107 protein-coding genes and 1 tRNA gene (1 of these 108 only partly in view) are annotated in these 111,597 nt (G+C 68.6%); 43 read left to right on the forward strand and 65 right to left on the reverse strand.

What is annotated here, in order from left to right; all coding sequences use genetic code 11:
* Positions 1 to 125 precede the first annotated feature (125 nt).
* Positions 126 to 902 (reverse strand): ferredoxin--NADP reductase, encoded by a 777-nt coding sequence (locus tag MYL53_RS12980; RefSeq protein WP_016855905.1) that lies wholly within the window; start codon positions 900 to 902, stop codon positions 126 to 128.
* A 160-nt stretch (positions 903 to 1,062) separates the two neighbouring features.
* On the opposite strand from MYL53_RS12980, the gene MYL53_RS12985 reads away from it, so the two are divergent.
* The gene (locus tag MYL53_RS12985; RefSeq protein ID WP_247854375.1) at positions 1,063 to 1,989 is read left to right on the forward strand and encodes a LysR family transcriptional regulator; all 927 of its coding nucleotides are present in this window, start codon (positions 1,063 to 1,065) and stop codon (positions 1,987 to 1,989) included.
* A gap of 20 nt (positions 1,990 to 2,009) precedes the next feature.
* Here the strand turns inward: MYL53_RS12985 and MYL53_RS12990 are convergent, their stop codons facing one another.
* Positions 2,010 to 3,863, reverse strand: coding sequence for a methyl-accepting chemotaxis protein (locus tag MYL53_RS12990; protein ID WP_247854376.1), 1,854 nt, complete (start codon positions 3,861 to 3,863; stop codon positions 2,010 to 2,012).
* 196 nt (positions 3,864 to 4,059) lie between these two features.
* Here MYL53_RS12990 and ftsZ point away from each other — a divergent pair, with 196 nt between their 5' ends.
* On the forward strand, positions 4,060 to 5,175 hold the full coding sequence (ftsZ, locus tag MYL53_RS12995) for a cell division protein FtsZ (RefSeq protein ID WP_247854377.1): 1,116 nt from the start codon (positions 4,060 to 4,062) through the stop codon (positions 5,173 to 5,175).
* A gap of 19 nt (positions 5,176 to 5,194) precedes the next feature.
* On the opposite strand, the gene MYL53_RS13000 is transcribed toward ftsZ, so the two are convergent.
* The 3 genes from MYL53_RS13000 to MYL53_RS13005 are packed head-to-tail and all read right to left on the reverse strand — an operon-like array spanning position 5,195 to position 9,548.
* Positions 5,195 to 7,717, reverse strand: coding sequence for an EAL domain-containing protein (locus MYL53_RS13000; protein WP_247854378.1), 2,523 nt, complete (start codon positions 7,715 to 7,717; stop codon positions 5,195 to 5,197).
* Between the two features lie 31 nt (positions 7,718 to 7,748).
* The gene (locus MYL53_RS17275; protein ID WP_282103561.1) at positions 7,749 to 7,877 is read right to left on the reverse strand and encodes a hypothetical protein; all 129 of its coding nucleotides are present in this window, start codon (positions 7,875 to 7,877) and stop codon (positions 7,749 to 7,751) included.
* A 15-nt stretch (positions 7,878 to 7,892) separates the two neighbouring features.
* Positions 7,893 to 9,548: a methyl-accepting chemotaxis protein gene (locus tag MYL53_RS13005; RefSeq protein ID WP_247854379.1), complete on the reverse strand. Its 1,656-nt coding sequence runs from the start codon at positions 9,546 to 9,548 to the stop codon at positions 7,893 to 7,895.
* A gap of 225 nt (positions 9,549 to 9,773) precedes the next feature.
* Here MYL53_RS13005 and MYL53_RS13010 point away from each other — a divergent pair, with 225 nt between their 5' ends.
* Entirely contained in the window at positions 9,774 to 10,133 is a 360-nt protein-coding gene (locus MYL53_RS13010; protein WP_247854380.1) for a flagellar protein FlaG, read from the forward strand.
* 6 nt (positions 10,134 to 10,139) lie between these two features.
* Here MYL53_RS13010 and fliE read toward each other — a convergent pair whose 3' ends face one another.
* Positions 10,140 to 10,469, reverse strand: a complete 330-nt coding sequence (gene fliE, locus MYL53_RS13015; protein WP_247854381.1) for a flagellar hook-basal body complex protein FliE — start codon at positions 10,467 to 10,469, stop codon at positions 10,140 to 10,142.
* Positions 10,470 to 10,716: 247 nt separating this feature from the next.
* Here fliE and fliF point away from each other — a divergent pair, with 247 nt between their 5' ends.
* The 13 genes from fliF to fliR all read left to right on the forward strand — a co-directional run bounded on the left by fliF (position 10,717) and on the right by fliR (position 21,890).
* Positions 10,717 to 12,474: a flagellar basal-body MS-ring/collar protein FliF gene (fliF, locus tag MYL53_RS13020; RefSeq protein WP_247854382.1), complete on the forward strand. Its 1,758-nt coding sequence runs from the start codon at positions 10,717 to 10,719 to the stop codon at positions 12,472 to 12,474.
* Positions 12,464 to 13,465, forward strand: a complete 1,002-nt coding sequence (gene fliG, locus MYL53_RS13025; protein WP_247854383.1) for a flagellar motor switch protein FliG — start codon at positions 12,464 to 12,466, stop codon at positions 13,463 to 13,465. The genes fliF and fliG overlap by 11 nt, the downstream gene beginning before the upstream one ends.
* The gene (gene fliH / locus MYL53_RS13030) at positions 13,458 to 14,213 is read left to right on the forward strand and encodes a flagellar assembly protein FliH (RefSeq protein WP_247854384.1); all 756 of its coding nucleotides are present in this window, start codon (positions 13,458 to 13,460) and stop codon (positions 14,211 to 14,213) included. Before fliG ends, fliH begins: the two co-directional genes overlap by 8 nt.
* Before the next feature lie 10 nt (positions 14,214 to 14,223).
* A complete protein-coding gene (gene fliI, locus MYL53_RS13035; protein ID WP_247854385.1) occupies positions 14,224 to 15,618 on the forward strand; it encodes a flagellar protein export ATPase FliI in 1,395 nt (464 codons plus the stop codon).
* Entirely contained in the window at positions 15,615 to 16,070 is a 456-nt protein-coding gene (fliJ, locus tag MYL53_RS13040) for a flagellar export protein FliJ (protein ID WP_247854386.1), read from the forward strand. The genes fliI and fliJ overlap by 4 nt, the downstream gene beginning before the upstream one ends.
* A gap of 26 nt (positions 16,071 to 16,096) precedes the next feature.
* On the forward strand, positions 16,097 to 17,470 hold the full coding sequence (locus MYL53_RS13045; protein WP_247854387.1) for a flagellar hook-length control protein FliK: 1,374 nt from the start codon (positions 16,097 to 16,099) through the stop codon (positions 17,468 to 17,470).
* A gap of 120 nt (positions 17,471 to 17,590) precedes the next feature.
* Positions 17,591 to 18,067 carry a flagellar basal body-associated protein FliL gene (fliL, locus tag MYL53_RS13050; RefSeq protein ID WP_247854388.1) on the forward strand — a complete coding sequence of 159 codons (477 nt, stop codon included), beginning with the start codon at positions 17,591 to 17,593 and terminating at the stop codon, positions 18,065 to 18,067.
* A 19-nt stretch (positions 18,068 to 18,086) separates the two neighbouring features.
* A complete protein-coding gene (gene fliM / locus MYL53_RS13055; protein ID WP_247854389.1) occupies positions 18,087 to 19,130 on the forward strand; it encodes a flagellar motor switch protein FliM in 1,044 nt (347 codons plus the stop codon).
* Positions 19,123 to 19,635 (forward strand): flagellar motor switch protein FliN, encoded by a 513-nt coding sequence (gene fliN, locus MYL53_RS13060; protein ID WP_247854390.1) that lies wholly within the window; start codon positions 19,123 to 19,125, stop codon positions 19,633 to 19,635. The genes fliM and fliN overlap by 8 nt, the downstream gene beginning before the upstream one ends.
* On the forward strand, positions 19,632 to 20,063 hold the full coding sequence (gene fliO / locus MYL53_RS13065; protein ID WP_247854391.1) for a flagellar biosynthetic protein FliO: 432 nt from the start codon (positions 19,632 to 19,634) through the stop codon (positions 20,061 to 20,063). Before fliN ends, fliO begins: the two co-directional genes overlap by 4 nt.
* Complete coding sequence (gene fliP, locus MYL53_RS13070) at positions 20,060 to 20,812, forward strand: flagellar type III secretion system pore protein FliP (RefSeq protein ID WP_247854392.1); 753 nt, start codon at positions 20,060 to 20,062, stop codon at positions 20,810 to 20,812. The genes fliO and fliP overlap by 4 nt, the downstream gene beginning before the upstream one ends.
* 16 nt (positions 20,813 to 20,828) lie before the next feature.
* Positions 20,829 to 21,098 carry a flagellar biosynthesis protein FliQ gene (gene fliQ, locus MYL53_RS13075; RefSeq protein WP_247854393.1) on the forward strand — a complete coding sequence of 90 codons (270 nt, stop codon included), beginning with the start codon at positions 20,829 to 20,831 and terminating at the stop codon, positions 21,096 to 21,098.
* 6 nt (positions 21,099 to 21,104) lie between these two features.
* Positions 21,105 to 21,890 (forward strand): flagellar biosynthetic protein FliR, encoded by a 786-nt coding sequence (gene fliR / locus MYL53_RS13080; RefSeq protein ID WP_247854394.1) that lies wholly within the window; start codon positions 21,105 to 21,107, stop codon positions 21,888 to 21,890.
* A gap of 106 nt (positions 21,891 to 21,996) precedes the next feature.
* Here fliR and flgL read toward each other — a convergent pair whose 3' ends face one another.
* From flgL to flgB, 11 genes are all read right to left on the reverse strand, one after another.
* Positions 21,997 to 23,214, reverse strand: coding sequence for a flagellar hook-associated protein FlgL (gene flgL / locus MYL53_RS13085; RefSeq protein WP_247854395.1), 1,218 nt, complete (start codon positions 23,212 to 23,214; stop codon positions 21,997 to 21,999).
* 17 nt (positions 23,215 to 23,231) lie between these two features.
* Positions 23,232 to 24,875 (reverse strand): flagellar hook-associated protein FlgK, encoded by a 1,644-nt coding sequence (gene flgK, locus MYL53_RS13090; RefSeq protein WP_247854396.1) that lies wholly within the window; start codon positions 24,873 to 24,875, stop codon positions 23,232 to 23,234.
* A gap of 104 nt (positions 24,876 to 24,979) precedes the next feature.
* Positions 24,980 to 25,978 (reverse strand): flagellar assembly peptidoglycan hydrolase FlgJ, encoded by a 999-nt coding sequence (gene flgJ, locus MYL53_RS13095; RefSeq protein ID WP_247854397.1) that lies wholly within the window; start codon positions 25,976 to 25,978, stop codon positions 24,980 to 24,982.
* Positions 25,978 to 27,045: a flagellar basal body P-ring protein FlgI gene (locus MYL53_RS13100; protein ID WP_282103568.1), complete on the reverse strand. Its 1,068-nt coding sequence runs from the start codon at positions 27,043 to 27,045 to the stop codon at positions 25,978 to 25,980. Before MYL53_RS13100 ends, flgJ begins: the two co-directional genes overlap by 1 nt.
* A gap of 78 nt (positions 27,046 to 27,123) precedes the next feature.
* The gene (locus MYL53_RS13105; protein ID WP_425591759.1) at positions 27,124 to 27,765 is read right to left on the reverse strand and encodes a flagellar basal body L-ring protein FlgH; all 642 of its coding nucleotides are present in this window, start codon (positions 27,763 to 27,765) and stop codon (positions 27,124 to 27,126) included.
* 70 nt (positions 27,766 to 27,835) lie between these two features.
* Positions 27,836 to 28,618 carry a flagellar basal-body rod protein FlgG gene (flgG, locus tag MYL53_RS13110; protein ID WP_035594307.1) on the reverse strand — a complete coding sequence of 261 codons (783 nt, stop codon included), beginning with the start codon at positions 28,616 to 28,618 and terminating at the stop codon, positions 27,836 to 27,838.
* A 25-nt stretch (positions 28,619 to 28,643) separates the two neighbouring features.
* Positions 28,644 to 29,399 carry a flagellar basal body rod protein FlgF gene (locus tag MYL53_RS13115; RefSeq protein WP_247854399.1) on the reverse strand — a complete coding sequence of 252 codons (756 nt, stop codon included), beginning with the start codon at positions 29,397 to 29,399 and terminating at the stop codon, positions 28,644 to 28,646.
* 16 nt (positions 29,400 to 29,415) lie between these two features.
* A complete protein-coding gene (locus MYL53_RS13120; protein WP_247854400.1) occupies positions 29,416 to 30,951 on the reverse strand; it encodes a flagellar hook protein FlgE in 1,536 nt (511 codons plus the stop codon).
* Between the two features lie 71 nt (positions 30,952 to 31,022).
* Entirely contained in the window at positions 31,023 to 31,727 is a 705-nt protein-coding gene (flgD, locus tag MYL53_RS13125; protein WP_247854401.1) for a flagellar hook assembly protein FlgD, read from the reverse strand.
* 4 nt (positions 31,728 to 31,731) lie between these two features.
* Positions 31,732 to 32,139, reverse strand: coding sequence for a flagellar basal body rod protein FlgC (flgC, locus tag MYL53_RS13130; protein ID WP_247854402.1), 408 nt, complete (start codon positions 32,137 to 32,139; stop codon positions 31,732 to 31,734).
* 11 nt (positions 32,140 to 32,150) lie between these two features.
* Positions 32,151 to 32,564 carry a flagellar basal body rod protein FlgB gene (flgB, locus tag MYL53_RS13135; protein WP_247854403.1) on the reverse strand — a complete coding sequence of 138 codons (414 nt, stop codon included), beginning with the start codon at positions 32,562 to 32,564 and terminating at the stop codon, positions 32,151 to 32,153.
* Between the two features lie 161 nt (positions 32,565 to 32,725).
* On the opposite strand from flgB, the gene flgA reads away from it, so the two are divergent.
* The 3 genes from flgA to MYL53_RS13150 all read left to right on the forward strand — a co-directional run bounded on the left by flgA (position 32,726) and on the right by MYL53_RS13150 (position 34,235).
* Complete coding sequence (gene flgA / locus MYL53_RS13140; RefSeq protein ID WP_247854404.1) at positions 32,726 to 33,406, forward strand: flagellar basal body P-ring formation chaperone FlgA; 681 nt, start codon at positions 32,726 to 32,728, stop codon at positions 33,404 to 33,406.
* A gap of 92 nt (positions 33,407 to 33,498) precedes the next feature.
* A complete protein-coding gene (flgM, locus tag MYL53_RS13145; protein WP_247854405.1) occupies positions 33,499 to 33,789 on the forward strand; it encodes a flagellar biosynthesis anti-sigma factor FlgM in 291 nt (96 codons plus the stop codon).
* Positions 33,786 to 34,235 carry a flagella synthesis protein FlgN gene (locus MYL53_RS13150; protein ID WP_247854406.1) on the forward strand — a complete coding sequence of 150 codons (450 nt, stop codon included), beginning with the start codon at positions 33,786 to 33,788 and terminating at the stop codon, positions 34,233 to 34,235. The genes flgM and MYL53_RS13150 overlap by 4 nt, the downstream gene beginning before the upstream one ends.
* A 16-nt stretch (positions 34,236 to 34,251) precedes the next feature.
* On the opposite strand, the gene MYL53_RS13155 is transcribed toward MYL53_RS13150, so the two are convergent.
* Positions 34,252 to 35,970: an EAL domain-containing protein gene (locus MYL53_RS13155; protein ID WP_247854407.1), complete on the reverse strand. Its 1,719-nt coding sequence runs from the start codon at positions 35,968 to 35,970 to the stop codon at positions 34,252 to 34,254.
* 289 nt (positions 35,971 to 36,259) lie between these two features.
* Here MYL53_RS13155 and MYL53_RS13160 point away from each other — a divergent pair, with 289 nt between their 5' ends.
* Positions 36,260 to 38,383, forward strand: a complete 2,124-nt coding sequence (locus tag MYL53_RS13160) for a putative bifunctional diguanylate cyclase/phosphodiesterase (protein ID WP_247854408.1) — start codon at positions 36,260 to 36,262, stop codon at positions 38,381 to 38,383.
* Here MYL53_RS13160 and MYL53_RS13165 read toward each other — a convergent pair.
* Both MYL53_RS13165 and MYL53_RS13170 read right to left on the reverse strand, forming a co-directional pair.
* Positions 38,367 to 39,113, reverse strand: a complete 747-nt coding sequence (locus MYL53_RS13165; RefSeq protein WP_247854409.1) for a sulfite exporter TauE/SafE family protein — start codon at positions 39,111 to 39,113, stop codon at positions 38,367 to 38,369. The two genes, MYL53_RS13160 and MYL53_RS13165, sit on opposite strands and share 17 nt — an antisense overlap.
* Before the next feature lie 194 nt (positions 39,114 to 39,307).
* A tRNA-Arg gene (locus MYL53_RS13170) sits at positions 39,308 to 39,384 on the reverse strand.
* Between the two features lie 201 nt (positions 39,385 to 39,585).
* Between MYL53_RS13170 and MYL53_RS13175 the strand changes: the two genes are divergently transcribed.
* On the forward strand, positions 39,586 to 40,386 hold the full coding sequence (locus tag MYL53_RS13175; protein WP_247854410.1) for a c-type cytochrome: 801 nt from the start codon (positions 39,586 to 39,588) through the stop codon (positions 40,384 to 40,386).
* 148 nt (positions 40,387 to 40,534) lie between these two features.
* Here MYL53_RS13175 and rep read toward each other — a convergent pair whose 3' ends face one another.
* The 3 genes from rep to pyrE form a co-directional block, all read right to left on the reverse strand.
* Positions 40,535 to 42,592 carry a DNA helicase Rep gene (gene rep, locus MYL53_RS13180; RefSeq protein ID WP_247854411.1) on the reverse strand — a complete coding sequence of 686 codons (2,058 nt, stop codon included), beginning with the start codon at positions 42,590 to 42,592 and terminating at the stop codon, positions 40,535 to 40,537.
* Positions 42,589 to 43,125 carry a tRNA (uridine(34)/cytosine(34)/5-carboxymethylaminomethyluridine(34)-2'-O)-methyltransferase TrmL gene (gene trmL, locus MYL53_RS13185; protein ID WP_247854412.1) on the reverse strand — a complete coding sequence of 179 codons (537 nt, stop codon included), beginning with the start codon at positions 43,123 to 43,125 and terminating at the stop codon, positions 42,589 to 42,591. The genes rep and trmL overlap by 4 nt, the downstream gene beginning before the upstream one ends.
* A 119-nt stretch (positions 43,126 to 43,244) precedes the next feature.
* Positions 43,245 to 43,925, reverse strand: a complete 681-nt coding sequence (gene pyrE, locus MYL53_RS13190) for an orotate phosphoribosyltransferase (protein WP_247854413.1) — start codon at positions 43,923 to 43,925, stop codon at positions 43,245 to 43,247.
* A gap of 91 nt (positions 43,926 to 44,016) precedes the next feature.
* On the opposite strand from pyrE, the gene MYL53_RS13195 reads away from it, so the two are divergent.
* Positions 44,017 to 44,784, forward strand: a complete 768-nt coding sequence (locus tag MYL53_RS13195) for an exodeoxyribonuclease III (RefSeq protein WP_247854414.1) — start codon at positions 44,017 to 44,019, stop codon at positions 44,782 to 44,784.
* A 98-nt stretch (positions 44,785 to 44,882) separates the two neighbouring features.
* Here the strand turns inward: MYL53_RS13195 and rph are convergent, their stop codons facing one another.
* Complete coding sequence (gene rph / locus MYL53_RS13200; protein WP_247854415.1) at positions 44,883 to 45,620, reverse strand: ribonuclease PH; 738 nt, start codon at positions 45,618 to 45,620, stop codon at positions 44,883 to 44,885.
* Between the two features lie 112 nt (positions 45,621 to 45,732).
* Between rph and MYL53_RS13205 the strand changes: the two genes are divergently transcribed.
* From MYL53_RS13205 to thpR, 11 genes are all read left to right on the forward strand, one after another.
* A complete protein-coding gene (locus MYL53_RS13205; RefSeq protein ID WP_247854416.1) occupies positions 45,733 to 46,596 on the forward strand; it encodes a YicC/YloC family endoribonuclease in 864 nt (287 codons plus the stop codon).
* 38 nt (positions 46,597 to 46,634) lie between these two features.
* Positions 46,635 to 48,362, forward strand: a complete 1,728-nt coding sequence (locus tag MYL53_RS13210; RefSeq protein WP_247854417.1) for a transporter substrate-binding domain-containing protein — start codon at positions 46,635 to 46,637, stop codon at positions 48,360 to 48,362.
* Entirely contained in the window at positions 48,359 to 49,789 is a 1,431-nt protein-coding gene (locus MYL53_RS13215; protein WP_247854418.1) for a sigma-54-dependent transcriptional regulator, read from the forward strand. Before MYL53_RS13210 ends, MYL53_RS13215 begins: the two co-directional genes overlap by 4 nt.
* Positions 49,790 to 50,126: 337 nt before the next feature.
* On the forward strand, positions 50,127 to 51,593 hold the full coding sequence (locus MYL53_RS13220) for an alanine/glycine:cation symporter family protein (RefSeq protein WP_247854419.1): 1,467 nt from the start codon (positions 50,127 to 50,129) through the stop codon (positions 51,591 to 51,593).
* Between the two features lie 96 nt (positions 51,594 to 51,689).
* Entirely contained in the window at positions 51,690 to 52,643 is a 954-nt protein-coding gene (gene glsB, locus MYL53_RS13225; protein WP_345740378.1) for a glutaminase B, read from the forward strand.
* Between the two features lie 127 nt (positions 52,644 to 52,770).
* Positions 52,771 to 53,967, forward strand: coding sequence for an MFS transporter (locus MYL53_RS13230; protein ID WP_247854420.1), 1,197 nt, complete (start codon positions 52,771 to 52,773; stop codon positions 53,965 to 53,967).
* Positions 53,968 to 54,047: 80 nt separating this feature from the next.
* A complete protein-coding gene (gene gmk, locus MYL53_RS13235) occupies positions 54,048 to 54,662 on the forward strand; it encodes a guanylate kinase (RefSeq protein WP_247854421.1) in 615 nt (204 codons plus the stop codon).
* 126 nt (positions 54,663 to 54,788) lie between these two features.
* Entirely contained in the window at positions 54,789 to 55,052 is a 264-nt protein-coding gene (rpoZ, locus tag MYL53_RS13240) for a DNA-directed RNA polymerase subunit omega (RefSeq protein WP_247854422.1), read from the forward strand.
* Positions 55,053 to 55,106: 54 nt separating this feature from the next.
* Positions 55,107 to 57,239: a RelA/SpoT family protein gene (locus MYL53_RS13245; protein WP_247854423.1), complete on the forward strand. Its 2,133-nt coding sequence runs from the start codon at positions 55,107 to 55,109 to the stop codon at positions 57,237 to 57,239.
* Between the two features lie 92 nt (positions 57,240 to 57,331).
* Positions 57,332 to 57,721 carry a RidA family protein gene (locus MYL53_RS13250; protein WP_016855923.1) on the forward strand — a complete coding sequence of 130 codons (390 nt, stop codon included), beginning with the start codon at positions 57,332 to 57,334 and terminating at the stop codon, positions 57,719 to 57,721.
* 166 nt (positions 57,722 to 57,887) lie between these two features.
* A complete protein-coding gene (gene thpR / locus MYL53_RS13255) occupies positions 57,888 to 58,448 on the forward strand; it encodes an RNA 2',3'-cyclic phosphodiesterase (protein WP_247854424.1) in 561 nt (186 codons plus the stop codon).
* Here the strand turns inward: thpR and MYL53_RS13260 are convergent.
* Positions 58,445 to 59,320, reverse strand: coding sequence for an SDR family oxidoreductase (locus MYL53_RS13260; protein ID WP_247854425.1), 876 nt, complete (start codon positions 59,318 to 59,320; stop codon positions 58,445 to 58,447). The genes thpR and MYL53_RS13260 overlap by 4 nt on opposite strands.
* A gap of 102 nt (positions 59,321 to 59,422) precedes the next feature.
* On the opposite strand from MYL53_RS13260, the gene MYL53_RS13265 reads away from it, so the two are divergent.
* The 3 genes from MYL53_RS13265 to MYL53_RS13275 all read left to right on the forward strand — a co-directional run bounded on the left by MYL53_RS13265 (position 59,423) and on the right by MYL53_RS13275 (position 63,299).
* Entirely contained in the window at positions 59,423 to 60,343 is a 921-nt protein-coding gene (locus MYL53_RS13265; RefSeq protein ID WP_247854426.1) for a LysR substrate-binding domain-containing protein, read from the forward strand.
* Complete coding sequence (gene recG / locus MYL53_RS13270; RefSeq protein WP_247854427.1) at positions 60,340 to 62,421, forward strand: ATP-dependent DNA helicase RecG; 2,082 nt, start codon at positions 60,340 to 60,342, stop codon at positions 62,419 to 62,421. The genes MYL53_RS13265 and recG overlap by 4 nt, the downstream gene beginning before the upstream one ends.
* A gap of 179 nt (positions 62,422 to 62,600) precedes the next feature.
* Positions 62,601 to 63,299, forward strand: coding sequence for a pirin family protein (locus tag MYL53_RS13275; protein ID WP_247854428.1), 699 nt, complete (start codon positions 62,601 to 62,603; stop codon positions 63,297 to 63,299).
* Between the two features lie 23 nt (positions 63,300 to 63,322).
* On the opposite strand, the gene MYL53_RS13280 is transcribed toward MYL53_RS13275, so the two are convergent.
* The 3 genes from MYL53_RS13280 to MYL53_RS13290 form a co-directional block, all read right to left on the reverse strand.
* Positions 63,323 to 63,679: a hypothetical protein gene (locus tag MYL53_RS13280; protein WP_247854429.1), complete on the reverse strand. Its 357-nt coding sequence runs from the start codon at positions 63,677 to 63,679 to the stop codon at positions 63,323 to 63,325.
* 75 nt (positions 63,680 to 63,754) lie between these two features.
* A complete protein-coding gene (locus tag MYL53_RS13285; RefSeq protein ID WP_016855929.1) occupies positions 63,755 to 64,030 on the reverse strand; it encodes an HU family DNA-binding protein in 276 nt (91 codons plus the stop codon).
* A gap of 165 nt (positions 64,031 to 64,195) precedes the next feature.
* Complete coding sequence (locus tag MYL53_RS13290; protein ID WP_247854430.1) at positions 64,196 to 65,356, reverse strand: NAD(P)/FAD-dependent oxidoreductase; 1,161 nt, start codon at positions 65,354 to 65,356, stop codon at positions 64,196 to 64,198.
* 151 nt (positions 65,357 to 65,507) lie between these two features.
* Between MYL53_RS13290 and MYL53_RS13295 the strand changes: the two genes are divergently transcribed.
* From MYL53_RS13295 to phoR, 4 genes are all read left to right on the forward strand, one after another.
* Positions 65,508 to 65,984: a chorismate--pyruvate lyase family protein gene (locus tag MYL53_RS13295; protein WP_247854562.1), complete on the forward strand. Its 477-nt coding sequence runs from the start codon at positions 65,508 to 65,510 to the stop codon at positions 65,982 to 65,984.
* A gap of 43 nt (positions 65,985 to 66,027) precedes the next feature.
* Complete coding sequence (gene ubiA / locus MYL53_RS13300; protein WP_247854431.1) at positions 66,028 to 66,921, forward strand: 4-hydroxybenzoate octaprenyltransferase; 894 nt, start codon at positions 66,028 to 66,030, stop codon at positions 66,919 to 66,921.
* 105 nt (positions 66,922 to 67,026) lie between these two features.
* Entirely contained in the window at positions 67,027 to 67,716 is a 690-nt protein-coding gene (phoB, locus tag MYL53_RS13305; protein WP_247854432.1) for a phosphate regulon transcriptional regulator PhoB, read from the forward strand.
* Between the two features lies 1 nt (position 67,717).
* The gene (gene phoR, locus MYL53_RS13310; protein ID WP_247854433.1) at positions 67,718 to 69,031 is read left to right on the forward strand and encodes a phosphate regulon sensor histidine kinase PhoR; all 1,314 of its coding nucleotides are present in this window, start codon (positions 67,718 to 67,720) and stop codon (positions 69,029 to 69,031) included.
* A gap of 84 nt (positions 69,032 to 69,115) precedes the next feature.
* Here the strand turns inward: phoR and cysZ are convergent, their stop codons facing one another.
* The 6 genes from cysZ to MYL53_RS13340 all read right to left on the reverse strand — a co-directional run bounded on the left by cysZ (position 69,116) and on the right by MYL53_RS13340 (position 75,331).
* The gene (gene cysZ / locus MYL53_RS13315; protein WP_247854434.1) at positions 69,116 to 69,856 is read right to left on the reverse strand and encodes a sulfate transporter CysZ; all 741 of its coding nucleotides are present in this window, start codon (positions 69,854 to 69,856) and stop codon (positions 69,116 to 69,118) included.
* 82 nt (positions 69,857 to 69,938) lie between these two features.
* A complete protein-coding gene (gene phoU, locus MYL53_RS13320; RefSeq protein WP_247854435.1) occupies positions 69,939 to 70,667 on the reverse strand; it encodes a phosphate signaling complex protein PhoU in 729 nt (242 codons plus the stop codon).
* 24 nt (positions 70,668 to 70,691) lie between these two features.
* Positions 70,692 to 71,504 (reverse strand): phosphate ABC transporter ATP-binding protein PstB, encoded by an 813-nt coding sequence (gene pstB / locus MYL53_RS13325; RefSeq protein ID WP_247854436.1) that lies wholly within the window; start codon positions 71,502 to 71,504, stop codon positions 70,692 to 70,694.
* Positions 71,505 to 71,532: 28 nt separating this feature from the next.
* On the reverse strand, positions 71,533 to 73,095 hold the full coding sequence (pstA, locus tag MYL53_RS13330; protein ID WP_247854437.1) for a phosphate ABC transporter permease PstA: 1,563 nt from the start codon (positions 73,093 to 73,095) through the stop codon (positions 71,533 to 71,535).
* Positions 73,092 to 74,318, reverse strand: a complete 1,227-nt coding sequence (locus MYL53_RS13335; protein ID WP_247854438.1) for an ABC transporter permease subunit — start codon at positions 74,316 to 74,318, stop codon at positions 73,092 to 73,094. The genes pstA and MYL53_RS13335 overlap by 4 nt, the downstream gene beginning before the upstream one ends.
* 80 nt (positions 74,319 to 74,398) lie before the next feature.
* The gene (locus MYL53_RS13340; protein WP_247854439.1) at positions 74,399 to 75,331 is read right to left on the reverse strand and encodes a phosphate ABC transporter substrate-binding protein; all 933 of its coding nucleotides are present in this window, start codon (positions 75,329 to 75,331) and stop codon (positions 74,399 to 74,401) included.
* Between the two features lie 183 nt (positions 75,332 to 75,514).
* Between MYL53_RS13340 and MYL53_RS13345 the strand changes: the two genes are divergently transcribed.
* Positions 75,515 to 75,922, forward strand: coding sequence for an acyl-CoA thioesterase (locus MYL53_RS13345; RefSeq protein WP_247854440.1), 408 nt, complete (start codon positions 75,515 to 75,517; stop codon positions 75,920 to 75,922).
* A 16-nt stretch (positions 75,923 to 75,938) separates the two neighbouring features.
* Here MYL53_RS13345 and MYL53_RS13350 read toward each other — a convergent pair whose 3' ends face one another.
* The 3 genes from MYL53_RS13350 to hexR form a co-directional block, all read right to left on the reverse strand.
* A complete protein-coding gene (locus MYL53_RS13350) occupies positions 75,939 to 77,039 on the reverse strand; it encodes a TRAP transporter substrate-binding protein (RefSeq protein WP_247854441.1) in 1,101 nt (366 codons plus the stop codon).
* 190 nt (positions 77,040 to 77,229) lie between these two features.
* Entirely contained in the window at positions 77,230 to 79,428 is a 2,199-nt protein-coding gene (gene uvrD / locus MYL53_RS13355) for a DNA helicase II (RefSeq protein ID WP_247854442.1), read from the reverse strand.
* A 204-nt stretch (positions 79,429 to 79,632) separates the two neighbouring features.
* Positions 79,633 to 80,493, reverse strand: coding sequence for a transcriptional regulator HexR (hexR, locus tag MYL53_RS13360; protein WP_247854443.1), 861 nt, complete (start codon positions 80,491 to 80,493; stop codon positions 79,633 to 79,635).
* Positions 80,494 to 80,694: 201 nt separating this feature from the next.
* Between hexR and MYL53_RS13365 the strand changes: the two genes are divergently transcribed.
* The gene (locus MYL53_RS13365) at positions 80,695 to 80,904 is read left to right on the forward strand and encodes a PA3496 family putative envelope integrity protein (RefSeq protein ID WP_247854444.1); all 210 of its coding nucleotides are present in this window, start codon (positions 80,695 to 80,697) and stop codon (positions 80,902 to 80,904) included.
* Between the two features lie 97 nt (positions 80,905 to 81,001).
* On the opposite strand, the gene MYL53_RS13370 is transcribed toward MYL53_RS13365, so the two are convergent.
* From MYL53_RS13370 to argC, 28 genes are all read right to left on the reverse strand, one after another.
* Positions 81,002 to 82,348 carry a sodium-dependent transporter gene (locus MYL53_RS13370; RefSeq protein WP_247854445.1) on the reverse strand — a complete coding sequence of 449 codons (1,347 nt, stop codon included), beginning with the start codon at positions 82,346 to 82,348 and terminating at the stop codon, positions 81,002 to 81,004.
* Between the two features lie 344 nt (positions 82,349 to 82,692).
* Positions 82,693 to 83,523 carry a DUF72 domain-containing protein gene (locus tag MYL53_RS13375; RefSeq protein ID WP_247854563.1) on the reverse strand — a complete coding sequence of 277 codons (831 nt, stop codon included), beginning with the start codon at positions 83,521 to 83,523 and terminating at the stop codon, positions 82,693 to 82,695.
* A gap of 59 nt (positions 83,524 to 83,582) precedes the next feature.
* Entirely contained in the window at positions 83,583 to 85,415 is a 1,833-nt protein-coding gene (gene glmS, locus MYL53_RS13380) for a glutamine--fructose-6-phosphate transaminase (isomerizing) (protein ID WP_247854446.1), read from the reverse strand.
* 10 nt (positions 85,416 to 85,425) lie between these two features.
* Entirely contained in the window at positions 85,426 to 86,793 is a 1,368-nt protein-coding gene (glmU, locus tag MYL53_RS13385) for a bifunctional UDP-N-acetylglucosamine diphosphorylase/glucosamine-1-phosphate N-acetyltransferase GlmU (protein ID WP_247854447.1), read from the reverse strand.
* A 45-nt stretch (positions 86,794 to 86,838) separates the two neighbouring features.
* A complete protein-coding gene (locus MYL53_RS13390) occupies positions 86,839 to 87,945 on the reverse strand; it encodes an FAD:protein FMN transferase (RefSeq protein WP_247854448.1) in 1,107 nt (368 codons plus the stop codon).
* Positions 87,946 to 87,966: 21 nt separating this feature from the next.
* Positions 87,967 to 88,764, reverse strand: coding sequence for an undecaprenyl-diphosphate phosphatase (locus tag MYL53_RS13395; protein WP_247854449.1), 798 nt, complete (start codon positions 88,762 to 88,764; stop codon positions 87,967 to 87,969).
* A gap of 83 nt (positions 88,765 to 88,847) precedes the next feature.
* On the reverse strand, positions 88,848 to 90,218 hold the full coding sequence (gene mgtE / locus MYL53_RS13400) for a magnesium transporter (RefSeq protein WP_247854450.1): 1,371 nt from the start codon (positions 90,216 to 90,218) through the stop codon (positions 88,848 to 88,850).
* A gap of 111 nt (positions 90,219 to 90,329) precedes the next feature.
* Positions 90,330 to 91,274, reverse strand: coding sequence for an efflux RND transporter periplasmic adaptor subunit (locus MYL53_RS13405; protein ID WP_247854451.1), 945 nt, complete (start codon positions 91,272 to 91,274; stop codon positions 90,330 to 90,332).
* Positions 91,275 to 91,287: 13 nt separating this feature from the next.
* Positions 91,288 to 91,503 (reverse strand): DUF1656 domain-containing protein, encoded by a 216-nt coding sequence (locus tag MYL53_RS13410; protein WP_247854452.1) that lies wholly within the window; start codon positions 91,501 to 91,503, stop codon positions 91,288 to 91,290.
* Positions 91,493 to 93,568: an FUSC family protein gene (locus MYL53_RS13415; RefSeq protein WP_247854453.1), complete on the reverse strand. Its 2,076-nt coding sequence runs from the start codon at positions 93,566 to 93,568 to the stop codon at positions 91,493 to 91,495. Before MYL53_RS13415 ends, MYL53_RS13410 begins: the two co-directional genes overlap by 11 nt.
* A 207-nt stretch (positions 93,569 to 93,775) precedes the next feature.
* Positions 93,776 to 94,207 carry a F0F1 ATP synthase subunit epsilon gene (locus MYL53_RS13420; RefSeq protein WP_247854454.1) on the reverse strand — a complete coding sequence of 144 codons (432 nt, stop codon included), beginning with the start codon at positions 94,205 to 94,207 and terminating at the stop codon, positions 93,776 to 93,778.
* Positions 94,208 to 94,231: 24 nt separating this feature from the next.
* The gene (gene atpD, locus MYL53_RS13425) at positions 94,232 to 95,608 is read right to left on the reverse strand and encodes a F0F1 ATP synthase subunit beta (protein WP_247854455.1); all 1,377 of its coding nucleotides are present in this window, start codon (positions 95,606 to 95,608) and stop codon (positions 94,232 to 94,234) included.
* 66 nt (positions 95,609 to 95,674) lie between these two features.
* The gene (gene atpG, locus MYL53_RS13430; protein WP_247854456.1) at positions 95,675 to 96,556 is read right to left on the reverse strand and encodes a F0F1 ATP synthase subunit gamma; all 882 of its coding nucleotides are present in this window, start codon (positions 96,554 to 96,556) and stop codon (positions 95,675 to 95,677) included.
* A 71-nt stretch (positions 96,557 to 96,627) separates the two neighbouring features.
* A complete protein-coding gene (gene atpA, locus MYL53_RS13435; protein ID WP_247854457.1) occupies positions 96,628 to 98,172 on the reverse strand; it encodes a F0F1 ATP synthase subunit alpha in 1,545 nt (514 codons plus the stop codon).
* 16 nt (positions 98,173 to 98,188) lie between these two features.
* Positions 98,189 to 98,728 carry a F0F1 ATP synthase subunit delta gene (locus tag MYL53_RS13440; protein WP_247854458.1) on the reverse strand — a complete coding sequence of 180 codons (540 nt, stop codon included), beginning with the start codon at positions 98,726 to 98,728 and terminating at the stop codon, positions 98,189 to 98,191.
* Positions 98,729 to 98,742: 14 nt separating this feature from the next.
* Positions 98,743 to 99,213, reverse strand: a complete 471-nt coding sequence (locus MYL53_RS13445; protein WP_247854459.1) for a F0F1 ATP synthase subunit B — start codon at positions 99,211 to 99,213, stop codon at positions 98,743 to 98,745.
* Between the two features lie 70 nt (positions 99,214 to 99,283).
* On the reverse strand, positions 99,284 to 99,532 hold the full coding sequence (gene atpE / locus MYL53_RS13450) for a F0F1 ATP synthase subunit C (RefSeq protein ID WP_071943354.1): 249 nt from the start codon (positions 99,530 to 99,532) through the stop codon (positions 99,284 to 99,286).
* A gap of 63 nt (positions 99,533 to 99,595) precedes the next feature.
* Complete coding sequence (gene atpB, locus MYL53_RS13455; protein ID WP_247854460.1) at positions 99,596 to 100,459, reverse strand: F0F1 ATP synthase subunit A; 864 nt, start codon at positions 100,457 to 100,459, stop codon at positions 99,596 to 99,598.
* A 14-nt stretch (positions 100,460 to 100,473) separates the two neighbouring features.
* Complete coding sequence (locus MYL53_RS13460) at positions 100,474 to 100,860, reverse strand: ATP synthase subunit I (RefSeq protein ID WP_247854461.1); 387 nt, start codon at positions 100,858 to 100,860, stop codon at positions 100,474 to 100,476.
* A 226-nt stretch (positions 100,861 to 101,086) separates the two neighbouring features.
* Positions 101,087 to 102,013 (reverse strand): ParB/RepB/Spo0J family partition protein, encoded by a 927-nt coding sequence (locus tag MYL53_RS13465; RefSeq protein WP_247854462.1) that lies wholly within the window; start codon positions 102,011 to 102,013, stop codon positions 101,087 to 101,089.
* A gap of 37 nt (positions 102,014 to 102,050) precedes the next feature.
* The gene (locus MYL53_RS13470) at positions 102,051 to 102,821 is read right to left on the reverse strand and encodes a ParA family protein (protein ID WP_247854463.1); all 771 of its coding nucleotides are present in this window, start codon (positions 102,819 to 102,821) and stop codon (positions 102,051 to 102,053) included.
* 64 nt (positions 102,822 to 102,885) lie between these two features.
* A complete protein-coding gene (gene rsmG, locus MYL53_RS13475) occupies positions 102,886 to 103,539 on the reverse strand; it encodes a 16S rRNA (guanine(527)-N(7))-methyltransferase RsmG (protein ID WP_247854464.1) in 654 nt (217 codons plus the stop codon).
* Positions 103,536 to 105,431 (reverse strand): tRNA uridine-5-carboxymethylaminomethyl(34) synthesis enzyme MnmG, encoded by a 1,896-nt coding sequence (gene mnmG / locus MYL53_RS13480; protein ID WP_247854465.1) that lies wholly within the window; start codon positions 105,429 to 105,431, stop codon positions 103,536 to 103,538. The genes rsmG and mnmG overlap by 4 nt, the downstream gene beginning before the upstream one ends.
* A gap of 538 nt (positions 105,432 to 105,969) precedes the next feature.
* Entirely contained in the window at positions 105,970 to 106,743 is a 774-nt protein-coding gene (locus MYL53_RS13485; protein ID WP_282103565.1) for an amino acid ABC transporter ATP-binding protein, read from the reverse strand.
* A gap of 15 nt (positions 106,744 to 106,758) precedes the next feature.
* Positions 106,759 to 107,430, reverse strand: coding sequence for an amino acid ABC transporter permease (locus MYL53_RS13490; RefSeq protein ID WP_247854466.1), 672 nt, complete (start codon positions 107,428 to 107,430; stop codon positions 106,759 to 106,761).
* A gap of 95 nt (positions 107,431 to 107,525) precedes the next feature.
* Positions 107,526 to 108,284, reverse strand: a complete 759-nt coding sequence (locus tag MYL53_RS13495) for a transporter substrate-binding domain-containing protein (RefSeq protein WP_247854467.1) — start codon at positions 108,282 to 108,284, stop codon at positions 107,526 to 107,528.
* Between the two features lie 114 nt (positions 108,285 to 108,398).
* Positions 108,399 to 108,752 (reverse strand): iron-sulfur cluster insertion protein ErpA, encoded by a 354-nt coding sequence (gene erpA, locus MYL53_RS13500; protein ID WP_247854468.1) that lies wholly within the window; start codon positions 108,750 to 108,752, stop codon positions 108,399 to 108,401.
* Positions 108,753 to 109,014: 262 nt separating this feature from the next.
* Positions 109,015 to 110,049 carry an N-acetyl-gamma-glutamyl-phosphate reductase gene (gene argC / locus MYL53_RS13505; RefSeq protein WP_247854469.1) on the reverse strand — a complete coding sequence of 345 codons (1,035 nt, stop codon included), beginning with the start codon at positions 110,047 to 110,049 and terminating at the stop codon, positions 109,015 to 109,017.
* Between the two features lie 111 nt (positions 110,050 to 110,160).
* On the opposite strand from argC, the gene MYL53_RS13510 reads away from it, so the two are divergent.
* Positions 110,161 to 111,597: the 5' portion of a chloride channel protein gene (locus MYL53_RS13510; RefSeq protein WP_247854470.1), read on the forward strand. Its footprint extends 339 nt past the window's final position; 1,437 of the gene's 1,776 nt are visible here — the first part of the coding sequence; its start codon is at positions 110,161 to 110,163; its stop codon lies off the right edge, out of view.

Raw genomic sequence — 111,597 nt, forward strand, 5'->3', positions numbered from 1 at the left:
TGTAGCTCGGCGCTTGTAGCTCGGCGCTTGTAGCTCGGCGCTTGTAGCTCGGCGCTTGTAGCTCGGCGCTTGTAGCTCGGCGCTTGTAGCTCGGCGCTTGTAGCTCGGCGCTTGTAGCTCGGCGCTTACTTCTCGACGAAGGCACGCTCGATGACGTAGTCGCCCGGCTCGCCGAGGCGCGGCGAGATGTTGAAGCCCAGCTCGTCCAGCAGCGCGCTGGTCTCGTCGAGCATGGCCGGGCTGCCGCAGATCATGGCGCGGTCCTGCTTCGGGTCCAGCGGCGGCAGGCCGGTGTCCTCGGCCAGCTTGCCACTGCGGATGTGGTCGGTCAGGCGGCCCATGGTGTGGAACTCCTCGCGGGTCACGGTCGGGTAGTAGACCAGCTTCTCGCTGATCTCCTCGCCCAGGTACTCGTGGGCCGGCAGTTCCTTGGTGATGAAGTCGGCGTAAGCCAGCTCGCTGACGGTGCGCACGCCGTGGATCAGCACGATCTTCTCGAAGCGCTCGTAGGCTTCCGGGTCCTGGATCAGGCTCATGAACGGTGCCAGGCCGGTACCGGTGGACAGCAGGTAGAGGTTGCGGCCCGGCAGCAGGTCGTCGGTGACCAGGGTGCCGGTGGGCTTGCGGCTGACCATGATCTGGTCGCCGACCTTGAGGTGCTGCAGGCGCGAGGTCAGCGGGCCGTCCGGCACCTTGATGGAGAAGAACTCCAGGTGATCCTCGTAGTTGGGGCTGGCCACGGAGTAGGCGCGCATCAGCGGCTTGCCGTCGACTTCCAGGCCGATCATCACGAACTGACCGTTCTTGAAGCGCAGGCTGCGCTCGCGGGTGGTCTTGAAGCTGAACAGGGTGTCGTTCCAGTGATGGACGCTGAGGACTTCTTCGAGGGCGAACTTGCTCATGCCGGCTCCTGTGTCTCGTGGAGGCGCATATATCAAAAACTCATAATTGCGCCGACTGATCTTTGCAGAGAATTCTAAGAGATGGCAGGATATCTGTTAAATGGGTTGTATGGATAAAGCTTATCTATAATCCAGATAAATCGATTCGGAGTCCCGCCCCATGCGCTATACCCTGCGCCAGCTCGAGGTGTTCGTGGCCGTGGCCCAGCACGAGAGCGTGTCCCATGCCGCCCGCGCCCTGGCGCTGTCCCAGTCGGCAGCCAGCACCGCCCTGGCCGAGCTCGAGCGCCAGTTCGACTGCCGCCTGCTCGACCGCATCGGCAAGCGCCTCAAGCTCAACACCCTGGGCTTCCAGCTGCTGCCCAAGGCGGTGGCGCTGCTCGACCGTGCCGAGGAGGTCGAGGAGCTGCTGCGCGGCCAGCAGGGCATCGGCACCCTCGACGTGGGCGCCACCCTGACCATCGGCAACTACCTGGCCACGCTGCTGATCAGCGACTTCATGCAACAGCATCCGGGCAGCCGCATCCGCCTGCAGGTGCGCAACACCCGCACCATCATCGACGGCGTGCGCCATCACGAGCTGGACCTGGGGCTGATCGAGGGACAGTGCGAGGACGAGGAGGTGATCACCCAGCCCTGGGTGGAGGACGAGCTGGCGGTGTTCTGCGCCCCGGGCCATCCGCTGGCCGGCCAGGGTCCGGTGGAGCTCGACCGGCTGATGCGCGAGGACTGGATCATGCGCGAGGAGGGCTCCGGCACCCGGCTGACCCTGGAGCAGGCCGCTCGGCATCGGCGCGGGCGCTTCAACACCCTGCTCGAGCTGGAGCACACCGAGGGCATCAAGCGCGCCGTGGAGTCGGGGCTGGGCATCGGCTGCGTCTCGCGCCTGGCGCTGCGCGACGCCTTTCGCCGCGGCAGCCTGGTGCCGATCCCCACCCCCGACCTGGACCTGAGCCGTCAGTTCGCCTTCATCTGGCATCGCCACAAGTACCTGGCGCCCGGCATGCGCGAGTTCCTCAAGCTGTGCCGGCAGATGACCGAAGGCATTCGCTGCAGCGACCAGATCGACCTGCCCCACCATTCCTGACGGCGGGGCAAGGCCTGCCGCTAGGCGGGTTCGCCCTGACGGAGACGGGCGTCCGGAAGCGCCGCGGTGGCGCCGTGCTGGCTCAGGGTGAAGCCGCCCACGGCCTCGGCCAGGCGATCGGCCTGCTCCTTGAGCCGCTCGGCGGCGGTGGTCGATTCCTCGACCAGGGCGGCGTTCTGCTGAGTCATGTTGTCCAGCTCCGAGACCGCCACGTTGACCTGGCCGATGCCGTCGCTCTGCTCGCCGGTGGCGCTGGTGATCTCGCCCAGCACGTCGGCCACGCGGGTCACGCTCTGCACCAGCTCCTCCATGGTCTCGCCGGCGGCCTGCACCTGGCGCTCGCCCTCTTCGGTGCGGGTCGCCGAGGTATCGATCAGCGCGCGGATCTGCTTGGCGGATTCGGCACTGCGGCTGGCCAGCTGGCGCACCTCGCCGGCTACCACGGCGAAGCCGCGGCCCTGCTCGCCGGCCCGGGCCGCCTCCACCGAGGCGTTGAGCGCCAGCAGATTGGTCTGGAAGGCGATGCTGTCCATCATCGCCACGATCTCGCCGATCTGGCGGGCGGAATCGGTGATGCCCTGCATGGTCTCGCGCACCTGGCCCATGGCCTCGCCGCCGCGGCGGGCGACCTCGCTGGCCGACTCCGCCAGCCCGCTGGCCTGGCGCGAGGCATCCGCGGTGTGCTCGACGGTGCCGGTGATCTCCTCCATCGAGGCCGAGGTCTGCTGCAGGCTGGAAGCGGCGTTCTCGGTGCGCCGCGACAGGTCCTGGCCGCCCTGGGCGATCTCGGTGGCCGCCACGTGCACGGACTCGCTGCTGTCGCGGATGGTCAGCATCACCGACTCCATGCGCGCCACGAAGCGGTTGAAGGCGTTGGCCAGCTGGGTGACCTCGTCGTTGCCCTCCTCGGGCAGGCGGCGGGTCAGGTCGGCGTGACCGCTGGCCACGTGCTCCATGGCGTCGCGGGTGGCCAGCAGGCGGCGGAAGGCGACCTTGAGCAGCAGGCCCAGCAGCAGGGCGGCGCCCAGCGCCACCAGCACCAGCACGATGGCCGAGGCGCTCATCATGCCGCGCAGCCCGGCGGTGGCCTCACGGTCGTCGAGGGCCACCACCAGCTGCCAGTCGGTGCCGGCGATGGGACTGGCGAGCAGGCGCTTGTCGGCGTCGTCGAGGGTGACGTGCTCGGGCGTGTCGGCCTCGGCCAGCGCGGCGAGGGCGGCCGGATCGAGCTCGGGCGACAGGCTGTCGACCGGCTCGAGGCTCAGGGCCGGGTCGGGATGCGCCACCAGGGTGCCGTCGGCGGCGGCGAGGAAGGCCAGGCTGGAGGGCGTGGGCGCGATGCGGCCGACGATATCGGCGATGGCCGTGATCGCCACGTCGCCGCCGGCCACCGAGACCAGCTTGCCGTCGCGATAGAAGGGCGCGGCGAAGGTCACCACCAGCCCGTCGGAGGTGGCATCCTCGTAGGGCGCGGTGACCACGACGTGACCGGCCGCCACGGCCTGCTTGTACCAGGGGCGCTGGCGCGGATCGTAGCCCTCCGGCGTGTCGCTGGCCGAGAACACCACGCCGCCCTCGGTATCGGCCAGGTAGGTATTGATGAAGTCGCCGGACACGCGCAGCTGCTCCAGCGCCGGCAGCGGGGCGTCGCTGGTCGCCACGGCATCCAGCGCCTCGAGCATGCCGCTGCGGGCGTCGACCCACTCCTCGATGGCCTGGGCGTTGCCCTCGGCGACGGCCCGCAGGTTCTGGGCGATCTGGTCGTCATTGTGGGAACGGACGGTGAAGTAGCTCGTCGCGCCGTTGATGATCAACGCCGCGGCGATCACCGCCAGGGCGGCGATCAGGATGCGCATTCGCAGGGAAGTCAGCATGGTCACTCTCGTGAATGGGGAGTTGGTCTTGTGTCGACCCGCGGGTGCCAGGGGCCGGCTGACCCCGGCTATCGGCCGCGGCGGGCGAGACTTGAGCCTTGCCCGCCCCCGCCCGAATCGCCCTTTCAAGAAGGGCGCCCCTTGGCCGATGATGGGAGGAGCACACGACCCTTCTCCCAACCCCGTGACAGGACGCATGAGCGACCCATATCTTCCCCAGGAGTATCCCGCCTCCCTCAAGGTGGTCGGCATCGGCGGCGGAGGCGGCAACGCCATCCACCACCTGCGCGACACCGCCTCCCTCGAGGGCATCGACGCCATCGCCGTGAACACCGACCGTCAGGCCCTCGACGCCCTGCCCCAGTCCATGGCGCTGGCGATCGGCGGCGCCACCACCCGCGGCCTGGGCGCCGGCGCCGATCCCGCGGCCGGCCGGCGAGCGGCGGAAGAGAGCCGCGACGCCCTCCAGGCGCGGCTGGCCGGCTCGGACCTGCTGTTCCTGATGGCCGGCCTGGGCGGCGGCACCGGCAGCGGCGCCACGCCGGTGATCGCCGAACTGGCCCGCGAGATGGGGCTGCTGACCGTGGCCGTGGTGACCCGCCCGTTCGACTTCGAGGGGCAGCGGCGCCGGCAGGCCGCCGACGAGGCCATCGCGGCGCTCGACGGCCGGGTCGACTGCCTGGTGGTGGTGCCCAACGAGCGGCTGCTGCCGACCCTCGGCCACGGCGCCTCGATGATGCGCGCCTTCGCCGCCGTCAACGACGTGCTGCGCGAGGCGGTGACCGGCATCGCCGAGGTCATCACCCGGCCGGGGCTGATCAACATCGACTTCGCCGACGTGGCCGCGGTGATGCGCCGGCCCGGCCGGGCGCGCATCGGCACCGGCGAGGGCACGGGCGAGGATCGCGCCGGGGCGGCGATCCGCGCGGCCCTGGAGCATCCGCTGCTGGAGGCCACCGACCTGGTCGAGGCCGCCGGCGTGCTGGTCAGCATCACCGCCGGCGCGGACCTGAGCCTGGCCGACTTCGATGAGGTCGGGCGACAGGTGGCCGAGCTGGCCGGCGAGGATGCCATGCGGGTGGTCGGCACCGCCTTCGATCCCGACATGGCGGGCCGACTGCGGGTCTCGCTGATCGCCACCGGGCTGGGGGTCGCGCAGACGACGCCGTCCCGGCCGTCGCGCCAGGCCCGAGCCGGCGCCGAGCCGCGCCCGGCGCCGTCGTCATCCAGGGGCACCGAGCGGAGGGAAAGTGCGGAGCCGGAGGAGCTGCTGGATCTCGACGACTTCCTGAACCGGCTCAAGCGGCGCTGACGCCTGGCGACGCCGGGGGCTAGGCCGAGCCCCGGCTCAGATAGCGCTCGCGAAAGGTGTCCGCCGGCACCGGCCGGCCGGTGAGAAAGCCCTGGATCAGGGTCACGTGATAGGCCGCCAGCGCCGCGAGCTGGGCCTCGGTCTCCACGCCTTCGGCCACCACCCGCAGGCCGAGCTCACGAGCCAGCCCCGTCACCGCGGCGAGGATGGCGCCGCTGCCGCGGGACTCGCCCAGGCCGCGGATGAAGGAGCGGTCGATCTTCAGCGTCGTCACCGGCAGCTCCTGCAGGTAGCTCAGCGAGGAGTAGCCGGTGCCGAAGTCGTCGATGGCGATCATGCAGCCCAGCTCGCGCAGCCCCGAGAGGGTGGCCACGGCCTGCTGGTGCTGGTCGAGCAGGGTGCTCTCGGTGAGCTCGAAGCCGATCTGCCCCGGCGGCAGATCGTGCTGTGCATAGAGCCGACGCACCTCGGCGACCAGGTCGGCCTGCCAGAACTGGCGCGCCGAGAGATTGATCGCCACCCGCGGCGGCGACAGGCCGGCGTCCCGCCAGGCCCTGAGCTGGCCGGCCACCAGACGCATCAGCCGCCGCCCCAGCGGCAGGATCAAGCCGGAGCGCTCGGCCAGCGGAATGAACTCGCCCGGCGAGACCTCGCCCAGCCCCGGCGCGCGCCAGCGCAGCAGCGCCTCGGCCCCCTGCACCTCGCCGCTGTCGCGGTCGATCAACGGCTGATAGTGAACGGACAGCCCATCACCGGTCTCGGCGGTGTTGCGCAGCGCCGTCTCCAGCGCCAGGTGATGATGATCCTCGATAGCCATCTCGGCGCGGTAGAGCCGATAGGTGTTGCGCCCCTCCTGCTTGGCCCGGTACATGGCCGCGTCTGCCCGCTGCACCAGACGCTCGGGCGTGTCGCCGTCGTCGGGATAGAGGCTGATCCCCAGACTGCAGCCGACCCGGAAGCGATGCGTGCCCAGCTCGAAGGGCGCGCTGGCCGCCTCGAGCAGCCGGCGCGCCACTCGGGTGGCCTCGTCGATCTCCTGCACCTCGGGCAGCAGCACGATGAACTCGTCGCCGCCCAGCCGCGCCAGGGTGTCATCCTCGCGCAGGTGATGCTGCAGGCGCTCGGTGAGCCGCACCAGCAGCTCGTCGCCCACGGCGTGGCCCAGCGAGTCGTTGACCTGCTTGAAGTGATCCAGGTCGAGAAACAGCACCGCCAGGCGGCGCTGCTGGCGATGGGCGTGGCGGATCGCCAGCGACAGCCGGTCGTCGAGCAGGCGCCGATTGGGCAGGCCGGTGAGCGGATCGTAGTAGGCCAGGTGGCGCACCCGCTCCTCGTTCTCGCGGATATGGGTGATGTCGGTGAACAGCGCCGCGTAGTGGCTGACCTCGCCGCGCTCGTCGCGGATCGCCGAGATGGTCAGCAGCTCCAGGTAGAGCTCGCCGCTCTTGCGGCGATTCCAGATCTCGCCGCGCCAGAAGCCGTCCGCCTGCAGCGTGTCCCACATGTCGCGATAGAAGGCCGCGTCGTGACGGCCGGAAGACAGCACCGCCGGCGTATGGCCGGCCACCTCCTCCAGCGAGTAGCCGGTCATGCGGGTAAAGGCCGGATTGACGAAGCGGATGCGCGTCTGCGGATCGGTGATGATGATGCCCTCCAGCGAGGCATCGATGACCCGCTCGGCCAGCTGCAGGCTCTCTCGCGACTCGGCCAGCGCCTGGTCGCGCGCCTGCAGCGCCTCGCGCAGGTCCTCCAGGTAGCCGTGCTCGGCACCGACGATCAGGTCCTGAAAGCCGAGCAGCCCGATCACCCGGCCCGCCTCGTCGAGCACCGCCAGATGACGCACGCCCTCGTCGACCAGCGTCTCCCGGGCGCGGATCAGGGGCTCGTCGGCGCCGATGGTCAGCAGCGGGCGGCTGGCCAGCTCGCCCACGCTACGCGAGCCCGGATGACGGGCGACGAAACGCACCAGATCACGCTCGGTGAGGATGCCCAGCGGCCGCGCGTCGTCTGCCACCACGGCGGCCTCCAGGCCGGCGTCGCGCATCCGCCGCGCCGCCTCGGCCAGCCCTAGCGCGCCCGGCAGCACCAGCGGCGAGCGGCGCATGGCGCCCTTCACCTCGCGCAGCCGCAGATAGGGCTCGAGGCCCTGATTCAGCGCCACGTCGCTCTGCGACACCATGCCCAGCGGATGCTCGTCGTCGTCCACCACCAGCAGGTGGCGATAGCCCAGCCGGGCGAAGCGCGCGGCGACCTCGCCCACCGGCGCACTCCGGCCGACGGTGACCACCGGCCGGCTCATCACCTCACCGACCGGGCGGCGCAGCGCTTCAGGATCGGCGAAATCGAGGGCCAGGCTGTCGCGCTCGGTCCAGATGCCCAGGGGCCGTCCCGCCTCGACCACCAGGATCGCGCTACAGTGACGCTGGCCCATGCGCGTGGCGGCCTCGCACAGCGGCGTGTCGGGCCCGCAACTCAGAAGGCCGGTGCGCATGATCCGATCGACGGGAAGCGCGTGGGTATCGAGCAGCTGGTCCGGGTCCATTTGATCACCGTATCAAGACAAACCCGACACTCTAGCGAACCCCATGGCGGCGGTGAAAGGCCGGTCCGGCCTCCCGTTGACGACGATCAATGAACAGGCCGTTGCCCGGCTGGCGCCTGGCCTGGCCCTTCAGTGCCGCCGGCAGGTGGGCGATATCCATGGCGAAACTGTGTCCTCAGGCCGGCAGGGCCTCCAGCGCATGTGGTTCATGGGCCTCGCAGGACGCCGTCTCTTCCGTGGCACGTGCTTCGGGCGCGGGTATCGCCTCCTCCGCCATGGCCAGGGTGAAGCCGGCGGTGAAGGTCCGCATGCGCTCGGCCTCCTCCTCCAGCGCCGTGGCGGTCCGCTCGGCGCGCTCGACCATGTCACGGTTGCGCTGGGTCACGCCGCCCATCTGGTGCATCGCCTGGTTGACCTGCTCAAGGCCACGCTGCTGCTCGGCGGAGGCATGGGCGATCTGCTCGATGCGCTCGCCGACCCCCTGGATGGCGGCGACAATGCCGGCCATGTCCTCGCCGGCGCGCCGCGACAGGCCGTTACCGCGCTCCACGCTGCTGTGCGAGGCCTCGATCAGGGTACGGATCTCGCGGGCGGCATCCGCCGAGCGCGAGGCCAGCGAACGCACCTCGCCGGCCACCACAGCGAAGCCGCGGCCGTGCTCGCCGGCCCGTGCCGCCTCCACCGAGGCGTTGAGCGCCAGCAGATTGGTCTGGAAGGCGATGTCGTCGATCAGCCCGACGATCTCGCCGATCCGGCGCGAGCGGGTGTGGATCTCGTCCATGGTGGCGACGAAGTCGGTCACCACCTCGCGGCCCTGACGGGCCCGCCCGGTGGCCTGCTCGGCCAGCGCGTTGGCCTCGCCCACATGGGCGGTGTTGTCGGCCACCGAGGCGGTCATCTCGTCGAGGCTCGCCGCGGTCTGCTCCAGGGACGCGGCCTGCTGGCGGGTCCGGGCCGCCAGTTCCTGGTTGCCCTCGCTCATGCCGGCGGCGCCGTCCAGCACCCGATCGCTGCCGTGGCGCACCCGCGCCACGGTGGTGGCCAGCGCCCGGCGCATGCCGTCGAGCTCGCGATACAGCCGGCCGATCTCGCTGTCGCTGCGCGACGTGACCGGCGTGGCCAGGTCGCCGTCGGCGATGCGCCGGAAGTGCTCGATCATCCGCGACAGCGGCCGCAGCACGTTGGCACGCACGCCCCAGATCACCGCCAGCACGATGGCCAGGGCACCGCCCAGCGCGGCCAGCAGCGCCAGGTTGAGCCAGCCGGTCACCTGCGAGAAGCGCTCGGCCAGCCCATCGCCGCGCTCGGCCGAGGCAACGAAGAAGGCATCGGCGCTCTCCATGAAGGCCTGGCTCATGCCGCTGACCCGGGACTGGCCGGAGTCATAGCCGGCCGCGTCGCCCTCCTGCAGCAGCATCAGCTGCAGCGACAGCCCGGTGCTGAACAGCGACTGGAAGCGCGTGGCCAGCGCCTCCCGGGCCGCCTGCTGCGGCTCGGCCACCGGCAACGCCTGGAAACGCTCGAAGGCCGCCCTGGCCTCGGCCATGTCGGCCTCGGCCTGCTCGAGGATCGGCCCCGGACGATCGAAGGAGGGCACCCGCACCAGATGAGCGGCGCGATCCATCGCCACCTGGGCGCGCAGGGTGGCGATATAGGCGCGATTCAGCGCCCGGGACTGGGCCACCTGCACCTGGCGCAGGGTATCGAAGGCGCTGCGGCCATGATGGTTGGCATAGAGGCCGAGGGCGCCGGTGCCGAGGATGATCGCGGTGAAGGCGACCAGCACCAGGAACCAGCTGAAGCGGATGGTCATTCGATCGAGGAAGCGCATCGGGAATCCTGTCGCTGAAGGGAGGGGCGAGCGCCGGGCCCGCCGCGAGGCATGTCCGGCGTTATATCAGCGATTCATGACATTCAGATGGCGCGGTAAAACTCGCGAATGGCGGCCAACATCGACCAACGATCGGCACGTGAGGCATTAAAGATGGCGCATGAACGGCCGATACCAGGTACCGAACTGGCCCGGAAAATCACGACAAGAAAGGGAGGGATGCCCATGTCCGACAGCGTGAACGAGATCGCCGCCAGTCGAGCGCCCCAGGCCGCCGAAGCCCCCGCGCCGCGCCGGCGGGTGGAACAGCTGCTGGCCGGCTGGCTGCCGTCCGAGGACACCGCCACCGACGAGGCGGCGTCGGTCCAGCAGGGCGAGCTGGTCGCCCCGGTGCAGCGGCTCAACGAGGTGATGCGCCCCTACGGCGTGGAATTCGAGCTCAGCGAGGCCACCACGCGGGTGATCACGCGGCTGGTGGATCGGGACACCGGCGAGCTGATCCGCCAGATCCCCGCCGAGGAGGTGATGCGCATCGCCGAGCACCTGGAGGAGCTTCAGGGCGGGCTGATCGATCTGGAGGCCTGACGCGAATCAGACCTGCATGTTCATGATGTCCTTGTAGGCCGTCACCAGGCGGTTGCGGACCTGGAGGCCCATCTCGGAGGCGACGCTGGCCTTCTGCATGTCGACCATGACGTCGTTGAGCTCGACGCCCGGCTCGCCGGCCTGGAAGGCCTGGGCCGAGTCGGCGGCCTGGAGCTTGAGCTCGTTGATGCGCTGGATCGAGGACTGAAGCTCGCCGGCGAAGCCGCCGTTGCCCACGGCGGTATCGAGCTGCTGGCCCTTGGCGGCCTCGCCGCCGGCCTGGGTGGCCAGCGACTGCATCTGGGCGAGCGCCGAAGCGAGAGCGGGTGCACTCATCGGAAATCCCTGTAATGGACATGGTGGTCGATGATCGCCAAGGCTAGCAGCGCCCCCGCCGCGACCATGCTGGCAATTGACGGGCAAAACTCGGGCTTTTCATACCTTTGGCGCGACACCCCCTGCGGATAATGGCCGTCATCACAGTTCCGCCCGCACGGGCGGCGAATCGCGACGGACGGGAACAGCAGTCGATGCCTTCATCCAGAGCCCCGGGCCCAGGCGCCATCTCCGACGGGAGGCCCGCATGAGCAGTGGCGCCTCCGCCACCGGCAGCCAACAGGCCCAGCCCTCCCCCTTCGCGCAGCTGACCCGGCAGCTGCGCGGCAGCCCCCTGATCGCCCTGCTGATCGTCGGCGCGGCCGTGATCGCCATCGCGGTGGCGCTGCTGCTGTGGGCGCGCAGTCCCGACTACCGGGTGCTGTTCAGCAACCTCAGCGAGACCGACGGCGGCAGCATCATCAGCGAGCTCGACAGCCGCAATGTCCCCTACAAGTTCAGCGCCGGCGGCAAGGCGCTGCTGGTGCCCGGCGACCGGGTCCACACCCTGCGCCTGCAGCTCGCCGAACAGGGCCTGCCGCGCGGCGGCAACGTCGGCCTCGAGCTGATGGAGAACCAGGCCTTCGGCATCAGCCAGTTCGCCGAGCAGATCAACTACCAGCGCGGCCTCGAGGGCGAGCTCGCCCGCTCCATGGAATCCCTGGGTCCGGTGGCCGGCGCACGGGTACACCTGGCGCTGGCCAAGGACTCGGTGTTCGTGCGCCAGCGCGAGCCGGCCAAGGCCTCGGTGGTGCTCACCCTGCAGCCCGGCCGTACCCTCGGCGAGGGCCAGGTGGCCTCGATCGTGCACCTGGTCTCCAGCAGCGTGCCCGACCTGGCCGCCGAGGCGGTCACCGTGGTCGACCAGAGCGGCCGGCTGCTCTCCACTCCCGACGGCGGCGGCCTGGGCCTCGACGGCACCCAGCTCGACTACGTCGCCGAGGTGGAACGCGCCTACCAGAAGCGCATCGAGGCCATCCTGGCGCCGATCCTCGGCCGCGCCAACGTCAAGGCCCAGGTCACCGCCCAGGTCGATTTCTCCAAGCGTGAGGAGACCGCCGAGCGCTACGGTCCCAACCAACCGCCCAACGAGGCCGCGGTGCGCAGTCGCCAGACCAGCGTCGACTACAATGGCGACGGCGACCTGGCCAGCGGCATTCCCGGCGCGCTGAGCAACACCCCTCCCGGCGCGGCCCCCTCGCCGATCGACAACGCGGATAACGGCGCGAACGACAACGCTGACCAAGGGCAGACGAATCAGCAGGACGCCAACGCCACCAACGACCAGCGCCTGAGCCGCGACGACGTTGTCAACTACGAGGTCGACCGCCAGGTGTCCCACGTCCAGCATCGCCGCGGCGAGGTCGAACGCCTCTCGGCGGCGGTGGTGGTCAACTATCGCGAACGGCTCGACGAAGAGACCGGCGAGATGGCCCCGGCGCCGCTCGACGACGAGGAGATGGCGCAGATCGAGCGCCTGGTGCGCCAGGCCATGGGCTACTCCGACGCCCGCGGCGACCAGGTCGCGGTGGTCAACAGTGCCTTCGCCGCCACCGACGACGCGGCCGACGTGCCGACCTGGTGGCAGCGCAGCGACGTTCAGCAGCTGGCCTTCAGCCTGGGCCGCTACCTGCTGGTGGGCATCGCCCTGCTGCTGCTCTACCTGCTGATCCTGCGGCCCTTCATCCGTCGCTACACCGAGCAGCCACGCCCCGCGCCGGCCAGCGTGCCGCCGGCGCCCGGCTTCCAGGCCCGCGTCGGCGGCGACGAGGACGAGGGCGACGGCGAGCCGGAAGGCGAGCGCCACGACGAGACCGCGAGCGAGGAGAGCCCCGCCGCGCGCCGGCGCAAGCGTCGCGCCACGACCTACGAAGCCAACCTCAATGATCTGCGCGAGATGGCCCAGGAAGACCCCGGCATGGTAGCCATGATCGTCCGCGGCTGGATGAACCAACATGACGAGTAACGCGACAACCGGTCTGCGCCGCAGCGCCATCCTGCTGCTGGCCCTCGACGAGGACAGCGCCGCCGAGGTCTTCAAGCACATGTCGACCAAGGAGGTGCAGGCGCTGAGCATGGAGATGGCCACCATGAGCCAGGTCTCCCACGACGAGATGCGCCAGGTCCTGCAGGACTTCAGCAACGAGACCGAGGAATTCATCGCCCTGAACATCAACTCCAGCGACCACATCCGCTCGGTGTTGACCAAGGCGCTGGGCAGCGAGCGCGCCTCGAGCCTGATCGACGACGTCATGGAAAGCGCCGGCAACAGCTCCGGCATCGATGCGCTCAACCTGATGGAAGCCTCGATGGTGGCCGAGCTGATCCGCGACGAGCACCCGCAGATCATCGCCACCATCCTGATCCATCTGGAACGCCACCAGGCCTCCGACGTGCTGGAGACCTTCGACGACAAGCTGCGCAACGACGTGGTGCTGCGCATCGCCACCTTCAGCGGCGTGCAGCCGGCGGCGCTGCAGGAGCTCACCGAGGTGCTCACCGGCATGCTCGACGGCCAGAACCTCAAGCGCAGCAAGATGGGCGGCGCCCGCACCGCGGCCGAGATCCTCAACCTGATGAACAGCCATCAGGAAGAGGCCGCCATCGAGACGGTGCGCTCCCACAGCGAGGACCTGGCGCAGAAGATCATCGACGAGATGTTCCTGTTCGAGAACATGGTCGACCTCGACGATCGCAGCATCCAGCTGGTGCTCAAGGAGATCGACACCAACTCGCTGGTGGTGGCACTCAAGGGCTCCCCCGAAACGCTCATGGACAAGTTCCTGCGCAACATGTCGCAGCGTGCCGCCGATCTGCTGCGCGAGGACATGGAAGCCCGCGGGCCGATCCGCGTCTCCCAGGTCGAGGCCGAGCAGAAGACCATCCTCCAGGTGGTGCGCCGCCTGGCCGACTCCGGCGAGATCGTGCTGAGCGGCGGAGACGACACCTATGTCTGAGTTCGAGTCCGGCGCAAAGCCCGGCTGGGACGACGAGACGCCCTGGCGCCGCTGGCAGATGGGCGAGCTGCGCCGCCCCGAGCCGAAGGCCGCCTCGACGCCCGATCCTCGCGCCACCGCGCGCCAGGCCCGCGAGGCGGAGGCCCGCCGCCAGCAGCAGGCCCTCGAGCGGCTGCGCGAGCAGGCCCGACGGGAGGCGCGCGAGGAAGGCCTGCGCGAGGGCCGCGAGGCCGGCCACGCCGAGGGCCTGGCCCAGGGCCTCGAGGAGGGCCGACGGCAGGCCCGCGAGGAGCTCGAACAGCGCCTCGAGCAGACGCTTGCCCCGCTGCTGCCGCTGGCCCGCCACTTCGAGGAAGCCCTGGCCGATCTCGACGAGGCGCTGGCCGAGGATCTGGTCGATCTGGCCCTCGCCACCGGCCGCCAGCTCGCCGGCGACGCCCTCGAGGCCCGCCCCGAGCAGGTGCTGACGCTGATCCGCGATCTGCTTCACAGCGATCCGCCCCTGATCGGCCAGCAGCGCCTGTGGCTGCATCCCCAGGACCTCGCGCTGGTCACGCAACACCTGGGCGAGGAGCTGGAGGCCGCCGGCTGGCGGCTGCAGCCCGACGACCAGCTCAGCCGCGGCGGCTGCCGGGTGACCAGCCAGCGCGGCGAGCTGGACGCCACCTGGGAGACCCGCTGGCAGGCGATCCAGGACCAGCTGCGCCGGCGCCAGCCGCCGACCGACACCGACGAAGACGAGGCGTGAGTCGACCGCGATGAACGACACCGCTCCCACCAACCGCCACCAGGCCAGCTGGCAGCGCGCCCTCCGGGGCGTGCGCCGGCGCATCGAGCCGCTGCCGACCAGCCGCGCCAGCGGCCGGGTGGTGCGCGCGACCGGGCTGGTGATCGAGGTGGTGGGTCTGCAGGTGGCGCTGGGCAACGCCTGTCGCATCGAGCTGCCCGACGACCACGGCCGGCTGGGCCGTCACTACGCCGAGGCCGAGGTGGTCGGCTTCGACGGCGAACGCCTGTACCTGATGCCGCTGGCCGCGATCAGCGGCCTGCGCCCCGGCGCCCGGGTGCTGCCGCTGGGCGACGGCAGCGACGGCGCCGCCCGCCGCTTCCCCCTCGGCGAGTCGCTGCTGGGCCGGGTCGTGGACGGCAACGGCGCGCCGCTGGACGACCAGGGCTCGCTGGACGAGGCGCCCCGGGCGCCGCTGGCCACGCCGCCGCTCAACCCGCTGTCGCGGGCGCCCATCGACACTCAGATCGACGTCGGCATCCGCGCCATCAACGCCCTGCTCAGCGTGGGCCGCGGCCAGCGCATGGGCCTGTTCGCCGGCTCCGGCGTCGGCAAGTCGGTGCTGCTCGGCATGATGGCCCGCTACACCCGGGCCGATGTGATCGTGGTGGGGCTGATCGGCGAGCGCGGCCGCGAGGTGCAGGACTTCATCGACAACATCCTCGGCCCGGAGGGGCGCCGGCGCGCCGTGGTGGTGGCGGCCCCGGCCGACACCTCGCCGCTGCAGCGCCTGCAGGGCGCGGCCTACGCCACCCGCCTGGCCGAGGACTTCCGCGATCAGGGCAAGAACGTGCTGCTGATCATGGACTCGCTGACCCGCTACGCCATGGCCCAGCGCGAAATCGCCCTGGCCATCGGCGAGCCGCCCGCCACCAAGGGCTATCCCCCCTCGGTGTTCGCCAAGCTGCCGAGCCTGGTGGAGCGCGCCGGCAACGCCGAGCGCGGCGGCGGTTCGATCACCGCCTTCTACACGGTGCTGACCGAGGGCGACGACCAGCAGGACCCGATCGCCGACTCGGCCCGCGCCATTCTCGACGGCCACGTGGTGCTGTCGCGTACCCTGGCCGAGGCCGGCCACTACCCGGCCATCGACATCGAGGCCTCGATCAGCCGCGCGATGACCGCCATCGTCGACGCCCCGCAGCTCGAGCAGGCGCGCCGCTTCAAGAGCCTGTTCTCGCGCTACCAGCGCAACCGCGACCTGATCAGCGTCGGCGCCTACCATCCGGGCCACGATCCGCAGCTGGACGAGGCCGTGAATCGCTATCCTGCCCTGGAGGGCTTCCTGCAACAGGGCATCGGGGAATGCGCCGACCTCGGTGCCTCGCGTCAGGCACTGCTCGGCGCCCTGGGAGGCAGGCCATGAGCCGCACCGCACTCGACAACCTCACCGAGCTGGCCCGCGAGGCCCGCGACCAGGCCGGACAGAAGCTCGCTGGCGACCGTCGCAGCGCCGACCAGATCGTCGCCCAGATGGAGTCGCTGCAGCGTTACCGGGCCGAATACGCCGCCCGCCTGCAGACCGCGCTGCGCGAGGGCATCGACCCGGCCAGCATGCACAACTATCAGCGCTTCCTGGCCTCGCTGGATGACGCCCTGAACCGCGCCCGCCAGGCCCTGACCGAACAGCAGCGCCGCGTCGAGCGCAGCCAGCAGCACTGGCAGCAGGAACAGCGCCGGCTGAGCGCCTACGACACCCTCGCCGAGCGTCGCGCCGATGCCGAACGCCAGGCCGAGCAGCGGCGCGAACAGCGCGCCACCGATGAACAGGTGACACAGCGTTGGCGGCGCCGGGACGGCGTACCGAGCGGCTACTAAGCGGCGGACAACACAGGGAATCACTCATGGACATCCAGCAGATCCTCACCGCCGGCACCGGTACGCCCGCGGCCTCGAACGGCAGTGGCTCGGGCGCCGCCGGCGCCCTGACCGGCGACGGCTTCGCCAAGGCGCTGGCCTCGCTGTCGCCCCAGGCCGGCGCTCAACCCGCCCCTGGCAGCGGCGCAGAGTCGTCACCGCCGGCCTCTCGGCTGCCGACGGCCGCTGCCGACGGCGAAGCCCTGCCCGAGCGCCTTCAGCGGCTGCTGGCCTCCGCGGCCGAGGGCGAGGACGTGTCGAAAGACCTCGCGGCCCTGCTGTCTTCGGTCGACGGAGAAGACGCCGCGGGCCAGCTGCGCCAGGCGCTGGCCTCGCTCGCCGAGGGCGACGGCCTGCCCGAGGCGCTCCAGACCCTGCTCGGCGCCATCGCCGAAGGCGAAGATCCGAGCGCCGTGCTACAGCGGATGAAGGCCGCCGCGGACACATCGGACGAGGCCACCTCCCCCGAGCTCGTCGCCGCCCTGCAGACCCTCGTGGCGCCGCAGCCCTCCGGCCAGCGTGACGCCACGGCGCCGGCCCAGGCATCCGCCGATCGCGCCCGCTCGGCGCTGCCCGGCCTGGCATCGGGCGCGGCCACTCCCTCGACCAATCCGCTGCTCGAGGCGGCCCGGGGCCGCGCCGATGGCATCAGCAACGCCGTGAACGGCACCACAACCAATGCCACGACCTCGGCCGCGCTGGCCGCCGCCGAGGCCGTGCGTCAGGCTGCCGCCGGTGCATCGCCCGGCGGTTCTGCCCAGGCCTCGCCCCAGACCATGCTCGAGGCCCTGGCGGCGCGCCGGCAGGGCCAGAGCGCTAGCGGCCAGGAGGCCCTGCCGGCGGCGGGCGGCGCCTTCGCGGGCCACCTCTCCTCGCTCACGACCGCCACGGCGAACGCCGCTGGCGTCGCTACCGCTCAGCAGACGAGTCTGAGCGCCCCGGTCGGCAGCCAGACATGGCCGGGCCAGCTCGGCCAGCGGCTAGTCCAGTTCGCCCGCCAGGGCGGTGAGCAGCACATCGAGATGAAGCTGCACCCGGCCGAGCTGGGGCCGCTGTCGGTGACGCTCAAGGTCGGCGACCAGGGCGCCCAGGCGCACTTCCTGTCGAGCCATGCCCAGGTCCGCCACGCCCTCGAACAGGCGATTCCCCAGCTGCGAGAGGCGCTGGCCGGCCAGGGCATCGCCCTGGGCGAGACCTCGGTGGGCGAACAGCGCCAGGGCGGCAGCGAGGGCGAGGGTCGCCGGTTCGCCGAGACCGCCGGGGGCCCGAGCGGCAGCGAGGGCGAGGAGCCATCCGAGCTCGCTCGAGCGACGCCGCCGCTCGAGCGGGTCCTGGACGGCCGCGTCGATCTCTACGCTTGACCCCGCTCGGCGCAAAATCCGGAGATGGCCGCGTTCATCGGGCCTGTTCACATCATCGTGCCGCCCTCGCGGGCGGCATAATCCCCCGCTATCGGCAGAATATTCAGCATAGGAACGGCAATGGCGACATCCAGCAGAGGCTCCCGGAAACTGCTGTGGCTACTGGTGGTGCTGGTGGTGATCGCCTCATCGGCGGCGGCCACGGCGCTGTTCATGGTCATGAGCGACGATGACGACGGCAAGGCCATGGCCCAGGAGCCCGAGATCGTGGAAGCCCAGGCGCCGATCTTCGTCGAGATCGAGCCCTTCACCGTCAACCTGGCCGACGACGACTACGGCTCGCGGCTGCTCTACGCGGGCATCTCGCTCAAGGTCGCCGACGAGCAGAGCGAGACGCTGCTGAACGAGCACATGCCCGAGGTGCGCAGCCGCCTGCTGATGCTGCTCTCCGGCCAGCGGGCCACCGACCTGGCCACGCCGGAAGACAAGCAGCGCCTCGCCGACCAGGTGAAGGCCACCCTCGAGGCGCCCATGACGGAGCCGCAGCCGGAGCTTTCCATCGAGCGCGTGCTGTTCACCGATTTCATCGTGCAATGACGCCGGGCGGGTAGCGACCATGTCTCAAGAAGATCTGCTCTCCCAGGACGAGATCGACGCCCTGCTCAAGGGCGTCAGCGGGGACGACGAGCCCGCGGAGGGCCAGGACGGCCAGCCGCAGGTGCGCCCCTTCGATCCGGCCAACCAGCACCGCATCATCCGCGAACGCCTGCATGCGCTGGACATGATCAACGAGCGCTTCGCGCGCCACTTCCGCATGGGGCTGTTCAACCTGATCCGGCGCAGCGCCGACATCACCGTGGATTCGGTGAAGTACCAGAGCTACAGCGACTTCTCGCGCAACGTGCCGGTGCCCACCAACATCAACATGATCGCCATGAAGCCGCTGAAGGGCTCGGCGCTGATCGTGTTCCCGCCGAACCTGGTGTTCATGGTGGTGGACAACCTGTTCGGCGGCGACGGCCGCTTCCTCACCAAGTCCGAGGGGCGCGAGTTCACCAACACCGAACAGCGCATCATCCAGCGCATGCTGCAGCTGGCCATCGAGGCCTACGCCGAGTCCTGGAAGTCGGTCTATCCGCTGGAGATCAGCTTCCTGCGCAGCGAGATGCAGTCGAAGTTCGCCAATATCACCAACTCGCCCAACGAGATCGTGGTCAACACCAGCTTCAACCTCGAGGTCGGCAACCTGGCCAGCAGCTTCCAGATCTGCATGCCCTACTCGATGATCGAGCCGCTGCGCGACCTGCTGACCAATCCGCTCAACGAGAGTCATCAGGACCAGGACGGCAGCTGGTCGAAGCGCATGGCCGGCGAGCTGCGCCAGTCCGAGGTCGAGCTGGTGGCCAATTTCGCCGACATTCCCTCCCGCATCTCCCAGGTGCTGGCGCTCAAGGCCGGCGACGTGCTGCCGCTGGAGCTGCCCGAGAAGGTGACCGCCAGCGTCGACGGCGTGCCGGTGATGGAATGCGAGTACGGCAGTCAGCACGAGCAGCGCGCCCTGCGGGTGCTGCGACTGTTCGATCACGCGGCGGGCCACGCGCCGTCCAGCGCCTTCGTCAAGGGGGCTCAGCCGAAACCCAAGGAAGCCAAGCATGACTGATCCCAACAAGCCCGACGATCAGAACCTCGACGACGAGTGGGCGGCCGCCATGTCCGAACAGGCAGGCGACGACGCGCCGAGCGCGGACGACGATCCCTGGGCCGAGGCCATGGCCGAGCAGGCCGCCGCCGAGGAGGCCGAGGGCAACGAGGCTCCCGCCGAGCCCGCGGCCGGCGCCGAGGCGCAGCCGGCCAGCGGCAGCGTCTTTCAGCCGCTGGAGGGTGGCCAGGACAAGGCCGTGCCGCGCGACCTCGAGATGATCATGGACATCCCGGTCAAGCTGACCGTGGAGCTGGGCCGCACCAAGCTGACCATCAAGCAGCTGCTGGAACTGGCCCAGGGCTCGGTGATCGAGCTCGAGGGGCTGGCCGGCGAGCCCATGGACATCCTGATCAACGGTTATCTGATCGCCCAGGGTGAAGTGGTGGTGGTGGAAGACAAGTACGGCATCCGCATCACCGAGATCATCACACCTTCCGAGCGCGTCCAGAAGCTGAACCGATGAGCGAGACCGCCTCCGGCGCCGGCGCCACCCTCGACGGGCTCGGCGGCGGCGATGCCCTGATCGGCATGGCCACCCTCGGCAAGACGGCCGCCGCCCTGGCCCTGGTGCTGGGCGTCATCCTGGTGTGCAGCCTGCTGCTGCGGCGCCTGAACGGCGGCGGACGCGGCCAGGGCCATCGCCCGCGCCTGGTGGGCAGCACCGGCATCGGCCAGCGCGAGCGGGTCGTGATCGTCGAGGTCGAGGGCACCTGGCTGGTGCTGGGCGTCGGCGGCGGCCAGGTCAGCAAGCTCCACGAGCTGCCCGCGCCCGACACGCCGTCCTCCGAGGTCGTATCGCCGATCGACCCGAACGATGGCTTCGCCGCCCGCTTCGCCCAGGCGCTGCGCCACCACGCCGGCCTGGGCCGCGGCGACCGGGGGCGCGAATGAACCGACTCGCCCCGCGCCATGCCCGCTGGCTGCTCCTAGGGCTGCTGCTGATACCCGGCCTGGCGCTGGCCCAGCAGGTACCCGGCCTGATCAGCCAGCCGATGGAGGACGGCGGCCAGCGCTGGTCGCTGTCGCTGCAGACCCTGCTGCTGCTCAGCTCGCTGGCCTTCCTGCCGGCGGCGGTGCTGATGATGACCAGCTTCACCCGCATCATCATCGTGCTGGGGCTGCTGCGCACCGCCATGGGTACCCAGGCCACGCCGCCCAATCAGGTGCTGCTGGGACTGGCGCTGTTCCTGACCTTCTTCATCATGGCCCCGGTATTCGGCCAGGTGTACGACCAGGCCTGGGTGCCGCTGTCCAACGGCAGCATCGCCTTCCCCGAGTTCCTCACCCAGGCCGAGGGTCCCTTCCGCGAGTTCATGCTGGCCCAGACCCGCGAGCCCGACCTGGCGCTGTTCGCGCGGCTGGCCGACGTCGGCCCGCTTCAGGGCCCGGAAGACGTGCCGCTGCGGGTGCTGGTGCCGTCCTTCGTGACCAGCGAGCTGAAGACCGCCTTCCAGATCGGCTTCACCATCTTCATCCCCTTCCTGATCATCGACCTGGTGGTGGCCAGCACCCTGATGTCGCTGGGCATGATGATGGTGCCGCCGATCACCATCTCGCTGCCGTTCAAGCTGATGCTGTTCGTGCTGGTCGACGGCTGGCAGCTGATCATCGGCTCGCTGGCGGAAAGCTTCTACGTGTGAGTCCCCGGAGACTGCCATGACCCCCGAAACGGTAATGACCATCGCCTACCAGGGCATGCGCGTGACCCTGCTGCTGGCCGGGCCGCTGCTGCTCACCGCGCTGTTCACCGGGCTGCTGGTCAGCCTGTTTCAGGCCGCTACGCAGATCAACGAGATGACGCTGTCGTTCATCCCCAAGATCCTGGCGGTGTTCGCCGTGCTGGTGCTCGCCGGCCCCTGGCTGCTGGGCCTAATCACCACCTTTACCCGCGAGCTGTTCGGCAACATTCCCAACATGGTGATGTAGGCCGCGATGGTCGAGATCACCTTCGCCCAGCTGCACGGCTGGCTGGTCGCCTTCCTGTGGCCGTTCTGCCGTATCACCGGGCTGATGCTGGCCTCGCCGATCTGGGGCCACTCCAGCGTGCCGCGCCAGATCAAGATCGCCCTGGCCATGGCGCTGACCGTGGTGATGGCGCCGGTGCTGCCGCCGATGCCTCAGGTGCCGCTGTTCTCCTGGGCCGGGCTCGGCATCGTCGCCGAGCAGCTGCTGATCGGCGCCGCCATGGGGCTGGTGATGCGCGTGACCCTGGTGACGGTCCAGGCCACCGGCGAGTTCATCGGCCTGCAGATGGGCCTGGCCTTCGCCACCTTCTTCGATCCCTCCAGCGGCACCAACATGATGGTGCTGTCGCGCTTCCTCTACATGATCACGCTGCTGATGTTCCTGGCCTTCGACGGCCATCTGATGGTGCTTGAGCTGCTGGCCTCGAGCTTCGAGGCGCTGCCGATCGGACTGGGCCGCTATGACCCCGGCGCCTTCGAGATGCTGGCCCGCTACGGCGGCACCATCTTCAGCTCGGGCATTCTGCTGGCCCTGCCGCTGGTGGCGGCGCTGCTGATCATCAACCTGGCGCTGGGCATCCTCAACCGCTCGGCGCCGCAGCTGACCGTGTTCAATATCGGCTTTCCGGCCTCGCTGACCGTGGGGGTGATCCTGATGATGGTGCTGATGACCGACCTCGACCGCTTCCTGGAGCGCCTGTTCGATCAGGGCCTCGACTTCCTGCAGGCCTTTCTCGCGGCGCTGGCGGGCTGAGCCGGCAGCAAAAAAGCCCGCCCTGACGGGATGCAGCAGGGCGGGCCAAAGGGACCATGGGCAGGGATGACCATGGCCGGCAGAACCTCCGGTCCGGGTAACGGACTCAGAGGTACTGGAAGAGCGACATGCCTTTCATGTCGGCGAAGGTCTGCTGCGCGGCCTGCAGGCCCACCTGACGCAGGCTGTATTCGGAGATCGCCTCGGCGTAGTCGAGATCGACCAGGTCGGACCGGGTCTGCTCGTAGTTGAGGGTGCGGTTGGCGCTGACGCCGTCCACCACGTCCAGCTCGTTGAGCCGCGCGCCCATGGAGGCACGCACCGTCAGCACGTTGTCCAGGCTATTGTCCAGCTCGCGCATCGAGGTGCTCAGGGTATTGCCGAGGGCCGCCTTCTCGGCATCGGTGCCGGCCGGATTCTCCAGCACGGAGATCGCGTTCTCGAGCGTGGTGAACAGGTCGGTATTGCCCTGATCGGCGGGGTTCACCGCGATGCTGTCGCCGGCGACGGGCTCGCCGTCGAGCTCCATCGCCAGGCCACCGAACTCGATCCGCATCGACTCGCCGTCGTAGCTGCCGCTGTCGACGCTGTTGCCGGCCGCATCCTGGACGTCGTAGGTGAAGCCCGAGGCGGCATCGCCGGCGAAGGCGATGGTGTAGGCCTGGGTCGTGTCGACGGCGTCATCGTCGATGACCTGGGGCCCGGAGAAGGCCACGCTGCCCGCATTGCCGGCGTCCGCACTGGCCACGTGGCCGGCGCCGCTCGGCACGCTCTGGAAGATCGCCTGCCCGCTGTCGCTGACCTCCATCAGCCGCGAAGCATCGATGCGCTGCCGACGTACCTGGCTGTCGCCCACGTACTCGACCTCATCGCTGGCGTTCTTGACGAAGGGGGCGCTGCCGTCGCTGTAGCCGCCGAACAGGTAGGTGCCGTTGCCATCGGTGGCGTTGGCCTGGCCGAGCAGCGTCTCGTAGACCCCGCTCAGCTCAGAGGCCACGGACTGACGATCCGCATCGCTGAGCGTGCCGTTGGAGGCCTGCACCAGCAGCGTCTTGGCCTTGGTGATGGCATCGCTGACGCTGTTCAGCACGCTCTCGCCCTGGGACAGCGAGTTGCGAGCGCTGACCCGCGAGTCGGTGTACTGCTCGGTCACGGCCAGCGACTGGCTGACGCCCACGGCTCGGGAAGCCGCCTGGGGATCGTCGGACGGGTTGACCACCCGGCGGCCGCTGGCGATCTGCTGGCTGACGTCGAGCAGCTTCGACTGCTGCTGATTGAGCGAGCCGACGCTCTGGTTGAACATGGTGACGGTGCTGATGCGCATCTCGTGAAGCTCCCTAATCAACCGCGCAGGCCGAGCACGGTGTCGAGCACCGTGGTGGCGGTATCGATGACCTTGGCGTTGGCCTGGTAGTACTGCTGGTAGCGGATCAGGTTGGCCGCCTCCTCGTCCAGGTTGACCCCGGACTCGGACTGCTGGACGGCCTCCAGCTGCTCGCTGAGCCCCTGCTGGGCCTCCAGGTTGACCTGCACGATATTGGTCCGATTGCCGACGTCGCTGACCATCGAGGCATAGGCCTCGCTGAGCGAGGCCGAGCCGCCGACCACGCTTTCCTGCTGCAGGTCCTGCAGCGCCAGGGCGTTCTCGTTGTTGCCCGAGCCGCCGCCGGGACCGGCCGCGGCGATCTTGTCGAGGTCGGAGATCGCGGTGTCGAGGTTGGCGGCGGCACGCCGCACCGGCTGCACCTCGAAGCTGTCGCTGTCGGCCAGGCCGGCGGGATCGTCGAAGCTCAGGGTCACGCCGCCGAAGCTCAGCTCGCCGCCGGCGTAGTCGACCTCGGCGGCATCCAGCACGGCCCCGGTGTCCTGGCGCACCACCTCGAAGGCCGGCGCCGCGGCATCGGTGACGCGCACCGTGTAGTCGGTGGCCTCGAGCCGGTCGATGTTGTCGGCATCGAAGGCCACCGAGGCGATCTCGGCCGTGCCCGCGTTGTCGTCGGCGGCGAAGGCGCGCGGCGCGCCGATGGTGAAGAAGTCGCCGCCCGCCTCACCGTCCAGATCGATGCCCTCGGCATGCTGCGCATTGACCGCCACCGCCAGCGAGACCGCCATCTGGCCGATCTGATTCTGGGCCTTGTCCAGGGTCTCGGTGCGGAAACTCATCAGCCCGCCGAGGGTCCCGCCGGTGATGGCATCTTCATCCAGCGCGTGGACGTTGCCGCTGGAGTCCGGGTAGCCGATCACGCTGCGCTGGGGATCGTCGGGCGAGGCCATGGCCTCGAGCTTGAAGCTGCGGTCGCCCATCACCAGCGGCTGGCCGTTGGGCAGGCTGATGTTGTAGGACTTGCCGTCCTGGATATTGAGCCGCAGGTCCATGCGCTCGCTGAGCTCGTGGACCAGCTGGTCGCGCTGGTTGAGCAGCGCGTTGGGCGCCTCGCCCTGCTTGGCGCGGGCCAGGGCGATCTCGCGGTTGATCGAGCCCAGCTGCTCGGTGGTGTTGTTGATCTGGGTGAGTTCGTCCTCGATCTGGCCGTTGATGCCGTCCTGCATGTCCTGCAGGTAGCCGTCGAAGGAGCGGAACTGGGCGCTCAGGGTATCCGCCGTGCCCAGCACGCCCTGACGGGCGGCCGGGTCGGACGGCGCGCTGGCCAGGTCCTCCATCGAGGAGAAGAAGTCCTGCATCAGCGGCGAGAGCCCGGCCGCCTCGTCGGCCAGCAGGCTGTCGATCTGCTCCACCTGGGTACCGTAGGCCTCCAGCGCGCTGGTCTTGCTGGTGGCGTCGTTCAGCTGGTCGGCGATATAGCGGTTGAACTGGCGCTGGATATCGTTGACCTGCACCCCGCCCGTGCCGGTGCTGCTCTCGCCGAGCACGGTCACCTCGCGGTTGTAGCCATCCGTGTAGACGTTGCTGATGTTGTTGCTGGTGGAGGCCAGGGCATTCTGGGCGGCGTTGAGACCGCTGAGGCCGGTGGAGAAGATGCTCATGACGATGTTCCCTTGTGCCGATACTGTTCGCTATCGGCCGCCCGGTCGCGGACTTGAGGCCGAAAGTCAGGAAAACGCGTGAAAAAGCCCCTGGAAATAGAGGATTAGCGGGAGGCGAGGCGTTCGCCCCCGGGCAGCGGCCCCAGGCTGTACATCACCGCGATCAGCTTGTCGGCGTAGGCCGGGTCGGTGGCGTAGCCGCCGCGCTGCAGGGCCCGTGCCGCCTGATCGGGCGTGGCGGCCGCGCTCACCCCGGCATAGCGGGGGTTGTCGCCGATCAGCCGGGCGTAGTCGGTGAAGGCCGCCTCGAAGGAGTCGTAGACGCGGAAGCGATCGCGCACCGGCTGGCGGCGGCCGTCGATGACCTCGTGGGTGAGGATCTCGGTGGTCTCGCCCCGCCAGCCGCTGCCGGCCTTGATGCCGAACAGGTTGTGGCTGTTGCCGCCGTCGGCCGTGGCGATCTCGCGACGCCCCCAACCGGTCTCCAGCGCCGCCTGGGCCAGGATCAGCTCGGCCGGCACGCCGCTCTCTCGGCTGGCCGCACGGGCCGGGCCGGCGAGCCTTTCCAGGAAGGCCTGAACGTGCTCCGGCCGCCCCGCCGGCTCGGCCGATGCGGCCAGGGCGGCGCCATCGTCGCCCGGCGTGGCCTGGATCGCATCGAGGAAGGAGGCCGGCGTGGCGTCATCGTCGCTTCGCTCGTCGGCCATCAGGGCATTGGTCAACGGCCGCGGGGTACCGCGGGGAATCCCGGCGATCAGCGCCTCGATGTCCCGGCCATTCGAGGTCCCGGCGTCGCGCCCGCCGACCGAGCCCTGGAGCTGGGACACCAGCTGGTCGGCCAGCCCCAGGCCGCGCTCGGCCACGCTCTGGGACCACTGCTTGTCGAGCATCTCCTGATACATGTCGCCGGCCTGGCTCTGCAGCAGCCCCGAGGAAGGCACCGCCTCGCGCATGCTCTTGACCATCATCTGCACGAACAGGGCCTCGAACTGCTGGGCCGCATCCTTCAGCCCCTCGCCGGAATCATTGTGCTTGAGGCGCTCGAGGCCCTGGATGTCCAGGGCGAACTGGCCGCGGGCGGTGTCGGGGGCATCCAGGCTCATCAGATGATCTCCAGTTCGGCGCGCAGCGAGCCCGCTTCCTTGAGGGCCTCGAGGATCGACATCAGATCGTTGGGCGTGGCGCCCAGGGAATTGAGCGCGTCGACCACTTCCATCAGGTCGGCACCCTCGACCACCTTGAGGGTGCCGGGCTGCTGCTGGATGCTGACCTGAGCGTTCTGGGTGACCACGGTCTGACCGTTGCCGAACGGGTTGGGCTGGCTGACCTCCACGTCGCTGTCGATGACGATCGACAGGTTGCCCTGGGCCACCGCCGCCCGACGCAGGGTGACCTGACCGTTGAGCACCACCGAGCCGGTACGCGAGTTGAGCACCACCCGGGCCGGCTCCTCGGTGGGCGTGACCTGGACGTTCTCGACCCGGGCCATGAAGTTGACCCGGGCATTGGGATCGCGGGGGCCGTCCAGGGCGATCACCCGAGCATTGCGCGCCGAGGCCACGACCCGGCCGAAGGCCTGATTGATGGCGCTGACCGCCCGCTGGGCGGTGCCGAAGTCGTCGGTCTCGAGCTGCAGCTCGAGCAGGCCGCCGTTGGCGCCCAGATCGAGCGGCACCTCGCGCTCCACGGTGGCGCCGCCCGCGATCCGTCCGCCGGCCTGCTGGTTGACCTGGACGCTGGAGCCGGCCGCCGAGGCGCTGGCGCCCCCGACCAGCAGGTTGCCCTGGGCCAGGGCGTAGACGCTGCCGTCGGCGCCCTTCAGCGGCGTCATCAGCAGGGTGCCGCCGCGCAGGCTGTCGGCGTTGCCCACCGAGGACACCACCACGTCGAGCTCCTGGCCGGGGCTGGCGAAGGCCGGCATCTCGGCGGTGACCATCACCGCCGCCACGTTGCGCAGCTGCATGTTGGTGCCGGCGGGCACGGTGATGCCGAGCTGGGACAGCATGTTGGTCAGGCTCTGACCGGTGAAGGGCGCCTGGGTGGTGCGATCGCCGCTGCCGTCGAGCCCGACCACCAGGCCGTAGCCGACCAGGGCGTTGTCGCGCACCCCGGCGAAGCTGGCGAGGTCGCGCAGCCGCTCGGCCTGGGCCGGCAGCGCCAGCAGGATCATGGCGACGAAGGCCAGCCCGGAGGCCAGCCGCGGAAGTGCGCCCGTCGCGCGTCGAGTGCCGGTCATCATGCCACTCTCCTAGAAGGGCGAGACGTTGAGGAAGAAGCGCTGCAGCCAGCCCATGTGCTGCGCCTCGTTGATGTAGCCGTCGCCGACGTACTCGATGCGCGCGTCGGCCACCGAGGTCGAGGGCACGGTGTTCTCGCCGGTGATGTCGCGCGGATTGACCACGCCGCCGAAGCGGATGAACTCGGTGCCCTGGTTGATGGCGATCTGCTTCTCGCCGCGCACCCGCAAGTTGCCGTTGCCCAGCACGTCGATCACGGTCACGGTGATGGTGCCGGTGAAGGAGTTGTTGGCCTGGGAGCCGCCGCCGCCCTGGAAGTCGCTGTCGCCGGAGACGTCGAAGCCATACTCGGCCAGCTTGTCGAGGGCGTCCGGCAGCTGCGCCAGCTCGAGACTCGACGAGCCGCTCCGGTCGGCGCTGGACTGAGAGTTCTTGCTGGCGCTGACGTCCTCGTCCAGCACGATGGTCAGGATGTCGCCGATCATGCGCGGGCGCCGGTCCTCGAACAGCGGCTGGTAGCCGCTGCGCGGCTGATAGATGGCGCCGTTGGCGCGTGCCATCGGCCGCTCCGGAATCTCGATCTTCTCCTGCTCGCCGACCACCGAGGCGTGGGGAATCTGCGCGCAGCCCCCCAGCACCGCCAGCGCCGCCATCAGCAGCCAGCGCCATGCGCCGCCCGGGCTAGCCCTGCTCATGCCGTCCTCCTCCGCTCCGTCATCGGCGTCACAGCTGCGCCAGGCGCGACAGCATCTCGTCGCTGGTCTGCACGGCCTTGCTGTTGATCTCGTAGGCGCGCTGGGTCTGGATCATGCTGACCATCTCCTTGACCACGCTCACGTTCGAGGTCTCGACGTAGTTCTGCATGATGCTGCCGGTGCCGTTCATGCCGGGAATGTCCTCGGTGCGCGGCCCGGAGGCGGTGGTCTCGGCATAGAGGTTGCCGCCCAGGCTCTCCAGCCCGGTGGGATTGACGAAGGTGGAGAGCGTGACCTGACCGACCTCCTGGAGCTCGCTGTCGCCCGGCACCTTGACCGAGACGATGCCGTCCTCGCCGATGTTCACCGACAGGGCGTTCGGCGGGATGACGATGCCCGGCTCCAGCGGATAGCCGTTGGCGGTGACCATCTGGCCGTTCTGGTCGAGCTGGAAGCTGCCGTCGCGGGTGTAGGCGGTGGTGCCGTCCGGCATCATCACCTGGAAGAAGCCCCGACCCTCGATCGCCAGGTCACGGCTATTGCCGGTCTGCTCGAGGCCGCCCTGGGTGTGCAGGCGCTCGGTGGCCACCGGGCGCACGCCGGTGCCGACCTGCATGCCCGACGGCAGACGGTCCTGGGCGTTGGTCTGGGCGCCGGGCTGGCGCAGGTTCTGGTACAGCAGGTCCTCGAACACCGCCCGCGACTGCTTGAAGCCGTTGGTGTTGACGTTGGCCAGGTTGTTGGAGATCACGTCCAGCTTGGTCTGCTGGGCCTCCAGACCGGTCTTGGCCGTCCACAGTGACTTGATCATTCTGCTTCCCTCATGTTCGTGCGCCTCAGCTCATGGAGAGCAGGCTGTTGGCGCGCTGATCGTTCTCGTCGGCGGTGCTCATGACCTTGGTCTGCATCTCGTAGCGCCGCGCCACGTCGATCATCGACACCATGGTCTCCACCGGATTGACGTTGCTGCCCTCCAGCGCGCCGCTGATCAGCGTGGCGTCGTCATCGGCCGGCAGCAGGCCCGGCTCGCCGTTCTGGCCGGCCTGGGCGCGGAACAGGCCGTCCACGCCGCGCTCGAGCCCGCCGGGACCGGGCGTGGCCAGCTTCAGGCGCCCCACCGGCACCAGGGCATCGGGACCCTGGCCGGTGCCGATGGCGCTGATCGTGCCGTCGGCGCCGATCGACACCTGCGCCCCGAGCGGCACCTGGATCGGGCCGCCCTCGCCGATCACCGGGTTGCCGGCGCTGCGCAGCAGGCCGTCGCCGTCGACCTGGAGGTCGCCGCGGCGGGTGTAGGCCTCGCTGCCGTCGGGGGCCTGGACGGCGAGCCAGGCATCGCCCTTCATCGCCACGTCCAGGGTGCGGCCGGTGCGGGTCATCGGCCCGGGCGAGGTATCGGCGCCCGGCGTGGAGGCCGCCACCGAGGCGCGGGTGTCCAGCCGACCGTCGCCCTGCACCGGCACCGCGCGCATGGCGTGCAGCTGGGCGCGAAAGCCGGTGGTGGAGGCGTTGGCCAGGTTGTGGCTGACCACCGCCTGCTGCTCCATGCTCTGGCGCGCGCCGCTCATGGCGGTGTAGAGAATGCGATCCATGGCTCAGCTCTCCGGCTTAGCGGCTCAGGTTGATGGCGGCCTGAAGCACCTCGTCCTGGGTCGAGATGGTCTGGGAGTTGGCCTGGTAGGCGCGCTGGGTGACGATCATGTCGACCAGCTGGCTGGCCAGGTCCACGTTGGAGGTCTCGATGGCACTGGACTGGACGCTGCCGAGCACCCCGGTGCCCGGCTCGCCGAGCAGCTCCTGACCGGAGCTCGCGGTGGCCGACCAGGCGTTGTCGCCCACCGCCTCGAGCCCTTCCGGGTTGCGGAAGTTGGCCAGCGCGATCTGCCCGGCCGGCACCGACTGCTCGTTGGCGTAGTTGCGCATCACGGTGCCGTCGTCCTGGATGGTGATGCCCACCAGGGCGCCGGAGGTATAGCCGTCCTGAGTCAGCGAGCTGGTCGAGGAGGTATTGCCGAACTGGGTGGAGCCGGTCGGTCGATAGTCGAAGGTCAGCTCGGCGGCGCCACCCTTCGCGGCGAAGGTCATCGCCGTCTCGATATCGGCATCCAGGGCGTTATAGGCGGTGGTATAGGCAGCCTGGGCAGTATTACGCTGACCAAGCGCATCGCTATATGCCGTCGTCGCGTCAGTCAATTCAGTATTGGCAGCCGTAAGCGCTGTGTTGGCATCCGCCAGAGCATCCTGATTGGCCTGGGAGCTATCGGCGTCAAAAGCCGCCTGGGCTGCGTCGACGGCGGCCTGGGCACTGTCGTAGGCATCCTGCGCCGCATCTCGGTCGCTGGTCGCCGTTACCAGCTCGGCCTCGCGCTGCTCGAGCGTGTCCTCCGCCTGCAGGAAGTTGGCGTCGACACCGGCCACGCCCTGGTCCTGGAGCTGGCCGTTATTGTCGAAGCGCAGGAAGAAATCGTTCTCTTCAGAGTATGTGCCGTCCATCACCGCCCGGCCGCGCCAGGTATTGGCATCGACCTTCTCGTAGTAGACGGTGACGTTGCGCGAATTGCCCAGCGAGTCGTAGGTCGAGAAGTTGTTCGAGAAGTGGTAGTTCAGAGTCGTGTCTGCCCCCGTAGCGTCGGTCACTTCGGCCTGGCTGAGATCGCTGCCGACGGTTTCTCGCGCATCCAGGTTGAAGGAGGTGGAGACCTCGGTGGTAGCGCTGGCCGCCATGTCGTCCGCCGGCACCTGCAGCACCCCGGGCTGGCCGCCGGTCTGGACGTTGCCCGCCGCGTTGAGCCCGTAGCCCATGATCCTCGCCCCCTGGGCATTCTCCAGGTAGCCGTCGGCGGTCATGGACAGCTGGCCGTTGCGCGAGTAGACCACCTCGCCGTCCTGCTGGAAACGGAAGAAGCCGTCGCCGCTGATCGCCAGGTCCAGGTTGCGGCCGGTGTTCTCGATGTTGCCGTCGCCAAAGTCCTGCAGCACGGCGGAGACCTTGGTACCGAGGCCGGTGGAGCCGGCGAAGATGTCGGCGAACTGGGCGCTGGAGCTCTTGTAGCCCACGGTCTGGGAGTTGGCGATGTTGTTGCCCAGCACGTCGAGGCTGGAAGAGGCGGCATTCAGGCCGCTGAGCGCTTGTGAGAAACCCATGTCACTGTCCCTGCGTTATCGAATCATGAAAGGTGCCGGGCCGACTCGCCTCTGGAACCGGCCCCGGGGCATCACAGAATCTGCTTGATGTCGTTCAGGCCGACCTGGCCGTAGACGGCCCCCAGGTCGAGACGTACGTCGCCGTCGGTGGAGGGCGTGACGCTGTTGACCATGGCGTAGTTGAGGGCCTCGACCGACACGGCCTCGCCGCCCTGGCTGGCCTCGATGCGGAACTGGTAGGCCCCGTCGGCGGCGACCTGACCGTCGCGGGTCTTGCCGTCCCAGCCGAAGGACTGCACGCCGGCTTCCATGGCGCCCAGGTCATAGGTGTTGATCACCTCGCCGGAGGCGTTGGTGACGGTCACGCTGACCTCGTCGGCCGGGGCGCCCAGCTCCACCCCGATGGGCGTGGTGGTCACCTCGCCCTCGTCACCCTGACTCAGCAGCACCCGGTTGCCGGGCACCATCACGCCCTGACCGATCAGGGCGGTGGCCTGCAGCGTGCGCCCGGCGTCGATCTGACTGGTGATCTCGGACAGCGAGTCGTTGAGTTCCTCGATGCCGCTGACGGTGTTGATCTGCGCCAGCTGGGAGGTCATTTCCTCGTTCTTCATCGGATCCATCGGATCCTGGTTCTGCAGCTGGGTCACCAGCATGGTCATGAAGTTGTTGCGCAGCTCGTCCGACTGGCCAGAGGTCAGCCCGCCGGCCCCGGTGGCGCTGGCAGCACCGGCGTTGAGGCCGTTGAGCACGCCGGAATCGATGGTGGATGCCATGGGATCAGCCCTCGCCCAGGGTCAGGGTCTTGAGCATCAACTGCTTGTTGGTGTTCATGACCTCGACGTTGGCTTGGTAGGAGCGGGAGGCGGAGATCATGTTGGCCATCTCCGCCACGGGATCGACGTTGGGCAGGCTGACATAGCCCTGGTCGTCGGCCAGCGGATGCTCGGGGCGATACTCGCGGCGCAGCGGCGCGGGGTCCTCGACCACCTCGCGCACCCCGACCCCACCGATGCCGTCGCGGGTGGCGGCCTGGCTCTCGAACATCACCTGCTTGGCGCGATAGGCCTCGCCGTCGGGGCCGGCCACGCTGTCGGCGTTGGCCAGGTTGCTGGCGGTGACGTTCATGCGCTGCGACTGGGCGCTCATCGCCGAGCCGGAAATATCGAACACGGAAAACATCGACATGCCACCGCTCCTTATTCGGGTTGCATGGCCTTCTTGAGGCCCTGGATTCGACTGTTGAGGAGCGTCAGGGAGGCCTGATAGCGCACCGAGTTGTCCGCGAAGGCGGTGCGCTCGCGATCCATGTCGACGGTATTGCCGTCGAGACTCGGCTGGTCCGGCACCCGATAGAGCAGCTCCCCGCGCGGCGCCGGCATCCCCTGGCCGGCCAGATGGCCGGCGTCGGTGCGGGCCAGCGACAGGCCGCCGCGCGCGCCGGCGCCCTGTCGCGTCGCCTTGGCCAGTTCGGCGCCGAAGTCCATGTCGCGGGCCTTGTAGCCCGGGGTATCGGCGTTGGCGATGTTGCTGGCCAGCATCTTCTGGCGCTCGTGGCGCAGATGCAGGGCCTGCTGGGAGAAATTGAGGGAGGCTTCGAGCTGATCGATCATCCGGCACGCTCCGGAAAAGGAAATTCGTCGACGATGGAGAATAGCCAGGGAGGTGTCAGCCCAAAGGGCCGAACAGCCATCGATAGCCGGGCCATTTCACGGCATCCCCGCCCACGATGACCGCTAGACTTCGCTCAGGAATCCTCGCCGAGCCATGCCTCATGCCCCGACCGATCCGTCGCTGCCTGCTACTGCTGTTGCTGCTGGCCGCCACTCCGGCGCCGGCCGAGGACACGGTCATGCTCGACGCCGTGCGCGACTTCCTGACCGCCGAGGCCGCCCCGCTGGGCGACGAGGTCAGCGTGACCCTCTATCCGCCCGCCGCGCATTTCCCGACCTGCCAGCAGCCGGCGCCCTTCCTGAGGAACACGTCGCGCGCGCCGCTGGGGCGGCTGTCGGTGGGCATACGCTGCGGCGGAGACGACGCTCGCACCCGCTATCTGCAGGCCGAGGTCAGCGTGATCGGCCGCTATCCGGTCACCGCCCACGCCATCGCCGCGGGCGCGGTGCTGACCCGCGACGACCTGGAACAGCGGCGCGGCGAACTCGACCGCCTGCCGCGCCGGGCGCTGCGTTCCGTCGAGGCGATCGTCGGCCAGCAGGCGCGCCGCTCACTGGCCGCCGGGCGGGTGATCCAGGCCCATCAGCTGCGGGCGCCGAGACTGGTGGAGCGCGGCGATCGCGTCACCCTGGAGGCGAAGGGGCAGGGCTTTCGCATCATGCGCCAGGCCGAGGCGCTGGGCTCGGGCGGCCGCGGCGAGGAGATCCGGGTGCGCCTGGACGACCGCCGCATCCTCGAGGGCCGCATCATCGGGCCCAGGCGCCTGGCCGTGACCGGCTAGCCCGGGCTGGCCGCCACCCCCGCCCGGGCATTAAAGTTATGGCCTCGGGCGCCGATAGCTCGGGTAACGCACCGCTCACGAGGCATCTCACCGTGAAAGTCGACAATCACACTCCCCTGCGCCCCGGCCAGATCGAATCCCGCGACGCGACCCGCCAGACCCGGGAAGCGCCCGCGGCGCAACAGGACACGCCGGAAGCGGCGACCACGACGCATCTGCGCCAGGGCGCGACCGATGCGAGCCAGGACATCGATACCGCCCGGGTCGACGAGCTGCGCGCGGCCATCCGCGACGGCCAGCTGGAGATCAAGCCGGAGCGCATCGCCGACGGCCTGATCGCCAGCGTGCAGGACCTGCTGGCGGACGAGGGCGACGCTCAGTGAGCCTGAAGCAGCTGCTCGACGGCCAGGCCGAGCGCCTGACCCGGCTGGGCCAGCGGCTCGAGGAGGAACAGGGGCTGCTGGTCGAAGGCGAGATCGACGGCCGGCGCCTCAACGCCCTGGCCGCCGAGAAGGCCGACCTCCAGCGGGCGCTGGAGGATACCGAGGCGCGGCGGGCCAGGGTGCAGCGCCAGCTAGGCTATGCCGACGGCCTCGATGGCGCCCGCCAGGCCGCCGCCGATGCCGGCTGCCTCGACGGCTGGCAGGCCATGCTGGAAGGCGCCCGCCGGATCGCCCGGCTCAACGAACGCAACGGTCGCCTGCTGGAGCTGCGCATGCGCCACAATCAGCAGCTGCTCGACACCATCCACCGCCTCGCCGACCCCGACACCTACTCCGCCCAGGGCCGCACCGGGCTGCAGCCGCGCCGGCTCGACGCCCGCGCCTGAGCCGCGAGCGGCGGCGTCAGGCCGGTCGCGCCCACCACTCCGCCAGCTCGTCCGGCGTCTGCGGCGCGCCCAGCAGATAGCCCTGGGCCAGCGTCACGCCCAGCGCACGCGCGGCCGCGAGCTGCGTTGACGTCTCGACGCCCACCAGCACCGTCTCGATCTGCAGGGCATGAAAGCACTGCAGCAACGCCTCGAGGACGCGATCCCGCTCGAAGGAGGCGACCAGCGTCGGGCTCAGCTTGATCCGGGACAGCGGCAGGCCCGCCAGGGTCGACAGGTCCAGCGGCGTGGCGCCGACGTCGTTGGCCACCAGCCCCACCCCCAGCCGCCGAAGGCGCCGCAGCAGATGGGTCTGGCCCGCGACCCGATCGAACAGCCCCTGCTGGGTCAGCTCCAGCGACAGCCAGCCGGGCTCGAGCCCTTGCTGTCTCAGGAAGAGATCCAACGGGCGGCGATCATAGGCCGCCTGATCGAGCAGCTCTCCCTCGGCGTTCACCGCGATGTCGAGCGCCGCCAGCGGCGAGCCCTCGGCCTGCCAGGCGGCATGCTGGGCGATGGTCCGGGCGATGACCCAGCGATCCAGCCGCACCTGCTGCCCCAGCTCGGCGACCACCGGCAGGAAGGCATCGGGCGGCAGCAGGCCCTGGCGCGGATGCCGCCAGCGCACCAGCGCCTCCAGCCCCACGCAGCGGCCGCTGTCCAGATCGAGCTGCGGCTGGAACAGCAGCTGAAAGTGGGCCTCCGGGGCCAGCAGGGCCTCCTGCAACTGCTGGCGAAACGCCAGCTGCTCATCCAGATGGTAACGCAGCGCATCGTCGAAGAAGGCATGCCGCGAAGGGCCGGCGCGCGCCAGCGCCGCTTCGGCGCTGGCCAGCAGCTGCGCGGGAGCATCGCCATCCTCGGGATAGACGGCCACGCCGGCGGAGAGCGTCAGCAGCGTGGGATGCTCCGCCAGGCGGAAGGGCGGCTCCATCGCCTCGAGGCAGCGCATCACCGTGGCCTGCAGGCCACCGGGCGTGATCGGCGATTCGATCAGCACGCCCCAGCGGCCGGGCCAGAGCTTGACCAGGCTGTCCTCGCTGCGCAGGGTGCAGGCGAGACGCTGCTCGACGCGCCCGGACAGCGCCTCGAACGCCTCGGCGCCCAGGCTTTCGCGCAGCGCCGCATCGCCGTCGAGCCGCAGCACCAGCAGCCCCACGTGCCCCTCGCTGCGGTCGGCGCGTTCCAGAGCATGCGCCAGGCGATCCTCGAACAGCCAGACGTTGGGCAGACGGGCCGGCAGCCGACGCCAGGCCCCCGGTGCCAGGGCAGCGGGGGCTTCCCCGGGATCGATGACGCTCAACAGGCGCAGCCTGCCCTCATGCTCCTGCTGCACCGACGTCGCGCTCACCAGCACCAGGCGCTCGTCGTCCCGTTCGCCGACGCCGAGACGCGCCGGTTCCCAGCCTTCTTCCAGCGCCACCCAGCCGCCTTGGCGCTCGGACAGAAAGCCGGAATAGCGGATCAGGCCGTTGATCGGACGCCCTCGCAGCGTGTCCTCGTCGATCTCCAGCATCGCCTGGAAACCGGCATTGGCCCACTGGACCCGACCGTCGGCGTCCACCAGCACCAGTCCGAACGGCGCCTGCTCGACGACCAGACGCGACAGCGCCGCCGGCAGGAAATGCACCCCCGCCTGCTTGTCAGTTCCCTGTGCGGGCCCGCCGCTGCCATCCACCATCATCACCGCCGCCATCAAATGTTGCCGTTCCAGGTATCGGATGTCGGCCGCGCCGAGGCGTTCTTGAACGACATCCGCCTATCCCGACTCGCACCGATCTTCGCTCTATTCCGCTCCCGGCCCGGCCGCTCTCCGATACCCCTCGCAGTATATCAAGCGACCCCGCGCCACCTGTCGGGAAAAACGCCCGAAAACGCCCCTATCTCGCGATGAAACGTCGCCAAGGAGGCGCCTTGCGCTTGTTTTCGCCTCGGCCCTTGAGCAGACTCCCAAGCCACTGTCATCACAGCGGTTTAACGCCTACATGAGTGATCTTCACGTTCCTTACAACCTGGCACTGGTCGCGCTGTCCTTCGGCATCGCCGCCATCGCCTCGCTGACGTCGCTGGATCTCGCCGGTCGGGTGCGCGCGGCCACGGGCCTGGCCGGCCAGGCCTGGCTCGGCGGCGGCGCCTTCGCCATGGGCACCGGCATCTGGGCGATGCATTTCATCGGCATGCTAGCGATGGACATGACCGCGAACGCGGCCTATGGCATTCCGCTGACGCTGCTGTCGCTGGTCGCGGCCGTGCTTTCCTCGGCGCTGGCCCTGGCCATCGTCCAGACCGGCCGACTGACTCGCCGCCGCCTGGGCTTCGGCGCCCTGATCATGGGGCTGGGCGTCTGCCTGATGCACTACGTGGGCATGGAAGCCCTGCAGACCCGAGGCGCGTTGCACTACCGGCCGGGCTTCTTCCTGGTCTCGCTGGGCGTCGCCGTCTCCGCCGCCGCGCTGGCCCTGTGGCTCGCCTTCCGCCTCAATCCCTCGAATGCCCGCCTGCGCGTGCCGCTGTGGCAGCGTGGCCTGGCCGCGCTGGTCATGGCCGTGGGCATCTCAGGCATGCACTACCTCGGCATGGCAGCGGTCATCTATCCCGACGGCGGCATTCAGCCAGCCTCGGGCGGGCTATCGAACGGCCAGCTCGCCATCACCGTGGCCCTGGTCTCGACCTGCATCATGCTCGCCGCCCTGCTGATCGCCCTGTTCGATGCCCATCTCTCCTCGCGCAACGCCCAGCTCGCCGCTTCGCTGCGCGAGGCCAACCGGGAGCTCAAGGAGATGGTCTATCGCGATGCCCTGACGCAGCTGCCCAACCGGCTGCTGCTGGAGGAGCGCCTGGATAACCTGCTCGACGCTTCCCCGCGGAGTTTTGCGGTATTCTTCGTCGACCTGGATCGCTTCAAGCACGTCAACGACTCGCTGGGGCATCACGTCGGCGACGAACTGATCCGCCAGTCGGCGGCCCGCCTTCAGGCCGCGGTGCGCGACACCGATACCGTGGCCCGGGTCGGCGGCGACGAGTTCATGGTGCTGATGGACGGCAGCGTGACGCGCGATGACGCCGGCACCCTCGCCCGCCGCCTCGTCAGCACCCTGGACCAACCCTTTCAGATCGACAGCGGCGTGGTGAAGGTCTCCACAAGCGTCGGCATCGGCCTCTACCCCGAGCACGGCCGCGACAAGCACGCGCTGATGGTACACGCCGATGCCGCCATGTACGGCGCCAAGCAGCGGGGCCGCAACACCTTCCAGTTCTTCGAGCCGGACATGACCCTGCGCGAGGAACGCCGCATCCAGCTGGAGCGGCGCCTGCGCCTGGCCGTCGAGAACGAGAGCCTGAGCCTCGCCTACCAGCCCAAGGTGCAGGTCGAGACCGGCCGCATCACCGGCGTGGAGGCGCTGCTGCGCTGGCACGACGAGGAGCTGGGCAGGGTGACGCCGGACGAGATGATTCCCCTGGCCGAGGACTCCGGCCTGATCCTGCCGATCGGCGAGTGGGTGCTGCGCACCGCCTGCCGCTATGCCAAGGCGTGGGAGCAGGACGCCGGCCACCCCCTGGCCATGGCGGTCAATATCTCGGCGGTCCAGCTCAACGAGCGGCACTTCGTCGACACGCTGCGGAAGGTGCTGGCCGAGACCGGCCTGCCGCCCTACTGCCTCGAGCTGGAACTGACCGAGAGCGCACTGATCCGGGATCCCGATCATGCCCTGAAGGTGCTCAACGAGCTGCGCGCGCTGGGCGTGACGCTCTCCATCGACGACTTCGGCACCGGCTATTCGAATCTCGCCCAGCTGCGGCGCTTTCCCATCGACCGGCTGAAGATCGACCGCACCTTCATGTCCCAGGCGGTGGACAACCGGCAGGATGCCGCCATCGTCAAGGCCGTGGTGGCCCTGGCCCGAAGCCTGGACCTGCAGGTGGTCGCCGAAGGCATCGAGAACGAGGACCAGCTGCGGCTGATCCATCAGCTGCAGAGCCATGAATATCAGGGCTACCTGTGCAGCAAGGCCCTGCCCGGCGACGAGCTCAGGCGGTTTCTGTCGCAGCAGTCACGAGCGCTGACGGCAGCTGAGTCGGGCAGGCTCGGCGCTACCCCAGCGCCTTGACGATCAGCTGCACGCCGACGAGCGCCATGGCCAGCACCACCAGCCGGTAGAACAGCCGCTCGTTGACTCGATGCTGCAGCCACAGGCCGCTGCGCACCCCCGCCCAGGCCACCGGCACCAGCACCAGCGAGGCCCAGATACTGGTCAGGTTGATCTCGCCGAGCAGCAGATAGGGCGGCAGCTTCATGAGATTGACCGAGGCGAACACCAGGGTCGTGGTGGCGATGAAGGTCATCTTGGGCAGTCGACGCGGCACCAGGTAGAGGTTCATCGGCGGCGCCCCGGCGTGGGCGATGAAGCTGGTGATGCCGGTGGCGATCCCCGCCGGCCAGGCCCAGAAGGGGCGGATCGGCCGCGACGCGGCGGGCTTGGCGATCATGTAGACGACGAACAGCAGCGAGATCACGCCCAGCAGCAGGCGTACGTGGTCCTCGTCCAGGCGCTCCGCCATCAGGGTCGCCGCCGCCACGCCGATGGCCAGTCCCGGCAGCAGGCGCTTCACCTCGGCCATGTCGTGATGTCCCCACCAGGCCTTCACCGCCAGCGCATCCATCACCAGCAGCAGCGGCAGCAGCAGGCCCGCCGCCTCGATGGGCCCGATGGCCAGCGCCATCAGCGGCACCGAGAGGGTGCCGAAGCCGCCAGCGAAACCGCCCTTGGAGACACCGGTGAGATAGGTGGAGAGCACGATCAGCGTCCAGGCGAGCCAGGAGTAGTCGGGCAGGGTCATGTGCGCATCCTTGTGCCCCGCGTCGGTCGGCGGGTTTTCATTGCAGTGAGCCAGTCAGAGAGCATACCGGGCCAAACACGCTTCTTTCATCTCGCGCGGCCGGCAAAGGGGATGTGGATAACGAGGCGCTGTGGATAAAGGCGAGGCGAACGAAAAAGGGCCCACGGATAACCGTGGGCCCTTTCGAGATTCTGTGGCGCGCCCTAAAGGATTCGAACCTTTGACCTTCGCCTCCGGAGGGCGACGCTCTATCCAGCTGAGCTAAGGGCGCGCGGCGCCCGATGAAACGCTGCCATCGAGCGAGCGCCATCCTACCGTGCCGCCTGGACGCTGTCCAGCCGCGAGGTCCCGCCGGCCGCCGGGGCATTCATGCCACGGTTGACCGGCGACATTTTCCGGGGTCGGGAGTATCGCTATACTTCGCCCAATACCCCGTCCGCGGCCCGACAACAAGAACCCTCAAGAGGTGAGAGTGAATTCCCGCAAGCTGATTCTGGCATGCCTGACACTCTGCGGCCTGCTGGCGATGGCCTCGGCCCATGCCCAGCAGAAGATGGACCGCGAGGCCATCGCCGAGCGCCTGGCCCCGGTGGGCCAGCTGTGCCTGGAAGGCGAGGACTGCGGCACCGCCGTGGCCTCGGCCGGCGACGAGGCCACGAGCGGCGACGCGCCGATCGACGGCGAAGGCATCTACGGCAGCGTCTGCATGGCCTGCCACGAGACCGGCGCGGCCGGCGCTCCGGTGCGGGGCAACGAGGACGCCTGGGCCAGCCGCACCGAACAGGGTTTCGCGACCCTGCTGGATCACGCCATCAACGGCTACAACGCCATGCCGGCCCGCGGCGGCAACCCCAACCTCACCGACGAGGAGATGCACGCGGCGGTGGCCTACATGGTCGAGCCGGTGATGGAGGTACCCGCCACCGAGGGCGCCGCGGACGCCTCGGCGACGGAGGACACCGCAACCACGGGTGACGCCTCCGGCGGCGAGGGCTCCGGCGAGGCGAGTGCCACGGAGCCCGCCACCGCCGGCATCGACGGCGCCGCCGTCTACGGATCGGTGTGCATGGCCTGCCACGACACCGGCGCCGCGGGCGCCCCCAAGAAGGGCGACGCCACCGCCTGGGCGCCGCGCCTCGACAAGGGCATCGCAACCCTCTACGACCACGCCATCAACGGCTTCAACGCCATGCCCGCCAAGGGCGGCAACCCCAGTCTGTCCGACGACGAGGTCAAGGCGGCGGTCGACCATCTGGTCAGCGCCGCGCAATAGCGCGAAGGCCGCCTCCACCACGACCGCGGGGCGCCGAATGGCGCCCCGCGGTCGTTATGCGATTCCTCGACCCTCGACCCTCGACCCTCGACCCTCGACCCTCGACCCTCGACCCTCGACCCTCGACCCTCGACCCTCGACCCCAGGATCATCCCAGCAGCGAGCGCAGCCCGGCGATGGCATCCTTGCCGCGGGCCTGCTTCTTCTCCGGGTCCTCGCGGTCGGCCCGGCCCTCCCACTCCAGGGCGTCCTCCGGCAGCTCGTCGAGGAAGCGGCTCGGCGTGCAGTCCATCAGCTCGCCGTAGGCCTTGCGCTGGCGCGCCAGGGTCATGGTCAGGGTGCGCCGCGCCCGGGTGATGCCCACGTAGGCCAGGCGCCGCTCCTCCTCGACCGTGCCCACCTCGATGGCGTTGCGATGCGGCAGCAGCTCCTCCTCGAGGCCCATCAGGTAGACATGGGGAAACTCGAGGCCCTTGGAGGCGTGCATGGTCAACAGCTGCACGCGGTCGGAGTCGTCTTCCTCGGCCTGCTGCTCGAGGATGTCGCGCAGCACCAGCCGCGAGATCGCCGCTTCGACGCCGTCGGTCTCGGTGGCCGCGCTGGCGGTGTCCTCGTCGGGATCGGCGCCCATCGACTTCTCGAGCTGGTCGATCAGCGTCCAGACGTTGGCCATGCGGCGTTCGGCGATGGTCGGCGCGCTGGCGTTCTGATAGAGCCAGGCCTCGTAGTCCATCTCGCGCAGCATGTCGCGGATGGCATCGATGGCATCGCCGCCGTCCATGCGCCGGCGCACGCCCTCGATAAAGTGCGTGAAACGACCGAGGCGCTCGACCGCGCGGGTCGGCAGAAGCTCGGCCAGCCCCAGCTCCTGGCAGGCGGCGAACAGCGAGCCGCCGCGCTCGGTAGCGTAGTTGGCCAGCTTCTCCAGGGTGCTGGGGCCGATCTCGCGGCGCGGCACGTTGACGATGCGCAGGAAGGCGTTGTCGTCGGCCGGATTGATCAGCAGCCGCAGGTAGGCCATGGCGTCCTTGATCTCGTTGCGCGAGAAGAAGGAGGTGCCGCCGGAGAGCTTGTAGGGAATCTGGTAGTGCTGCAGCTTGAGCTCCAGCAGCCGGGCCTGGAAGTTGCCGCGGTAGAGCACCGCGAAGTCGCGCCACTCGGCGCGCTCCTTGATGCGCCGGGTGAGGATCTCGCTGGCCACCCGCTCGGCCTCGGCCTCCTCGTGGCGATTGACCACCACGCGGATCGCCGCGCCCTGCCCCATGTCCGACCACAGGGTCTTCTCGTAGACGTGGGGGTTGTTGGCGATCAGGGTGTTGGCGGCGCGCAGAATGGTGCCGGTGGAACGGTAGTTCTGCTCCAGCTTGATGACGTTCAGGCGCGGGAAGTCCTCGCCCAGGGTCACCAGGTTCTCGGGCCGCGCCCCGCGCCAGGCGTAGATCGACTGGTCGTCGTCGCCCACCACGGTGAAGGTCTGGCGCTCGGCCATCAGCAGCTGCACCAGCTGGTACTGGCTGACATTGGTGTCCTGATACTCGTCCACCAGCATGTAGTGGATCTTGCGCCGCCACCGCGAGAGGGCCTCGGGGTCGTCGCGCAGCAGCGTCACCGGCAGCAGGATCAGGTCGTCGAAGTCGACCGCGTTGTAGGCCTTGAGGTGGCGACCGTAGGCCTCGTAGACCCGGGCGGCGAACAGCTCGTCCTCGCTGTTGGCATGAGAGAGCGCCTGGCCGGGCAGCACCAGATCGTTCTTCCAGTTGGAGATGGTCGCCTGGACCTGATTGATCTGGTCGGCGTCGACCTGGGCGTCCTTGTTCATCAGGTCACGCAGCAGCGCCTTGGCGTCCTCGGGGTCGAACAGCGAGAAGCCCGGCTTGTAGCCCAGCGCCTTGAGCTCGCCGCGGATGATGTTGAGGCCGAGGGTGTGGAAGGTCGACACCGTCAGGCCGTGGCCCTGGCGGCCCTGGAGCATCTTGCCCACCCGCTCCTTCATCTCGCGGGCGGCCTTGTTGGTGAAGGTCACCGCGGCGATGCGCCGGGCGCTCATGCCGCACTCCTGCACCAGGTAAGCGATCTTGGTGGTGATCACGCTGGTCTTGCCCGAGCCGGCACCGGCCAGCACCAGGCAGGGACCGTCGATGGCGCGCACCGCCTCCCGCTGACGCGGGTTGAGCTTGGCGATGCGGCTGGCGATGCTCTGGTTCATGCGTCACTCCTCGGCACGGCGTTCGACTCGCTTGCGGGAAGGCCGATCTCGGGAAGCCCGGCGCCCGGCAGGCCGGACCCGACGAATCCCAGCTGGCGCCAGGCCTCGTAGACCAGCACCGCGGCGGCGTTGGACAGGTTCAGGCTGCGGCTCTCGGCCAGCATGGGAATGCGCAGGCGCTGGGCCTCGGGCAGGGCATCGAGCATCGCCTGGGGCAGGCCGCGGGTCTCGGGGCCGAAGACCAGAACGTCACCCTCGCGGTAATCGGGCTCGTGATAGCCGGTACGCCCGCGGGTCGAGACGGCGAAGACCCGCGTCGGCGCCACGGCGTCGAGAAAGGCCGCCCAGTCGGCATGCACTCGCACCCGGGCCCACTCATGATAGTCGAGGCCGGCGCGGCGCAGCCGCTTGTCGTCGAGGGTGAAGCCCAGCGGCTCGATCAGGTGCAGCCGGAAACCGGTGTTGGCGCACAGGCGGATCAGGTTGCCGGTGTTGGGCGGGATCTCGGGCTGGTAGAGCACCACGTCGAGCATCGATGACTCCTGTGGACGGCGGGGCCGGTAAAAGGCAGAGCCGACAACGCGCTCGGGCCCCGAAACGGGGCCCGAGGCGCAGCGAGGGGCGGCCGGTCTCGGCGCCCTGGCGGGCGGGCTCAGTCGGCCGAGATGCCGTAGCGGTCGCGGTAGGCGCGAATCGCCTCGGCGTGGCCGCGCAGTTCGTCGCTGGCGTGGACCTCGAGGTATTCGAGCACCATGTCCAGGGTGACGATGCTCACCACCGGCATGCCGTAGGCGGCCTCGACCTGCTGGATGGCGCTGCGCGGATCGGCTTCGTCGCCGCCGCGTTCCTGGCGATCCAGGGCCACCACCACGCCGGCGGCCTCGGCGCCGGCGCCCTCGATCAGCCCCATCACCTCGCGGATCGCGGTGCCGGCAGTGATGACGTCGTCGATGATCAGGATGCGGCCGGAAAGCGCAGCGCCGACGATGTTGCCGCCTTCGCCGTGGGCCTTGGCCTCCTTGCGATTGAACGCATAGGGCAGGTCGCGGTCATGATGATCCGCCAGGGCCACCGCGGTGGTCGCGGCCAGGGGAATGCCCTTGTAGGCCGGGCCGAACAGCACGTCGGCCTCGAGGCCGCTGTCGGCGATGGCCTGGGCGTAGAACCGGCCCAGCTTCGCCAGGGCGCGGCCGCTCTTGAACAGGCCGGCGTTGAAGAAGTAGGGGCTGGTGCGCCCGGACTTGAGGGTGAACTCGCCGAAGCGCAGCACGCCCTGCTCGATGGCGAACTCGATGAAGGCCTGCTGATACGGTTGCAGGGTCGATGCGGCCACGGAGCCTCCTATCACGTCTATTGGCGGACGCCATTTACCCAAACGTCGAAACGTCGGGTATCATACACGCGCGACGCAAAAGGGACCATGTATGAAAATCGCCACCATCAATGTGAATGGCATCCGAGAGGCGGTCGGTCGGGGCTTTCTCGACTGGCTGGCCAACCAGGATGCCGACGTCGTCTGCGTGCAGAATCTCAAGGCCAAGAGCTTCGAGCTCGACGACAGCATCCTCTATCCGGAGGGTTACGAGGGCTATTTCCTCGATGCGGAACAGGACGGCTTCTCGGGCGTCGGCCTGTACTGCCGCAAGATCCCCAAGGCGATCATGTATGGCCTCGGCTTCCCGCAGTGCGACCACGAGGCGCGCTTCCTGCAGGCCGACTACGACCGCTTCAGCATCGCCAGCTTCCTGATGCCGGACGGCAGCGACCCGGCCGCCAAGCAGGCCTTCATGGCCCAGTACCAGGAATACCTGTCGAAGATGGCCCGCAAGCGCCGCGAGTACATCATCTGCGGCACCTGGCACATCGCCCACAAGACCATCGACCTGGAGAACTGGGCCGACAACCAGACGACGCCCGGCTTCAAGCCCGAGGAGCGCGCCTGGATGGATCAGGTGCTCGGCCCGACCGGTTTCATCGACACCTTCCGTGAGATCAACCGCGACGCCGGTGAATACACCTGGTGGCCGGCGCTGGACCAGGACCAGCCCCGCGAGCGCCAGGAAGGCTGGCGGATCGACTACCAGCTGGTCGGCCCCAACTTCCGCCGCCACGTGGTGGACGCCTGGATCGACTACGACGCGACCTTCTCCGAGTACGCGCCGCTGATCGTCGAGTACGACCTGCCGCTGTAACGCGCCTCCCTTCGTCGCCGTCATGCCCAGGCATGACGCAGCACGCCGGCCCCTGGCCGGCGTGCTGCGTTTCTGGGCGACGCGTCTGACGAAAGCCGTCAGCCGCGGATACCCAGCGCCTCGCGCTGATGGTCGAACAGCGAGGCTCCGGCCTGCTCGGCCAGGTCGAGCATGGCATTGAGCTCGGCGCGGCTGTAGGTGCCGGACTCGGCGGTGCCCTGCACTTCGATCAGCCCGCCGCCCTCGGCCATCACCACGTTCATGTCGGTGCCGGCGCGGGAATCCTCCGGATAGTCGAGGTCGACCACCGGCACGCCGTTGTAGATGCCCACCGAGACCGAGCTCACCAACTGATGGAAGGGATCGCCCTTGATCAGCTTCTCGCGCTGCAGGTAGCGCACGGCATCGATCAGCGCCACACAGCCGCCGGTGATCGACGCCGTGCGGGTGCCGCCGTCGGCCTGGATGACGTCGCAGTCCACGGTGATGGTGTACTCGCCGAGCTTCTTCAGGTTTACCGCCGCGCGCAGCGAACGACCGATCAGCCGCTGGATCTCCAGCGTGCGGCCGCCCTGCTTGCCCCGGGTCGCCTCGCGGCCGCCGCGGGTGTGGGTGGCGCGGGGCAGCATGCCGTACTCGGCGGTGACCCAGCCCTGCTTCTTGCCGCGCAGCCAACGCGGCACGCCGGCCTCGACGCTGGCGTTGCACAGCACCTTGGTATCACCGAACTCGACCAGCACCGAGCCCTCGGCGTGGCGCGTGTAGTCGCGGGTCAGACGGATCTCGCGGGGCTCGTCGGGGGCGCGTCCGCTGGGACGCCGGAAGTCCTCGGCCATGTCAGCTCTCTCGCAGTCGAAAATGGATGGCTCGCCATTCTACACGGCCTGTCGAGGGAATCGGTTACACTGACTCGCCCACGCCATCGACCGACCCACAAGGAGCCCCGCCATGGTGCACAGCATGACCGCCTTCTCGCGTCAGGATCGCGACGCCGACTGGGGCCGGCTGCAGCTGGAGCTCAGGTCGGTCAACCAGCGCTATCTCGATCCCCACTTCCGCCTGCCCGAGGCGCTGCGCGACCTTGAGCCCGGCTTCCGCGATGCGCTGAGAAACCGCCTGGCCCGCGGCAAGGTCGAGTGCACCCTGCGCTTCGAGCCCGCCGAGCGCAGCGCCGAGGCCAGCGTCGATCAGGCGAAGCTGCGCGCCCTGGGCGCGGCGCTAAGCGAGGTGCGCGAGACCGTGCCCGAGGCCCCCATGCCCGACGCCCTGGCACTGCTCGACCATCCCGGCGTGCTCGAGGCGCCGGGGCTCGACCTCCAGGCGGTCAAGGCAGAAGCCAACGTCCTGTTCGACGCTGCCCTGAACGACCTGATCGCCGGCCGCGCCCGCGAGGGCGATCAGCTCGCCGAGCTGATCCGCGAGCGGCTGGCCGGCATCCGCGCCCAGGTCGACGAGGTCCGTGGCCTGCTGCCGACCATCCTCGAGCGCCAGCGCGCCCAGCTGCTCGACCGGCTGGCCGAGATGCACACCGAGCTCGAGCCCCAGCGCCTGGAGGCCGAACTGGTACTGCTGGCCCAGAAGGCCGACGTGGCGGAAGAGCTCGACCGGCTGGAGACCCACGTCGGCGAGGTCGAGCGCCAGCTCAGGCAGAAGGGCCCGATCGGCCGCCGCCTGGACTTCCTGATGCAGGAACTCAACCGCGAGGCCAACACCCTGTCATCGAAGTCGGTGGTCGCCGACACCACCCGCTGCGCGGTGGAGCTCAAGGTGCTGATCGAGCAGATGCGCGAGCAGATCCAGAATATCGAGTAGCCACGCCGATGCACGTTTTATCGAGCGCTCCAAGCCTCTTGGCAGTCCTGCGATCGGCCATTCTGGTGTCGCTATGCCTGACCACCAGGCCTGTCGTCGCGCAGGCCGAGCAAGGCACGGCCGGAGAGTCCGGTCGCAACGACAACGTGATCGTGGTCGGCGGCGACCACTACCACCCGCCCTATGAGTTCCTCGACGAGGAAGGTCGCCCCGCTGGCTACGACGTCGAGCTGACCCGGGCCATCGCCGAGGTGATGGGCATCGAGGTGCGTATCGAGCTGGGCCCCTGGAGCGAGATGCGCCACAAGCTGGAAACCGGCGAGATCGACGCCCTGGAGGGCATGTCCTACTCCCAGGCTCGCGACGACAGCTTCGACTTCGCCCCGCCCCACGCCATCGTCCACCAATCGATCTTCGCCCGCCGCGGCACGCCGCCCGTGGAACGCCTGGAGGAGCTGCGCGGCAAGGAGGTCATCGTCCAGCGCGGCGACATCATGCAGGACCTGCTGCTCGAGCGGGACGTGGGCGCCGAGCTGTTCACCACCGACACCCATGCCGACGCGCTGCGCGCCCTCGCCGCCGGTCAGCACGACTACGCCCTGGTGGCCAATCTCCCGGCGCTGTACCTCAGCCGCGAACTCGGGCTGACCAACCTGGTGCCGGTCGCCCGCCCCTTCTCGCTGCGCTACGGCTATGCGGTGAAGGAAGGCAACGCCGACGTGCTCGCACAGTTCAGCGAAGGGCTGGCCATTCTCAAGAACACCGGCCGCCACCAGGCCATCTACGACAAGTGGCTGGGTCCGCTGGAGCAGGGAGAGGGGCTGCCGTGGAAGCGGCTTGGCATGATCGGCGCCATCGCCTCGGCGCTGCTGCTGCTGATCCTGGGCGGCATCGTGATCTGGAATCGCCTGCTCAAGCGCGAGGTGGCGAGCCGCACCGAGGAGCTGCGCCGCCAGCAGCAGCAGCTGATCCAGGCCGACAAGATGTCCTCGCTCGGCGTGCTGGTCTCCGGTGTCGCCCACGAGATCAACAACCCCAGCGGCCTGCTGCTGCTGAACCTGCCGGTGCTGCGGGATGCCTACGACGATGCCCGGCCCATTCTCGAGGCCCACTATCGCGAGCACGGCGACTTCCCGTTCGGCGGCCTGCCCTACTCGCGCATGCGTGACGAGGTGCCCTCGATGCTCGACGAGATGCTGGAAGGCACCCGGCGCATCAAGCGCATCGTCGGCGATCTCAAGGACTTCGCCCGCCAGGGCAGCCGCGATCTCGGCGAGCGCCTCGACCTCGACGAGGTGGTGCAGACCGCGGTGCGCCTGGTCGACAACTCGATCCGCCAGGCCACCGACCGCTTCGAGGCGCACTATGCGGGCGACCTGCCCGCCGTGCGAGGCAATGCCCAGCGCATCGAGCAGGTGGTGATCAACCTGGTGCTGAACGCCTGCCAGGCCCTCGAGAGCCGCGACCAGGGCATCCGCCTGACCACCCGCCACCTGCCCGGCGACGGAGCCGTGGCCCTGGAAGTGCGCGACGAGGGGCGAGGCATCGATCCCGAGGCACTCTCCCGGCTGACCGATCCCTTCTTCACCACCCGGCGCGAGGACGGCGGCACCGGCCTGGGGCTGTCGGTCTCGGCCGGCATCGTCCGCGAGCATGACGGCGACCTGGCCTTCGCCTCGCGCCCCGGCGAGGGCACCACCGTCACCCTGACGCTGCCCGTGGCCCCGGCCGACGGCGCTGCCGATTCCCATCAGGACGAGCGATGAGCATGAACCTCTATCCCGCCTTCGGCCTGCTGCTGGTCGACGACGAGCCTTCCTTCCTGCGCAGCCTGAGCATCGCCCTGGAGCGCAGCGGCGGCATCAACCATCTTCATCGCTGCCAGGACAGCCGCCAGGTGATGGACATCCTGGCGCGGGAGAACATCGGCCTGGTGACGCTGGACCTCACCATGCCCCACCTGTCGGGGGAGGCCCTGCTGCGCCGGATCGTCGAGGAACACCCCGACGTCGGCGTGATCGTGATCAGCGGCCTGAACCAGGTGGAGACCGCCGTCGACTGCATCAAGCACGGGGCCTTCGACTACTTCGTCAAGACCGACGAGCAGAGCCGGCTGATCGAGGGCATCAAGCGGGCCATCCGCCTGCAGGAGCTGCGCCAGGAAAACCAGGAGCTGCGGCGCCGCTTCCTCAACGACACCCTGGAACATCCCGAGGCGTTCGCCGACATCGTCACCGACGACAAGGGCATGCGCTCGGTCTTCCAGTACCTCGAGTCGGTGGCCCCGAGCGGCCAGCCGCTGCTGATCGGCGGGGAGAGCGGCGTCGGCAAGGAACTGATCGCCCGGGCGACCCATGCCCTGAGCGGTCGGCCCGGGCCGCTGGTCTGCGTCAATGCGGCGGGGCTCGACGACGGCGTGTTTGCCGACACCCTCTTCGGGCACGAGAAGGGCGCCTTCACCGGGGCCGACCGCCCACGCGCCGGGATGGTCGAGCAGGCCGCGGACGGCACCCTGTTCCTCGACGAGATCGGCGACCTGAACCCGGCCTCCCAGGTCAAGCTGCTGCGCCTGCTGCAGGAGGGGGAGTACTATCCGCTGGGCAGCGACCGGCCCAAGCGGGCGCGGGTGCGCATCGTGGTGGCGACGCATCACGACCTCGAGGCACGCCAGCGGGCCGGGGACTTCCGCAAGGACCTCTACTACCGGCTGCGCACCCACCAGGTGTGGATCCCGCCGCTGCGCCAGCGCCGCGGCGACATCCCGCTGCTGCTGGACCACTTCCTCGCCGAAGCTGCCGACGAGCTCGACAAGCCGCGGCCGACCTACCCCCCCGAGCTGCCGGTACTGCTGGCCAACCATCCCTTCCCCGGCAACGTGCGCGAACTGCGCGCCATGGCCTATGACGCCATGAGCGTCCACCGCTCGCGGACGCTGTCCATGGAGGTGTTCCGGCGCGCCATCGATCCGGGACGCACGGTTCCCGAACCATCGAAAGTCGTTGCAGAACGCCACGTCTTCGCCCCGGACGAGCCCCTGCCGACGCTGCACGAGGTCGCCGACCTGCTGGTCCGAGAGGCCATGCGCCGGGCCGAGGGCAACCAGTCGATCGCCTCGCGGCTGCTGGGCATCTCCCAGCCGGCGCTGAGCAAGCGACTGAAGAAGCTGCGCGAAGCGGGGCCGGAAGCCCTATAACCTCACGGCGACCATAACCCTGGTTATAACCGAAAAAATCGCTTTTATTTCATACACTTGACTAAATCATCCAGCCCTGGCCGAGCCGGAGGTTATAGCCCTTCGCCGCCGCCACCCCTGACCGGCATCGCTATAAAATCCATAAAGATCAGTTGATTGTGAAAAAAAACAGTCGACTGGCACGCGTCTTGCTCCGGATAGGCGGATTCCCCCGACGGGAATCCTCCCAATTCCAAAAGCAAGAGGTTCGACGACCGATGCCAACAACAATGAAGACGGCCGCCATGGCCACGACCGCACCCCGCAGCTCCCAGGGCACGCAGCCGGGAGGTGCACAATGCTGGACCTGATCAATGACCTGCTGTGGGGCAAGCTGCTGATCGCCTTGCTGGTCGCCGTGGGCATCGGCTTCACCCTGGCCTCGCGCTGCGTGCAGTTCCGCTACTTCGGCCGCATGTTCCGCATTCTCGGCGCCAGCCAGGCCTTCAAGCGCGACCAGCACGGCCACCTGAGCTCCTTCCAGGCGCTGCTGCTGTCGGTGGCCGGCCGGGTCGGCGGCGGCAACATCGCCGGCGTCGCCGTGGCCATCACCCTCGGCGGCCCGGGTGCGGTGTTCTGGATGTGGGTGGTCGGCCTGATGGGCATGGCCACCAGCTTTCTCGAGTGCACCCTGGCCCAGGCCTACAAGACCGCCGAACCCGACGGCACCTACCGCGGCGGCCCGGCGCGCTACATCGCTCGCGGCCTGGGGCATCGCTGGCGCTGGCTGGCCGGCCTCTACTCGGTGCTGCTGCTGGCCACCTTCGGCTTCGCCTTCACCGCCCTGCAGTCCTATGCCGTGGCCACCTCCTTCGACGACGCCTTCGGCATCCCGGCCCGCTACACCGGGCTCGGCCTGGCCCTGCTGGTCGGCCTGATCGTGTTCGGCGGGGTCAAGCGCATCGCCCGAGTCACCGAATTCCTGGTCCCGGTGATGGCAGGCGGCTACCTGCTGATCGCCCTGGCGGTCCTGGCACTGAACGTAACGCAGTTGCCCGACGTCATCGGACTGATCGTCAAGAGCGCCTTCGGCCTCGAACCGGCGATCGGCGGCGGCATCGGCGCGGCGATCATGATGGGCGTCAAGCGCGGCCTGTTCTCCAACGAGGCCGGCCTCGGCAGCGCGCCCAACGTGGCGGCAGTGGCCTACGTGCCGCACCCGGTCAATCAGGGCATCGTCCAGGCCTTCTCGGTGTTCATCGACACCATGATCATCTGCTCGGCCACCGCCTTCATCATCCTCCTCGGCGGGGCCTATGATCCGGCAGCCGGCGCCGGCATCGACGGCATCGCCCTGACTCAGGCCTCGCTGGCCGATCACGTCGGCGAGTGGGGCCGCAGCTTCGTCAGCATCGCGCTACTGCTGTTCGGCTTCAGCACCATCCTCTACAACTACTACCTGGGCGAGAACAGCCTCGACTTCTTCAGCCGCGGCAATCGCACCCTGTTCAACGCCTTCCGACTCGCCATCATCGGCCTGTGCACCTGGGGGGCGATGACGGACCTCGGCACCGTCTTCGCCTTCGCCGACACCACCATGGGCTTCCTGGCACTTGCCAACCTCATCGCCTTGATCCTGCTGTTCAAGCCGGGACTGCGCATCCTGCGCGACTTCGATGGTCAGATCCGGTCGGGCGTGACACGACCGGTCTTCGATGCCGAGCGCTTCGGCGACCTGGACGTCGATCCGGCAGCCTGGGAGATAGCGCCGGAAGACCGCGAACACGCCCGCCATTCGCGGCCGGCATCGACCGCCGCGTCCTAGCGACCCTCCCCCGAGCGCGACGGCCCGGCCGCGGCACCTGCCGCCGCCGGGCCGTCGCGTCCCGGTGCCCCTCGAGACGACCATTGGAGAGACGTCATGGAAACCATGCAGCAATGGGTGGAGAGCCTGGAACGACGGGCCAGAGCCCGCCTGGGCATCGGTCGCGTCGCCGACTATATTCCGGCGCTGGCGGAGCAGGATCCCGATCGCTTCGGCATCGCGCTCTGCAGCAATCAGGGCGCTATCTACCACGCCGGCGAGGCGCAGACGCCCTTCTCGATCCAGAGCATCGCCAAGGTGCTGCTCTTGACTCTGGCCCTGCGGGTCCAGGGCGACGCGCTCTGGACCCGCGTGGGCCGAAACCCCTCGGGCATGCCTTTCAATTCCCTGGCTCAGCTGGAGGCCGAGGGCGGCAAGCCTCGTAATCCCTTCATCAACGCCGGCGCCATCGCCGTGACCGATCGTCTGGTCGGCGCCTTCGCTACGCCCTCGAAGCATCTGCGTGACGTCGCCCGGCGACTGTCCGGCAACCCGAAGATCCACATTGACGAGAACGTACAGGCCTCGGAGTGGCAGCATCGTGCCCGCAACGCCGCCATGGCCTATCTGATGCAGGCCTTCGGCCATCTCGACAACGACGTGGACACCGTGCTGCAGACCTATTTCTCCTGTTGCGCGCTGTCCATGAGCTGCGTCGACCTCGCTCGCGCCTTCAACTTCCTGGCCGCCGAGGGCCATGCCCTGTCGCTTGGCGAGCGCTTCGTCAGCCCCGACCTTGCACGTCGGATCAATGCACTGCTGTTCACCTGTGGGATGTATGACGCGGCGGGAGACTTCGCCTACCGCACCGGCCTGCCCGCCAAGAGCGGCGTCGGAGGTGGCATCGTCGCCATCGTGCCCGGCCGTTTCTCGATCTGCGCCTGGTCGCCGGCGCTGGATGAGCGCGGCAACTCGGTGGCCGCCCAGCATGTCCTCGAACTGCTCGCCGACGACCTCGGGCGCTGGTCCAGAGCCATCCCCAGCGACAGTATGACGATAATGAACATATAGTTTTATTACGTTCAAAAGACCGAAAGACACGCCAAATTAGCGCCCAAACTTAGACTTTGGTCGCAAAAAAAGAGTAAAATTCCTGGCTTCACTCGACCCATATCGGGCGCTGCCCAGGAGGTTCGCCATGTCGACCATCCCGTCCGGCGCCACCGCGCGCCATCCCCGCCTGGCCGAACTGGCGCTGGCCCTTGGCGGCTTCGGCATCGGCACCAGCGAATTCGTGATCATGGGCCTGCTGGAGCGGGTCGCCGGCGATCTGCAGGTCGCCTCGGCCGATGTCGGCTACGCCATTTCCAGCTACGCGCTGGGCGTGGTGGTCGGTGCGCCGCTGATCTCTGCGCTGGCCGCCCGGGTGCCGCGCCGCACCCTGCTGATCGTGCTGATGCTGGTGTTCGCCGTGGGCAACGTCGCCAGCGCCATGGCCACCTCGTTCTGGCCGTTCGTCGGGCTGCGCTTCCTGGCCGGCCTGCCCCACGGCGCCTACTTCGGCGTCGCCGCCCTGGTGGCGGCCAATGCGGTCCCCGTCGAGCAGCGCGCCCAGGCGGTGAGCCGGGTGATGCTGGGCCTGACCACCGCCATCCTGGTCGGCGCGCCGCTGGCCACCTGGGCGGGTCAGTGGCTGGGCTGGCAGAGCGCTTTCATGGGCGTCGGCGCCATCGCCCTGACCACCGCCGCGCTGATCCGCCTGTGGGTGCCGAGCCAGCCTCACGACCCCAACGCCAGCCCCAGGCGCGAGCTCTCGGCGCTGGTCAAGCAGCGCGTGCTGTTCACCCTGGGCGTGGCCAGCATCGGTTTCGGCGGCATGTTTGCGGTGTTCAGCTACGTGGTGCCGACCCTGTCCGCCCAGGCCGGCATGCGCGAATCGGTGGGCCCCTGGGTGCTGACGATCTTCGGCGTCGGCACCATCCTCGGCAACCTGGTCGGCGCCCGCCTGGCGGACAGGAACCTGCTCAAGGCCATTCCCCGCATCCTGCTGTGGTGCCTGGTGGTGCAGACGGGCTTCTTCTTCGCCGCCAACCACCTGATCAGCGGCCTGCTGTTCGTCGGCCTGGTGGGCACCAGCATGGCACTGGGGCCGGCGCTGCAGACCCGGCTGATGGACGTCGCCGGCGATGCCCAGACCATGGCCGCCTCGATGAACCACGCCGCCTTCAACTCCGCCAACGCCCTGGGCGCCTGGCTGGCCGCGGTGGTGATCAAGGGCGGCGCGCCCTGGTCCGCCAGCGGCCTGGTCGGTGCCATGCTGGCCCTCGGCGGGCTGGTGATGTTCTTCACCGGCCGCTATATGGAGCGCCGGGAGGCCAGGGCCGCCGCGGCCTGAGGCCCAAGGCTGGGGCACGGGCACGAAGTGTGCGATACTTCGCGCCCTCCTCCGCAGCCGTCGATATCGCAGGATCCGTCATGCCCCAAGGTACGCTGTTCATCGTTTCCGCCCCCTCCGGCGCCGGCAAGACCAGCCTGGTGCGCGAACTGATCGAGAGCCTCGACGGCATCCAGGTCTCGGTCTCGCACACCACCCGACCGCGCCGCGAGGGTGAGGTGGACGGCGTGAACTATCACTTCGTCGATCCGGCCGAGTTCGAGCGCATGATCGCCGAAGGCGATTTCTTCGAGCATGCCAAGGTATTCGACAACTACTACGGCACCTCGCGGCGCGCCGTGGAGGAGCTGCTGGCCGCCGGCCAGGACGTGATCCTGGAGATCGACTGGCAGGGCGCGCGCCAGGTCCGCGAGCAGCTGCCCCAGACGGTGTCGATCTTCATCCTGCCGCCCTCGCGGGAGGAGCTGGAGCGCCGGCTGTCCGGCCGCGGCACCGACGAGCACGCCGTCGTCGCCTCCCGCATGCGCGAGGCCGTCAGCGAGATGTCGCACTACGACGAGTACGACTACGTGGTGATCAACGACGACTTCACCACCGCCGAACGCGAGCTGCAGTCGCTGGTCGTCGCCCGGCGTCTGACCGCCGAGCGCACCCGCGAACGCCACGCGCCGCTGCTGGCGGCGCTGCTCTCCTGAGCGCGGCAGCGGCGCTTGTCAGGCGAGCGGGGCGTCGAGTAATCTAACCCCTCTATTCATCGGTGAATCCCCGGGGCGCAAAGGCGCCGGCCGGGGCTTTGCCCGTCAGCATTCAGGAAGGCATCCATGGCGCGTGTTACCGTCGAAGACTGTCTGGAAAACGTCGAAAATCGCTTCAAGCTGGTGATGATCTCCACCCAGCGCGCTCGCCAGCTGGCCCGCGGCTCCCGCGATGCCCTGCTGCCCTGGGAAAACGACAAGCCCACCGTGATGGCGCTGCGCGAGATCGCCGACGGCCTGGTCGACTCCAGCGTGCTGGACGAGCCGATCGAGGCCGCCCCGGTGCGTCCGCGCCCCGAGAGCGAGCCGGGCATCCCCGCCGAGGAGTGATGCCGGCGTCGCCGCCATCCGACCGGCCATCACGTAACCTTCAGGGCACGCCGCATGTTCACCATCGATGACCTGGCCGACCGCCTCGGCGGCTACCTTCCCCAGGACGAGATCCAGCAGGTCAAGCGTGCCTTCTACTACGCCGAGCAGGCCCACGACGGCCAGCGACGTCGCTCCGGCGAGCCCTATGTGACCCATCCCCTGGCGGTGGCCAACATCCTGGCCAACATGCACATGGACCATCAGAGCCTGATGGCCGCCATGCTGCATGACGTCATCGAGGACACCGGCGTCTCCAAGCAGGCCCTGGGCGCGCAGTTCGGCGAGGCCGTGGCGGAGCTGGTCGACGGCGTCTCGAAGCTGACCCAGATCACCTTCGAGGACAAGGCGGTCGCCCAGGCCGAGAACTTCCAGAAGATGGTGATGGCGATGTCCCGGGACATCCGGGTGATCATCGTCAAGCTGGCCGACCGGCTGCACAACATGCGTACCCTGGGCGCGCTGCGCCCGGAGAAGAAGCGCCGCATCGCGCGCGAGACGCTGGAGATCTACGCCCGCATCGCCAACCGGCTGGGCATCAACACCATCCGCGTCGAGCTCGAGGACCTGTCCTTCCAGGCGATCCACCCGATGCGCGCCGAGCGCATCAAGCGCGCCGTGGCCAGCGCCCGCGGTCATCGCCGCTCGGCGATCCGCCAGGTCCAGGACACCCTGCAGAACAGCCTCGACGAGGAAGGCCTGACCGGCTCGGTGATGGGCCGCCAGAAGCACCTGCTGTCGATCTACCGCAAGATGCGCGACCAGAAGAAGTCGTTCGCCGAGATCATGGACGTGTTCGGCTTCCGCATCATCACCGACGACGTCGACAGCTGCTATCGCATCCTCGGCATGGTGCACAACCTCTACAAGCCGGTGCCCGGGCGCTTCAAGGACTACATCGCCATCCCCAAGGCCAACGGCTACCAGAGCCTGCATACCACGCTGTTCGGCAGCGGCGGCATGCCCATCGAGGTGCAGATCCGCACCCGCGAGATGGAGGCCATGGCCAACAACGGCATCGCCGCCCACTGGCTATACAAGGCCGGCCAGACCGATCACCCGATCGCCGAGGGCAGCCACGCCCGGGCCCGCTCCTGGATCAAGGGCCTGCTCGAGATGCAGCGCCACGCCGGCGACTCGCTGGAGTTCATCGAGCACGTCAAGAACGACCTGTTCCCCGACGATATCTACGTGTTCACGCCCAAGGGCGACATCATGGAGCTGCCTCAGGGCGCCACGGTGATCGACTTCGCCTACAGCGTGCACACCGACATCGGCAACAGCTGCATCGCCTGCCGCATCGACCGCCATCTGGCGCCGCTCTCCACCCGGCTCGAGAGCGGCCAGACGCTGGAGATCATCACCGCCCCCGGCGCCAAGCCCAGCCTGGCCTGGCTCAACGTGGTGGTCACCGCCAAGGCGCGTTCGGCCATTCGCCACGCGCTCAAGCACCAGCAGCACACCGAGGCCGTGCAGCTCGGTCGCCGGCTGCTCAACAAGGCGCTGGCGGAGTTCGAGACCAGTCTCGAGGAGCTGCCCGGCGGGCCGATGGCCACGCTGCTGGCCGAGCTCGAGCTGAAGAATCAGGACACCCTGCTGGAATCGATCGGCCTGGGCACCCGGGTCGCCCACGTGGCCGCCCGGCGCCTGGTCGACCTACACCACGGCGAGCAGCTGCCGACCGCGGAGGGCTCGCACCAGCAGGGGCCGATCGTGATCAGCGGCGCCGAGGGCATGGTGATCAAGTTCGCCCGCTGCTGTCATCCGCTGCCCGGCGACCCGGTCATCGGCCACCTCTCGGTGGGCAAGGGCATCGTCGTGCACCGCACCGAGTGCCGTAACCTGGCCGAGCTGAAGAGCGATCCGGACAAGCTGTTCGCCCTCGAATGGTCCAATCAGGCCGACGAGGACTTCCCGGTGCCGCTGCGCCTGGAGATCGAGAGCCGCCGCGGGCTGGTGGCGGAGCTGGCCAGCCTGGTCACCGACGCCGACGCCAACATCGAGCGCATCGGCATCGAGGAGCGCGACGCCCGGCTGTCGATCGTCAACCTGACCCTGTCGGTGCGCAACCGCGTGCACCTGGCGCGCATCATCAAGCGCCTGCGCAACCTGTCCCACGTCGGCAAGATCACCCGCCTGGGCAATTGAGTCTCAGCGCCCTCACCCGTCGCGGTCGCGGCGGGCGGGGGCGCCGTCATTGGACACTTCCCGATCATCGCCAACAACACATGGAGCACACCATGAGCAACAAGGCCGTCATCAACACCGACCAGGCGCCCGCCGCCATCGGCCCTTACTCCCAGGCCATCAAGGCCGGCAACACCGTCTACATGTCCGGCCAGATCCCGCTGGACCCGGCCACCATGGAGATCGTCTCCGACGACTTCGAGGCCCAGGCCCGCCAGGTCTTCGCCAACCTGAAGGCCGTCGCCGAGGAGGCCGCCGGCGGCCTCAAGGACGTGGTCAAGCTGAACCTCTACCTGGTGGATCTGGACAACTTCGCCATCGTCAACGGCATCATGGAGGAGTTCTTCGATGCGCCCTATCCGGCCCGCGCCGCCGTCGGCGTCAAGGCCCTGCCCAAGGGCAGCCAGGTCGAGGCGGAAGCCGTGCTGGTCATCGGCGACTGATGGCGCTTCCCCGGCCGAGAACAGAGGAAGGCCGGCGACAAGCTTTCGCGAGGGCGCTGTGAACCCATCCCTGGGCGCTACCGACGCCATCCCTGGCGTAGGACCCTCGCTACATCTTGCCGCCGGCCATCAGACTCTCGAGGTCGGGCAAGCTGTCTGAGGCACCATGCGCCTGTTTCTGGCCCTGGTACCACCGCCGGCCCTGCGCCGGCGGTTCGGCATTCTGGCCGATACCGCCCGCTCTCGCTGCGGCGGCCGGCGCATGCCGGACGACAGCTTTCACCTCACGCTCGCCTTCCTCGGCGAGCAGCCGGAATGCCGGGCCACGGCCATCGCCGACTGGCTGACACGCTTCACTCTCCTTCCCGGCCACTGGCGGCTCGACCGCTGGGGCCAGTTCCGCCGTCCGGGCATCGTCTGGGTCGGCGGCGATGCGCCCGATCCGGCACTCGTCGCCCTGCAGCATCAGCTGTGGGAGGGGCTCGAGCGGCTAGGCGTCGAGGGGCGCCCCGAGCACTTCGTGCCCCACGTCACCCTGCTGCGCCGGGCCACGCAGCCTCCAGGACCGGATCTTCCGGCCGTGGCGCTGGACTGGGCGTATTCTCGCGTCGAGCTGATTCACTCCACCGTCACGCCCCGAGGCAGCCGCTATGCATGCCTGGCGCGCACGCCCGGGCCGCTCCCGGGCGTGTCGGTCATTGCTGGGAAGGAAGAGGAGAAGCGCTAGGTGGTGGCCTCGGGCAGATAGCCGCCCTCGCGCAGCACCTGCAGATAGCCCTCGCGGAAGGTGGGGAAGCGGAAGCGATAGCCGCTCTCGATCAGGCGGGCGTTGTCGCAGCGCTTGCTGGCCCGACGGCGCAGCGGCGACTGGATGGTCGCGGTCGCCTCGACCTTGAGCTGCTTGGCCAGCCAGGCCATCACGTCGTGGAGCGGCGCCGGCTCGCAGTCGCTGGCCAGATAGAGCTCGTGCAGCGACTCGCCGGCCAGCGCCAGGCCGATCAGGTGAGCCAGTACGCCGGCGCAGTCGTCGCGGTGGATGCGGTTGGAGTACATGGCCGGCGTCGCCGCGGCGATGCGCCCCTCTCCGACCTGGCGGATCAGGCGGTCGCGTCCCGGGCCGTAGATGCCGGAAAAGCGCACCACCGAGCCGGGCAGCTCGTGCTCGATCAGCGCCTGCTCGGCCTCGCGCATCAACAGGCCGGAGAAGCCGGTCGGCTCGACGGGGCTCTCCTCGTCCACCGTCTCGCCGCCCTGCTGGGCGTAGACGCTGGTGGAGGAGACGAAGAACACGTGCTTCGGCACGCGCTTGCGGCCGCCGAACTCGGCGAGCACCGTCTTGAGTCCGTCAGGATAAGCGGCGCGATAGGCCTCCTCCTCGAAGCGGTCGGCGCTGACCACGTAGACGAGGATATCGGCATCCGGCAGACCGGCCAGCGCCTCGGCATCGCCCAGATCGGCCGACACGCCCTTCAGGCCGCTGCCGGCCAGCTTGTCGGCATCGCGGCGCACCCCGATGACCCTGTGGCCGGCCGCCTTGAGCTCCTGCCCAAGCGTCGTGCCGATATCACCACAGCCCAGAATCAGCGTCGTTGTCTTCACCTTTCCCTCGCCCCCTGATAAAAAGTCCCTATGACGACCCTTGGGGTGCCCTATGGATGGGGCCCGCGACACATCGACCATCGAGGAAGCCCCGGCACCAAAATGACTCTAACAGAACTCCGTTACATCGTAACCCTGGCCCAGGAGCGCCACTTCGGGCGCGCCGCCGAGCACTGCTTCGTGTCCCAGCCGACCCTCTCGGTGGCCGTCAAGAAGCTCGAGGAGGAGCTGGGCGTGGCGCTGTTCGAGCGTTCCAAGTCCACCGTACAGGTCACGCCGCTGGGCGAGAAGATCGTCGCACAGGCCCAGCGCGTGCTGGAGCAGAGCAGCGTGATCAAGGAGCTGGCCAGCGCCGGCCGCGACCAGCTGGCCAGCCCGCTGCGCATCGGGGCCATCTACACCGTCGGCCCCTACCTGTTTCCGCACCTGATCCCGGAGCTGACCCGACGCGCGCCGCAGATGCCGCTCTACATCGAGGAAGGCTTCACCGGTGACCTGCGCCGTAAGCTGCGCAGCGGCGAGCTCGATGCCATCATCGTCGCACTGCCCTTCACCGAGACCGACGTGGTGACCAAGCCGCTCTACGAGGAGGCCTTCGACGTGCTGATCCCGGCCGATCACGCCTGGGCCGAGCGCGAGAGCATCGACAAGGAAGACCTCCTCAGCGAACGGTTGCTGCTGCTCGGCGAAGGCCACTGCTTCCGCGACCAGATCCTCGAGGCCTGCCCGGCCATCAGCCAGAAGCTCAACAGCCCCAACAATACCCTGACCGCCGAGGGCGGTTCGCTGGAGACGATCCGCCACATGGTCGCCTCGCGGCTCGGCATCACCGTGCTGCCGCGCTCGGCGATCGGCACCGGCCACTACGAGAGCGGCCTGCTGACCAGCCGGCCGTTCTCGCCGCCGAGCCCCTCCCGCACCGTGGCCATCGCCTGGCGCGCCAGCTTCCCGCGGCCCCAGGCCATCGACGCGGTCACCGAGGCCATCGCCCGCTGCCGCGCGGCCACGACCGAGCCGGCATGAGCGGCCTCGACGCCCCCGTCACGGACCTCAAGGGCGTCGGCGAGGCGCTGGCCCAGAAGCTGGGCCGCCTGCGCATCGACGCCGTCGCCGACCTGCTGTTCCACCTGCCGCTGCGCTACCAGGACCGCACCCGCATCACCCCCGTCGCCGGGCTCCGCTCCGGCGACGAGGCCGTGGTCGAGGGCGAGGTGATGGCCGCCGACGTGGTGCGCGGCCGGCGCCGCAGCCTGCTGGTGCGGCTCAAGGACGGCTCCGGCATCCTCAGCCTGCGCTTCTTCCACTTCTCGCCGGTCCAGCAGCAGCAGTTCCGCCCCGGTGCCCGGGTGCGCGCCTTCGGCGAGGCCCGGGCCGGCGCCACCGGGCTCGAGATCTATCACCCCGAGTATCGCCTGATCGGCGAGGGCGCACCGGCGGTGGAGGACCACCTCACGCCCATCTACCCGACCACCGAGGGGCTGCACCAGACGCGCCTGCGGGCGCTGATCGACCAGGCCCTGACCCGGCTCGAACAGGCCCCCGAGGCGCTGCCGGAATGGCTGCCCGAGTCGCTGCGCCGGCAATACGGCCTGCCCGAGCTGCACGACTGCCTGCGCGAGCTGCACCATCCGCCGCCGGAGGCCGACCCGGAGGCGCTGGCCGAGGGCCGCCACCCGGCCGCGCGCCGGCTGGCCCTGGAAGAGCTGCTGGCCCATCGGCTGAGCCTGCGGGAGGTACGGCTGCGCATTCAGGAGGACGGCGCCCCGGCGCTGTCCGACGGCCGCGGCCTGCAGGCCCGCTTCCTGACCCAGCTGCCGTTCTCGCTGACCGGCGCCCAGCGCCGGGTGCTCGACGAGATCCGCGCCGACCTGGCCGAGGAGCGGCCGATGCTGCGGCTGGTGCAGGGCGACGTGGGCTCGGGCAAGACGGTGGTCGCCGCCATGGCGGCGCTGTCGGCCATCGCCGGCGGCTGCCAGGCGGCCATGATGGCGCCCACCGAGATCCTCGCCGAGCAGCACTACCGCGCCTTCAAGGCCTGGTTCGAGCCGCTAGGCATCGAGGTGGCCTGGCTGGCGGGCAAGCTCAAGGGCAAGGCGCGGCTCGACGCCAAGGCGGCGATCCACGACGGCCGGGCGCAGATGGTGGTCGGCACCCACGCGCTGTTTCAGGGCGATGTCCACTTCCAGCGCCTGGGCCTGGCAATCATCGACGAGCAGCACCGCTTCGGCGTTCACCAGCGCCTGGCGCTGCGCGAGAAGGGCGAGGCCGGCGGCCTGACGCCCCACCAGATGGTGATGACCGCCACGCCGATCCCGCGCACTCTGGCGATGAGCGCCTACGCCGACCTGGACGTCTCGGTGATCGACGAGCTGCCGCCCGGGCGCACCCCGGTGAAGACGGTGGTGGTGCCCGACGAGCGCCGTCCCGAGGTGGTCGAGCGCATCCGCCACGCCTGCGCCGAGGGCCGCCAGGCCTACTGGGTCTGCACCCTGATCGAGGAGTCCGAGGCGCTGCAGTGCCAGGCCGCCGAGGCCAGCCGCGACGAGCTGGTCGAAGCGCTGCCTGAGCTCTCGATCGGCCTGGTCCACGGCCGCATGAAGGCCGCCGAGAAGGCCGAGGTGATGGCCGCCTTCAAGGCCGGCGAGCTGGACCTGCTGGTGGCCACCACGGTGATCGAGGTCGGGGTCGACGTGCCCAACGCCAGCTTGATGATCATCGAGAATCCCGAGCGGCTAGGCCTTTCCCAGCTGCACCAGCTGCGCGGCCGGGTCGGCCGCGGCTCCACCGAGAGCTTCTGCGTGCTGCTCTATCATCCGCCGCTGTCGGACCACTCGCGCAAGCGACTGACGGTGATGCGCGAGACCAACGACGGGTTCCGCATCGCCGAGCAGGACCTGGAGATCCGCGGCCCCGGCGAGGTGCTGGGCACCCGCCAGACGGGCCTGGCACAGATGAAGATCGCCGACCTGGAGCGCGACGCCGACCTGCTGCCGCGCATCTCGCCGCTGGCCGAGGCGCTGCTGGCCGAACACCCCGAGGCCAGCCGGCCGCTGATCCGCCGCTGGCTGGGCGAGGAAGCCGGCCGCTACGGCCAGGTGTAGCGGCCCCACCGGCCGGGCGATGGCGTCTCGAACGCCATCGCCCGGCCCTCTCTCCTTTCCTCTCCCATCCTTTCTTTTTTATCGAATGATTTTCGGATTTTTATGCGCTTTTCGTTCGTATAAATCGACGCGTAAACTGGGCACCATTAATAAGCATTCGAATGATAAGGAGGAAATCAATGCTCACCCTTCGCCCCGCCCGGGAACGCGGCCATGCCGACCACGGCTGGCTCGACAGCCGCCACAGCTTCTCCTTCGCCCACTACTTCGACCCGCGCCATCTCCACTTCAGCGAGCTGCGGGTGATCAACGAGGATAGAGTCGCCCCCGGCCAGGGCTTCGGCCAGCACGGCCACCGCGACATGGAGATCCTCTCCTACGTGCTCGACGGCGAGCTGTCCCACCGCGACACCCTCGGCCACGGCTCCACGCTGCGTCCCGGTCAGGTGCAGCTGATGAGCGCCGGCACAGGGGTCCAGCACAGCGAGTTCAACGCCTCGCCCGAGCGGCCGGTGCACTTCCTGCAGATCTGGCTGACGCCACGGGAATCGGGACTCGAGCCGCGCTATCAGGAGGCGATCTTCGACGCGGCGGAGAAGCGCGGCCGGCTGCGGCCGATCATCACCCCGGACGGCCGCGACGGTTCGCTGGTGATCCAGCAGGACGCCAGCGTCTATGCCGCCCTGATCGACGGCGACGAGCGCACCGAGCTCTCGCTGTCCCCGGGGCGTCGCGGCTACGTTCACGTCGCCCGCGGCAGCGTGACGGTCAACGGGCAGCCGCTGGACGCCGGCGATGCGCTCAAGCTGCAGCAGGAAGCGCGCGTCACGCTGGAAGGCGGCACGCAAGCGGAGGTGCTGGTGTTCGACCTGCCCTGACGGCAGACCGGTGGCAGTGAGGGTCAGAGGTGCTTCAGCAGGCCCTGCAGGCGGTCGAGGTCCTTCGCGTCGCCGACCAGCCGCACGCGGCCGGCCATCATGCCGTCGAGGAAGGCCTTCTGGGTCGGTTTACGCAGGAAGCGAATCGCGCTTTCCGCATCCTCGAAGCGCAGCTCCAGGTCGAGGTCGATCGGCAGTCCGGTCCCGGTCTCGATGCCGCGGGGCGACATCCGGTAGTGGCGGGTCACGTGCAGATCCTCGGTGCCGATGCCCCAGTCGAGGCGCTTCAGTTCACCCAGGCGGTCGCGGAAGGCGGGCTTGCGCCGCAGCGCACGCTTGAGCAGCACGCCGAGCACCCACAGCATCAGCCGTAGCTTCATCGGTCCACCGTTGGCCGGAAAACGAAAATGAGAGAGGAGGCAGCGCGGCCCGGGAGTCGGGCCGCGCGTCGCGCCTTACTTGGCGACGGCGTCCTTGAGCCCCTTGCCCGGCTTGAAGGCCACGGTCTTGCTGGCCGGGATGGTCAGGGATTCGCCGGTCTGGGGGTTCTTGCCGGTGCGGGCGGCACGCTCGCGCACGGTGAAGGTGCCGAAACCGATCAGCGACACGTCCTTGCCGTCGGAGACGCTGCCGGTGATCTCGTCGAGAATGACGTTCAGCACCTGGCTGGCCTTGTCCTTGGAAAGATCGGCACGTTCGGCGATCGCCGCGGCGAGTTCGGGTTTGCGCATACAGCCCTCCTGGTTTGACATCCTGCCGATGATCCCATCGGCCGCGTTGTTATTTGCGGTAATTCATGCACCACTCGCATGACGCCGACCGGGCGGCATGCGGATGACGCCGTGTGGCAACGTTGCTGCCGGCCCCGGAGCACCGGGGCGCCGTCGTTGACGTCACTAGCCTAGCAACGGCGGCGCAGCGCGCGCCAGTTCGACTTTCCGACGCACGCAGGCGCCTGTCAACGCAAATCCGATCAAACGTCCGTCTTCATCTTCGGCCAGGGCGGCCAGATCCCGCCCTTCGCCCTCGATGCGCCAGCGGGCGGGCGCCCTCATCGGCGGCAGCGAGACCACAGGCAACAGCGGCGTCTTCACCAGCACCGGCCAGGGGCCATAGCGCACTTCGGTGGGCGTGCCGGAAAGCGTCGCCGCTAGCGCCTTGGCGCCGGCCTGCAGCGGCTGGACGTACATGGCATTGACGCCGTCGACGCAGGCCACGTCGCCCAGCGCGTGGATGCCGGGCACCGAGGTCAGCAGCCTACGATCGACGAGGATGCCGGCCGGCCCCACGGCAAGCCCCGCGGCCTCGGCCAGCGCGCTGCGCGGCCGCAGGCCGGTGGCCACCAGCACCAGGTCGGCCTCGAGGGCGGCACCGTCGTCCAGGCCCAGCGCCACCCGTCCGCCCTCGGGCGCGAGCGCCTCGACCGTGCGCCCGGTGTGCAGGACGATGCCGGCCTCGAAGAAGGCCTCGCCCAGGGCCCGGCCCAGCGGCTCGGGCAGCAGCCGCGGCAGCGGCGCCGCCTCCGGGGCGATCATCTCGACCGCATGGCCATCGGCGGCCAGGTCGTTGGCGAACTCGCAGCCCACCAGGCCGATGCCGACCACGGCGACCCGGGCCGAGCGGCCGAGCGCCGCCAGGGCGGCGTGGAAGGCGCGGTAGTCGTCGAGGTCGTTGACGCTGTGGACCCGGTCGGCCAGCGTCTCGGGAATGGCGAACGGCGGCGCCGGAGCCGCGCCGGTGGCCAGCACCAGCTCGCCCCAGGGCAGCCGCTCGGCGCCGATGGCCAGGGTGCGCGCGGCCGGGTCGATGGCCTCGACCCGGGTGTGCGTGCGCATCGTCACGCCCAGCGTCTCGGCCGCCTCCAGGGCGCCGCGCGAGGCCAGCCGCTCCGGCGGCAGGCGCTTGGCGAAGCCGGTGGAGAGCAGCGGCTTGGAATAGTCGTCGCCGCTGTCGGCGGTGATCAGGGTGATGGGACGCTCGGGCTGCCGGGCCCGGACCTGTCGCGCCAGGCCCAGCCCGGCCATGCCGGAGCCGATGATGGTCAGGGGTGCGCTCATGCTTCTCCTCGCGGGGCGGGTCGCCCGGGATGGCCGCTCGGCGCGCCATGGTACACTAGCCGCCCCTTGCATTGGACGCGGAGTAGCGCAAGTGACACACGCCCCGGCCCTCGCTCCCCGATGGCGCCCCCTGGCAGCGGCCCGCCCCGCCATGAGCCCGGCCTGGTGGCAGTGGGTCGCCTCCCGAGGCTCGCTGACCCAGCGCCTGATCGAGGCCGGCGCCCCGCGCCGCTTCCGGGTCCGGCTGCTTGACCAGCGCCTGGGTCGGCCGCGCCGCGACGAGGCCCTGGCGCTGGGCATGGCGCCGGACCGCCTGGTCTGGCGACGCGAGGTGGCGCTGTGTCTCGACAGCCGCCCCTGGGTAATGGCGCGCTCGGTCGCGCCGCTGCACGGCCTGCGCGGCCAGCGGCTCGCGGGCCTCGGCGAGCGTTCGCTGGGCCACTGGCTGTTCCGCCAGCCCGGCCTCGCGCGCGGGCCCATCGAGATCAGCGCCGACCCGGCCCCCTTCCTCGACGCACCCGGCCCCTGGGGCCGGCGCTCGGTGCTGCGCCACGGCCGCTTCGCGGTGCTAGTCCAGGAGTTCTTCCTCGACGCCATGGCGGATGACCTGGCCCTGCCGCCGCGATAGGCTGCCCAAAACCCGCGTCGTCCGATTCAACCGAGAGACCCAGATGGAACGTTCCCTGATGCACCCCAAGGGGCTGGCCCGGCTGCCCGACTTCCTGCACCTGACCCGCCTCGACCGCCCGATCGGCACCTGGCTGCTGATGTGGCCGACGCTATGGGCGCTGTGGGCGGCGGCCGAGGGTGTTCCCGAGCGCCGGCTGCTGCTGATCTTCGTCGCCGGGGTCTATCTGATGCGAGCCGCGGGCTGCGTGGTCAACGACTACGCCGACCGGCACTTCGACGGCCACGTGAAGCGCACCAAATCGCGCCCCCTGGCCACCGGGCGCATCAGCGAAGGCGAGGCCAAAGGGCTGTTCGCCGGCCTGGTGCTGGCGGCCTTCGTGCTGGTGTGCTTCACCAATGCCTTCACCGTGATGCTGTCGGTGGGCGGCGTGATCCTGGCCTTCGTCTATCCCTTCATGAAGCGCTACACCCACCTGCCCCAGGTGGTGCTGGGCGCGGCCTTCTCGTGGGCCATCCCGATGGCCTTCGGCGCGGTGCTCGGCCAGGTGCCGCTGGAGGCCTGGCTGCTGTTCGCCGCCAACGTGCTGTGGACGGTGGCCTACGACACCGAGTACGCCATGGTCGACCGCGACGACGACCTGCGCATCGGCATCAAGTCCACCGCGGTGCTGTTCGGCCGCGCCGACAGGCTGATCATCGGCCTGCTGCAGCTGGCCACCCTGGCGCTGCTGGCCTGGGCCGGGGCGCGCCTCGGCCTGGGCGGCTTCTTCTGGCTGGGCCTGGCCGCCATGGCGGCGACCTTCGCCCATCAGCAGCGGCTGATCCGCCACCGCGATCGCGACCGCTGCTTCCAGGCCTTCCTCAACAATCACTGGTCGGGGCTGCTGGTCTTCGCCGGTATCGCGCTGTCGCTATGGCCGGGCGCAGGCGCCTGAGGGCCCGCCGAGCGGGGGCGACAGGCGGCGGCTGTCACGGTATTGTCACAAGGACATGCTGTCATCGTCACCAAGATGTCATTAGCTCGACCATGAGGCCCCGGGATGACTGCCAAGACCGTACTGATCGTCGATGATGAGGCGCCGATCCGCGAGATGATCGCGGTGGCGCTGGAGATGGCCGACTATCGCGTGCTCGAGGCAGACAATGCCCAGAGCGCCCACGCCATGGTCGTCGACCATCAGCCCGATCTGGTGCTGCTGGACTGGATGATGCCGGGCACCAGTGGCGTCGAACTCGCCCGCCGCCTGAAGCGCGAGGAAAGCACCGCCGAGCTGCCGATCATCATGCTCACCGCCAAGGGCGAAGAGGACAACAAGATCCAGGGGCTCGAATCCGGGGCCGACGACTACATCACCAAGCCCTTTTCGCCCCGCGAGCTGGTGGCCCGCCTCAAGGCGGTGCTGCGCCGGGCCACGCCGCGCGGCGTCGAGGAGCCGGTGCAGGTCGATGGGCTGATGCTCGATCCGGTCAGCCATCGGGTCAGCGTCGACGGCCAGTCGCTGGAGATCGGCCCCACCGAGTACCGCCTGCTGCAGTTCTTCATGACCCACCAGGAGCGCGCCTACACCCGCGGCCAGCTGCTCGACCAGGTGTGGGGCGGCAACGTCTACGTCGAGGAGCGCACCGTGGACGTGCATATCCGCCGGCTGCGCAAGGCGCTGGGCGAGCCGCACCAGCAGCTGATCCAGACCGTGCGCGGCACCGGCTACCGCTTCTCCGCCAAGGCCTGACGTGAGCCGGCTGTGGCGGCGCGAATGGTGGCGGCTGGCGGCCCTGGTGGTCGTCGGCGCCCTGGTCGGCTGGCCCTTCGCCCTGAGCGGCCTCGGCATCGCCGTGGGGCTCGCCGTCTACCTCTTCTACCAGCTGCGCCAGCTGCACGCGCTGCAGCAATGGCTGACCCATCATCCTCATGACGAACCGCCCGCCGCGATGGGGCTGTGGGGCGAGCTATTCGATCGCCTCTACCGCTATCAGAAGGGCCAGCGCATCACCCAGCGGCGGCTGCGCGACACCCTGAGCCGCATTCAGGAATCCTCCGAGGCGATGCGCGACAGCGTGGTGATGCTCGACCGCCACGGCGATATGGAGTGGTGGAACAGCGCCGCCGAGCGCATGCTGGGCCTCAAGCCGGCCCACGACCGCGGCCAGCACATCACCAACCTGCTGCGCGACCCGGGCTTCGTCGACTACTTCCACGCCCGGGACTACCGCGAGCCGCTGACGCTGTGCTCACCGATCGACGAGAACCTGATCCTGCAGTTCCAGATCACCCTCTACGGCGACGACGAGCGCCTGGTGATGGCACGCGACATCACCCGTCTGCACCGCCTGGAACAGATGCGCCGCGACTTCGTGGCTAACGTCTCCCACGAGCTGCGCACCCCGCTCACCGTGCTGTCGGGCTACCTCGAGACCTACGGCGACATGGCCGAGATGCTGCCCGAGCGGCTAGGCCGCGGCATCGGCCAGATGCAGAGCCAGACCAAGCGCATGCAGAACCTGGTCAACGACCTGCTGCTGCTGTCGCGGCTGGAGAACGACCAGGGCGGCCACGACGACATCCGCATCGATCCCGCCAGCCTGCTCGAGGCCGTGCGGCGCGACGCCGAGGCGCTGTCCGAGGGCCATCACACGCTGGAAGTGGAGATCGACGAGCCCCGCGGCCTGCTCGGCTCCGAGAAGGAGCTGCACAGCACCGTCTCCAACCTGGCCTTCAACGCCGTGCGCTACGCCGGCGAGGGCAGCCGCATCGTGCTGCGCTGGCGCCCCTGGGACGACGGCGCCTGCCTGGAGGTGGAAGACGACGGCGAGGGCATCGACCCGCTGCACATCCCGCGCCTCACCGAGCGCTTCTACCGCGTCGACAAGGGCCGCAGCACCGCCACCGGCGGCACCGGCCTGGGGCTGGCCATCGTCAAGCACGTGCTGCTGCGCCACGACGCCCGGCTGGAGATCGACTCCCGGCTCGGCGAGGGGGCCACCTTCCGCTGCATCTTCCCCGCCGCGCGCCTCACCGACGCCACGCCGGCCTCCCGGCGCGCCTGACTCCTTCCCCCAGACGCGACTCCGCCCGACGCGGGTCGGACGGAGGGGGGCACATGATCACAACGCCTAGCCAAGGCCCGGGCGTCAGCGCCTCGCCGGGGCGATGTCGGGCGCCAGCGCCCGATAGTGGTCTTCCCACATCAGCACCGCGCCGGCCACCGCGCCGGGCAGCAGGAACAGGTTGGCCAGCGGCACCCAGGTAATCAGCATCACCCAGCCGCCGTAGGTGAGCGTCGGCCAGCGCCGCGCCGCGAGCCGGCGGCGCATGTCGGCGAAGGGCACCTTGTTGTTGTCCATCGGATAGTCGAGGTAGGTGACCGCCATCATCCAGGCCGAGAACAGCAGCCACAGCACGGGCGCGATCAGGTTGATCACCGGAATCCAGCCGATCACGAACAGCGCCAGCATGCGCGGCAGGATGTAGCCCAGCTTGACCAGCTCGCGGCCCAGGGCATCGACGCCGGTACGCACCAGGCCGCGGTCGTCCAGCGGTGGGCGACCGGTGATCTCGCGCTCGACCCGCTCGGCCAGCAGGCCGTAGAAGGGCGCGGCGATCAGCTGGGTCACCAGGGTGAAGCTGAAGAACACGATCAGTCCCAGGCTGAGCACGAACAGCGGCCAGATCAGCCACGACAGCCAGTCCAGCCAGCCCGGCACCATGGCCATCCAGCCGTCGAGCCAGCCGCCGAAGTGGGTCAGCACGTAGCTCAGCATGGCCGAATAGACCACCAGGTTGGCGAGGATCGGCAGGAACACGTAGCGGCGCAGGCCGGGGGTGTAGACCAGGCGCGTCCCCCGGGACAGCGCCGAGAAGGCATCCAGCATCGGTGTCATTTCCTCCATCACGACGACGGCGGCCGTCGCCAGGGCGACGGCCGCTTCATGGACAGTGCCGGTCGAGCGGGGTTCAGCCCTCGTCGCCGAGCACCTCGTCGCCGAGATCATCCGGTGCCGTGTGGCGGATGTCGAGGCCCTTGACCAGATAGACCACGTATTCGGCCAGGTTGTTGGAGTGGTCGCCGACCCGCTCCAGGGCGCGCAGGATCCACATGATGCCGAGCACCGGCGAGATCGCCCGGGCGTCTTCCATCATGAAGGTCATCAGCGAGCGCATGGCGCTGCGGTACTCGCTGTCGACCTGCTCGTCCTCCTGCACCACCTTGAGCGCCAGCTCGGTGTCGAAGCGGGCGAAGGCGGTCAGGGCGTCGCGCATCATCTTGCGCACGTGCTCGCTGATCACGCGCACCTCGACGAAGCCGCGGCTACCGTTCTGGGCCTCGACCAGTTCCACGGCGTTGCGCGCGATCTTGCTGGCCTCGTCGCCGATACGCTCGAGATCGGAGGCGGCGCGGATCACCGCCAGCACCAGGCGCAGGTCGGAGGCGGCCGGCTGGCGTCGGGCCAGGATCTGGGTGCACTCGTCGTCGATCTTGATCTGCATGTCGTTGACGGCACGATCGTTGTCGATCACCCGCTCGGCCAGGGCGGAATCGCCGTCGAGCAGGGCACGGACGGCGTCCTGTACCTGCTTCTCGACCAGCCCGCCCATGGCCATCAGGTGGGTCTTGAGCTCCTCGAGCTCATGATTGAACTGCCGCGAGATGTGCTGGCTGTGGATATCGCTGGTGATGTCCATGAGACTCTCCTGAGGGCGCCGGCGTCAGGCCATGCGTCCGGTAATGTAGTTCTCGGTGCGCGCGAGGCGCGGATTGGTGAACAGGGTATCGGTGGAGGCGTACTCCACCAACTCGCCGTCCTGCAGGAAGGCGGTGTAGTCCGATACCCGCGCCGCCTGCTGCATGTTGTGGGTAACCAGCACCAGGGTCAGGCTCGACTTCAGGTTGCGGATCAGCTCCTCCACCTTGAGCGTGGAGATCGGGTCCAGGGCCGAGGCCGGCTCGTCAAGCAGCAGCACCTCGGGCTCCACCGCCAGGGTCCGGGCGATCACCAGACGCTGCTGCTGACCGCCGGACAGCGCCCAGGCCGAGGCCTGGAGGCGGTCCTTCACCTCATCCCACAGCGCCGCCGAGCGCAGCGACCACTCGACGATGTCGTCGATGCGCCGCTTGCGCAGCCCGCCCTGCAGCCGCAGCCCGAAGGCCACGTTGTCGTAGATCGACATCGGGAAGGGGTTCGGCGCCTGGAACACCATGCCGACCCGCCGACGCAGCTCGGCCACCGCCACCTCGGGGGCATGAATCTCCTGGCCCTCGAGGCGGATCTCGCCCTCCCGCCGCACGTCTTCGTTGAGGTCGTGCAGGCGATTGAGGGCCCGCAACAGGGTCGACTTGCCGCAGCCCGAGGGGCCGATGAAGGCGGTGACCCGATGCCGCGGCACCCGCAGGGTCAGGTCGCGCAGCGCCGGCTTGTCGGCATAGCGCAGCCCGAAGCCCGAGATCTCCAGACAGGAGGCCTCGGGCGAAAAGTCGACGAAGGCTCCGCGCCGCGGAGCCGGGTCCTGCTTGAGCGGCATTGCATACCCCTTGGCACCACGGCCGTCCTCAGTATCGCGAGAGGCTGCCGTGGCGTGAACGCAGATGATGGCGCAGAAATATTGCAGTCAGGTTAAGCACCAGGATCACCAGCACCAGCAGCAGCGCCGAACCATAGACGATCGGCATGGCCGCCTGCACATCGTTGCCGTGGAAGGCCGTGTCGAAGATGTGATAGCCCAGATGCATGAACTTTCTTTCAAGATGCAGGTAGGGGAACTCGCCGTCCAGCGGTACCTGAGGCGCCAGCTTGGCCACCCCGACCAGCATCAGCGGCGCCACCTCGCCGGCGGCCCGCGCCACCGCCAGGATCACGCCGGTGAGCATCGCCGGCATCGCCATCGGCAGCACCACCCGGGTCAGCATCTCCAGGCGCGTCGCGCCCAGCGCCAGGGCCCCCTCGCGCTGGCGGTCGGGAATCCGCGACAGCCCCTCCTCCGTGGCCACGATCACCACCGGCAGGGTCAGCAGCGCCAGGGTCAGCGACGACCACAGCAGGCCGCCGGTGCCGAAGGTCGGCGACGGCAGCGTCTGCTCGAAGAACCAGCGGTCGATCTGGCCGCCGATGCCATAGACGAACACCCCCAGGCCGAACACGCCGTAGACGATGGAGGGCACCCCGGCCAGGTTGCGCACGCCGATGCGCACCAGCCGGGTCAGGCGTCCCTGGTGGGCCACCTCATTGAGATAGACCGCCGCCAGCACGCCGAAGGGCGTGACCAGCAGCGACATCAGCATCACCATCAGGATGGTGCCGAAGATCGCCGGCCACACACCGTCCTCGACGTTGCCGGCGCGCGGCCCCTCGGAGAGGAAGCGCCAGACCCGATGGCCCCAGGCGAGGAAGCGATCCACCGAGCTCATGGCGTTGGGGCGGCGCGCCCTCATGATCTCCTCGACGGGCTGGCGGATGCGGCGCCCGTCGACGCTCTCCATCACCACCAGGTCGCCCTTCATGGCGGCACGCAGGGCACGGATACGGGCCTGGACGTCCTCCAGCGACGCGACCAGGGCCGGCACCTCACCCTCGGCCTCCAGGCGCCGAGCCAGCGGCAGCAGACGGCGCTCCTTGAGCCGCTCGATCGTGTCGCGCTGGCGCCGGTGCTCCGCCAGGCTCGCCTGGAGGGCCTCCCAGGCCGCCGCCCCCTCGCGCTGCTCGCCGTCGGCGGGCCGCCAGGCCACCAGGCGGCCGATGAAGGCGCTCCAGCGGCTTCGCTCCAGCACCACCAGGTCCCGGGGATAGGCCTCGCGCTCGATATCGTCCACCGGGATCCAGGTCCAGATATCGCCGTTCAGGTCGCGATTGTCGGTACGATAGAGGCGTTCCCTCCCCTCGCCGTCGGGCAGCGGCGACGTCTTCACCGGGCGGCCGGCGACGGTGCTGCCGTCGGTCAGGGTCAGCTGGGCCACCTCGCTCGGCCAGAAGGTCCCCAGGCCACGCACCGCCAGCAGGCCCAGCAGCAGGGCCAGCAGCAGCAGCGACAGCGAGACGCTACCTGCGGCCAGCCAGGCCCAGGGCCCCTCGCCGCGAGGCAGCCGCGCGCGGCCGGGCCGACGCCAGGTCAGGCTCATGGGGAGTCTCCCATACGCCGATAGCGGCGGCGCAGCCGGCCGCGAACCACTTCGGCCAGGGTGTTGACCAGGAAGGTGAACAGGAACAGCAGCAGCGCCGCCAGCAGCAGCACGCGATAGTGGGTCCCGCCCGGGGCCGCCTCGGGCAGCTCGATGGCGATGCTGGCCGCCAAGGAACGCAGGCCGTCCAGCGGACTGGCGGTCATCAGGGCGGTGTTGCCGCTGGCGATCAGCACGATCATGGTCTCGCCCACCGCGCGCCCGGCGCCGATCATCACCGCCGAGAACACCCCCGGCGCGGCGGCCGGCAGCACCACCCGGCACAGGGTCTGCCAGCGCGTCGCGCCCAGCGCCTGGGCGCCCTCGGCCAGGCTCGTGGGCACCCCGGAGAGGGCGTCCTCGGCCAGGGCATAGATGGTCGGCATCACCGCGAAGCCCATCGCCATGCCGACGATGATCGCATTGCGACTCACGTAGTCGAGCCCCAGATGAACGGCGAGCCAGGCCCGCAGGTCGCCGTCGAACCACCAGCCCTCCAGCCACGGCGCCAGCCACTTCGCCAGACTCCACAGCAGCAGCAGCCAGGGCAGCAGCCACAGCGCCGACCAGCCCAGCGGCAGGCGCCGGCGCAGCCGGCCGGGCAGCCGGCTCCACAGCGCCCCGCCCAGCACCACGCCGGGCGGCACCAGCAGCAGCAGGGTCAGCCCCAGCCCGAGATGCGCCTCCAGCCAGGGCGCCAACACCAGGCCGGCCAGGAAACCGATCACCACGCCGGGCAAGGCCTCCATCAACTCCAGGGTCGGCTTGATCGCGGCCCGGAGCCGGCGCGACATGAACAGCGCCGAGTGGGCGGCCGCCCCCAGCGCCAGCGGCACCGCCACCACCAGCGACCAGGCCGCCGCTTCCAGCGTGCCCCAGGCCAACGGCGCCAGGCTGAAGCGCGGCCCCGGATCGCCCTCGGGCAGGGCCGGCTCCCAGCGGTAGACGGGCTCGTCCAGGCCGGGATAGCTCTGGGGCAGCCACAATGTATCGACATTCACTTGGGGCGCGGTCGATGCGCCGTGCCAGAACAGCGGCAGGACCTCCACGAACAGGAAGACGCCGATCGCCATCACCGCGGCGATGACGCCGATCCCCCCGGCAGTGATCAGCGCCGTGGCCAGGCGATCGCGGCCCTGTCGCAGGCGGCGGCGTAGCAGCGGTGAGGCGGGGGAATCGTGCATGGAAGCCGAGGGGTCGGGGAATTAGCGCAAGGTTACGACATTGTCATGACAATGCGGTGACGGTGTCACGTTTCGTGTTATCACAGCCCGAGGATCCGGCGCTGCCGCACCAGGGTCGCCGCCGGCAGCGACACGAAGCCGAGCTCCTCGACGATGGCCTGGCCCTCGACCGAAAACACCAGGTCGAGGAAGGCCCGCTCGGCGTCGGGCAGCGACGAACCCGGCGGCTGATTGACATAGATGCGCAGGTCCCGGGCCAGCGGGTAGGCGTCGCTGCGCACCTCCTGGGGCGTCGGTTCGTGCACCCTCCCGTCGGCATCGCGCAGCGGCACCGCCCGCACGCCGGGGGTCAGGTGATTGAGCCCGGCGTAGCCGATGGCCAGCGGATCGTCGGCCACCGACTCCACCACCGCGGCCGATCCCGGGTGCTCGTTGACCTCGGGACGGAAGCTGCCGTTGCACAGGCCCTCGCGGCGGAACAGCCCGTGGGTGCCGGAGACGGCGTTACGGCCGTGCAGCACGATGGGCCCGACCGGCGACTCGAGCCCCAGCTGCTGCCAGCGACGAATGCCCTCGGTGGCGCCGCAGCGCCGCGACTCGGAGAAGATGGCGTCGAATTCCCGCTGCGACAGGCTCGGCAGCGGATTGTGGCGGTTCACCACCACCACCAGGGCGTCCCGCGCCACCACCACCTCACGCGGCGGATAACCGTGGCGATCGATGAAGGCCTGGCGCTCGTCCGCGGTCATCGGCCGCGACATGGGCCCCAGCAGGGTGGTGCCGGCGGTCAGCGCCGGCGGCGCGCTGGCCGAGCCCACCGCGCGCAGCTGAACCCGCAGCCCCGGGTAGCGCTCGCCGAGCAGCTCGCCCCAGCGCAGCATCAGCCCCGCCATGGTGTCGGAGCCGATGGTGTCGAGGGTGCCGACCTGGTGGTCGGCCGAGACCGGCGCCGCCCATAGCCCGGCGAGGAGCCACAGCCAGACCGGCAGGCAGCGACGAAGGAGCGCTATCATGCATCTTCTCCCGCTCATACGGATCGGGCGCGGCCCTCTACCTCACGGGGTAGAGTGGCCACGCCCACGACGTTTATCATGTTTCTCTGATCCCTGGCCGGTGGCGATCGATCCGTCGATCCCGCGCCACGACGCGGCGCCGTCACAGGTCCCACACAACAACAAGCCAGGCGAGACCCTGCCATGAGCGAACTCGACGACATCCCGGCCCCGCGCGGCCATCTGACCCTGAAGCTGGTCGCCCGCCGCCAGGATACCAACTTCCACGGCGATATCTCCGCCGGCTGGCTGGTCGGCCACATGGACCAGGCCGCCGAAATCGCCGCCGGCCGCGAGGCCGGAGGGCGCACCGCCACCGTGGCCGTCGAGGCCATGGACTTCCTGTGCCCGGTGCGAGTCGGCTCGATGGTCAACATCTTCACCGAGGTCCGCGAGATCGGCCACAGTTCGATCAAGATCGACGTCGAGGTGTGGAGCCGCTCGCCCCACGAGCGCGACCCCAACGAGCTGCACAAGGTCACCGAGGCACGCTTCGTGACGGTGGCGCTGGACGACAACGGCCGCATCCGCGCGGTTCGCCAGGGCGGCTGAGCCGCCCGGACTCGCCTCAGCCGACGAGGTTTTCCCGCGACTTCAGGTAGGCCAGCTCGCCGATATCGGTGAAGTCGCTGACACGCCCCTGGAAGTCGCGATAGGCCTCAAAGATCCGCTTCGAGGCCTCGTCGCTCTCGATCTGCTGCTGAATGACCTGCTGCGAGGACTCGTGCAGCGCCGCCATGACGTCGTCGGGGAACTGTCGCAGCTGGACGCCATGCTCGTCGACCAGGGTTCGCAGCGCCTCGGCGTTGCGGAAGGCGAACTCGCTGATCATCGCCAGGTTGGAGGCCCGGGTGGCCTCGGTGACCACCGCCTTGAGGTCGTCCGGCAGCGCGTTCCAGGCATCCAGATTGACGGTGCCCTCGAGGATCGCACTGGGCTCGTTCCAGGCCGAGGTATAGTAGTAGTCGGCCACCTGGTGCAGGCCGAAGGCCAGGTCGTTGTAGGGGCCGACCCAGTCCGCGGCGTCCAGCACCCCGGTCTCCATGGAGGTGAAGATCTCGCTGCCCGGGATCGTCAGGGTGGTTACGCCGATGCCGCTCATGGCCTCGCCGGCAAGCCCCGGCAGGCGCAGCTTGAGCCCCTGCATGTCGTCGAGGGAGTGGATCTCCTTCTTGAACCAGCCGGCCATCTGGGTGCCGGTATTGCCCACCGCAAAGGGCTTGAGGTTGTGCTCGGCATAGAGCTCGTCCCACAGCGCCTGCCCGCCGCCGTAGTAGAGCCAGGCGTTGGTTTCGGTGGCGGTCATGCCGAACGGCACCGCGGTGAAGAACTGCGCCGCGGCGACCTTGCCACGCCAGTAGTAGGAGGCCGAGTGCCCCATCTCGGCGGTACCGGCGGAGACCGCGTCGAACACCTCCAGCGCCGGGACCATCTCGCCGGCCCCATGGACCCGCACCCGCATGCGGCCGCCGGACATGCGCTCGATACGCTCGGCGAGGTCGTTGGCGCCGGTGCCCAGGGCCGGGAAGTTCTTGGGCCAGGAGGTCACCATGTTCCAGGTGATGGTCTCCTGAGCGCTGACGGTGTTGACGAAGGGGGCGGCGACGGCACCGGCGGTGCCGGCGCCCAGGGTCTTGAGGCTGGTCTTGAGGAAATTGCGGCGCTCCATGGGGGAGGGCTCCTTGCTGTTCTTTTCGTATCGCATGCCGAGCGGCATATCGGTGTCCGCCGGGCAGTATCGCGAAAGCGGCATTTATCAGCAAGCGAACGACCGTCGCGCCATGAACGGTAAGGCCCGGAGCGATCCGTCGGCGGCGCTCCTCACCATATCGAAGCCCTTGTCTCCAGGTAGGCGATCTCTATAGAGGCGTCAGCTTGGCGAAGCCCAGCACCAGCCACTTGTCGCCCTCGCCCTCGAAGCTGACCTGTACCCGGGCGCGTTCGCCTTCTCCCTCGGCATTGAGGATCACGCCCTCACCGAAGATCGGGTGGCTGACCCGCTGGCCCAGTGCCAGCGAGGGCAGGTCGGCGCCGCCGTCGACGCTCTCCTGGCGCGGGCCGGGCCGCGAGGCGGTGACCGGCCGCGAGATCTGGCCGCGCAGGCGCACCTCCTCGAGGCAGTCCTCGGGCAGTTCGCGCAGGAAGCGCGACGGCCGCTGGAAGGTCTCCTTGCCGTGCAGGCGGCGCAGCTCGGCGTGGGTCAGGTAGAGCTTCTGCATCGCCCGGGTCAGGCCCACGTAGCACAGCCGGCGCTCCTCCTCGAGGCGGCCGGGCTCCTCCATCGACATCTTGTGCGGGAACAGGCCCTCCTCGACGCCGGCCACGAAGACCACCGGGAACTCCAGGCCCTTGGCCGAGTGCAGGGTCATCAGCTGCACGCAGTCCTCGAACTCGTCGGCCTCGTGCTCGCCGGCGTTGAGCGCGGCCTCGGCGAGGAACGCCTCCAGCGCGGCCATGCCCTCGCCGGCCTCCACGGTGTCCAGGGTCTCGCCCTGGCTGAAGGCCTTGGCGGCGGTGACCAGCTCCTCGAGGTTCTCGACCCGGGCCTGGCCCTTCTCGCCCTTCTCGTTGCGGTGGTGCTCGACCAGCCCGGTGCGCTCGTTGACGTGATCGATGATCTCGTGGAGCGCCATGCCGGAGGTCTCGTCGTCGAGCCGCTCGACCAGGTCGGCGAAGGCCTTCACCGAGGACACCGCGCGGCCCTTGAGTGAGCCGTCGAGCTGGGCGTCATGCAGCGCCTGCCACAGCGAGATGCCGGTATGACGGGCGCGCTCGCGCAGCACCTCGACGGTGCGGGTGCCGATGCCGCGTGCCGGCACGTTGATCACCCGCTCCAGCGAGGCGTCGTCGTCGCGGTTGAGCAACAGCCGCAGGTAGGCCAGGGCGTTCTTGATCTCCAGGCGCTCGTAGAAGCGCTGGCCGCCGTAGATGCGGTAGGGCACGCCCTGGCGGATCAGCGTCTCCTCGATCACCCGCGACTGGGCGTTGGAGCGATAGAGGATGGCGATCTCGCGGCGCGTCATGCCCGTCTCGACCTTCTCGCGGATGGTGTCGACGATGAAGCGCGCCTCGTCCAGGTCGTTGAAGCCGCCGTACAGCGAGATCGGCTCGCCGCGGTCACCGGCGGTCCACAGCTCCTTGCCCATGCGCTCCGAGTTGTGGCGGATCAGGGCGTTGGCGGCGTCGAGGATGGCGCTGGTCGAGCGATAGTTCTGCTCCAGGCGCACCGTCTTGGTGGCCGGGAACTCGTCCTCGAAGCGGCGGATGTTCTCGATCCGCGCACCGCGCCAGCCGTAGATCGACTGGTCGTCGTCGCCGACCACGGTCATCGGCGTCTTCATGCCGGTGAGCAGCTTCAGCCAGGCGTACTGCAGGGTGTTGGTGTCCTGGAACTCGTCGACCAGCACGTGGGCAAAGCGCTCCTGGTAGTGGGCCAGCAGGGCGGGATTGTCGCGCAAGAGCTCGAGGCTTCGCAGCAGCAGCTCGCCGAAGTCGACCAGGCCGCCGCGCTCGCAGGTCAGCTGATAGCGCTCGTAGAGCTCGACCATCTGGGTCATGTAGGCGTCGCCGTGGGCGTCCACCTGGTGCGGGCGCAGCCCCTCCTCCTTGCAACCGGAGATGAACGACTGCACCTGGCGCGGCGGGAAGCGCTCGTCGTCGACGTTGTTGTCCTTGAGCAGCCGCTTGATCAGGCGCAGCTGATCGTCGCCGTCGATGATCTGGAAGTGCTGGGGCAGCCGCGCGTCCTGCCAGTGGGTGCGCAGCAGACGATGGGCGATGGAGTGGAAGGTGCCGACCCAGACGTGGCGCAGCGAGATGCCGAGCAGCGCCTCCAGGCGGGTGCGCATCTCGCGGGCCGCCTTGTTGGTGAAGGTCACCGCCAGCACGGCGTAGGGCGAGAGCCCCTCGGCCTGCATCAGCCAGGCGATGCGATGCACCAGCACCCGGGTCTTGCCCGAGCCGGCGCCGGCCAGCACCAGCATGTTGCCCTGGGGAGCGCTGACGGCCTCGCGCTGGGCCGGGTTCATGTGGTCGAGAATCGCCGTGACGTCGTCCATAGCGGGAAGGCATCGCTGCTCGGAAAATGGCCCGACAGCTTATCACAGGGGCGAGGGGCGAGGGGCGAGGGGCGAGGGGCGAGGGGCGAGGGGCGAGGGGCGAGGGGCGAGGGGCGAGGGGCGAGGGGCGAGGGGCGGGCAGGATGAGGCCGATAGTAAGCCGGCGACAAGGAATATCCACGTCGCCGACGTCTTTCAGCAGCCTCAGGACTCGTCCGGCTCCGGATAGCGCAGCGAGTTGAGGCTCTTCTTCACCGACTTGAGCTGCTCGGCGAGCTTGGGCCCGCGGGACTTGGCCACGCCGACCGCCAGCACGTCGATCATCACCAGGTGGGCGATGCGCGAGCTCATCGGGGTGTAGATCTCGGTGTCCTCGTGAACGTCGATGTACAGCGGCAGGGTCACCTCCTCGGCCAGCGGCGAGCCGCTGGGGCACAGCCCGATCACCGTGGCGCCGGCCTCGCGGGCCAGGCGCACGCTGGCCACCAGCGCCCGGGTGCGCCCCGTCTGGGAGATCGCCACCACCACGTCGCCCTCCTTGAGCGTCACCGCCGACATGTTCTGCATGTGCGGGTCGGTGTAGGCGGCGGTGGAGATCTGCAGGCGGAAGAACTTGTGCTGGGCGTCGAAGGCCACCGCCCCGGAGGCGCCGAAGCCGTAGAACTCGACCCGATTGGCCATGCCCAGGGCGTTGATCGCCTGGCTCAGGGCGTCGTTGTCCAGGCGGTCGCGCACCGACAGCAGGGTGCCCACCGTGGAGTCGAAGATGCTCTGGGAGAATTCCGCCACCGAGTCGCTGTCGTTCATCGAGAACTGGGCGAACTGGCTGCCGGTGGCCAGCATCTGGGCCAGCTGAAGCTTGAAGTCCTGAAAGCCGTTACAGCCCAGGGCGCGACAGAAGCGCACCACCGTCGGCTCGCTGACCTTGGCCTCGGTGGCCAGGTCGACGATGCGCATGTGGATCACCTCGTCGGGATTGCGCAGCACGAAACGCGCCACCTTCTGCTCGGAGCGGCGGAAGTGCGTCATGCGGCGTCTCATTTCATCGAACAGGCCAAGGCTCACGCGGCACTCCTGGGTCGGCGGATTCGGGGGATGATCCACAGTATGCCCCAACCGGCGCCCCCATGGGCAGCGAGGGGCCGACAGGATCGTTGACACTCCTATCTTCATCATTCTGTCAAGAGGCGTATAGTAAGAATTGCAGTGTCGCGCAGCGTCCCACTATCGATGCCGGCACCCTCACTGCAGACAGGAGAGTCGATCATGCGTAATGTCGAACGGTTATCCTCCGTCAAGAGCGAACTCCTCGACATCTTCATGAGCATGGAAGTCGTCGAACACGAAGAACGCTCCCGCACCGCCGCCCAGCGCAACCTGCGCGCTCGCCGCGGCATCGAGCTCCACGAGGAGTTCAAGCGCCTCAGCCAGGACATCGCCGACCTGCCGGAGGACGACGCCGACGGGATGCACTGATCCCGATACCCGCCTGAACGAAGCTCCCTGACGCAAAGAGCCCCGCACGGGGCGGGGCTCTCGGGCGCGGGAGACATGTCCCGGGATCGCCACTGCCTCAGAGGCTGGTGAAGAACACCACCGCCACGCCGATCGGCGCGATGAAGCGCGTGATCAGGCTCCACAGGCTGAAGTCGTAGACGTCCATGCCGAGCTCGCGGCGCACGCTCTCCTTGTCGAGATACCAGGCGGAGAACACGATGGCGCCCAGGCCGGTGAGTGGCAGCAGGAACTTGCTGGTCACCCGATCGAGCAGGTCGAAGATGTTCAGGCCGAACAGCACCGGGTCGCTCCACAGGTTGAACGACAACAGCGCGGCGATGCCCAGCGCCCAGGCGGCCACGCCCGACACCAGGGCGGCGCCCACTCGCGGCAGCGGCGTGCGCTCCTCGACGAACTCCACCACCGGCTCGAGCAGCGAGATGGCCGAGGTCAGGGCGGCGAAGGTCAGCAGCAGGAAGAACATCAGGCCGACCACGATGCCGCCACCCATCTGGCCGAACGCCAGCGGCAGGGTGACGAAGATCAGCCCCGGGCCGGAAGCCACGTCGAGGTCGTGGGCGAACACTAGCGGGAAGATCGCCAGGCCGGCGCCCAGGGCGATCACGGTATCCATGATCACCACCGTGCGCGCGGTCTTGAGCAGGTTCACGTCCTCACCCAGGTAAGAGCCGTAGGCCATCATGATGCCCATGCCCAGCGACAGGGTGAAGAAGGCGTGGCCCAGGGCCGCCAGCACGGTCTCGCCGGTCAGCTTGCTCCAGTCCGGATTGAACAGGTAGGAGACGGCCTGGCCGAAGTAGCCGGTGGTCATGCCGTAGCCGACCAGCACCACCAGCAGCACGCCCAGCGCCGGCATCATCAGGCGCGCCGCGCTCTCGATGCCCTTGGTCACGCCGCGCGCCACGATGCCGATGACCAACAGCATGAACACCGAGTGGCCGGCCAGCAGCAGGCCGGGGCTGCCCAGCATGGCATTGAACAGCGCGCCGATGCCGTCGGCGTCCTGGCCGCTGAAGGCGCCGGTGACCGAGTTCAGGGTGTAGTACAGCGACCAGCCGCCGATCACGCTATAGAAGGACAGGATCAGGAAGGCGCCGAGAATGCCGAGGATGCCGACCAGCATCCAGGCCCGGGTGCGACCGGAGGCCTTGGCCAGGTCGGCCATGGCGTTGGCCGGGTTGTTCTGCCCGCGGCGGCCGATCATCCATTCGGTGACCAGGATCGGCAGGCCGATCAGGGCGATGCACAGCAGGTAGACCAGCACGAAGGCCGCCCCCCCGCTCTCGCCCACCATGTAGGGAAACTTCCAGATATTGCCCAGGCCGACCGCGGAGCCGGTGGCCGCGAGGATGAAGCCCAGCCGGGACGACCAGTGCGCGTGTTGCTGTTGCTTGAGGGACATAATTCACCTTGAAGGGTCGTGTCGCCATCGATCGATCGGATGCGATGACGTTCTGATTGTTGTCGCCACGTCCACGCTGCGCCGGATCTCGGCACATCGCATTCAAGGGCATAACGCATGCCAAGCAGGATCACTGCCAGGGCTACGTTTCCACCGGAGGAGTGGCAGGTGGAAACCGCAAGGAAACACCGCGACGCCTCACCGGGGTTAGGCGTGAGGGTCCACGATATTCGATGGCAAGTGACGAGCGAGTCGTAACATATCCGATCGTCCGCCCGGAGGCCACCCATGGCGGCAAAACCGCGCGGGGCATGGCCCGCATCGTGAAAAACGCGCTCGACGGCTTAGAACAGCGTGGCCTGACGCTCGCCCGGAAAGTCGGCCAGCGGCGGCAGTCCGGCCCGCGCCGCCACCGAGGCATGGAGCCGGCGAGCCAGCTGCGGAGCACGGCGATTGTCGGCGGTATGCACAAACAGGAAAGGGGTTTTCCCCTGTTTTATCCACAGGGCGAGGCGTTCGATCCAGGGCGTGAAATAGCCGATATTGATCGACTCGTCAACATTGCCGATAAAACGCACTACGGGACATTCCCCTGTGGAAATCACATGTAACGGGCGTCTCGGTTTCTCGTGCTGGGCCTTCTGCATGCCCGGATGATCGCCGGCGGCGGTGGAAAACAGCGGCCGCACGTCGAGCATCACCCGATTGGCGCCTTGACTTATCAACAACCTGTTGAATGCCGCCTCGGCCGTCCCCTTGTGGAAAAACTCACGGTGGCGCACCTCGACCGCACAGGGCAGCCAGCTCGGCCACCGCGATAGCAGGGCTTGCAGGCGCGGGAGCTCTTCGGCACCGAAATCGCGGGGCAGCTGAACCAGCAGCGGACCCAGTCGATCATGCAGCGGCGCCAGGGCCTCCAGGAAGTCGTCGAACGCAGCCTCGATGTCGGCCAGGCGTCGCTGGTGGGTCAGCTCGGCCGGTAGCTTGAAACAGAAGCGGAAGCCGGGCGGCGCCTGGCGTGCCCAGGCGGCCACCGTCTCGGCGCGGGGCGCGCCGCTGTAGAAGGTGGTGTTGCCCTCCACGGCCGAGAATACCCGGGCGTAGTCGACCAGCAGGTCGTCGCTGCCGCCGTGGGGCGGGTAGAGGCCGCCGCGCCAGTCCGGGTTGGCCCACATCGGCAGGCCGAGGTGCAGTCGCGGCGGCCCGCCTGCGACCGGTGCGGCGGCCTCGTCCCTCACTCCACGGTCACGGACTTGGCGAGGTTTCGCGGCTGATCGACATCGGTGCCCTTGAGCACGGCGACGTGGTAGGAGAGCAGCTGCAGCGGCACGGTATAGAGAATCGGCGCCAGGGCGGCCTCCACGTGGGGCAGATGCAGCACGCGGATGCCCTCGCCGTCCTCCAGCGCCACGCCCTCGTCGGCGAACACGAACAGCTCGCCGCCCCGGGCCCGCACCTCCTGGAGGTTGGACTTGAGCTTGTCGAGCAGGGCGTCGTTGGGCGCCACCGCGATCACCGGCATCTCGGCGTCGACCAGCGCCAGCGGGCCGTGCTTGAGCTCGCCGGCCGGATAGGCCTCGGCGTGGATGTAGGAGATCTCCTTGAGCTTCAGCGCGCCCTCCAGCGCCACCGGAAACTCGGGCCCGCGGCCCAGGAAGAGTGCATGGTGCTTCTCGGCGAAGGCCGCGGACAGCGCCTCCACGGCCGGGTCCAGCGCCAACACCTCGCCGACCCGGGCCGGCAGGCGGCGCAGCGCCTCGACCAGTTCTGCCTGCTCCTCGGCATCCTGGCCGCGCACGCGGCCCAGCGCCAGGGTCAGCAGCATCAGCGCGGTGAGCTGGGTGGTGAAGGCCTTGGTCGAGGCCACGCCGATCTCGGGGCCGGCCTGGGTCATCAGCGTCAGGTCCGACTCGCGCACCAGCGAGCTGCCAGGCACGTTGCAGATCGCCAGGCTGCCCAGGTAGCCGAGCTGCTTGGCGAAACGCAGCGCGGCCAGGGTGTCGGCGGTCTCGCCGGACTGGGACAGCGTCACGAACAGCGTGCCGTCGGGCACCACCACGCGGCGGTAGCGAAACTCCGAGGCCACCTCGACCTGCACCGGCACCCCGGCGTAGCGCTCCAGCCAGTAGCGCGCCACCATGCCGGCGTGATAGCTGGTGCCGCAGGCCACCAGGTGGATCTGGCGCACCTCGCCGAACAGCGCCTCGGCCTCGGGGCCGAAGCTCTCCACCAGCACGCTGCGATCGCCGAGCCGCCCTTCCAGGGCCGCGGCGATCACCGCCGGCTGCTCATGGATCTCCTTGAGCATGAAGTGGCGATAGCCGCCCTTGCTGGCCGCGCCGTCGCCGTGCTCGAAGGTCTGCACCGGGCGCTCCACGGCGGTGCCGGCGGCGTCGAAGATCTCCACCCGGCCGGCGCCGGAGAGACGCACCACGTCACCCTCTTCCAGATAGATGAAGCGATCGGTGACCTGCAGCAGCGCCAGCGGGTCGGAGGCCAGGAAGGCCTCCTCGATGCCAACGCCGACCACCAGCGGGCTGCCCTGGCGGGCGCCGATCACCACGCCGGGCTCGTCGGCATGCACCACGCCGAGCGCATAGGCGCCGTCGAGCCGCGCCAGCACGCGCTGCACCGCGGCCAGCAGGTCGCCGCCCTCGGCCTCGCGGGCGATCAGGTGCGCCATGGCCTCGGTATCGGTCTCGGAGCCGAAGACATAGCCGTCGGCCTCGAGCTCGGCCTTGAGCGCCTCGTGATTCTCGATGATGCCGTTGTGCACCAGCGCCAGACGCTCGCCGGACTGGTGCGGGTGGGCGTTCTCCTCGCTGGGCCGGCCGTGGGTGGCCCAGCGGGTATGGGCGATGCCGCTGTGGCCGGCCAGCGGCGCGGCGACCAGCTTCTCCTCCAGGGCCGCGACCTTGCCCAGGGCGCGACGGCGCTCGAGCCGTCCGTCACGGCCCAGCACCGCCATGCCGGCGGAGTCGTAGCCGCGATACTCGAGCCGCTTGAGCCCTTCCAGCAGGATGCCCTGTACGTTGCGCTGGGCGACGGCGCCGACGATGCCACACATGGTTCGCTCCTTAGAGGTCGTCTTTCTTGACCGGCCGCTGCCAGTCGTCCTTGCTGATCAGGCGTCCACGGCTCACCGCCAGGGTGTCGTCCGCCACGTCGCGGCTCAGCGTGGAGCCGGCACCCACGGTGGCCCCCTTGCCGACGCGGATCGGCGCCACCAGGGCGCTGTTGGAGCCGATGAAGGCGCCGTCGCCGATCTCGGTATGATGCTTGTTGGCGCCGTCGTAGTTGCAGGTGATGGTGCCCGCGCCCACGTTGACGTCGCGGCCCAGCCGGGCGTCGCCCACGTAGCTGAGATGGTTGATCTTGCTGCCTTCGCCCACCTCGGCGTTCTTGGTTTCGACGAAGTTGCCGACCTTGGCCCCCACCGCCAGGCGCGAGCCGGGACGCAGCCGGGCGAAGGGCCCGATGCGATTGTGACCGGCCACCACGGCACCCTCGAGCACGCTGTGGGACTCGATCACCGTCTCGGCGCCGACGTGGCTGTCGCGGATCACGCAGTAGGGGCCGATGCGCACGCCCTCGCCCAACTCGACGTGGCCCTCGAACACGCAGCCCACGTCGATCTCGACGTCGTGGCCGCAGGTCAGGGTGCCGCGCACGTCCAGGCGCTCGGGATCGGCCAGGGCCACGCCCGCGGTCATCAGCGACGCGGCGATGTCGCGCTGATGGGCGCGCTCCAGCTGCGCCATCTGCAGGCGGTTGTTGACGCCCTCGACCTCCAGCGCCCTGGCCGGCTGGGCGGTAGCGATCTTCACGCCCTCGGCGGCGGCCATGGCGATGACGTCGGTCAGGTAGTACTCGCCCTGGGCGTTGTCGGCGGACAGCTGGGGCAGCCAGCGGCGCAGCTGGGCGGCGGTCATGGCCATGATGCCGGTGTTGCACTCGCGCACCGCACGCTCGGCCTCGGAGGCGTCCTTGTGCTCGACGATGGCCACCGCCTCGCCGGCCTCGTCGCGCAGCACGCGGCCGTAGCCGGTGGGATCGTCGAGGGTCACGGTGAGCAGGCCCATGTGCTGTTCGTCGACCCGCGCCAGCAGGTCGCGCAGCGTGTCGCGACGGGTCAGCGGCACGTCGCCGTAGAGCACCAGCACCTTGCCGTCGCCGAGATGATCGAGGGTCTGGGCCACGGCGTGACCGGTGCCCTTCTGCTCGGTCTGGCGGGCGAAGCGCAGCGAGCAGTCGGCCAGCGCCTCGCGCACGCGGTCGGCGCCGTGGCCGACCACCACGTGGGTGCGATCGGCCTCGAGGCCGGCGGCGGTGTCGATCACGTGCCGCACCAGGGGCTTCCCGGCCAGGCGGTGCAGCACCTTGGGCAGGGTCGAACGCATCCGGGTGCCCTGCCCGGCCGCCAGTATCACCACGTCGAGGCTCATCGCGACTCCTTGTCGATCAATCGTTGAATCGAGCCATTCTAGTGCCTAGGGGGCCTCGGCTGCCACGCCGTCGGCCGGCCCGTCGACCACCTCGATGCCCATGCCCTCGAGCTTGTCGCGTCCGAAGCGCGCCGCGAAGGCCGGACTGGCCTGGCTGTTCCAGCCGTCGCCGGCGTCGTTGCGCACCAGCATCAGCACCGCCAGGCCACGCTCGACGGCCAGGTCCATGCCCTCGTCCTCGCCGAGCACCGACATGGCGGTGGCCCAGGCGTCGGCACGGGCGTTGGAGTCGTCCACCACCGTCACCGAGGCCAGACGATGCTGGATCGGCCGCCCGGTGCGCGGATCGATGGTATGCGAGTAGCGCCGGCCATTTTCCTCGAAGTAGTTGCGATAGTCGCCGCTGGTGGCCACCGAGGTGTCCTCCAGCGGCAGCACGAACTTGGCCCGAGGCCGACCGTCGCGGGGGATCTCGACGCCGATACGCCAGGGGTCGCCCTCGTCGTCGCGATGGCCGGCCACCTCGAGCTCGCCGCCGATGTTGACCAGGTAATTGTCGATGCCCTGGGAGGCCAGGTAGGCCGCGACCCGGTCGGTGGCATAACCCTTGGCCACGCCGGAAAGGTCGACGAAGACATCCTTCAGGCGGCGCGCGCGGCCGTGATCGGCGTCGATCTCGAGGGTATCCATGCCGACCTCGGCCAGGCGCTGCTCGATCAGATCGTCCGCCGGCACCTCGCGGGGGCGCGCCTCGGGGCCGAAGCTCCACAGGTTGACCAGCCCGCCCACGGTGACGTCGAAGGCGCCACCGCTGGCCTCGCCCACCCGGTGGGCGATCGACAGCACCTCGATCAGGGGCGCGGAGAGCGTCTGCCACTCGCCCAGCGGCGAGTGATCGAAGGCCACCAGCTCGGCATCGTCGCGGTAGGTGGACATGGAGGCATCGACGCCGTGGAGCTCGTCGAGGATGCCGGCCTTCAGCTCGTCGCGACGCGAGGCGGTGATCGGATCGGAGATCTCGACCTGATAGAAGGTGCCGAAGATATCGCCCTCGATGCCCACCGGCGTCTCGAGGGTCCGCTCCGAGCAGCCGGCCAGCAGGGCGACCAGCAGCAGCGTCAGGAAGGCGAAGCGAAGGTGCGGGAGTGACATGGAAGCTCCAGTGAAGGGGTTTTAACCAAACAGCCAGATCAGGGCCACCCCCAGCAACAGCCGGTAGACCACGAAGGGCTGCATGCCGATGCGGCGAATGAAGGCCAGGAAGAAGTGGATGCACAGGTAGGCGCTGACGCCGGACAGCACGGTGCCCGCCGCCAGATCGCCCCAGGCCACCGGGGCCGAGGCCTCGACCAGGTCCAGGGCTTCCAGGCCGCCGGCCAGCACGATCACCGGGATCGACAGCAGGAAGGAGAAGCGCGCCGCGGCCTCGCGGGTCAGGCCCAGCATCAGCGCCGCGGTCATGGTGATGCCCGAACGCGAGGTGCCGGGAATCAGCGCCAGGGCCTGGGCCAGGCCGATCCACAGGGCGTCGCGCCAGCTCAGGCGGTACTCGCTGCGCGTGCCGCGATGGCGCCAGTCGGCGATGCCCAGCACTACCCCGAACACGATCAGCCCGCCGGCCAGCACCAGCGGCGAACGCATGACCTCCGAGATGGTGTCCGCGAAGGCCAGGCCCGCCAGCCCCACCGGGATGGTCGCCAGGATCACCCACCAGGCCAGACGGGCGTCGTCGTCGGTGCCGCGGCCGGCGACGCTGCGGCCCCAGCTGGCCGTCATGGTCACCAGCTCGTGGCGGAAGTAGAGCACCACCGCCGAGAGACTGCCCAGATGAAGAGCCACGTCGAAGGCCAGGCCCTGGTCGGGCCAGTCGGAGAATACCGGCACCAGGATCAGGTGCGCGGAGCTGGAAACGGGCAGGAACTCTGTCAGTCCTTGAACGAGCGACAGGACGACGATCTGTAACCAATCCATGGGCAAGGGTCTCGATCAGTAGACAAGGTGAATAGGGTCGGGCAGCAAGAGCATACAGATCGCGATCTCGTCCGTCCGTTCCATCAGCCGACGCCAAGCACCGTGGTGGCGATGCCGAAGTAGATCAGCACCCCGGAGGCATCGATCAGGGTGGTGACCAGCGGCGCCGAGGCGGTGGCCGGGTCCCAGCCCAGGCGGTCGAGCACGAAGGGCAGGCACAAGCCCAGCAGGCTGCCGAACAGCACGATGGCGATCATGCTGATCGCCACCACCATGGCCACCGCCTCGCCGCCGCGGAACACGCCGATCGGCGCCACGGCCAGGGCCATGGTCAGTCCCAGCGAGCCGGCTACCAGCAGCTCGCGGCCGAACAGCTTGCCCCAGTCGCGCACGCCGACGTCGCCGGTGGCCATGCCACGCACCGTCAGCGTGGCGGCCTGGGCGCCGGCATTGCCGCCGCTGCCGATCAGCAGCGGCAGGAAGAACACCAGCGCCACCTGGGCCGAGATGGTCGCCTGGTAGTGGGCGATGCCGGCCCCGGAGAGCAGGTTGCCGAACACCAGCAGCACCAGCCAGGTCACCCGCTTGCGATACAGGCTCCACAGCGGCACCCGGATGACGCCGTCTTCCAGGGCGCCGATCGACATCCCCTTGTGGATATCTTCGGTGGCCTCGGACTCCATCACGTCCAGGGCGTCGTCGTGGGTGACGATGCCCACCAGGCGACGCGCCTCGTCGACCACCGGCAGCGCCAGCAGGTCGTAGCGGGCCACGATCCGCGCCACCTCTTCCTGAGGCGTGTCCACGGTGGTGTGGATGACGTCATGGATCATCATGTCGTCGACCCGGGCCCCGGGCCGGGCCACCATCAGCTGACGCAGCGACATGGTGCCGGCCAGCCGGCCCTCGGGGTCGATCACGTAAAGCTGATAGACCGTCTCGGCGTCCGGCGCGGTCTGGCGTACGCGCATCATCGCCCGGGACACCGTCATGCCGGCGGGAATGGCCACGTAATCGGAGGTCATCAGCGCCCCGGCGGTGCCCTCCTCGTAGCTCGCCAGGCGCTTGAGCTCCTCGCGCTCCTGATGGGCCATGCGGCGCAGCAGCGCCTCGCGACGGTCGTCGTCGAGGACCTTGAACAGGTCGGCGCGCTCGTCGCCGCCCATCTCCTCGAGCACCGCTTGCAGCCGGTCATCGCTCATGCCGGCGGCGATCGACAGCTGCTCCTCGCCGTGCAGGTGGCCCATGACGCTGGCACGGCGCTCCAGCGGCAGGCAGTCCAGCAACGCCCGGGCGCGCAGCTCCTGCTCGTCCTCGAGCAGATCCTGGAGAATCTCGGCGATGTCGGCGGAGCGCAGCTCCGGCAACTGGGCGCTCAGACGCGCGCGATCGTCCGCCTCGAGAGCGGCAAGCAGGCCTTCCTTGTGGCGATTCAGGGCATCGCTGAGTGGCATGATGGTGTCCTCCCTGTGCCGGCGCGAACGAAAACGCCCCCGGCTCGGCCAGGGGGCGTCATGATCGCACAGGGCGCGGAGGGCGTCAGCTTCCCCCTCCGAGAGGCTCGCTCAGATGCTGACCAGGCCTTCCCACCAGCGACGGATCGGCTTCCACCAGTCCGAGGCCGACTCGCGCGACTGACGGTCGCTGTCGAGATAGAGGGTGGCCGTGAGGCCCGCCGACAGCTTGATGTCGGCGGGCAGGTCGTCGAAGGCGACCCGCACCGGAATGCGCTGGGAGAGGCGCACCCAGTCGAAGGAGGCGGTGACGTCGGCCAGGCCGCTGCCCTGGCTGCCGAGGCTGCCATCGCTGATGCCTCGCGAGAAGCTCTCCACATGCCCCCAGAGCGGCGCGGCGCGTGACAGCAACTGGATCCGCACCGGCGCGCCGACCTCGATGCTGTCGAGCTTGGTCTCCTCGAAATAGCCGAGGGCATAGAAGCTGTCGGCGTCCACCAGCGTCATGGCGTCGGTGCCGGTGGTGACGTACTGGCCCGGGCGCAGCAGCAGGTTGGTGACATAGCCATCGACGGGCGCGCGCACCGTGGCGCGCTCCAGGTCCAGCTCGGCCTTGTCGACCTTGACCTGGGCCTCCTCCACGGCGGCCTGGGCGGAGGCGAGCGAGAAGCGCACGTTGTCCCGATCTTCCTGAGAGACGTAGTTCTGCAGCCGCTGGCGCCGGCTGTTGGCGGCCTGAGCCTCGTCGCGCTGCTGCTCGAGCCGGTGCAGGTTGGCCTGTGCCTGGTCGAGCGCCAGCCGGTAGCGCCGCTTGTCGATGGTGAACAGCACGTCGCCCTGATGCACCAGCTGGTTGTCGTGAACCTTCAGCTCGTCCACCAGGCCGGCGACGTCGGTGCCCAGGTTGACCACGTCGGCGCGGATGCGACCGTCGCGGGTCCAGGGGTCGTGCATGTAGTGCTCCCAGATCCGAGCGACGGCCACCACGGCGGCGGCGACCAGCGCCAGCGTCAGCAGCAGTCGCCCGGTCTTGCGGAGTCCGGTTGGCGAGTTCATCAATTCCTGCTCCTCATCCTGCAATCGGCAGTGAGCCGGTAAGCGTCAAGACGGCCCACAGCAACAGCGCGTACAAGGCGATATCCACCAGTACCGGCTGCGAGAACCAATGGTAGAACCCCATGCGAACGAAGATCCGACGCGCCAGCAGATAGGCCGCGAGCGCCACCAGGATCGGCACGGTCAGCGGGGGAACCAGAAAACCGAGAAACGACCATTCAGTCAGCATGTCTTGCCTCTCCCGTCACGGTTGGGGGCGCATTCGCGTCGACGGCGTTCTCGAACTCGATGCCCGGGGCGTCGCGCATCAGGTGGCTGAGCATGGCGAACTCGCCGATGGTGGCGATCGGCAGCCGCGTCTCGCGATAGAGACGCTGGACCCAGGCCAGCGCCTGATCGGCCAGCTCGCGCCACACCGCCGGGTCGTGGTGGCGCCGTGCCACCAGACGCTCACCGATGTCCGCCAGCCAGGCCTCGAGCTCGGTGCGGAGGGGGCCGATGTCGTCCCGCTGGCGGCGAATGCGCCATACGCACAGCGCCAGGGCGTGCAGGTCGACCGCCTCGCGCAGCGCACGGTCGCTGCCGCCGAGAGCGATGAGCCGGCCCAGACGGTCGTAGAGTCGGCTCTCCAGCCGCGCCCGGTTGGGCAGGCTCGGCTCGCGTAGCAGCCGGCCCAGGCCGCGCCAGTAGGCCGCCATCAGCGTCTCGATGCGCTCGGCAGGAGAGCGCTGACGCAGCAGCGCGTAGGTGAACATGGCGGCCACGGTGCCGATGATCGAGGCCAGCCCGCCGTTGATGTACGAGACCGGCGAGAAGGTGTAGGTCGAATGCAGGTTGAGCAGCGTCATCATGGTGATAGCGCCGGCCAGCCCCATGGCGGCGACGCGGGGATGCGGCGTCATCAGCGTGCCGATGGCGATCGGAATGCCGATGGCGATCGCCAGCAGCGGGAAGCCGTTGATCACCGGCAGCACCAGAAACAGCAGGACGCCGCCGAGAATGACGGCGGCAATCGTTCCCCACATGAACTGATAGACCACCGCGGCCGGGTTCGGCGCCTTGGCGAACAGCATGGTGAACACGCCGAGCAGCATCATCGCCAGATAGCCGGAGTGCCAGCCGCTGTGAATCCAGAACTGGCCAAGCAGTTCGAAGGCGATGAACAGGCGAAAGGCGTTGTAGCGCGCGACGAAGTGCTCGTTGTGCGTGGTGCGCGAGCGACGCGACCAGGGCAGCGTCCTGACCTTGGCCGAGGCGGGATCGTCGAGGGCATGGCGCAGGCGACGGCCGTGCTGCAGCAGCCCCAGCACCTCGCCCAGGCGCTGCCTCACCAGCTCGGCCCGCGCGCGGGAACGCGGCGCGACCGCGTCCTCGTCCCAGTCGAAGTCGCTCAGCGGCAGGCGCTCGCCGGGCATGCCGTCCGGCGCCGCCTGAATCGCCTGCAGCAGAGGAATGGCCTGCCGCTTCAGCTGCTCTAGCCAGACGTCACCGTCGTCGCACTCGCGCAGGTAGTCGAGCGCCGTTTCCAGCTCGCGCACCGCGGTCAGCAGCGCCAGGCTGTCGCTGGCGAAGCGATCCAGGGCGGGGATGAAATGGCTGAGGCGGCGGGTCTCCAGACGCGTCAACCCGCGCAGTTTCTGGAACTGCTGGTAGTGTCCGAGCAACATCGTGGAGCTGGCGTCGCGGGTCTCGCGGGGGCGCGCGGCGTCCAGGGTCGATAGCGTCTCGCCCGCCGCACAGGACAGGAACTCGGACAGCGCCTCCGGCAGCGCGCGGCTGCCGAAACGCGGCGCGATGGCGACATGCACCACCAGGGCGCATCCGATGCCGAGCACGGTCTCGCTGAAGCGTCCCTGGGCGACGGACCAGATGTTATTCACGTCGGTGCCGATCGCGGTCAGCGAGACCAGCGTCGAGGTGTAACCGCTGAGCATCATCACGTAGCCGATGTGCTCGTCCTGCTCGAGCATCACCCAGTAGAGGCAGAAGGCCAGCCAGGCGCCGGCGCACAGCAGATAGAGCATCGGCTGCTGACCGGTGAGCACGATCAGCACCAGGCCGACGATGGAGCCGAACAGGGTGCCGAACAGCCGCGCCAGGCTGCGCCCGATGATGATGCCGAGCGGCGGCGTGCCGCCGGTGAACATCACCGGCTGCAGGGTCACGATCATCACCGCCATGATCGCCCAGGCGGGCTGGTAGAGATCGAGACGCATGGACAGGAACAGCGCCAGCCAGGCGGCCAGCACCGTTCTCAGCGTCAGCAGCCAATGATCGGCGGGGATTCGCAGCATAAGGGACCCGTACCGGCGTGAACGACGACGGAAAAAAGATTCTTTGAATACGATTAGTCTGCGAATATTATAGGCGAACGCCGTCGATGTCCACGCCGGGCGGCGATTCTCTGTGCCTGCCGCCGCGATCGATAACGTATCGGCAAAAGAAAGCGCCCCCCGACTCGGTCGGGGGGCGCTTCGCTGTGCACCGGGTGGGGAGCAGCCTCAGCTGCTGCGGCCCACCTTGCGGCGCAGCTGCTGGATGGTCCGCAGCTGGGCAGCGGCCTCGGCCAGTTCGGCCGTGGCGCGGCTGTAGTCCAGCTCGGCGGACTTGTCCTGCATCGCCTTGATGGCCTGCTGGCGGGCCTCCTCGGCGGCGGCCTCGTCCAGATCGTCGGCGCGCACGGCGGTGTCGGCGAGCACGGTGACCACCTCGGGCTGAACCTCGAGGAAGCCGCCCGAGACGTAGAAGTGATCCTCTTCACCTCCACCACGGACGATGCGCACCGGGCCGGGGGCCAGTTCGGTGAGCAGCGGCGTGTGCCCTGCCAGCACCCCGAGATCCCCCGCACGACCGGCCGCCACGACCTGCTCGGCTTCGCCGGAGAAGATCGACGCACCGGTGCTGACGATCTCGCACTTGAAGGTTTTCGTCATGATGACGTCTCCCAGGTGGAGGGATTACTTCATCTGGTTGGCTTTCTCGACGGCCTCGTCGATGGTGCCGACCATGTAGAAGGCCTGCTCCGGCAGCTCGTCGTACTCGCCGTCGAGGATGCCCTGGAAGCCGCGGATGGTTTCCTTCAGCGACACGTACTTGCCGGGAGCGCCGGTGAAGACCTCGGCGACGAAGAACGGCTGCGACAGGAAGCGCTGGATCTTACGCGCCCGGGACACGGCCAGCTTGTCTTCGTCGGACAGCTCGTCCATGCCCAGGATGGCGATGATGTCCTTGAGCTCCTTGTAGCGCTGGAGCACGCCCTGCACGCCGCGAGCGGTCTTGTAGTGCTCCTCGCCGACGACCAGCGGATCCAGCTGACGAGAGGTGGAATCCAGCGGGTCGATGGCCGGGTAGATGCCCAGCTCGGCGATGGAACGCGCCAGTACCACGGTCGCGTCGAGGTGCGAGAAGGTGGTGGCCGGGGACGGGTCGGTCAGGTCGTCCGCGGGCACGTACACCGCCTGCACGGAGGTGATGGAGCCGGTCTTGGTGGAGGTGATGCGCTCCTGCAGGACGCCCATCTCCTCGGCCAGGGTCGGCTGGTAACCCACCGCGGAGGGCATGCGGCCCAGCAGTGCGGACACTTCGGTACCGGCCAGGGTGTAGCGGTAGATGTTGTCGACGAACAGCAGCACGTCGCGGCCTTCATCGCGGAACTTCTCGGCGATGGTCAGGCCGGTCAGGGCCACGCGCAGACGGTTCCCGGGCGGCTCGTTCATCTGGCCGTAGACCAGCGACACCTTGTCGAGAACGTTGGACTCCTGCATCTCGTGGTAGAAGTCGTTGCCCTCGCGGGTACGCTCACCGACACCGGCGAACACGGAGTAGCCGCTGTGCTCGGTGGCGATGTTGCGGATCAGCTCCATCATGTTGACGGTCTTGCCGACGCCGGCGCCGCCGAACAGGCCGACCTTGCCGCCCTTGGCGAACGGGCACACCAGGTCGATGACCTTGATGCCGGTTTCCAGCAGCTCGCTGGTGGCGGCCTGGTCGGCGTAGCCCGGTGCCTTGCGGTGGATCGGCATGCGCTCTGCTTCGCCGATCTCGCCCGCCTCGTCGATGGGCTCACCGAGCACGTTCATGATACGACCCAGGGTCTCCTTGCCGACCGGCACGGAGATGGCGGCCTGGGTGTTGGTGACGTCCATGCCACGCTTGAGGCCCTCTGTGGAGCCCATGGCGATGGTGCGCACCACGCCGTCGCCCAGCTGCTGCTGGACTTCGAGAACGGTCTCGGCATCCGAGACCTTCAGCGCGTCGTAGACCTTGGGAACATCGTCCCGCGGAAACTCTACGTCAATCACCGCGCCGATGATTTGTACGATACGTCCGCTCATCTTGGTTCCTCTCAAATACCTGCAAATGAAACCCGATTGCCGGAAGGGATGCGCCCTTCCTCGGCGTTATACGGCGGCGGCGCCACCGACGATCTCGGAGATTTCCTGGGTAATGGCCGCCTGACGGGCCTTGTTGTACACCAGCTCCAGGTCGTCGATCAGATTGCCGGCATTGTCGGTGGCGCTCTTCATGGCGATCATCCGCGCGGCCTGTTCGCAGGCCACGTTCTCGACCACCGCCTGATAGACCTGCGCCTCGACGAAACGCACGAGCAAGCTGTCCAGCAGCTCCTTGGCATCCGGCTCATACAGGTAGTCCCAGCTTCCGGGACGCTTGTGTTCTTCGTTCTGCTCCTCGGCACCCATATCGGCCGACAGGGGCAGCAGTTGGCGCACCACCGGCTTCTGCGTCATGGTGTTGACGAATTCGTTGTACACCACGTACAGACGATCCAGCTTGCCCTCGTCGTAGGCGTCCAGCATCACCTTCACGCTGCCGATCAGGTCATCGGCTTCCGGCGCCTCGCCCAGGCCGCTCTTGGCCGCGACCAGGCTACCGCCGTACTTGCGGAAGAAGGAGGTGGCCTTGCTGCCCAGGGCGCAGAAATCCAGCTCGGCGCCGCTGTCGCGCCAGGCCTTGGCTTCCTTGACGACGGCCTTGAACATGTTGACGTTCAGGCCACCGCACAGGCCGCGGTCACTGGACACCACGATGTAGCCGACCCGCTTGACCTCGCGCTCGAGCATCCACGGATGCTTGTACTCGGGGTTGGCATCGGCGACATGGCCGACCACCTTGCGGATCTGCTGGGCGTAGGGCTGGCTGGCCTTCATCCGGTCCTGCGCCTTGCGCATCTTCGACGCAGCGACCATCTCCATGGCACTGGTGATCTTCTGCGTGTTCTTGATGCTGCCGATCTTGGTGCGTATCTCTTTTGCAGCTGCCATAGCGATCTACTCCGTTCGTGGCCTCAGAAAGCTCCAGGGCCCGCTCCCCGGGAGGAGCGGGCCGGCCGGGGTCACCAGCTCTGAGTGGCCTTGAACTTGTCGAGACCGGCCTTGAGGCCGCTCTTGATCTCGTCGTTGTAGTCGCCGGACTCATTGATCTTGTCGAGCAGCTCGGCGTGCTCGGCCTTCATGTAGTCCTGCAGGGCACGCTCGAAGTCCAGCACCTTGCTGACCTCGACGTCTTCCAGGTAGCCCTCGTTGGCGGCGTACAGGGAGACGGCCATCTCGGCCACGGACATCGGCGCATACTGGTTCTGCTTCATCAGCTCGGTGACGCGCTGACCGTGCTCCAGCTGCTTGCGGGTGGCCTCGTCCAGATCGGAGGCGAACTGGGCGAAGGCCGCCAGCTCGCGGTACTGGGCCAGGGCCAGACGCACGCTGCCGCCGAGCTTCTTGACGATCTTGGTCTGGGCGGAGCCACCGACACGAGACACCGAGAGACCGGCGTTGATGGCCGGACGGATGCCCGAGTTGAACAGATCGGTCTCGAGGAAGATCTGACCGTCGGTGATCGAGATCACGTTGGTCGGAACGAACGCGGAGACGTCGCCACCCTGGGTCTCGATGATCGGCAGCGCGGTCAGCGAGCCGGTCTTGCCCTTGACTTCGCCGTTGGTGAACTTCTCGACGTAGTCGGCGTTCACGCGCGCGGCGCGCTCGAGCAGACGGGAGTGGAGATAGAAGACGTCACCCGGGAAGGCTTCACGGCCCGGCGGACGACGCAGCAGCAGGGAGACCTGGCGGTAGGCCACGGCCTGCTTGGACAGATCGTCATAGACGATCATGGCGTCTTCGCCGCGGTCGCGGAAGTACTCGCCCATGGTGCAGCCGGAGTAGGCGGCCAGGAACTGCATCGGAGCCGGATCGGCGGCGCCGGCGGCGACCACGATGGTGTGCTCCATGGCGCCGTGCTCTTCGAGCTTGCGCACCACGTTGGCGATGGTCGACTGCTTCTGACCGATGGCCACGTAGACACAGGTCACGCCGGTGCCTTTCTGGTTGATGATCGCGTCGATGGCGATCGCGGTCTTGCCGATCTGGCGGTCGCCGATGATCAGCTCACGCTGGCCGCGGCCGATCGGCACCATGGCGTCGATGGACTTGAAGCCGGTCTGGATCGGCTCGTCGACGGACTGACGGGTGATGACGCCCGGCGCGACCTTCTCGACCGCGTCGGTCAGCTCGGTGCCGAGCTCGCCCTTGCCGTCGATCGGGTTACCCAGGGCGTCGACCACGCGACCGCGCAGCTCGGGGCCCACCGGCACCTCGAGGATGCGACCGGTGCACTGGGCGGTCATGCCCTCTTCGAGCTGCAGGTAGTCGCCCAGCACCACGGCGCCGACGCTGTCGCGCTCGAGGTTCAGCGTCATGCCGTAGACGCCGCCGGGGAACTCGATCATCTCACCGAACATCGCGTCGGTGAGGCCGTGGATCTGCACGATACCGTCAGACACGCTGACGATGGTGCCCTGGTTGCGGGCTTCGGTCGCGACATCCAGCTTCTCGATACGCTGCTTGATGATGTCGCTGATCTCGGAAGGATTCAGTTGCTGCATGCCATGTCCCTCAGACTCAGGCGGAAAGGGCCTCGTGGAGGCGGTTGAGTCGACCACGCACCGAACCGTCGATGACGGTGTCGCCGGCACGCAGGATCACGCCTCCCAGGAGGGTGGAGTCCACCTGAGTGGTAATGGAGATTTCGCGGTTCAGACGCTTGGACAGCGCGCTCGCGAGCTTGTCCTGCTGCGCTTCGTCCAGCGGGAAGGCAGAGACGATATCGACGTCGATGCGCTTCTCCTCCTGGGCCTTGAGCAGCTCGAATTGCTCGGCGATCGCCGGCAGGGCCATCAGGCGGCCCTGCTGGCTGACCAGACGCAGGAAGTTGCGCACATCGTCGTCGACGGCATCGCCGCAGATATCGACGAGCGCGTCCACCTTCTGTGCGCCGGAAAGTCGCGGGTTGCCCAGCACTCGACGGCGCATGTCGTCGTCTTCGACGACATGCGCCACGGTGGTGAGCATGCCGGACCAGTCCTCGAGCGCCTTACGTCCGACGGCGTGTTCGAAGGCCGCCTTGGCGTAGGGGCGAGCGACGGTAGACAGTTCCGCCATGGGTCACCTCCTCCTCAAAGCTCTTCGGCAAGTTGGTCAACGAGCTTGCCGTGCTGCTTCTCGTCGATGGAGGCTTCCAGGACCCGCTCCGCGCCGGCGATGGCGAGCCGCGATACCTGGCTGCGCAGCTCATCCTTCGCGCGGTTCACTTCCTGCTCAATCTCGGACTTGGCCTGAGCAATCATGCGCTCGCCTTCCTGGCGGGCCTGCTCGCGAGCCTCGTCGATCATCTGAGTGGACCGCTTGTGGGCCTGCTCCAGGATTTCCGCCGCCTGCTCCTTGCTTTCGCGCAGCGTCTCGTTGGCCTGTTGTTCGGCCAGTTCGAGGTCGCGTGAAGCACGGCTGGCAGCATCCAGGCCATCGGCGATCTTCTTCTGACGATCCTGCAGGGCCTGCATGACCGGCGGCCATACAAACTTCATGCAGAACCAGACGAAGAACGCAAAGGCGATAGCCTGGCCGATCAGGGTAAGGTTCAGGTTCACGCCAGCACCTCTCGCGTCACATGTTTGGGGTTAAGGACTCTCGTCGGGTCGTGCGACCGCGGCGAGGGAATTAACCGACAAACGGGTTGGCGAAGGTGAAGAACAGCGCGATACCCACACCGATCATGGTCACGGCGTCCAGCAGGCCGGCGACGATGAACATCTTGACCTGCAGCATCGGAATCATTTCCGGCTGACGCGCGGCGCCTTCCAGGAACTTGCCACCCAGGATACCGAAGCCGATGGCGGTACCCAGGGCGCCCAGGCCGATCAGCAGGGACACGGCGATGGCGGTCAGACCCAGAACTTGTGCTTCCATGGTGGTTCTCTCCAGTCAGTTTTAGAGGTTGGTGGTTAAGGGTTGATGGTTAAGGGTGAAGCGTCAGTGCTTCTCCACCGCCATGCTCAGATAGACGATGGTCAGCATCATGAAGATGAAGGCCTGCAGCGTGATGACCAGGATGTGGAAGGTCGCCCAGGCGAAGTGCAGGGGCAGCTGCCACAGCCCGATCATGGCGATCAGGATGAAGATCAGTTCGCCGGCATAGAGGTTGCCGAACAGACGCAGGGCGAGCGAGATCGGCTTGGCCAGCAGGGTCACGGTCTCGAGCAGGAAGTTGACCGGGATGAACAGCGCCTGCACCAGCTTGTTGGGAGAGCTGAACGGATGCAGGGTCAGCTCACCGATGAAGCCGGAGAAGCCCTTCTCGCGAATGGTGTAGAACAGGATCAGGCCGAAGACCGACAGCGCCATGCCGAGGGTGGCATTGACGTCGGTGGTCGGAACGACCTTGAAGTAGACGTGGGCCGGGTCGGCGCCGAACATGGCAGCGATCTTCTGCGCCATCATCGGCAGGAAGTCCACCGGCACCAGGTCCATCAGGTTCATCAGGAAGACCCAGCAGAAGATGGTCAGCGACAGCGGAGCGATCAATCTGCTCTTGCCGTGGAACGTATCCTTTACGGAGTTGTCCACGAATTCGACCATCAGCTCCACGAAGTTCTGCAGGCCGCTGGGCACGCCGGTAGTGGCCTTGAGCGCCACCTTGCGGAACAGCAGCACGAACACCAGGCCGAGGGCGATGGACCACCCCAGGGTGTCGAGATGAAGCGCCCAGAAGCCCATGTCGGAGGCTTCCTGGGCCGAATGCGCGATGCTCCAGCCGTGCTCCGGGTGGTAGCCGAAGGTCAGGTTCTGCAGATGGTGCTGGATGTACGACGTCGCTGTCGGGGTGTTGCCTGCCATGATCTGCCTCGATTTCAGGTGTGTGACGGCCGCCGCAAAAGCCAGGGACCCAGCCAGTGGACGAACAGCGTCACCACGTAAGCGCCAAAGAAGAAAGCGGGGTTTGAGGGGGGCACTGCAATGAACACCAGGGTGAACAGAGCCGCCGTCAAACCGAACTTCCCGGCTTCCGCACGATAGAAGCCGTTGACGATGTTCCTGGTATGTCGAGCTCCCTGATACTGGAAGACTCGCCAGGCAAAGAAGGCATTGGGCAGGAAGGCCACCGCACCACCCAGCACCGCCGAGAGCGCGCCGCCGACGCCCGCCGCTCCGGCACCGATCAGGCCGGCCAGGCACACCGTGGCAAATTGCACCAGCAGCAATCGTCGCACGCTGGGACGCTTGATTCTGGCTGCCATGGTGTCTCCGTGCACAGTCGACGTTCGGGCCAACGCTGAGCGTCCCGCTGCCTATGACCCTCCGCGAGAATTTTTCCCAACGGCGGGTCCGGCGGGATTATAGGGAACCCCCTCGATGCCTTCAACCGATCGCGGAGCGATATCGCGCGAAATCACCCCAGCTTACGACTAAAAGTCGATAAGTTTCGATAAATCGTTTAGCATCCTAATCGGGAGCCCGATTCGCTTATTTGATGTGCCCGAGAATGCCGTCCAGCTCGTCCAGGCTGGAGTAGCGAATGGTCACCCGCCCCTTGCCGCCGCGGCCGTGCTGGATCTTGACCGGCGCGCCCAGCAGGTCGCCCAGGCGCGACTCGAGCCGCGCCACGTCGGGGCTCGCGGCCGGCGTGTCGGCCTTGGCCGGCTTCCCTTCGGCGAGCCGTTTCACCAGCGCCTCGGTGGCGCGCACCGTGAGATCCTTGTTGACCACCTCGTGGGCGGCCTGACGCTGCTTCGGGCCTGACAGCGCCAGCAGCGCCCGGGCGTGGCCCATGTCCAGGTCGCCGCGCTCGAGCAGCGTCTGCACCTCGGGATCCAGCGCCAGCAGGCGCAGCAGGTTGGCCACCTGGGCCCGGGAACGCCCCACCGCGTCGGCGGCCTGCTGCTGGGTCAGCTCGAACTCGTCGAGCAGCCGCTTGAGCGCCAGCGCCTCCTCGATGGGATTGAGGTTCTCACGCTGGATGTTCTCGATCAGCGCCAGCGCCAGGGCGACCTCATCGGTGACCTCGCGGATCACCGCCGGGATGACGTCCAGCTCGGCGAGCTGGGCCGCCCGCCAGCGCCTTTCACCGGCGATGATCTCGTAGCGCTGGTCGCCGATCGGCCGCACCACGATCGGCTGCATCACGCCCTGGGCGCGGATCGAGTCGGCCAGCTCCTCGAGGGCCTCGGGCTGGATGTCACGGCGCGGCTGATACTTGCCGCGCGACAGCTGGCCCAGCGGCAGGCGTTCGAGCCGTTCGTCCGCGCCCGCTGCCACCGGCTCCACGCCGTTGAGCTCGCCCTGCTCGGGCGCCTCCCCTGCCCCGGGCAGATCCAGGCTTTCGCGGCGACGGGCGCCCGCGCCGATCAGGGCATCCAGCCCGCGTCCCAGAGCGCGTTGCTTGCGCGTCATCGAGTTCCCCTCATCGGTAAGCGCCAAACGGTGTCGGCTACAGCGACAGGCGGCGAATCAGTTCCTTGGCCAGCACCCGGTGGGCCTGGCTGCCCCGCGAGAAGCGCGCGTACTTGGTGACCGGCAGTCCGTGGCTGGGCGCCTCGGCGACCCGCACGTTGCGCGGGATGGTGGTCTTGAGCAGCGCCTCGCCGAAATAGTCGCGCAGCTGCTTGCTGACGTCGCGGGTCAGGCTGTTGCGGCCGTCGAACATGGTCCGCAGGATGCCGTGGATCTCTAGGCCGGGGTTCACGCTGGCCTTGATCTGTTCGACGGTGTCGAGCAGCGCCGAGAGCCCTTCGAGGGCGTAGAACTCGCACTGCAGCGGAATCAGCACGCCATCGGCGGCGGTCAGGCCGTTGACGGTCAGCATGTTGAGCGACGGCGGGCAGTCGATCAGCACCGCGTCGTACTCGCCGGCGACCTCGCCCAGCGCCTTGACCAGCCCCTGCTCGCGCCCCTCCTCGCGGTCGAGCAGCTCGACCTCGGCGGCGGTCAGGTCACCGTTGCCGGGCAGCAGCGCGTAGCCGGCCTCGGGGCAGTCGAGGATCACCTCGGTGGGGCGCTTCTCGCCCAGCAGCACGTCGAGCACGCTGCCGTCGAGGGAGTGCTTGTCGACGCCGCTGCCCATGGTGGCATGGCCCTGGGGATCCAGGTCGACCAGCAGCACGCGCCGTTCCAGGGAGGCCAAACTGGCGGCCAGATTGACGGCAGTGGTGGTCTTGCCCACGCCGCCCTTCTGGTTGGTCAAGGCGATAATCTTGGTCACGGCGACATCCTTGCGTTGGGAGACAGGGTTCACGGCGGCGTCCGGCGGTCTCCCCGGGCGCGGCTCAGCGCTCGCCGGGGGCGCGTTCGAGGATCACCAGGCGGCGGTCGCCGACCGAGAAGGGCACCCTCAGCGTGTGGCGGGCCACCGCCGCGATCCCGTCCGGCAGGCCGGCGAGTTCGTCCTCCACCGCGGGCCCCTTCATGGCCAGCCACTGGCCGCCCTCCCCCGGCAGGTCACGGCTCAGGGCGAGGAAGTCCTCGAGGCTGGCGAAGGCCCGCGAGATGACCTGATCGAAGCCGCCGGCCGGCGCCTCGAAGGCCTCCACCCGAGCCTGCACGGGAGTGACGCGCTCGAGCTTGAGCTCCATCACCGCCTGACGCTGGAAGCGAACCTTCTTGCCGTTGCTGTCGAGCAGCGTGACGTCGAGCTCGGGCGCGAGAATCGCCAGTACCAGCCCCGGCAGCCCCGGGCCGGCGCCCACGTCGAGCAGGCTCGGGCCGGTCACGAAGGGCAGCACGGCGGCGCTGTCGAGCACGTGCCGGGCGACCATCTCCTCGGGATCGCGTACCGCGGTGAGGTTATAGGCGCGGTTCCACTTGTGCAACAGGCCCACCAGCGCCACCAGCCGCTCGCGGCGCTGCGCCGGCACGTCGAGGCCGAGTTCGGCCAGGCCGCGCTCCAGGCGGTCGTTCAGGATCGTATCGTTCGGGGTCATCCGTTGGCCACTCGGGTGTCGTCCAGCAGGCGTCGCTTCTTGAGGTGGATCAGCAGGATCGAGACCGCCGCCGGCGTCACGCCGGAGATGCGCCCGGCCTGGGCCAGGGTCTCGGGCCGCGCCTCGATGAGCTTCTGGCGAATCTCGTTGGACAGCCCCTCGACCTGGTCGTAGTCGAGCGATTCGGGCAGCCGGGTGGCCTCGTGGCGCTTGAGCTTGTCGATCTCGTCCTGCTGGCGATCGATGTAGCCCTGATACTTGGCCTGGATCTGCACCTGCTCGGCGACGCGCTCGTCCTCGACCGGCTCGCCGACCAGCCCGGCCACGTCGGCATAGCCGAGCTCGGGGCGCTTGAGCAGGTCCTGCAGGTTGTACTCTCGGGCCAGGGGCTGGCCGGTCTTCTCGGCCACGGCCTCGGCGGCCTCGGTGCCGGGCTGCACCCAGCTGGCCTTGAGGCGCGCGCTCTCGCTCTCGATCGCCTCGCGCTTGGCGCTGAAGTCGGCCCAGCGACGATCATCCACCAGTCCCAGGTCGCGCCCGGCCTCGGTGAGGCGCAGGTCGGCGTTGTCCTCGCGCAGCAGCAGGCGATATTCCGCCCTCGAGGTGAACATCCGGTAGGGCTCCTTGGTCCCCAGGGTGATCAGGTCATCGACCAGCACGCCGAGGTAGGCCTCGTCGCGCCGCGGCCACCAGGCCTCGAGCCCGCTGGCCCGGCGAGCCGCGTTGAGGCCGGCCAGCAGCCCCTGGGCGCCGGCTTCCTCGTAGCCCGTGGTGCCGTTGATCTGGCCGGCGAAGAACAGGTTGTGGATAAATTTCGTTTCCAGCGAATGCTTGAGGTCTCGCGGATCGAAGAAATCGTACTCGATGGCGTACCCGGGTCGCGTGATGTGGGCGTTCTCCAGGCCCTTCATCGAGCGCACGACCTGCAGCTGCACGTCGAACGGCAGCGAGGTCGAGATGCCGTTGGGATACAGCTCGTGAGTATCCAGCCCCTCCGGCTCGATGAAGATCTGGTGGCTCGCCTTGTCGGCGAAGCGATGCACCTTGTCCTCGATGGAGGGGCAGTAGCGCGGTCCCACCCCTTCGATCACGCCCGAGAACATCGGCGAGCGATCGAGGTTGGCGCGGATGATCTCGTGGCTGCGCTCGTTGGTCTGGGCGATGTGGCAGCTGATCTGGCGCGGATGCATCTCGCGGCTGCCGAGGTAGGACATCACCGGCGTCGGGGTATCGCCCGGCTGCTCCTCGAGCACCGAGAAATCGACGCTCTTGGCATCGATGCGCGGCGGGGTGCCGGTCTTCAATCGATCGACGCGGAACGGCAGTGCACGCAGGCGCTCGGCCAGGGCGTTGGACGGCGGATCCCCCGTGCGGCCGCCGCGGCTGTTGTCCAGGCCGATGTGGATAACGCCGCCGAGGAAGGTGCCGGTACACAGCACCACGGTCTCGCCCATGAAGCGCACGCCGGTCTCGGTGACCACGCCGCGCACGGTGTCGCCGTCGACGACCAGATCGCCGGCGGCCTGCTGGAAGATCGTCAGGTTGGGCTGGTTCTCCAGCATGCCGCGAATGGCGGCCTTGTAGCGCACGCGGTCGGCCTGGGCGCGGGTCGCCCGCACCGCGGGACCCTTGCGTGCGTTGAGTACCCGGAACTGGATGCCGCCCAGGTCGGTGGCCAGTCCCATGGCGCCGCCGAGCGCATCGATCTCCTTGACCAGATGGCTCTTGCCGATCCCGCCGATGGCGGGATTGCAGGACATCTGGCCCAGGGTCTCGATGTTGTGGGTCAGCAGCAGGGTCCGGCAGCCCATGCGGGCCGAGGCCAGGGCGGCTTCGGTCCCGGCATGGCCGCCGCCGATGACGATGACGTCGAAGCGGTCGGGGTACTCCAAGGTTCACCTCGATCGGCGCCGTCGCGCCGAATGTTGCGGATCAGGGGATGAAATCAGCCCGCCAGTATAAACCCTCTTGTGGGTAACCGTCAGGGTTTTCCACATCTGTCTCGTCCTTGGAGTGGTTTCATTCCCGGTCTTAAATAAAAAAACAAATAGATAAAAAGGAAGTTCTGTTGTGGTAGTAACTACTGGTGTGGACATTTCTCGTGGATAACCAGATTTATCCATTTTCCATCAGAGCCTTAGATTGTTGACGATAACCGGGACAAGAGGCGGACCGCCTGCGGAGGGCGTGTTCGGGGCCTGTGGGCAACATCGGCAGTTACCCACAGGGGACGCCGAGCACGGCTTGTCCACCGAGTTCTTCCTGGCTTGTCACCGTGGCTGTGAACAACCGAATCGATCCATCCCCAGGCCCGCTGTGGCCCGGCTGAGCGGCGAATCACGAAAAATCTTGTCCACAGGCCGGAAACGGCCAAAAAAAGGGCCCTGTCGCTGACGACAGGGCCCCGATGAGGCGGTATATCGCTGGCTGTCAGTGCTTGAGCACGCGCGACAGGAACTGCTGGGTCGGTTCCGCCTGGGGCGAATCGAAGATCGTCTCGGGCGGACCCTCCTCGGCGATCTCGCCCTTGTGAATGAAGATCACTCGGTCGGCAACCTCTCGCGCAAAGCCCATCTCGTGGGTGACGATCAGCATGGTCATGCCTTCGTTGGCGAGCTCGCGCATGGCATCCAGCACCTCGCCGATCATCTCCGGGTCCAGCGCCGAGGTGGGCTCGTCGAACAGCATCAGTCGCGGTTCCATGGCCAGCGCTCGGGCCAGGGCCACGCGCTGCTGCTGGCCGCCGGAGAGCTGGGTGGGGAACTTGGCGGCCTGGTCGGCGATGCCGACCCGGTCGAGCAGCCGTTCGGCGTTCTGGGTGGCCTCCTGGCGGCTCAGTCCGCGGACCTTCATGGGGGCCAGGACCACGTTCTCCAGCACGCTCAGATGCGGGAACAGGTTGAACTGCTGGAAGACCATGCCGACCTCGGTGCGGATCTTCTGCAGCGCCTGGGTGGCCTTGCCGTGGGGCTTGAGCGGGTTGCCGTCGACCTCCAGCTCACCCTGTTGGAACTCTTCCAGGCCGTTGATGCAGCGAATCAGGGTCGACTTGCCGGAGCCGCTGGCCCCGATGATCACCACTACCTCGCCGGGCGTGACCTCGAGATCGATGTCCTTGAGCACGTGGTGGTCGCCGAAGGACTTGTTGAGCTTGTGCAGGCGGACGATGGGCTCGCCGCCTGAGGGGGGCGTTCGTTGGTTCATGTGTGCGTGCCTTCCTTATTGTCCGACCAGGCCCTTGCGCTCCAGCAGGCGCAGCGCCGCGGAGAGCGACAGGGTGACCACCAGGTAGAGCATGGCCACCATCAGATAGACCTCCAGGGCGTTGAAGGTGGTGGCGATGTAGACCTGGCCCTGGCGCACCAGCTCGCCCACGCCGATCACCGAGAACAGCGAGGTGTCCTTGATGCTGATGATGCCCTGGTTGCCGAGCGACGGGATCATGCGGCGCAGGGCCTGGGGCCAGATGATGTAGCGGAAGGTCTGGCGCCGTGACAGGCCCAGCGACAGCCCGGCCTCGCGCTGGCCGCGCTCGATCGACTGCACGCCGCCGCGCACGATCTCGGAGATGTAGGCGCCGGAGTTGACGGCGATGGCGGCGATACCGGCGACCAGGGCATTGATGGGGCCGCCGAGCAGCTGTGGCAGGCCGTAGAAGATGAACAGCACCTGCACCAGCACCGGGGTGCCGCGGAAGACCTCGATGTAGGCCACGGCGGGCACGCGCAGCCAGCGTGACGGGCTGATACGCAGCAGGCCGAAGACGATGCCGATGACGAAGCCGATGGCCAGACCGACGAACGAGATCAGCAGGGTGTAGGGAATCCCCGTCAGCAGATGGGGGATGGAGGCGAAGGCCGCCTGCCAGTCGAATTGAAAGGTGACGTCCACGTGGGAACTCCGTCAGGATGCGCAGGAGAAAGACGAGCCGAAATGCAACGGGGTCGGGTCACATGACCCGACCCCGTTCAGGCCTGTGGCGACGGTTACTCGCCGCTGGCGCTGCCGAACCACTTGGTGTGGATCTCGTCGTAGGTGCCGTCTTCCTTCATGGAAGCCAGGGCCTCGTTGACGGGTTCGACCCAGTCGCTGCCCTTGACCAGCACGATGCCGTACTGCTGACCCTCGTAGAGCGGACCGACGACCTTGGCGCGGCCCTCGCCCTGGGTCTGGGAGAAGTAGCCGACGTTGGGCGCGTCGTAGAAGACGGCGTCGACGCTGCCGCCGAGCAGCGCCATGTACATGTCGCTGGAGCCCGGGTAGGGGGTGATGTCGGCATTATCGCCCAGGTGTTCCTGGAGATAGTCGTAGCTGGTGGAGCCGATCTTGGTACCGACGGACTTGCCTTCCAGGTCCTCGATGCTCTGGATGCTGTCGTCGTCGGCGTTGACCAGCAGGCGCAGACCGCTGTCGTAGTAGGGATCGGAGAAGTCGACGATCTCGGCGCGTTCGTCGGTGATGGTGATGCCGGCGATGGCGATGTCGACGTTACCGGTCTGGACGGCGGGGATGATGCCGTTGAAGTCCATGGTGCGCAGGTTGTAATCGAACCCGGCGCGCTTGGCGACTTCGGCGACGATGTCCATGTCGAAGCCGACCATCTGGCCGGAGTCCTGGTCCATCATCTCGAAGGGCACGAAGCTCGGGTCGGTGACGACGTCCAGAGTCTCCTTGGCCTGTGCCGAGGTCGCGAGGCCGAGAGCGAGGCAGGACGCCAGCGTGGCGACCGTGAATTGACGCTTCATATATCTCTCCACTGGAATGATTTGTTTTGGAGTACCAATCAACCATGGCGAGTTGCCGGGAGAGCGTCAAGTCTCGGCAAATGGGCCTGCAGGGGGTGGCCGTCAACGCTGGGCCTAGACCATGAAGGAGGCGCCGCAGCCGCAGGTGGTGGTGGCGTTGGGGTTCTGTATCAGGAAGCGCGCGCCGGCCAGGCCCTCCTCGTAGTCGACGGTGGAGCCGACCAGATACTGGTAGGAGAGCGGGTCGACGACCAGCGCCACGTCGCCGAACTCGATCAGGGTGTCGTCGTCGGCGATCTGCTCGGCGAGGTCGAAGCCGTACTGGAAGCCGGAGCAGCCGCCGCCGGTCACGTAGACCCGTAGCGTGAGGCCGGGCTTGCCTTCCGCCTCGCCGAGGGCCTTGAGACGGGCCTTGGCGCTGTCGGAGAGCAGCAGAGGGGTAGGAACGAAGGATGCGGCACCGCTCATGGGTGACCTCCCCGGAAATCGATGAATGTCGTGCGGACGACGATTATCCATAACCCTTAGCAAAAGGGTCAACTATTGGAGGTGGGACAGGGCTATCGCAGCTATCGCGCCCGCTCGGGGCTGATCCGGGGACAGGTCTCCGAGGGGCGCTGTGAACCCCTCCCTGGGCGCTACTTTGGCCATCCATGGCCAAAACCCCCTCTTCGACCTGTCGCCGGCGCCCCTCGCCATGCGGGCAACGATTGCCCTGGGGGAGGAGGGGTCAGGGCATCATCGCCGGGGCGTCGAGGCCGGCGAACTCGTCGAGGCCGAACATCAGGTTGAGGTTGTGCACGGCCTGGCCGGAGGCGCCCTTGACCAGGTTGTCGATCACCGAGAGCACCACCACGGTGTCGCCGCCGCCGGGGCGATGCACGGCCATGCGGCAGACGTTGGCGCCCTTGACGCTGCGCGTCTCGGGGTGGCTGCCCGCGGGCATGACGTCGACGAAGGGCTCGTCGGCGAAGCGCCGCTCGAACAGCGCCTGCAGGTCGCCCGGCTCGCCTTGCAGGCGGCCGTAGAGGGTGGCGTGGATGCCGCGGATCATCGGCGTCAGGTGCGGCACGAAGGTCAGCCCCACCGGGCCGTTGGCGGCGTCGCCGAGGCCCTGGCGGATCTCGGGCAGGTGGCGGTGGCCGGAGGCGCCGTAGGCCTTCATCGATTCGCTGGCCTCGGCCAGCAGCGACGGCACCTTGGCGCCGCGGCCGGCGCCGGTGACGCCGGACTTGCAGTCGGCGATCACGTGGTCGGCGTCGATCAGCCCGGCCTCCAGCAGCGGCAGCAGGCCGAGCTGGACGGCGGTGGGATAGCAGCCGGGCACGGCGATCAGGCGCGCTTGGCGGATGCGCTCGCGGTTGACCTCGGGCAGGCCGTAGACGGCTTCCTCGAGCAGCTCGGGGGCGCCGTGGGGCTGGCCGTACCAGGCGGCCCACTCGTCGGCGTCGCGCAGGCGGAAGTCCGCCGACAGGTCGATGACCCGAGTGCCGCGCTCGAGCAGCTCGCCGGCCAGGGCGTGGGCCACGCCGTGGGGCGTGGCGAAGAACACCGCATCGCAGGCCGCCAGGCGTGCCGGATCGGGCTCGCTGAAGCGCAGCGCGTCATAGTGGCCGCGCAGGTTGGGGTACAGCTCGCTGACCCCGAGTCCGGCCTCGCTGCGCGAGGTGATGGCCTCGACGCTGACGTCCGGGTGGCGAGCCAGCAACCTGAGCAGTTCGACGCCGGTGTAACCGGTGCCGCCGACGATTCCGACCTTGATCACGATGGGGCTCCTCGATGGTGGACGCTGGGACCTGGGTGGGGGGATATGATACACAAGAGAGAGGGCTCCCACCCAGCCTCGGAAGGGGCCGCAGCGTACAGGAAGGTTACCTTGCCGCGTCTCTCGTTACCTCGCTTCACACTCGAACGTTTTCGCCATCGTCTTGCCAGCGTGGATGCCCTGCCACAGCTCTGCGTGCTGGGATTGATATCGGGCCTGATCACCGGCGGCCTGATGGTGATCTTCCGACTCCTGCTCATCCTCGGGGCCTCCGCCTTCATGCCAGGCGACAACCCCGAGGCCTTCGAGGCGCTGCCGCCGCTGACGCGCTCGCTGCTGCCGCTGCTGGCGGTGACGCTGATCGGCATCTGGCTGTGGCGGTTGAGGCCCGCGGGCCGGCAAATCGGCATCGCCCACGTGATCGAGCGACTGACCTACCATCAGGGCCGCTTCCCGGTGCGCAACTGGTTCACCCAGTGGTGGGTGGGTCTGATCTCGGTGCTGGGCGGGCTCTCGGCGGGCCGCGAGGGCCCCGCGATTCACCTGGGCGCGGCGGCCTGCAGCGGGCTCGGCCAGCGCCTGCGCCTACCCCACAACAGCCTGCGCGTGCTGGTGGCCTGTGGCACCGCGGCGGGCATCTCGGCGTCGTTCCACACGCCGATTGCCGGGGTCATCTTCGCCATGGAGGTGGTGATGATGGAGTACACCATCACCGGCTTCATGCCGGTGATCCTGGCCTCGACCACGGCGGCCGTGGTGTCCCAGGCGGTATTCGGCTTCGAACTGCCCTTCGAGGGCACCGGCATCGCCCTGGGCTCGCTGTTGAATCTGCCCTGGATCGTGCTGAGCGCGCTGGGCATCGGCCTGCTGGCCGGGGGCTTCGTGCGGGTGGCGCGCGCCGGCGATCGCCTCAAGCGGGTGCCCTTCGCCGCTCGCTTCGCCCTGGCCGGCGGTGTGGTGGGCGTGCTGGCCTGGTGGTATCCGCAGGTGCAGGGCATGGGCTACGACACCCTGGGGCTGACCATCGGTGGCTCGCTGAGCCTCGACGTGCTGCTGGCGGTGGCCATCGGCAAGCTGCTGATCACCGCCTTCGTGGTGGCCTGCGGCATTCCAGTGAGCATCATCGGCCCGGTGCTGGTGGCCGGCGGCGCGGCCGGCGCGCTGTGCGGCCTGCTCGGGGCCCAGCTGATGCCAGAGCTCGCCGCGGGCCCGGCCCTCTACGCCATGCTGGGCATGGCGGCGATGATGGGCGCCGTGTTGCAGGCGCCGCTGGCGGCGCTGATGGCGCTGCTGGAGCTGACCCATAACCCCAACCTGATCCTGCCCGGCATGCTGGCGGTGGTGGTGGCCGGGCTGACCTCACGCCAGCTGTGCGGCTGCGACGGTTTCTTCATCAGCGTCACGCGGCACGGCCTGCATCCGCTGCAGCAGCCGCTGATGCAGGCGCTCAACCGGGTCTCGGTGCCGGCGGTAATGGAACGGCAGCTGGTACGCACGCGGCGTCGGGTGACCCTGGAGCAGGCGGAGTCGCTGCTCGAGGCCAAACCG

This window comes from Halomonas getboli (assembly GCF_023094245.1).
In the GTDB taxonomy this organism is placed as follows: Bacteria; Pseudomonadota; Gammaproteobacteria; order Pseudomonadales; family Halomonadaceae; genus Halomonas; species Halomonas getboli.

Excerpts from the sequence above, each read along its gene's own strand:
- MYL53_RS12980 (WP_016855905.1), bottom strand. The coding sequence starts at position 902 with ATGAGCAAGTTCGCCCTCGAAGAAGTCCTCAGCGTCCATCACTGGAAC.
- MYL53_RS12985 (WP_247854375.1), top strand. The coding sequence starts at position 1,063 with ATGCGCTATACCCTGCGCCAGCTCGAGGTGTTCGTGGCCGTGGCCCAG.
- MYL53_RS12990 (WP_247854376.1), bottom strand. The coding sequence starts at position 3,863 with ATGCTGACTTCCCTGCGAATGCGCATCCTGATCGCCGCCCTGGCGGTG.
- ftsZ (WP_247854377.1), top strand. The coding sequence starts at position 4,060 with ATGAGCGACCCATATCTTCCCCAGGAGTATCCCGCCTCCCTCAAGGTG.
- MYL53_RS13000 (WP_247854378.1), bottom strand. The coding sequence starts at position 7,717 with ATGGACCCGGACCAGCTGCTCGATACCCACGCGCTTCCCGTCGATCGG.
- MYL53_RS17275 (WP_282103561.1), bottom strand. The coding sequence starts at position 7,877 with ATGGATATCGCCCACCTGCCGGCGGCACTGAAGGGCCAGGCCAGGCGC.
- MYL53_RS13005 (WP_247854379.1), bottom strand. The coding sequence starts at position 9,548 with ATGCGCTTCCTCGATCGAATGACCATCCGCTTCAGCTGGTTCCTGGTG.
- MYL53_RS13010 (WP_247854380.1), top strand. The coding sequence starts at position 9,774 with ATGTCCGACAGCGTGAACGAGATCGCCGCCAGTCGAGCGCCCCAGGCC.
- fliE (WP_247854381.1), bottom strand. The coding sequence starts at position 10,469 with ATGAGTGCACCCGCTCTCGCTTCGGCGCTCGCCCAGATGCAGTCGCTG.
- fliF (WP_247854382.1), top strand. The coding sequence starts at position 10,717 with ATGAGCAGTGGCGCCTCCGCCACCGGCAGCCAACAGGCCCAGCCCTCC.
- fliG (WP_247854383.1), top strand. The coding sequence starts at position 12,464 with ATGACGAGTAACGCGACAACCGGTCTGCGCCGCAGCGCCATCCTGCTG.
- fliH (WP_247854384.1), top strand. The coding sequence starts at position 13,458 with ATGTCTGAGTTCGAGTCCGGCGCAAAGCCCGGCTGGGACGACGAGACG.
- fliI (WP_247854385.1), top strand. The coding sequence starts at position 14,224 with ATGAACGACACCGCTCCCACCAACCGCCACCAGGCCAGCTGGCAGCGC.
- fliJ (WP_247854386.1), top strand. The coding sequence starts at position 15,615 with ATGAGCCGCACCGCACTCGACAACCTCACCGAGCTGGCCCGCGAGGCC.
- MYL53_RS13045 (WP_247854387.1), top strand. The coding sequence starts at position 16,097 with ATGGACATCCAGCAGATCCTCACCGCCGGCACCGGTACGCCCGCGGCC.
- fliL (WP_247854388.1), top strand. The coding sequence starts at position 17,591 with ATGGCGACATCCAGCAGAGGCTCCCGGAAACTGCTGTGGCTACTGGTG.
- fliM (WP_247854389.1), top strand. The coding sequence starts at position 18,087 with ATGTCTCAAGAAGATCTGCTCTCCCAGGACGAGATCGACGCCCTGCTC.
- fliN (WP_247854390.1), top strand. The coding sequence starts at position 19,123 with ATGACTGATCCCAACAAGCCCGACGATCAGAACCTCGACGACGAGTGG.
- fliO (WP_247854391.1), top strand. The coding sequence starts at position 19,632 with ATGAGCGAGACCGCCTCCGGCGCCGGCGCCACCCTCGACGGGCTCGGC.
- fliP (WP_247854392.1), top strand. The coding sequence starts at position 20,060 with ATGAACCGACTCGCCCCGCGCCATGCCCGCTGGCTGCTCCTAGGGCTG.
- fliQ (WP_247854393.1), top strand. The coding sequence starts at position 20,829 with ATGACCCCCGAAACGGTAATGACCATCGCCTACCAGGGCATGCGCGTG.
- fliR (WP_247854394.1), top strand. The coding sequence starts at position 21,105 with ATGGTCGAGATCACCTTCGCCCAGCTGCACGGCTGGCTGGTCGCCTTC.
- flgL (WP_247854395.1), bottom strand. The coding sequence starts at position 23,214 with ATGCGCATCAGCACCGTCACCATGTTCAACCAGAGCGTCGGCTCGCTC.
- flgK (WP_247854396.1), bottom strand. The coding sequence starts at position 24,875 with ATGAGCATCTTCTCCACCGGCCTCAGCGGTCTCAACGCCGCCCAGAAT.
- flgJ (WP_247854397.1), bottom strand. The coding sequence starts at position 25,978 with ATGAGCCTGGATGCCCCCGACACCGCCCGCGGCCAGTTCGCCCTGGAC.
- MYL53_RS13100 (WP_282103568.1), bottom strand. The coding sequence starts at position 27,045 with ATGATCCTGCTGGCGCTGCCGGCCCAGGCCGAGCGGCTGCGCGACCTC.
- MYL53_RS13105 (WP_425591759.1), bottom strand. The coding sequence starts at position 27,765 with ATGGCGGCGCTGGCGGTGCTGGGGGGCTGCGCGCAGATTCCCCACGCC.
- flgG (WP_035594307.1), bottom strand. The coding sequence starts at position 28,618 with ATGATCAAGTCACTGTGGACGGCCAAGACCGGTCTGGAGGCCCAGCAG.
- MYL53_RS13115 (WP_247854399.1), bottom strand. The coding sequence starts at position 29,399 with ATGGATCGCATTCTCTACACCGCCATGAGCGGCGCGCGCCAGAGCATG.
- MYL53_RS13120 (WP_247854400.1), bottom strand. The coding sequence starts at position 30,951 with ATGGGTTTCTCACAAGCGCTCAGCGGCCTGAATGCCGCCTCTTCCAGC.
- flgD (WP_247854401.1), bottom strand. The coding sequence starts at position 31,727 with ATGGCATCCACCATCGATTCCGGCGTGCTCAACGGCCTCAACGCCGGT.
- flgC (WP_247854402.1), bottom strand. The coding sequence starts at position 32,139 with ATGTCGATGTTTTCCGTGTTCGATATTTCCGGCTCGGCGATGAGCGCC.
- flgB (WP_247854403.1), bottom strand. The coding sequence starts at position 32,564 with ATGATCGATCAGCTCGAAGCCTCCCTCAATTTCTCCCAGCAGGCCCTG.
- flgA (WP_247854404.1), top strand. The coding sequence starts at position 32,726 with ATGCCCCGACCGATCCGTCGCTGCCTGCTACTGCTGTTGCTGCTGGCC.
- MYL53_RS13155 (WP_247854407.1), bottom strand. The coding sequence starts at position 35,970 with ATGGCGGCGGTGATGATGGTGGATGGCAGCGGCGGGCCCGCACAGGGA.
- MYL53_RS13160 (WP_247854408.1), top strand. The coding sequence starts at position 36,260 with ATGAGTGATCTTCACGTTCCTTACAACCTGGCACTGGTCGCGCTGTCC.
- MYL53_RS13165 (WP_247854409.1), bottom strand. The coding sequence starts at position 39,113 with ATGACCCTGCCCGACTACTCCTGGCTCGCCTGGACGCTGATCGTGCTC.
- rep (WP_247854411.1), bottom strand. The coding sequence starts at position 42,592 with ATGAACCAGAGCATCGCCAGCCGCATCGCCAAGCTCAACCCGCGTCAG.
- trmL (WP_247854412.1), bottom strand. The coding sequence starts at position 43,125 with ATGCTCGACGTGGTGCTCTACCAGCCCGAGATCCCGCCCAACACCGGC.
- MYL53_RS13195 (WP_247854414.1), top strand. The coding sequence starts at position 44,017 with ATGAAAATCGCCACCATCAATGTGAATGGCATCCGAGAGGCGGTCGGT.
- rph (WP_247854415.1), bottom strand. The coding sequence starts at position 45,620 with ATGGCCGAGGACTTCCGGCGTCCCAGCGGACGCGCCCCCGACGAGCCC.
- MYL53_RS13205 (WP_247854416.1), top strand. The coding sequence starts at position 45,733 with ATGGTGCACAGCATGACCGCCTTCTCGCGTCAGGATCGCGACGCCGAC.
- MYL53_RS13215 (WP_247854418.1), top strand. The coding sequence starts at position 48,359 with ATGAGCATGAACCTCTATCCCGCCTTCGGCCTGCTGCTGGTCGACGAC.
- MYL53_RS13220 (WP_247854419.1), top strand. The coding sequence starts at position 50,127 with ATGCTGGACCTGATCAATGACCTGCTGTGGGGCAAGCTGCTGATCGCC.
- glsB (WP_345740378.1), top strand. The coding sequence starts at position 51,690 with ATGGAAACCATGCAGCAATGGGTGGAGAGCCTGGAACGACGGGCCAGA.
- MYL53_RS13230 (WP_247854420.1), top strand. The coding sequence starts at position 52,771 with ATGTCGACCATCCCGTCCGGCGCCACCGCGCGCCATCCCCGCCTGGCC.
- gmk (WP_247854421.1), top strand. The coding sequence starts at position 54,048 with ATGCCCCAAGGTACGCTGTTCATCGTTTCCGCCCCCTCCGGCGCCGGC.
- rpoZ (WP_247854422.1), top strand. The coding sequence starts at position 54,789 with ATGGCGCGTGTTACCGTCGAAGACTGTCTGGAAAACGTCGAAAATCGC.
- MYL53_RS13245 (WP_247854423.1), top strand. The coding sequence starts at position 55,107 with ATGTTCACCATCGATGACCTGGCCGACCGCCTCGGCGGCTACCTTCCC.
- MYL53_RS13250 (WP_016855923.1), top strand. The coding sequence starts at position 57,332 with ATGAGCAACAAGGCCGTCATCAACACCGACCAGGCGCCCGCCGCCATC.
- thpR (WP_247854424.1), top strand. The coding sequence starts at position 57,888 with ATGCGCCTGTTTCTGGCCCTGGTACCACCGCCGGCCCTGCGCCGGCGG.
- MYL53_RS13265 (WP_247854426.1), top strand. The coding sequence starts at position 59,423 with ATGACTCTAACAGAACTCCGTTACATCGTAACCCTGGCCCAGGAGCGC.
- recG (WP_247854427.1), top strand. The coding sequence starts at position 60,340 with ATGAGCGGCCTCGACGCCCCCGTCACGGACCTCAAGGGCGTCGGCGAG.
- MYL53_RS13275 (WP_247854428.1), top strand. The coding sequence starts at position 62,601 with ATGCTCACCCTTCGCCCCGCCCGGGAACGCGGCCATGCCGACCACGGC.
- MYL53_RS13280 (WP_247854429.1), bottom strand. The coding sequence starts at position 63,679 with ATGAAGCTACGGCTGATGCTGTGGGTGCTCGGCGTGCTGCTCAAGCGT.
- MYL53_RS13285 (WP_016855929.1), bottom strand. The coding sequence starts at position 64,030 with ATGCGCAAACCCGAACTCGCCGCGGCGATCGCCGAACGTGCCGATCTT.
- MYL53_RS13290 (WP_247854430.1), bottom strand. The coding sequence starts at position 65,356 with ATGAGCGCACCCCTGACCATCATCGGCTCCGGCATGGCCGGGCTGGGC.
- MYL53_RS13295 (WP_247854562.1), top strand. The coding sequence starts at position 65,508 with ATGAGCCCGGCCTGGTGGCAGTGGGTCGCCTCCCGAGGCTCGCTGACC.
- ubiA (WP_247854431.1), top strand. The coding sequence starts at position 66,028 with ATGGAACGTTCCCTGATGCACCCCAAGGGGCTGGCCCGGCTGCCCGAC.
- phoB (WP_247854432.1), top strand. The coding sequence starts at position 67,027 with ATGACTGCCAAGACCGTACTGATCGTCGATGATGAGGCGCCGATCCGC.
- cysZ (WP_247854434.1), bottom strand. The coding sequence starts at position 69,856 with ATGCTGGATGCCTTCTCGGCGCTGTCCCGGGGGACGCGCCTGGTCTAC.
- phoU (WP_247854435.1), bottom strand. The coding sequence starts at position 70,667 with ATGGACATCACCAGCGATATCCACAGCCAGCACATCTCGCGGCAGTTC.
- pstB (WP_247854436.1), bottom strand. The coding sequence starts at position 71,504 with ATGCCGCTCAAGCAGGACCCGGCTCCGCGGCGCGGAGCCTTCGTCGAC.
- pstA (WP_247854437.1), bottom strand. The coding sequence starts at position 73,095 with ATGAGCCTGACCTGGCGTCGGCCCGGCCGCGCGCGGCTGCCTCGCGGC.
- MYL53_RS13335 (WP_247854438.1), bottom strand. The coding sequence starts at position 74,318 with ATGCACGATTCCCCCGCCTCACCGCTGCTACGCCGCCGCCTGCGACAG.
- MYL53_RS13340 (WP_247854439.1), bottom strand. The coding sequence starts at position 75,331 with ATGATAGCGCTCCTTCGTCGCTGCCTGCCGGTCTGGCTGTGGCTCCTC.
- MYL53_RS13345 (WP_247854440.1), top strand. The coding sequence starts at position 75,515 with ATGAGCGAACTCGACGACATCCCGGCCCCGCGCGGCCATCTGACCCTG.
- MYL53_RS13350 (WP_247854441.1), bottom strand. The coding sequence starts at position 77,039 with ATGGAGCGCCGCAATTTCCTCAAGACCAGCCTCAAGACCCTGGGCGCC.
- uvrD (WP_247854442.1), bottom strand. The coding sequence starts at position 79,428 with ATGGACGACGTCACGGCGATTCTCGACCACATGAACCCGGCCCAGCGC.
- MYL53_RS13365 (WP_247854444.1), top strand. The coding sequence starts at position 80,695 with ATGCGTAATGTCGAACGGTTATCCTCCGTCAAGAGCGAACTCCTCGAC.
- MYL53_RS13370 (WP_247854445.1), bottom strand. The coding sequence starts at position 82,348 with ATGTCCCTCAAGCAACAGCAACACGCGCACTGGTCGTCCCGGCTGGGC.
- MYL53_RS13375 (WP_247854563.1), bottom strand. The coding sequence starts at position 83,523 with ATGTGGGCCAACCCGGACTGGCGCGGCGGCCTCTACCCGCCCCACGGC.
- glmS (WP_247854446.1), bottom strand. The coding sequence starts at position 85,415 with ATGTGTGGCATCGTCGGCGCCGTCGCCCAGCGCAACGTACAGGGCATC.
- glmU (WP_247854447.1), bottom strand. The coding sequence starts at position 86,793 with ATGAGCCTCGACGTGGTGATACTGGCGGCCGGGCAGGGCACCCGGATG.
- MYL53_RS13390 (WP_247854448.1), bottom strand. The coding sequence starts at position 87,945 with ATGTCACTCCCGCACCTTCGCTTCGCCTTCCTGACGCTGCTGCTGGTC.
- MYL53_RS13395 (WP_247854449.1), bottom strand. The coding sequence starts at position 88,764 with ATGGATTGGTTACAGATCGTCGTCCTGTCGCTCGTTCAAGGACTGACA.
- mgtE (WP_247854450.1), bottom strand. The coding sequence starts at position 90,218 with ATGCCACTCAGCGATGCCCTGAATCGCCACAAGGAAGGCCTGCTTGCC.
- MYL53_RS13405 (WP_247854451.1), bottom strand. The coding sequence starts at position 91,274 with ATGAACTCGCCAACCGGACTCCGCAAGACCGGGCGACTGCTGCTGACG.
- MYL53_RS13410 (WP_247854452.1), bottom strand. The coding sequence starts at position 91,503 with ATGCTGACTGAATGGTCGTTTCTCGGTTTTCTGGTTCCCCCGCTGACC.
- MYL53_RS13415 (WP_247854453.1), bottom strand. The coding sequence starts at position 93,568 with ATGCTGCGAATCCCCGCCGATCATTGGCTGCTGACGCTGAGAACGGTG.
- MYL53_RS13420 (WP_247854454.1), bottom strand. The coding sequence starts at position 94,207 with ATGACGAAAACCTTCAAGTGCGAGATCGTCAGCACCGGTGCGTCGATC.
- atpD (WP_247854455.1), bottom strand. The coding sequence starts at position 95,608 with ATGAGCGGACGTATCGTACAAATCATCGGCGCGGTGATTGACGTAGAG.
- atpG (WP_247854456.1), bottom strand. The coding sequence starts at position 96,556 with ATGGCAGCTGCAAAAGAGATACGCACCAAGATCGGCAGCATCAAGAAC.
- atpA (WP_247854457.1), bottom strand. The coding sequence starts at position 98,172 with ATGCAGCAACTGAATCCTTCCGAGATCAGCGACATCATCAAGCAGCGT.
- MYL53_RS13440 (WP_247854458.1), bottom strand. The coding sequence starts at position 98,728 with ATGGCGGAACTGTCTACCGTCGCTCGCCCCTACGCCAAGGCGGCCTTC.
- atpE (WP_071943354.1), bottom strand. The coding sequence starts at position 99,532 with ATGGAAGCACAAGTTCTGGGTCTGACCGCCATCGCCGTGTCCCTGCTG.
- atpB (WP_247854460.1), bottom strand. The coding sequence starts at position 100,459 with ATGGCAGGCAACACCCCGACAGCGACGTCGTACATCCAGCACCATCTG.
- MYL53_RS13460 (WP_247854461.1), bottom strand. The coding sequence starts at position 100,860 with ATGGCAGCCAGAATCAAGCGTCCCAGCGTGCGACGATTGCTGCTGGTG.
- MYL53_RS13465 (WP_247854462.1), bottom strand. The coding sequence starts at position 102,013 with ATGACGCGCAAGCAACGCGCTCTGGGACGCGGGCTGGATGCCCTGATC.
- rsmG (WP_247854464.1), bottom strand. The coding sequence starts at position 103,539 with ATGACCCCGAACGATACGATCCTGAACGACCGCCTGGAGCGCGGCCTG.
- MYL53_RS13485 (WP_282103565.1), bottom strand. The coding sequence starts at position 106,743 with ATGAACCAACGAACGCCCCCCTCAGGCGGCGAGCCCATCGTCCGCCTG.
- MYL53_RS13495 (WP_247854467.1), bottom strand. The coding sequence starts at position 108,284 with ATGAAGCGTCAATTCACGGTCGCCACGCTGGCGTCCTGCCTCGCTCTC.
- erpA (WP_247854468.1), bottom strand. The coding sequence starts at position 108,752 with ATGAGCGGTGCCGCATCCTTCGTTCCTACCCCTCTGCTGCTCTCCGAC.